A 99,515-nucleotide genomic window follows, 5' to 3' on the forward strand; every position below is an offset into this window, starting at 1 on the left:
TGGTTGCAGGCATTCCTGCACGACCTGGGCCTTGAAGGGTTTGGGGTAAGAGCTTCGTTGGCGCATGAGAATCCTGGCGATAAGGGTGATCGCGTCCGCTTAAAAATAGGCGGACACCATCGCCCTTCATTCAGGATTTCTGAAGGTGTGTTCGCTGGCCGCTTACTCTGGAAAACTCTGCCAAAAGTAAAGATTTCAATCTCGGACGCGTACTTTTCTGCCGTGGAAACCATGATCGACTTTTTCAACAGAATCGGCCAGAAGGAGTCATTCGCAGGTATCTAGGAAATCCAAGGCGGCTCAGTCCAGTAATCAGCAACCTTTGCGATGGGCCAGCAGTACGATAACGGTTGGAGCGATGCCTGCTTCCAGCATTTGAAACCATTGTAGTTACTTGTGTAGCATCATCCAGCCCAAGCATAGCAGGTGATAAGATGACGACGAATTCGGTAGCTATCCCACCCGTACTCTCCCACCATACTCGGGGTTCCTGTGCCGACAACATGGATTGAAATAGTCGATACAACAGTGAAAATTGGCTTCGGTGCCGTAGTCACTGGCATTGCGACACTGGTGAACAACAAGTTAACGCATACCAAAAGTGTCGAGAAAGACAGCCTTCAAAGAAGAGTCGCGGTTCTTGAGAGTGTAACCCTGAGCATTGAAGAGATGACCCATACGCTACTCAAGCACTGGTCGTTTATCATCGACGTGGCTAGAAATAGTGAAAAAGGCATTGATGCATCGGAGGAAAGGTTGAAGCACGTAGCAGGCTTGAGATCTGAGGTCTACCACCTATTCAAAGGCTTCACCAATGGTGAGGGCAGATTGCTACTCGTTGGATGTGTAGATCAACAGAAACAATTGCGGGAGTATGGATCTATTATCTCCGAATATCATCGCTATACCTCTCCGAATAATGCACCTGCAACCATTGTGGAGCTGGAGTCCTGGCGGACCAAGATTCTCGATGCTAGAGGGCAGCTCTATAAGGCCTTGAATAAGGCCTACCAAGGCGCGAAGTAGTCAAAAAGGCCCGCTCAAGTCCCTTTTCACATACATGTAGACATGTGAATCGGCACTGCTTCCGTGAACACTTTCGCAGGACGGATTCTGTCAGATTTCTGCACTTGCCGCAGGGCAGATGTGGGCGACGACTCACATCCTTCCTTAAAATTGAGCCCAGTATAAGATTACTTGACCGCTTCAAATAGGGTGTAGGTCGGCTTTCCAGTACCCATTTGAATCAAGAAAAACCTATCGGCATCATCAACCAGGTGAACCGTATGGCAATTAAGAAGATTCCTGATCTTTACCGCCCAGCCTAAACCCTCCGCCCATAGCTCAGCATACTTGTAAGTGTCACCGTATGGATTTTCACTATGTAAGACTCCACCGCATCGATCGTACAGAATTTCAAACTCATCTCGACTCAAGAAGTTTTCCGTGACCGGCTTTAACTCCGTCTTGTATTCCTTACCAATAACAGGAACTTGATTGGTCGGCACTGGATAAAAACTAGGGTTAAGGCGTTCGACTAGCTTAAGAACTCGCTTTACATTCCAGTCGCTAGCGTACTCGGCCCTGGCTTCAGAGTATTTCTCTCTATTTGCAGTTAATGACCCGAAAGCTATAAGCTCCAGAGTCTTTCGAAACTGTAAATATAGCGACTCCACGTTTATTGGTAGGAAGCCAAGGTTGGTTTTGCCCTGAAGAAGAGATGCAATAACCTTAGTTCGATGTTTAGATTCCTGCATTAAATCACAATATTTTTGAGCTTCTTCAACTTTCATCACAGTCCTTATTAATGATTCACGCTAATAGCTAGATGCTAATTTAACTCCATGATTGCCAAATTTAGCAATGGAAATGCGATGGAGGTCAGGACCGTCACCGTGTCCGTCGTCCCAGAGCAGGGAATGAATGGACATACCCGGATAGCAGGCTCCTGCCCGTACTGAGGTCTGAGGGACTGCAATGGGTCGATACAGCCCTTCGCGACAGACAGAAATCGCCCCGAAGCTGACGGTGGCGACTGGCAGAAATCCTGCACGGCATCCGTGCTACCACCTACCGCCTCAGGTCTTTGGGTTTGCTGCTAGGTAACCGTATACATCCAGCAGAGGTTTCTCATCCAGTCCTGATTTGGCCATGTCGCAAGTCAGGCCTTGGGCACGACATACCTGCGTAACCGCCCCCACGCAGTCGTCAGGCATTCCCGGAGAGAAAATGATCCTAGAGATGAACCTGTTCATGTTCTTTATGCTTGGGCTCACCTGGCCGACGTTGTTGACACTTGACTGCTCAAACTTGTAACTGAAGACAATGTCTTCTCTATCGGGCCAAGCGATTAGCCTCACCTCCTTTTCGAACTCGAAATACCGAGCTTTCCTGGTAAACTGATGCAGTGGGTTTTCCGTGGCTGATGCGTCAGAGTGGTTGATATAGTCGACCATTGATAGCGCGAATTTATGTCCTTCAAGAGGAAGAATATTCTCTTTGAACCGCCCAATAGTGGTTTCTATGCAGAAGCCAGCACCCTCCGGTAGATCAAATAATGATCCGCGGTAAGGATGCTTTTCCTTACCGTAGATTTCCCACATTGCATGGCACTCGTAATCGTAGGTATGCAAGCAGCAGGCATAGAGCCAGTTTTTAGCGTCCTTCAAATACGCTTCATAGTTATCGCGAGATTCATGCCCAAATATGGTCTTAAACTTTCTCGCACGGAGTTCTGAGACTAGCTCTGCGGATCGCTGCCTTCTCTCATCATACCCATTCCTGTCGCCTATGCATCCCAAGATATCGTCAACAGCACTTAACAGGTCTGGCTCGTTTGAATTACGAATATAGTCTTCAGCAGTTATCCCTCCCTCGAGCAGGTCTGAAAAACCGGAGTAACTGGACATGTAGAGAGACTTATTTTTTATGAGGTACTCGAATTTTAAGGGAGTTAAATATCTTCTGACTATGGTGTCGTCCGGGATATCAGTTTCTATCATGAGGCTTCCTGCTGATGATGGAATTAGGATGCTCAAACGACGCCGCGGTGCTGAAGCACCAGCTTGGCAAGGCGCTGATGGATGTGACTCTCGTGGCTGCTGGACTTTCCCCTACAAACCGGACACCAACTCCCCGTCAAATTGATGCTGCTGCCAAGCGCTTGAACTCCCTCGATGAGCGATAGTTCAAGGCGCTGTGCGGATGCTGCTCGTTGTAATGCTCGAAAGCAATTGCCAGGTTGCGCAGCGCCGTTTCTCGATCCGGCTTGGGCATGTGCACAAATTAGTCACGTTTGATCGTCTTCACGAAGCTCTCGGCCATGCCGTTGCTCTGCGGGCTGCGCACCGGGGTGGTCACCGGCCGTAACCCTATCTGTCGAGCAAACAGGCGTGTCTGTTCGGCGGTGTACGCCGATCCGTTATCGCTTAGCCATTGCACCGGCGTTGCAGGCAGTTGATCACCGAAGCGCTTCTCCACGCTTTGTCTATCGGCACTCTACGGCAGGACAGTCATCGGCAGCAAGATTGTCGGTAAGCATGCAGAGAGCCCTACGGCTTATAAAGCCTCCTTCATCCGCTCTCGCGCGTGCTAGATCTTCCAATCCACCTGGATATCTGATCTTGAAGTTGATAACGCCAAGCTCGTTGTGGAAGTCTGCCAAGGTTCCTGCTGGGAAGTGCATGGTTATGACCTGATTTTTAGACACACGCGTGGTGCTTATTTTCTCTGGTTCGGTCCTAGACCACGTCCACATGCCATGAATCAGCGCATTTCTTGAATCGTGCAGGTGAGTGATTCTGGTGAACTGCTGCTGCAACACTAATGCACGGTTACCCTCTGCTACGTCGGCAACCCGAGCTTTCCACAACTCCAGTACCTTGACGAAGCTGAGGTTGCTCATTGCATTTGGTAACTCCTCGACGTCTTGCGCGTCGAAAGTTGCAAGTGTTTGCACAAATACCTCGGACTCAAGCGCCCCCCATAGAGCAATGATTCTTCCGATGAGTATCCCCTCTTTGTCAGAGAGTGGAACGTCGTAAAGACGGATCAAGTCATCGCTCATGGGTGAGTTCTCTTTATGTTGCTGGTGGCGGGCTCGGGCTCAGTAAGCATCTGGCGTCTGATAATCGCAAGTGGCACTGACCGGTTCCTCGGCTTATCTATCTGCATCGGCTGAAGCGGTGCAAAGCGAGCGTCCGCATGTGGCCGAATGTTGCCGATCATGAATGGGCAGCTAACGGCTGACGTAAGTCAAGATCGGGCCGTGACCGAATCGTTTCGAGCAGCCCACCGACTGCTCAAGGTCGCGCTGGCGGACCTTGAACAAGCCGACGGTGTCAGACGGCCGAGGGGCTGCTATATCAGCCGACAATGCTCACTCCTTGGTCAGATCAACCAACGGCGTCTGCCGCACCTCAGTCTCCCGTCCATCCTGAATCTCGCTCACCTGCTTCAAAGCCTTATCCACTGCCGCCTTGTCCGCCAGCAAGCTGTAGCTGATGCGGAACTGCTTGTGTTCCTTGGGCCCAATGGTCGGTACCAGGTTCAGTGGCCGCTGATAACGGCGGTTGTAGGAAAAACTCGTCCCCGGCTCCAGCCCCGTGACGTAGCCCTGGCCTTGGGTATCGGTGTTTTTCCATAGGGAAAACACGGGCAGTGTCTGGGTATTGAAGCCGACCGAAACGCCCAGGCTGCCGGCCTTGTTATGCAGCACGGTCAACGTATCACCCTTGGCATCGGCATAGGGCACCACGTTGTAAACCGTTTCGTCGTAGTCCTTGGTCGGTGCGCGGTAGGTTTGCCAGTCGGGCAGCTCGCCCTTGGCCTTGTCGTTGAACGGCGACACCTGTTTCACCGGCGCGGCGAAACGCGCGCCCTGCTCCAGGAAAGGCGTGCTGAAGTTGCTGTGATACAGCGCCTGGTATTCCTTTGGATAGTCGCCGTTGTTGGTCAGTGTGTCGTTGAGGGCAAACACCACGCTGCCGGGTTCGGTGACCAGTTCGGTCGCGACCGAGAAGTCGACCTTCTTGAATGCCTGCTCTTTCAGTTCGCCGCGCAGGGTAATGGCGTACGGTGGCTTTTCATCGATGTGCAGCGTGACTTTATTCGCAGGAATGTTGGCGGCGCGACCGTGCAGGGTCAGCAGTTCGCCGTTGTCGACGCCGGGATGGCCGACCCATTCGTAGCCGCAGCGGGTGACCAGTTCATTGAAACCTTCCAACCAGCCCAGGCCACCGCGGCCATTGAGTTCGATGAACGCCGGATTGACCACTTCCTTGACCGGAGAGTCCCAGCCCATGCGCACATTGCCGACCGAGGCCTGCAAGACATTCATTCCGCGGGTCGGCACCACCGAGAGTTTCATCGTGCCGTTATCGATGTCGACGAGACTGACGCCCTCCTGCCGACCGCCGTGCAAGGTGCGCAGGGTAACGCTGAAGGGTTTGTCGGTTTTTATGCCGAGTTGCTGACTGGTAATCTGCCAGCTCTGGGCGGCTTTGTCGGTGTCGAGTAGAACGTAATCCCAGGCCATGGCGTGAGAGGCAGCGGACAGTGCGCTGAGGGCAACAACGAGTTTGAGCGGGGTCATGGCGGCAGCCTTTCTTGGAGTTGTGCCATTTTTATAAACGCGATGAAACGTTTCAGCAAGCTAAAAAAGGGGGCTGAGCCAGCCAACGCCAAGAAGATTGGGGGCAAGTCGGAAAATTGAGTCCATGCCATCGCGGCAACGACTCAGCAGAACCTATCAATTTCTACCGCTAATCCGAGGCGAGCTTTTCCAGTTCTTTGACAGTCACCGCCGCCGCTTTAGGAACAACCCCACCCCCAGTGCAACGGCAAAGATCGACAGCAATCCAAGGTCAAATCCAGACAAGCGCATGCAGTTCGCGCAGGCGCCCGCGTTCGCTGTCGGTGAGGCACCGCTGAGCCGAACCACGACCACACTCAAATCCCCAGCCCCGGGAACGACCCGCCACCCCCGCAAGTCTACCGACACCCCATCTTCGGTAAGGTACAGCGCAATGGACAAGACAATCACCGTGGACCAACTGGCGACCACTGACCTCCGATCAATCAACGAAATATGGCTTGGCGGCACGCATACCGAGCTATGCCTTTGGCGTGGTGAGGCGGTTTTTACCCACGAAATGCTCAGCGAGGGTACTCACGATCAGAATGTTCGACGCCTGTGCCTGCAGTTGGTCGACCCTGACGATCAGGCCGCAGTGGCCCACGTTGAGGTGATCGTGCGCGAGCGGCTGGAAAAAATGGGCAAGGAGGGCGAGTTTTATCCGGCTGAGGAGGCGGATACTCGTCAATAGTCGCTGTGGCGCTGAGGGCGATAGGGGGCGAAAGCAGCCCTCAACGGTGCAAACCGGTCTACCATGGCGGCCCGGCAGTGGTTCACAGCGCTTCCGTTCATTTTCTATAAAGGCATCGCGATGACCATCGACCAAATCTCCCTCCCCAAAGGCGTAGGCCCTCATGCGGCCAAGCTGCTCGACGCTATCACTGGCGCCTCCACCCACGAAGAACTCAACCGCGCAGGCGGTAAGGCTGAGGGGTTTGTCTTGGGGCTGGAATCGACCAAAGCCATCAAAAGCCAGATCGCCGAGTCGTTGTATGTGGCGTATGACGACGCTGCCAGCAATCGGGCGGGTGAGTTGAAGGGATAGGTGCTTCGCGGCACGGCCCGCGCGGCTTTAGATAGACGGGATGCCTCAATTTTTCAGGATGAAATGCTCATGTTAAAAGCTGCCCTTGCTTCGCTGTTGTTGACCTGCACGTTTTGCGCCCACGCCGGTACGACGGTCGATGTGTCGAAGATTTACGGCAAGATCCAGTTCGTGGACAGCTATCCCGACTACAAGGTGAAGGTGGTGAATCAATACCCCGACCTTAAGGTGAAGAAGGTGGTTTCCTGGCCGGACTCTGTCGGCAAATGGCAAACCGTCGACAGCTACCCCGACTACAAGATCCAGATTGTCGATTCCTATCCGGACTTCACTATTGAATATGTCGAGAGCTGGCCTGGGGTCAATTGATCGCGGCAAGCCGTTGCAGGTGGCCTGCGACGGCTTGTCGGGCGGGCTGCAGATCAGCCAGGGCAGGGCGCTTCACGGTCGAGCAATTTTGCGGTGAGGAGTACGCCCAGTTCGCTCAGTTGGTGGATCGCCAGGGCGATGTCGCGGTGTTTGCCGTTCAGGTCTTCGGACAGGTCGAGCAGCAGGGTGCTGACTGAGGTGAAGGTTTCGTAGCTGTTGGTGATGAGGGTTTCGGTGCTGGCGTTGGGGGTGACGGTGAAGAGGGTGCTTGAATCAGTAAGCATGTTAAGTTCCTTGCTGGGCTACCACCTCGTCGCTACTAAACGAAAAGGCGGCGGCTGTACGCAGGTTAGTAGACCGGTGGAACCTAACAAAACCGGCGCGTCCGGAGACGCCCTGCGCACAGCCACCATTGAGCACAGACGGGAACGTCTGCTGGGTTGAGCTTGTGCACTTGTCAGGTTAAAACAGTGGGCTACTAAACCCGATAACCGAGAGATTCAGCGACCGAGCCACCTTAGAGACGGCCATCCCAGCGCACAAGCCGGCGGATTCTGACGCACGTGTAGGCAACGGAGCAAGGCATCGTGAGGGATTCGGATTTTGCCTTCAGGAGCGTTAACCGTGACGTTGAGCACTGACGTATTTATCAAACAGGCCATGGCCAACCCGATCAACGCTGAAATCACCGCGCGCCTGCCGGCGCTTGGGGTGGATCAGTGCCTGCTGACGGCGGGGTGTCTGTTTCAGGCGGTGTGGAATCATCAGGCGAATCTGCCGGCGGATCATGGGGTGAAGGACTACGACGTTTTCTACTTTGATACCGACCTGTCCTACGAGGCTGAGGATGTGGTGATCCAGAAGGCGAACGCGCTGTTCGCGGACCTAGGGGTGAATGTCGAGGTGCGCAATCAGGCGCGGGTTCATCTCTGGTATGGCCAGCGGTTCGGCCGGCCCTATTCGCAACTGCACTCGGCGCGTCAGGGGGTTGATCGGTATCTGGTGGCGGGCACATGCGTGGCGCTGGAGGTGGCGACGGGCGAAGTGTATGCGCCGTATGGGTTGGCGGATGTGGAGCAGGGGATTTTGCGGATCAACCCGCTGCATCCGGAGCAGGCGTTGTTTGAGGCCAAGGCGCGGAGTTACCAGGCGCGGTGGCCCTGGCTGAAGATTGTTTGATGCGGATCTCTATTATGTTGTGGCGAGCGGGCTTGCCCTAACGCCGTTCAGTCAAGCGCAGATTCCCTGTGGCGAGCAGGCTTGTCCTGCGTTGGGCTGCGCAGCAGCCCCACAACCAGGCGCTGAGCCGTATCAGATACACCGCGTTTTGCTGGATTGGGGGCGCTTCGCACCCCAACGCGGGGCAAGCCCGCTCGCCACAACAATCCCGCTCGCCACAGAGGCTCCGGTTTGCTGCGCGACAGCGCGAGCGTTTCAGTTGTCGCTTCTGGATGGTTGTAGACAGCTCGCTACTTAGCCCAATACTCTGGCTAGCCTGAATTCAAATCACTCGGAAAATCATGATGCTGGCCATTGCCATTGACCGAGACAGCTTCCATGCAGGAGACGATTTGAGCAGCCATGCCAGCTCAATCAAGCTAGATCCGGCGCGCAACACTGCGCGCACTGTTCGAAGTCATACAAAACATGCACTACTTGCCCTGCATCAACGGGGATAACGCAACTTGGATTGTCTGCGCGTCAGGCAAACAAATTGGTGTTCTCGCTCAGCAATGGGCGGCCCCCAAACGGGTCATACCCTTTGAGCGACTGGTAAAACAGGTTTTTGGAGAACACGAACTTCGCCTTTCATTTAAATACTTGGGCCAAACGGATCCTTACGTTGTGTTCTCACGCATTGAAGCAGGAGAGGTATCGCCTTCTCGATATTAGGATAGTTTTCTGGAGATCCAGTTGGATGTTCGCCTAGGGTCGAAAGCAACCAATCGTAATAGCCTGCCATCGGCAAAAAGCAATTGCCCAAATATCTCTACAATGGAAACTGAAATGTTCCCCGACAAGGCCTGCCCTGTGGTGCTTACGTCTTCGCCGCCGATCAGGATTCTCCTGTTTCGACACCCCCTCGCCGGTACGCAGTTGGTGAAGGGCACTATCGAAAAAGGAGAAACTCCCGGCCAAGCTGCATTGCGTGAACTGACAGAGGAGTCTGGTATCAGTGACGCGGTGATCGAGAGTGACCTGGGATGCTGGAAGGCTGACCATCGAGATCAGGTTTGGTCGTTTCACCTTTGCCGCGCAGAGCGAGATCTGCCGGAGCGCTGGGGTTATAAGACGCTGGATGATCATGGCCACCTGTTCGAGTTTTTTTGGGCTGCGCTCGAAGATCTTCCCTACGCCGACTGCCACCCAGTGTTTCAGAGAGCACTGAAGTTTTTGTGCGAAAGGCTGAAAGCATCCGGTCAGTGGGTTGATGGGGAGACTGACGCTGAAGTTGATCGCTTGCTGTAGGTCGAAGTTAGTAAGCGCGTGATGGGCAGCTTTCGGCCAGGAATGACCATTCCGTTTTGCATCAAATAATACCCTTCAACGGACTGCAGCCAAGGCTATCTTATGGGCATATCGCCTCGCTTCATCATTCGTGAACCGGAGCCCTGAGTCGCCGCAAATGAGAATTACGCCAAACTCGATGGCCTGGCGTGGCGATTTATATGTTGGTTTAACAGCAGACCTATGCCGCTTAAGACGATGAAACTCAGTGCCAGGGTAATTTGCAGGTTGTTGGTGCTGAGGTTGATCAGGGCACTGATCAATCCGCCTGAGATAAAAATCAGAGTATTGCCTGCCGAGGCTGAGGCACCGGCATTATCCGGGAATAGCTCCATAGCTTTGGACGTGGCTGCTGGCCGCGTTATGGTAGTGCCAGCGGTACAGATAATCATTGGGACCAGCATGGTGAAGACGGACAGGCCAAATTGGTCCAGTAATATAAGCATCACCAACCCTGCAACGAAAATCAGTGACAGTCCTATAACAATTTGTGTACCCGCCTCCATATGCTTATTCATTACGCCCGCAAGGATACCGCCAGTCACGTAGGCTGCTCCGTACACTAGCAGGGTCTGAGAAAACTCATAGCTGCTTAGTTGCAACTGCTCCATGAATATTAGGGGCGATATGACGATGAATGAGAAGTGGCAAGCAAAAACAATTGCAGCGATTAGCCAATAGGCCACGAAATTGAAGTCACTGCAGATTCGCCGGTAGGTTCGCAAGATACCAATACGCGGCCCTGTGTTATTGATAGGCAGGTTTTCCAGCGATACCAAAGCCTTGATGAATACCAAAGCGGCAATCACTGCGAAGACATAGAAACTACCTTGCCAATCCATCAGCTCCTGCAACACGCTTCCGGCCAGGGGGGAGACCGAAATGAAGATTCCACTGGCCGTTACCATCAGAATTCGTAAACGATCCCGCTCTTTACCGATAAATAGGTCCTGAACCAATGCCTGAGACAGTACGAAACAGCCACAGCCTACTGCCTGGATCACACGGAATAGCAAAAAATACTCATAGTTCGTGGCCCAGACGCAACCCAAGGCGCCTGCTATGGATACTGCCATGCCAGCCAGTAACAACGTTTTTCGGCCGAGCATGTCCGACAAAGGGCCAATCAGTAACTGAGATAAAGAGATACCGATGGCAAAGAAGCTGATCGACAAGGCGATCTCGGACGTTGTGGTGCTGAAGTGCTGCGATAGCGAAGGAAACGAAGGCAGAAGTACGTCCACCGGAAACACGCCCAGCATGACCATCGCCATAAGTAGTACCGTGGCACCGACTTTCCTGGTCTTGACAACGGAGTGTTCCTTTATTTCAAGCATCAATGAGCCCTGATTGGCTGAATAATTTCCGGTGAGTTTGCAACTCAAAGAAACCGGCGCGCGTCATCGCCTGAATCGTTCCCATGGCAATAGAGCGTGCTCGCTGTGTACGTATATCCAGCATCTGTAAAAATGCGCAACCGGTTCCGAGAGCTTAAAGGAGAAAAGGGCGTGATAACCCTCGTCAGTGTAAGGCTGTAAGTTTCATCGTTTGTGGCAGATCAAGTTCCCGCCCTTCATGAATGAGAGTCTCGACCGACCGGTTAACAATGAGTGAGTGTCACTTTTCTAAGTGACGTTGAAAGGCTAGCCAAAAATAAAAATAACTAAAATTAAAAAATCAAGCTCAAATGATACATTAAATTTCTGACCTGTAAGAGATTGCCTACTTTCTATGTTTTGGCTTACCCGATAAGCCCATCCAGTCTGCGCAGCCATGATTACTATCAGCAGCATGAAAAAGTCTAAGCACCCCATAAGCCCAGCGTAGCCAAAGGTGGGCGGAGCGTTTATTCGCTGTAGCAATGTGATTATCCAGATAAAACCGCAACTCGATTTTTGTCAGCTACGACTGACAGAAAACGGCCAAACACTGCCGATCAGTGAAGGTGGAAAATTCGCAAAATTAGTTCTGAGGCTTTCTCTCCTTCCGCTTCGTAAAGTTTACGCAACCGTTCGCTGCGAACCGCAGGCGCTTCAGGCCAGTAGCGCTCGGTCGACTGATTGGACCGGGACGGTTACGCTGGGGCTTTGCATGCAAGGAAAAGGGTATGGCAGAGGTCTATAGAAGCTGTCGCCACCCCCAAAAATCAGCTTGCATAGCCAGAAGGAGCTCGGATGCAAAGGGTGATGATTGTTGGTCAACCTGGGTCTGGAAAAAGCACTTTGGCGCGTAAGCTTGGCCAGCGTACGGGGTTGCCGGTTGTTCATATCGACACTATCCACTGGCAGCCAGGGTGGATCGAGCGAAGTCGGGACGAGAAGACGCGGCTTTGTCTCGACGTCGAGGCCCGTGATTGCTGGATATTCGAAGGTGGCCATTCAGCCACTTGGGACAACCGGATGGCCCGTGCAGATCTTTTAATATGGATTGATCGTTCGGCGCCGCTTCGATTCTTGCGCGTACTGCTCAGAACTCTGTTCCAACATGGTAAGTCTCGGCCTGACTTGCCGGAGAACTGCCCCGAACTGCTGGCGAACCTGCCGGAGTTTTTCAGATTCATGTGGCGGACGAACAAATCAGCGCGAGCAAAGATGCAACAACTCGTGGCAACTGCGCCATCAGCTTGCCGCGTGGTTCATCTGCGTTCTAATCGAGACACCGAAAATTTTCTCGCGGGCATGGGGCGTTCGACAGGCCCAGCCCTGCGATATTGATCGATGGTTGAACTGCTTCACCAAGGAAACTGTGGGTTGCGATTGGCGGCACCTGGCCGAATGTTGCCGATCACGAATGGCAGTTACGGCTGACGCGAGCCATCCTGCAATTGACGATAGTAGGCTCAAGCAAATATCTTCTCTATGGTGATTTTTTTTCGCGCTTCATTCCCGCACGACGTGTAGGAATGATCCTTGTCTTGGCGATGAACTTTTAACCCCGTCTTGCCCGTCCAACCTGGGAACCCTTCCAGATCAAGGATCGTCCATGACCTTTTTTATCTTCCTGCTCGCCTGCGCCGCTGCGGCCAGTACCGGTGTGATTTTCAAGCCGGGTGCCTGGTACGAGTCCCTTGTCAAACCCAGCTTTACCCCTCCCAATTGGCTGTTTCCGGTCGCGTGGACGATCATCTATCTGTTGCTCGTCTGGGCCGGTTATCGCCTCAGCCTGATACCGGGCAGTGAGTTGGTGTTGGCGCTGTGGGCGGCGCAGATTGCGTTGAACACACTGTGGACGCCGGTGTTCTTCGGCGCCCATCGGCTGTTTGCCGGGATGGTGATTATCGTGTTGCTGTGGCTCACCGTGGCGGCGATGGTGGTGTTCGCGGTGCGCCTGGACCTGATCACCGGCTTGATGCTGTTCCCTTACCTGGCGTGGCTGTGTGTGGCGGCGGCGTTGAATTTTTCGATTTTGCGGAATAACCGTTGATGGCTCATAAACACTGGCCCGCCTCCGAGGCCGAACTCGTCCAGATGCGCCGTTTCAACCAAAAGCTCGCGTGGATGCCGCGCTTCAAGATCCGCAACCGCGTCACCCCGCGTCTGATCCAGGCGCTGTTGCGCGTCAGTCAGAAGATCAAGCGCGCAACGCCGGCTGAGAGCAGGGTGGTGAATGGCGTGCCGGTGCGCATTTTGCGGCCAGCCGGCACGCCCAGGGGGGTGGTGCTGGATATCCACGGCGGCGGCTGGGTGATCGGCAATGCGCAGATGGACGACGCGCTGAATCTGGGCATGGTGCGGGCGTGCGAGGTGACGGTGGTGTCGGTGGATTATCGGCTGGCGGTCGACACGCCGGTTGAGGGGCTGATGGACGACTGCCTCGCCGCAGCGCGATGGTTGCTGACGGCCGATGAGTTTGCAGGCTTGCCGATATTCGTCGTGGGGGAGTCTGCCGGTGGGCATCTGGCGGCTGCGACCTTGCTGACGCTCAAGCAATGGCCGGATCTGCTCAAGCGCGTGAGCGGGGCGGTGTTGTATTACGGGGTTTACGATTTGACCGGCACGCCGAGCGTGCGCACCGCCGGACCGGACACCTTGCTGCTGGACGGCCCCGGGATGGTAGACGCGCTGCGCCTGCTGACGCCGGGGTTGAATGATGAAGAGCGTCGGCAGGCGCCATTGTCACCGCTGTATGGTGACTTTGACGGGATGCCACCGGTGTTGATGTTCGTCGGGGAACTGGATCCGCTGAAGGATGACACGCTGCAGATGGCTGAACGTTGGCCGGGGGCCGAGACCCATCTTCTGCCGGAATCTGCCCATGGGTTTATCCATTTTCCGGTGGCGATGGCGGAAGGGGTGCTGGTTTACAGTCGGCGGTGGATTACCACTTGCATCTGCGGCGAACGGTAATGCGCCTTTCCCAAGGATCACACCTGCCTCATGTGGCGAGCGGGCTTGCCCCGCGTTGGGGTGCGAAGCGCCCCCAATCCATCAAAACGCGGTGTACCTGATACGGCCCAGCGCTTGGTTGTGGGGCTGCTGCGCAGCCCAACGCAGGACAAGCCTGCTCGCCACAGGGAATCTGCGCTTAACTGAACGGCATTAGGGCAAGCCCGCTCACCACAACAGCGCAATTCAGGTTAATCAGCGACTCATCAGGAGACCCTTACCATGCGCGAATACACCGTCACCTACCTCTTCAACACCCAACCCCGCACCCAAACCTTCGAACTCAACCAACCCGAACTACCCGACCACGACGCCGCCCTGCACCTGCTGGCGCTGCACCTGGGCGACGCGGAAAACGGCCTGATCATGCCGCCCGCCGATGCCGCGCCTGAACAGATCCTCGCGCAAGCCGCCATTGTCGGCATCACCCGGATCCAGGTGGCATGAGCCCGCGCATCCACGCCGACACGTGATGTCTGGCTGTGCCAGGGCTTTGATCCCGTGTGGCAAACCACGCACCGGCAGGGGCCAATAAATGCTTGACCCACCCATGGGAGGATTTCTGTCGGCGGCGGTCAGACTGACTAATACGCGCCCTTAATCTGCTGGTGGTCCAATCCCGTGATTACGCATTCCTTTTTATCGGGCGGCGGCGAGCTCGCCTCCCTGATCCAGTCCAGGGATTGGTCGGCGACGCCGCTGGGTCCGATCGAGCACTGGCCGCAGAGCCTGCGCACCACCGTCAGCCTGTGCCTGGCGTCGAACTTCCCGATCAATATCATCTGGGGGCCGGAGAACACGCAGATCTACAACGACGGCTACAAGGTGTTGTGTGGAGAGTCGCACCCGCGCGCGCTGGGCGAGAGTTACCACGTGACCTGGGCCAGCGCCTGGCCCGCCATCGGCGAGCCGTTCACGCGGGCGCTGGCGGGTGAGACCAGTTTTCTCGAAAACCAGCGCATGTTCCTCACGCGCAACGGTTATCTGGAAGAAACCTTCTTCACCTTTTCCACCTCGCCCATCCGCGATGAAACCGGCGGCATCGGCGGGCTGTTTCACCCGGTGACCGAAACCACCGTGACCATCCTGGCGGAGCGCCGCACCCGCGCGCTGCGCGACCTCACGGGACGGCTGGCGGTTGCCGAGGACTTGCCCCGGCTGATCGCGCTGGCGGTCGAGACGCTGGCGACGTTCAACTTCGATATTCCCTTCCTGCTGTTTTACGTGCGCGAAGCCGACGGCTACCGCCTGGTGCAGCACGACGGCATCGCCCCGGATACCGCCGCATCGCCGGCCTGGATCGGCCTGGATGACACCGCGCCATGGCCGTTGGGCGCGGCGTGCGCGCAAAAGCGCCCGCTGCAGGTGGGCGGCATTGAGGCGCTGTTTGCCGGCATTGACTGCGGGCCTTACCCGGAATCACCGCGCACGGCTTTCGTGCTGCCGCTGGTGGTGCCGGACGATACGCAGACGCCGTTGATGCTGGTGGCCGGTGCCTCGCCGCGCTTGCCGATGGATGATATTTACCGCGGCTTTTTCGAGCTGTTGGGCGCCGCCCTCTCGGCGGCGTTGGCCACCGTGCGGGCGCGGGCCTACGAGCGCCAGCGCGCCGAAGCCCTGGCCGCCATCGACCAGGCCAAGACCACTTTTTTCACCAATATCAGCCATGAATTTCGCACGCCCCTGACCCTGCTGCTCGGGCCGCTGGAGCAGTCGCTGGCCCTGGGCGATGCGCTGCCGGCCGATGAGCGTGAGCGGGTGACCCTGGCCTATCGCAACGCCCAGCGCCTGCTCAAGCTGGTCAATTCGCTGCTGGAGTTTTCGCGCATCGAGGCCGGTCGCGCCCAGGCATCGTACGAGCCGGTGGACCTGCCGGAACTGACCGCCGACCTGGCCTCCAATTTTCGCTCGGCCTGCGAGCTTGCCGGCCTGGCGCTGATCATCGACACCACGCCGCTGCCCGAGATGGCCTACGTCGACCGTGACATGTGGGAAAAGGTGGTGCTGAACCTGATCTCCAACGCCTTCAAGTTCACTCTGGCCGGGCAGATTCGGGTCAGCGTCGAACCCGGCGCCGATGGCGCGAGCGTGCAGGTCAGCGTCAGTGACACCGGCACCGGCATTGCGGCCGATGAACTGCCGCGCCTGTTCGAACGCTTCCACCAGATCGACAACCCCGCCGGCCGCTCGTTCGAGGGCTCTGGCATCGGCCTGGCGCTGGTGGATGAACTGGTGCGCCTGCAGGGCGGCACGCTGGCGGTGAACAGTGAACTCGGAGTGGGCAGCACTTTCACCGTGACCCTGCCGCTGGGCAGCCGCCATGTGCCCAAACCGCTGCACAGCTCGGCGCTGCTGCACGGCTCCACCACCAACGTCAGCGCCTTTGTGGAAGAAGCGCTGGGCTGGTTGCCGGACACGCAGACGCCGCAGGTGCAGGATGAGCCTGCCGCCGAACCGTTCGAAGAGTGCGTGTTGCTGGCCGATGACAATGCCGACATGCGCGCCTATGTTGCCCGCCTGCTGCAGGCCGAAGGCCTGCGCGTGGAGACGGCAACCGATGGGCAGGCGGCGCTGGAAGCCGCACGCCAGTGCTTGCCGCAGTTGATTCTGACCGACGTGATGATGCCGGTGCTCGATGGCTTTGGCCTGTTGCATGCGGTGCGCGAAGATGCGCGCCTGCAGGCCACTCCGGTGATTCTGCTGTCGGCCCGCGCGGGCGAAGAGGCCCGCGCCGAAGGCCTGGCGGCCGGCGCCGATGACTACCTGATCAAACCGTTTTCAGCGCGCGACCTGGTCACACGGGTCACCTCGCAGCTGGCCCGCGCGCGCAACCGGCGCGAGGCCATGTTGCGCGAAAGTGAAGCGCGGCTGCGCCTGGCCATCGACGCCGGGCAGATCGGTGAATGGGAACTGGACATCGGGGCCGACAGCTCGGTGCGGGCCGCCCGGCATGACCAGATCTTCGGCCACAGCAAGCCGGTTGAGCACTGGGGCATCGAAACCTTCATGTCCCATGTGTTGCCCGAGGACCGGCCCGAGGTGGAGGCGTCATTCAAGCGGGCGGCCGAGCAGGGCACCGGCTGGGATTTCCAGTGCCGTATCTGCCGCGCCGAGGACCAGCAGGTGCGCTGGATCCTGGCGCGCAGCACACCGCAACTCGACGCCCAGGGCCGTACCCAGAAACTGTTCGGCCTGGTGCAGGACATCACCGATCAGAAACACGTCGAGCTGGGCATGCAGGCGCTCAACGAAACCCTGGAGCAGCGCATCACCGAGGCCATGGAAGAACGCAGCAAGGCCGAAGAGCAACTGCGCCAGGCGCAGAAACTCGAGGCCCTGGGCCAACTCACTGGCGGCGTGGCGCACGACTTCAATAACCTGTTGACGGTGATTCGCTCGTCCCTCGACCTGCTCGAACGTCCGGAGTTGCCCGAGGTGCGGCGCAGCCGTTACCTGACGGCCATCTCCGACACGGTCAATCGCGCGGCGCGTCTCACCGGGCAACTGCTCGCCTTCGCACGTCGCCAGGCGTTGAAGCCGCAGGCATTCGACGTCAGCCAGAGCGTGACCTCGCTGGTGGAAATGATGGAGTCGCTGTGCGGCGCCCATATCCAGATCAGCACCGACCTGGCGCCTCAGGACTGTTTCGTATACGCCGACTCCAGCCAGTTCGACTCGGCGCTGGTGAATGTGGCGGTCAATGCGCGGGATGCGATGAAGGGCGTGGGCCGTTTGAGCATCGCGGTGGCAGCGGTCGATACGATCCCTGGGCTGCGCGGCCAGCCGCAGTTGCAGGGCGACTTTGTCGCAATCGCCATGCGCGACACCGGCAGCGGCATTCGGCCGGAGCATCTGGAGCGGATTTTCGAGCCGTTCTTTACCACCAAGAATGTGGGGCAGGGCACCGGGCTTGGTCTCAGTCAGGTGTTTGGCTTTGCCAAGCAGTCCGGCGGCGAAGTGCGAGTGAGCACCGAGCTGGGCCAGGGCTCGACGTTTACCCTGTACCTGCCCCGGGTCACCGCACGACCTCTGGAACCCGATGTGCAACTGGAGCCGGCATTCTTCACCGGGGGCCAGGGCAGCCGGGTGCTGGTGGTGGAAGACAATATCGAGGTCGGCACCTTTGCCACCCAGGCCTTGGAGGAACTGGGCTTCCAGGCGACCTGGGCGGTGAATGCCGAGCAGGCGCTCAAGTGTCTGTCCGACGCCGCCGATGAGTTCGACGTGGTGTTTTCCGACGTGATGATGCCCGGCATGAACGGGCTGGAACTGGCCAAGGAGGTCCAGCAGCTGTGGCCGGCGTTGCCGGTAGTGCTCACCAGTGGCTACAGCCACGTGCTGGCGCAGCAAGGCACCCACGGCTTCGACTTGCTGCACAAGCCGTATTCCATTCACCAGTTGCTGCAGATTCTGCGCAAGGCCTGTGTGAAAACGGGCTCAGCTTGAGCGCAGGCGCAGGATCTGCGCGCCGTCGAACGGGTCGGTCAGGTAATGGCCCTGCACGCCGAAGGTGTCCTGCAACCGCTGTGGCGTGAGCACTTCCAGCGGTTTGCCCAGCGCCACCAGCCGTCCGTGATCCAGTACGGCCAGGCGGTCGCAGGTCAGCGCCTGGTTGAGGTCGTGCAGGGCAATCAGGGTGGTCACCGGTAGCGCTTGCACGCCTTTGAGGATCGTCAGCTGGTGCTGGATGTCCAGGTGATTGGTCGGCTCATCCAGCAGCAGAATCTGCGGCCGTTGCGCCAGCGCACGGGCGATGTGCACGCGCTGGCGCTCGCCGCCGGAGAGGCTGCGCCAGGCCCGTTGGCGCAGGTGCGTGGCATCCACATCGTGCAGGGCCTGGTGCACGATGGCCTCGTCCTCGCGGGACCAGGGGCTCAGCGCCGACAGCCATGGCGTGCGGCCCAGGGCCACGGCGTCGAACACGCCGATGGCGTCGTCGGTGTCGGCCTGTTGTTCCACTACCGCCAGTTGCTGCGCAATGACGCGGCGCGACAAGCTGCGCAAACGCTTGCCGCCCAGGTGCACCTCGCCGCTGGCGGGCGCGCGCAGCCCGGCCAGCAGCTTGAGCAGGGTGGACTTGCCGGAGCCATTCGGTCCGACGATGCCCAGGGTTTCCCCCGCCTGCACCTGCAGGTCAATACCGTGCAGCAACTGCGCATCGCGCACCTTGAAGCCCAGGCCGCTGCAGCTCAATACGCTCATCGTGCGTTCCTGCGGCCGATCAGGATCAACGCAAATACCGGCGCGCCGACCAGTGCGGTGACCACTCCTACCGGAATCACCTGGCCCTTGATCAGGCTGCGCGAGAGCACGTCGGCGGCAATCAGAAACAGCGCGCCGCCCAGAGCGCTGGCTGGCAGCAGCCGCGAATGCGCGGTGCCGAGCAGCAGGCGTACGGCGTGGGGAATCACCAGGCCCACGAAGCCGATGGCGCCGACAATCGACACCATTACCGCCGTCACCAGGGCGGCGCAGCCCACCAGCACGCATTGCACGCGGCGCACCGGAATGCCGAGAGAAGCCGCCGAGTCGCTGCCGAAAGTAAACGCATCCAGCGCGCGACGGTGCCACAGGCACACCATCAGGCCGGCGACCGCCACCGGCACGGCCAGCCACACCGACGGCCAGCGCACGCCACTGAGGTTGCCGAGCAGCCAGAACATGATGCCGCGCGCCTGCTCGGAGCTGGCCGATTTGGTGATCAGGAACGCAGTGAGTGCGTTGAACAACTGGGAGCCGGCGATGCCTGCGAGGATGATCTGCCCGGTGCCGCGTGCCGAGCCACTGGCCCGCGCGAGCAAGGTCACCAGCGCGAACGCGGCCATGGCGCCGACGAATGCTCCCGCCGACAACGAGATCAGCCCGCCGCCCACGCCGATCAAGGCGACCAGCACCGCGCCGGTGGAAGCGCCGGCGCTGATGCCCAGCAGGTACGGGTCGGCCAACGGGTTGCGCAGCAACGACTGCAGGATCACCCCGCAAGTCGCCAGCCCGGCCCCGCAGGCGGCGGCCACCAGCGCGCGGGTGAGGCGGTAGTTCCACACCACGCCCTCGTCGATGGGGTCGAGCACGTAGCCGGCCGCCCACAGTTTATTGGCCAGCACCTTGAGCACCACCTGCGGCGCGATGGCGGTTTCGCCGATGGCTATCCCGGCGAGCAGGGCGATCAGCAGCAACGTGAGGGCGATCAGGGTCCGCATCATTGAGGCAGGTCGTAGCCGTCGATGGCGCCGGCCAGTTGTTCAAGGCCGTCAAACATGCGGATGCTGGCCTGCAGCGCCAGCGCGTCGAGGATGATGATGCGGTTGTTTTTCACGGCGTCCATGTTGCGGGTCACCGGATCGCTGCGCAGGAAGGCGAGTTTCTGTTGATGATCGTCGGCGGGGTAGCGGCGCCGGTCCATGCGCGCGATCACCAGGAAGGTCGGGTTGGCCTTGGCGATGGTTTCCCAGCCGACGGCGGGCCACTCCTCATCGGACTGCACCACGTTGGTCAGGCCCAGGGTGTGCAGCATGAATTCGGGGATGCCCTTGTGGCCGGCCACATAGGGGTCGCTGGCCATTTCGGCACTGGAGAACCACACCAGCGCGCTGGCCTGCTTCAAGCCTTTGTCTTGCGCGGTGGCGACGGATTTGGCCAGGCGTGCCTTGAGTTCGTCGTTGAGCTGTTGGCCGCGCGCCTGCACGTCGAAGATCTCGGCCAGTTGGCTGATGCTTTTATAGACAGTGTCGATGCGAAACGGCTCGAGCCGCGTGCCGTCGGCGCCCACCCGGTTGTCCTTGCCTTCGCAGTCCGACGGCAGCAGGTAGGTGGGGATGTTCAGTTCGTCAAACTGCTCGCGGGTGCCCACCACGCCTTGTGCGCCGACCACCCATTCCAGCTCGGCGGCCACCAGCTGCGGGCGCTTGGCGATGACGGACTCAAAGCTCGGCTCGTTGTTGGCCAGGCGCTCGATGCCATCGTTAAGGGTTTTGTACTGCGCCAGCACGTTGTTGAACCACAGCGAGGTGCCGACCACGTTGTCACCGACGCCCAGGGCATACAGCATCTCGGTGGCAGCCTGGCCGATGGTCACGCTGCGTGCGGGGGCCTGGGCGAAGCTGATGTGGCTGCCGCAGTTTTCCAGGGTCAGCGGGTAATGAGTCGGCGCGGCGTGGACGTGCGCGGACAGCCCGAGGCCGATCATCAAGGCGGTAACGCGTGGCAGCATGGGGCATCTCCGTTTGAACCGTTGGCGAAACCCCAATGAGTCCCGTCCGGGAAACGGCGCGGTATGGTAGTGCATGGCGGGGTGGGCGGGAAGATGGGGAGGGCTGCTCTCAACAGCAGACGATTCCATTGTGGCGAGCGGGCTTGTCCTGTGGCGAGCGGGCTTGTCCCGCGTTGGGCTGCGCAGCAGCCCCTGTAATTAAGAATGCGGTGTGTCAGAAACTCTGCGGATTCAGGTTTTAGGGCTGCTGCGCAGCCCAACGCAGGGCAAGCCTGCTCGCCACAGGGCAGGCGCGCTATCGGCGATGAATCACAAACGAATATCTTCCGGGCCGCGTATCAGCGCTTCAATGCGCGTGCCCGTGGCGCGCTCTTCGTTGCTGAATCCGTCGTAATCGGCCAGGTTGCCGAAGCGAACGCCGGTCAGGCGTTCTATCTGCAGCACGCTGCGCTGGTAGGTGCGCAACTGGCCGAACACCAGGTCGAGCTGGCCCAGTTCCCGGCTCTGGTCGATCATGTATGCGCTGGCAGAAGGTTTGCCATCGTCGCTGAGGTAGGCGACGACTTTCCAAAAGGCCTTGGGAATTTTGATCCCCCGGTAAAGGCGGTCGTCTTCGCCGAACACCGGGCCGGTAAATACAGTGGCCCGGGCTTTCCAGCGCTGGGTGTTGTCGAGGATATAGTCTTCCAGCTCCAGCCAGGTCTTCTGGTTGAAGCCGCTCATCTGCGGCGAGCAGTTGGTGAAATGGAAGGTGTCGACGTTGGCCGTGGCGGCCTCGGCGCCCCAGTTGGGGTCCTGGCGTCGCACCAGGTGGCCGCGATCCAGGCCATTGCCGGCGTAAAGTTCTTCGCCGGCCTGGGCCTCGACGGGCAGGCGACCGTCGTAGGCCCAGGCGTCGTTGCTGCGCACGATGTCCACGTGTTGCGCGCCGTCGATATTCACGCCGACGTAGAAAGCCAGGCGCCTTGAGCGCGACATCGTGATGGAAAAATGCGTGTAGTCCAGGCGCTTTGGCTGCACATCCTCTGCCAGGGCCGGGTCAACCGTGGGCCAGGGGACTTCGAAGTTACCCAGAAAATCTTCGGCATAGCCGGTGCGGTTTTTCAGATCCTTGGCGGCAGTGACGCGCGGGGTTGCCGCTCGCGCCTGCAGCAGGGCAGGGCTGGCCGTGATCAGCGGGCGCAGATCGCCAAGGCGGGGGCGGTGTGACAGGTCGATTTTGCGGGTGCGGGGTGGCATGGGCTGCTCCTTGCGGGCCTGGAATAAACACTACTGCAACACAGGTTCATGACAATTTAGGCCAAGTGTCGTCGGCATGACTATGCTGAAACGGTTATCTGGAGTTCATCACACGTCAAAAGGGACCCGCTTATGTGTATTCGCCATCCCCGCAATCCGATCTTCTGCCTGATCCCGCCGTACATGCTCGATCAGATCGCCCGTCACGGTGATAAGACCCAACGTGAAATCGCACTGCGCACGCGCGCCAAGGACAGTACGTTCCGCTCACTGCGCATGCTGGCCGTGCCCGCCAAGGGTACTGCGCACATGGCCCTGGCCATGGCCGCAGAAAAACGCCGCTCCATCTACAGCGCCGACGGCACCGACACACTGCCGGGCAAGCTGATCCGCAGTGAAGGACAGCCCGCCAGCGGCGATGCAGCGGTGGACGAGGCCTACGACGGCCTGGGCGCGACCTTCGATTTTTTCGACGAGGTATTCGACCGCAACTCCATCGACGACGCCGGCATGGCCCTGGATGCCACCGTTCACTTTGGCCAGGCCTATAACAATGCGTTCTGGAACTCGACCCAGATGGTGTTCGGCGATGGCGACCAGCAGCTATTCAACCGCTTCACCATTGCGCTCGACGTAATCGGCCATGAGTTGGCTCACGGTGTCACCGAGGACGAAGCCAAACTGATGTACTTCAACCAGTCCGGGGCGTTGAACGAGTCGCTGTCGGACGTGTTCGGCTCGCTGATCAAGCAGTACGCGTTGAAGCAGAAGGCCGAGGATGCCGACTGGTTGATCGGCCAGGGGCTATTCACCAAAAAGATCAAGGGCACGGCGCTGCGCTCGATGAAAGCGCCGGGCACCGCGTTTGATGATCCCCTGTTGGGCAAGGACCCGCAGCCCGGGCACATGGATGATTTTGTGCATACCTATGACGACAACGGCGGCGTGCACATCAATTCCGGTATTCCCAACCATGCGTTCTATCAGGTTGCGATGAAGATTGGCGGGTTCGCCTGGGAGCGTGCCGGCCGGATCTGGTACGACGCCTTGCGCGACGCACGGCTGCGGCCGAACTCGGGGTTTCTGCGTTTCGCGCGCATCACCTATGATGTGGCTGGTCGCCTGTACGGCGCCAACAAGGATGAGCAGAAGGCGGTCAAGGCAGGCTGGCAAGCGGTGGGTATCAACGTCTGACAAACCGCCTGGGCGGTGAGGAGCAGCCATGCGAATTTCGATCAAGGAAAACGGCGGCCCGGCATTTTTTCCGGGCCTGGCCAAACCGCGCAGCGTCGAGCTGGATGCGCTGCCCGAGCCGGATCAGCAGGAGCTGCGCCAACTGATCCAGGCGTCTGACTTCTTCAAGTTGCCACAAAGCCAGGCTCCTGAGTCCGGCAAGCCGGGCCAGGTGCATTACACCCTGACTGTCACCGAGGGCGAGCGCGAACACACGGTGTGCGTGCTCGCGCCGGTCAAGTCCCAGGCGTTGGATGGCCTGGTGCAGTGTGTGCGGCGCCATAGCCGGTCTTGAGGTGGCAGGCGGTTACTTGCGATCCAGCCACACGGTCTGTGCGTTGCAGAATTCGCGTACGCCAAAGTGCGACAGCTCGCGGCCGAAGCCGCTTTTCTTCACCCCGCCAAACGCCACGCGGGGGTCGGAAACGCTGAACGCGTTGACGAACACGCCACCGGTTTCCAGCTCGTCGGTGATCGCCCGTGCCTTGTCCGCATCGCGGGTGAAGATGCTCGCCGTGAGGCCGAACTCGCTATCGTTGGCCAGCGCCACGGCATGCTCGGCGTCGCGGGCGGTGATGATCGAGGCCACCGGGCCGAACAGTTCCTGTTTGAAGGAGGTCATCTGGTCGGTGACGTCCGCCAGTACCGTCGGCGCGTAGTAGTTGCCGGCGCCGTCGATTTTGTGGCCGCCCAGCAGCAAGGTGGCACCTTCCGCGAGCGTGGCCTGCACCTGGCCGTGCAGCTCGTCGCGCAGATCGAAGCGGGCCATCGGGCCGATGTAGGTGGCGGCAGAGGTCGGGTCGCCCATCACCAGGGCGCGGCTGGCGTCGAGGAATTTTTCGGTAAAGGCTTCGACCACGCCTTCTTCGATGATCAGGCGCTTGGCGGCGGCGCAGACCTGGCCGCTGTTCTGGAAGCGGCCGATGAGGGCGGCCTGCACGGCGGCGTCGAGGTCGGCGTCGTTGAGCACGATGAACGGGTCTGAGCCGCCCAGTTCCAGCACGCACTTTTTCAGCGCGGCACCGGCCTGGGAGCCGATGGCCATGCCGGCGCGGACGCTGCCGGTGAGGGTGACGGCGGCGATGCGCGGATCGGCGATGGCCTTGGACACGCCGTCCTGGGTCACGTTAATCACTTCGAACAGGCCTTTGGCGAAGCCGGCGGTGTGCAAGGCCTGCTGGATCAAATAGGCGCTGCCCATCACGTTCGGCGCGTGTTTGAGCACGTAGGTATTGCCGGCCAGCAGGCTCGGCACGGCGCCGCGCAGCACTTGCCACACCGGGAAGTTCCACGGCATCACCGCGAGGATCGGCCCCAGCGGGCGGTACTCGATACGGGCGCTGCCGTTGTCCACCAGGGTCGCTTCCGAATCGAGCATGGCCGGGCCATGGGCGGCGTACCACTCGGTCATCAACGCACATTTTTCGATTTCGGCGCGGGCCTGGGCGATGGGTTTGCCCATTTCCCGGGTGATCATCTGCGCCATGGTTTCGGCCTGCTCACGCAGGGCGCGGGCCAGGGCCAGCAGCAATTCGGCGCGCTCGCTGACAGGCTGGCGGCGCCAGCTGCGAAAGGCTGCGCTAGCGCGGTCAAGCGCGGCGTCCAGCTGCACCTGGGTTTCGTACGGGTAGCTGCCGATGGTTTCGCCATTGGCGGGATTGATCGACAGGGCGTGAGTGTGGGAGGAAATCGCGTTCATGGCACCGTCCGGCTGAATGAGTGAATGAGGCCAGCCTACGGGGCTGCATGTTTTCTGGAAAGTGAATAATATTGAGCGATACGTTCACAATTGGAGAATGCTGTGGATCTGGTGCAACTTGAAATCTTCAAGGCCGTGGCCGAGCAGGGCAGTATCAGCGCGGCCGCGCAGCTGATTCATCGCGTGCCGTCGAACCTGACCACACGCATCAAGCAGCTGGAGCAGGACCTGGGCGTCGAGTTGTTCATCCGCGAGAAAAGCCGTCTGCGCCTGTCGCCGGCCGGCTGGAATTTCCTTGGCTACGCGCGGCGCATCCTCGATCTGGTGCAGGAGGCCCGGGCGACGGTGGCGGGGGAGGAGCCCCAGGGGGCGTTTGCGCTGGGCTCGCTGGAAAGCACGGCGGCGGTGCGCATCCCCGCGTTGCTGGCGGCGTACAACCAGCGGCACGCCAAGGTCGAGCTGGACCTGAGTACCGGACCGTCGGGCACGATGATCGAAGGGGTGCTGTCCGGTCGGCTGGCGGCGGCGTTCGTCGACGGGCCGGTGCTGCACGCGACCCTTGAGGGCGTGGCGGTGTTCGAGGAAGAAATGGTGGTGATCGCGCCGCTGCACCACGCGCCGATCAGCCGGGGGCGGGATGTGAATGGCGAGAATATCTATACGTTTCGTTCGAACTGTTCCTACCGGCACCACTTTGAGCGCTGGTTCTCACACGATGGCGCAGTGCCGGGAAAGATTTTCGAGATGGAGTCGTACCACGGCATGCTGGCCTGCGTCAGCGCCGGTGCGGGCCTGGCGCTGATGCCGCGCAGCATGCTTGAAAGCATGCCGGGGTTTGCCGCCGTGAGCGTGTGGCCGCTGGCGGACGGGTTCCGCGTGCTCAACACCTGGCTGATCTGGCGGCGCGGCACCGTGTCCCAGAGCCTGAACAGCTTCGTGCGGTTACTGGAGGAACGCGCAACCTGAGCTATTTCAGGCATCCGATCCCTGTGGTTCAGGCAATCCGATTCCTGTGGCGAGCGGGCTTGCCCGCGTTGGGGTGCGAAGCGCCCCAAATCAAGCAAAACGCGGTGTGCCTGATACGGCTCAGCGCCTGGTTTAAGGGCTGCTGCGCAGCCCAACGCAGGACAAGCCTGCTCGCCACAGGGAATCTGCGCTTAACTGAACGGCATTGGGGCTAGCCTGCTCGCCACACAGGTTCCAGTTCGCCTGGGCTGGTGATCAGCCGCCAAATTGAAAGGTGCCCATGGCCAGTTTGGCCATGATCGCCGTCGCGCCCAATTGCACCAGCCATAACGCCAGGCCACCGAGGAACACGCCAAGCGCCACTTGCAGCACCAGGCTTTTCTGGCGCTTGGCATGCGGCGCGCGCGGGGTGAAGTCGTGCAGTTCGTCGCGGTCGGCGCGCAGGTCAAGATCCAGGTCGTCGTTTCTCATAGGGCTCTCACAGCAAAGGGGCAGTCGGGGTTCAGTCTAGGGGCTGCATACGAAAAAGGGGAAACCACCGGTTTCCCCTTTTTGATCACGACCGGCGGCTTACAGCACCTGAACGATCGCTTTTGTGACGGCGTCAAGGTTCGATTGGTTCAACGCCGCCACACAGATGCGCCCTGTGTCCAGTGCATAGACACCAAACTCGCTGCGCAGGCGCGTGACTTGCGCCACGCTCAGGCCGGAGTAGGAGAACATCCCGCGCTGACGGCCGACGAAGCTGAAGTCGTGGCCCGGTGCAGCCTTGGCCAGTTCGGCGACCATCTGCTCGCGCATGCCGCGGATGCGCAGGCGCATTTCGGCCAGTTCCGCTTCCCACTGGGCGCGCAGCTCAGGGTTGTTCAGCACGGCGGCGACGATGGCGGCGCCGTGGGTCGGCGGGTTGGAGTAGTTGGTGCGGATCACGCGCTTGACCTGGGACAGGATGCGCGCGCTTTCTTCCCGCGAGTCGCTGACGATCGACAGCGCGCCCACTCGTTCGCCGTACAGGGAGAACGACTTGGAGAACGAGCTGGACACAAAGAAGGTCAGGCCCGATTCGGCGAACAGGCGCACGGCGGCCGCGTCTTCGTGGATGCCGTCGCCGAAGCCCTGGTAGGCCATGTCGAGGAACGGCACGAGGTTTTTGGCCTTGACCACGTCCAGCACGTCCTGCCAGTCGGCGGGGCTGAGGTCGACGCCGGTGGGGTTGTGGCAGCAGGCGTGCAGCACCACGATGGACTGTGGCGGCAGGGCGTTGAGGTCTTCGAGCAGGCCAGCGCGATTGACGTCGTGGGTGGCGGCGTCGTAGTAGCGGTAGTTGTGCACCGGGAAACCGGCGGTTTCGAACAGTGCACGGTGGTTTTCCCAGCTCGGGTCGCTGATGGCGACAACGGCGTCGGGCAGCAGCTGCTTGAGGAAGTCTGCGCCGATTTTCAGTGCGCCAGTGCCGCCGACGGCCTGCACGGTCACTACACGGCCGGCGTTCAGCAGTGGCGACTCGTCACCGAACAACAGGGTTTGCACAGCCTTGTCGTAGGCTGCGATCCCGTCAATCGGCAAGTAGCCGCGGGCGGCGTGTTGCGCCACGCGAATGGCTTCCGCTTCGGCAACGGCACGCAAGAGTGGAATCTTCCCCTCCTCGTTGCAGTAAACGCCCACGCCAAGGTTGACCTTGGTGGTTCGGGTGTCGGCGTTGAATGCTTCGTTGAGGCCCAGGATTGAATCGCGTGGTGCCATTTCGACAGCGGAGAACAGGCTCATTTTGCGGCAGCTCTATGGGGGAAGGGAGGGACGTGTCGCGCTCCAGCCGGAGGCACTAGAGCGGTGCACAAACGGGGAGCTAGTATAGAGGCCCGCACGGCCGAGGGCGACCGTTGAAACGGCTTTTTGGCCAAGTTTTTCGGTTGAGGCGCCGACCGTTAGTCTTATTGGCATTCAACAGGCAGGGGCTATACAAGGGCCAGGCAGAGGCTATGTAGGATAAGTGCCTTGAAACCCGTCGCCTTCGCCACCACTTCTACAGCTATCATGATTTTTCCTGCAGCCTGCGAAGTATATTCGCGGGTTGCTGAGCTATTCGTCCTTGGCGGCCACAGGCCCGGGGTGACTTGAAAGAGGTACGTTATGTCGGATTTCCAGCTCGTCACCCGCTTTGAACCGGCCGGCGACCAGCCCGAAGCCATTCGCCAGATGGTCGAAGGCATCGAGGCCGGCCTGGCGCACCAGACGCTGCTCGGGGTGACCGGTTCGGGCAAGACCTTCAGCATTGCCAACGTGATCGCGCAGATCAACCGCCCGACCCTGGTGCTGGCGCCTAACAAGACCCTGGCCGCGCAGCTGTACGGCGAGTTCAAGGCGTTCTTCCCGAACAATGCGGTGGAGTATTTCGTCTCCTACTACGACTATTACCAGCCCGAAGCCTACGTGCCGTCGTCCGACACCTTTATCGAGAAAGATGCGTCGATCAATGACCATATCGAGCAGATGCGCTTGTCGGCGACCAAGGCGTTGCTTGAGCGCAAGGACGCGATCATCGTCACCACCGTGTCGTGCATCTACGGCCTGGGCAGCCCGGAAACCTATCTGAAGATGGTGTTGCACGTTGACCGTGGCGACAAACTGGACCAGCGCGAATTGCTGCGCCGCCTGGCGAGCCTGCAATACACCCGCAACGACATGGACTTTGCCCGCGCCACCTTCCGCGTGCGCGGCGATGTGATCGACATCTACCCGGCCGAATCGGACCTGGAGGCTATCCGCATCGAGCTGTTCGACGATGAGGTGGAAAGCCTGTCGGCTTTCGATCCATTGACTGGCGAGGTGATCCGCAAGCTGCCGCGCTTCACCTTCTACCCCAAAAGCCACTATGTAACGCCCCGGGAAACCCTGATGGGCGCCATTGAAGGTATCAAGGTCGAGCTGGCCGAGCGCCTGGAATACCTGCGCGCCAACAACAAGCTGGTGGAAGCCCAGCGCCTGGAGCAGCGCACCCGCTTCGACCTGGAGATGATCCTGGAGCTGGGCTACTGCAACGGCATCGAAAACTACTCGCGCTATCTGTCGGGCCGTGACTCCGGCGCGCCGCCGCCGACGCTGTACGACTACTTGCCGCCGGACGCCTTGCTGGTGATCGACGAGTCCCACGTCAGCGTGCCGCAAGTAGGCGCGATGTATAAGGGCGACCGCTCGCGCAAGGAGACCCTGGTGGAATACGGCTTCCGCCTGCCATCGGCGCTGGACAACCGGCCGATGCGGTTTGACGAGTGGGAGGCGATCAGCCCGCAGACCATTTTTGTGTCGGCCACGCCGGGCAATTATGAGGCCGAGCATGCGGGCCGGGTGATCGAGCAGGTGGTGCGGCCGACCGGTCTGGTCGACCCGCAGATCGAAATCCGCCCGGCGCTGACCCAGGTCGACGACCTGCTGTCGGAGATCAACAAGCGCGTGGCGCTGGAGGAGCGGGTGCTGGTGACCACGCTGACCAAGCGCATGTCCGAAGACCTCACCGACTACCTGGCCGACCACGGCGTGCGCGTGCGATACCTGCACTCGGACATCGACACGGTGGAGCGGGTGGAGATCATCCGTGATCTGCGCCTGGGCACCTTTGATGTGCTGGTGGGCATCAACCTGCTGCGCGAAGGCCTGGACATGCCGGAAGTGTCGCTGGTGGCGATTCTGGATGCGGATAAGGAGGGCTTTCTGCGCTCCGAACGTTCGCTGATTCAGACCATCGGCCGTGCGGCGCGTAACCTCAATGGCCGGGCGATCCTGTATGCGGACCGCATCACCGGTTCCATGGAGCGCGCGATCGGCGAGACCGAGCGGCGCCGTGAAAAGCAGATTGCCTTCAACCTCGAACATGGCATTACCCCCAAGGGTGTGTTCAAGGACGTCGCCGACATCATGGAAGGCGCCACCGTGCCGGGCTCGCGCAGCAAGAAGCGCAAGGGCATGGCCAAGGCCGCCGAGGAAAGCGCCAAGTACGAAAACGAATTGCGCTCGCCGAGTGAGATCACCAAGCGGATTCGCCAGTTGGAAGAGAAGATGTACCAGTTGGCACGCGATCTTGAATTCGAGGCGGCGGCGCAGACGCGTGACGAGATTGGCAAGTTGCGCGAGCGGTTGCTGGCTGTGTGATTTGTAATGGTAGTGCCGGCCTCATCGGGGGCAAGCGCCCCCCCACCTTGATGTGTGAACAATGTGGGAGGGGGCTTGCCCCCGATAGCCGCGCCTCGGTTTTCCAGATATCACCCAGGCTGTTACCATTCGCCCCTTGTTTCAATTTTCAGTTATATCGCCCATTCGAGACCTGCCATGACCACCGTCCGCACGCGCATCGCGCCATCGCCTACCGGCGATCCTCACGTCGGCACTGCTTACATCGCCTTGTTCAACTACTGCTTTGCCAAGCAGCACGGCGGTGAATTCATCCTGCGGATCGAAGACACCGACCAACTGCGCTCCACCCGCGAGTCGGAACAGCAGATTTTCGATGCCCTGCGCTGGCTCGGCATCACCTGGGCCGAAGGTCCGGACGTTGGGGGCCCGCACGGCCCGTATCGCCAGAGCGAGCGTAGCGATATTTACAAGCAATACACTCAGCAGCTGGTCGACATGGGCCATGCGTTCCCATGCTTCTGCACCGCTGAAGAGTTGGACCAGATGCGCGCCGAGCAACAGGCCCGTGGCGAAACCCCGCGCTACGACGGCCGCGCGCTGTTGCTGTCGAAAGAAGAAGTGGCCCGCCGCCTGGCGGCCGGCGAGCCCCATGTGATCCGCATGAAGGTGCCGAGCGAAGGCGTTTGCGTGGTGCCGGACATGCTGCGCGGTGACGTCGAGATCCCGTGGGACCGCATGGACATGCAGGTGCTGATGAAGACCGACGGTCTGCCGACGTACTTCCTGGCCAACGTGGTCGACGATCACCTGATGGGTATCACCCACGTGCTGCGCGGCGAAGAGTGGCTGCCGTCGGCACCGAAACTGATCCTGCTCTATGAGTACTTTGGCTGGGAACAGCCGCAGCTGTGCTACATGCCGCTGCTGCGTAATCCGGACAAGAGCAAGCTGTCCAAGCGCAAGAACCCGACCTCGGTGACGTTCTACGAGCGCATGGGTTTCATGCCCGAAGCGATGCTCAACTACCTGGGCCGCATGGGTTGGTCGATGCCCGACGAGCGCGAGAAGTTCTCGTTGCAGGAAATGGTCGATAACTTCGACCTGTCCCGCGTGTCGCTGGGCGGGCCGATCTTCGATATCGAAAAACTGTCGTGGCTCAACGGCCAGTGGCTGCGTGACTTGCCGGTAGAAGAGTTCGCCAGCCGCGTGCAGCAGTGGGCGTTGAACCCTGAGTACATGATGAAGATCGCGCCGCTGGTGCAGGGCAGGGTGGAGACGTTCAGCCAGGTCGCACCGTTGGCCAGCTTCTTCTTTGCCGGTGGCGTGAACCCGGACGCGAAGCTGTTCGAGTCCAAGAAGCTGTCGGGCGACCAGGTGCGCCAGTTGATGCAGCTGATTCTGTGGAAGCTCGAAAGCCTGCGCCAGTGGGAAAAGGATGCGATCACTGCGACGATTCAGGCGGTGGTCGAGTCTCTGGAATTGAAGCTGCGCGATGCCATGCCTTTGATGTTCGCTGCGATCACCGGGCAGGCCAGTTCAGTGTCGGTGCTCGATGCAATGGAAATTCTGGGGCCGGACCTCACGCGCTTCCGTCTGCGCCAAGCCCTTGATTTGCTGGGCGGTGTTTCCAAGAAAGAAAACAAGGAATGGGAAAAGCTGCTGGGCGCTATCGGCTAAGTCCTCTGTGGCAGCGACGAAACCCCGGCTTTCCGGGGTTTCGTTGGTAAGTGATTGTTATCCCGGCAAAAAACTTTGGAAATTGTTGAAAATAAATTTGACACACTTCCAAACCGCCATTAAGATTCGCCCCGTCCTCACCGATGAGGGGCTATAGCTCAGCTGGGAGAGCGCTTGCATGGCATGCAAGAGGTCAACGGTTCGATCCCGTTTAGCTCCACCAATTTGCAGGTTCAAGGTCTGGCCACACCGTCCTTGAATCGATCAGCACTCAGCGCTGATCCGTTGTATAGAAGGTTTTGTCCCCTTCGTCTAGTGGCCTAGGACACCGCCCTTTCACGGCGGTAACAGGGGTTCGAGTCCCCTAGGGGACGCCAGTTTCAACAAGCAGCTCGAAAGGTCTGCTGCGCCGCCAGGCGAAAAATCGGGGCTATAGCTCAGCTGGGAGAGCGCTTGCATGGCATGCAAGAGGTCAACGGTTCGATCCCGTTTAGCTCCACCAATCTACAGGTCCAAGGTCTGGCCACACCGTCCTTGAATCGATCAGCACTCAGCGCTGGTCAGTTGTATAGAAGGTTTGTGTCCCCTTCGTCTAGTGGCCTAGGACACCGCCCTTTCACGGCGGTAACAGGGGTTCGAGTCCCCTAGGGGACGCCACGATTACCCGCTCTGCGGGATTTTTAAGGGTCATTCAATTATTGAATGGCCCTTTTGTTTGTCTGGCGTTTGGCCAACCCGCCGTTGATCCCTTCTCCCGTTCCGACCCGTCGCCGCGCCGCTCGCCTGCCAAGTATTATCATGATAATAATATCCGGCCCATGAACGACGGAGCCTTTTGATGAGCGATAAAAAAGCGCAAACCCGCGAACGCATTCTGCAGGCCGCCAGCGCCGCGTTGATCCAGCGCGGTCCGGCCGAGCCGAGCGTGGGCGAAGTCATGGGCGCGGCGGGGCTGACCGTCGGTGGTTTTTATGCGCACTTTGAAAGCAAAGACGCGCTGATGCTGGAGGCTTTCACCCAGTTGCTGGCCACGCGTCGCGCGGCGATCGAGGACATTGATGGCCAACTCACCGGCGAGGAGCGTCGCAGCCTGGCGGCCGCGTTCTACCTGTCGCGCAAACATCGTGACGCCACCACGCAGGCCTGCCCGCTGCCGGCCACCTTGGGCGAAATGGGCCGACTGCCGGATGAGTTCCGCCAGGCGCTCAACGAACACACGGAGTTGATGGCCGCCCAGCTCGCCGCCAGCCCCGAAGATACCGACAAGGCCTTGGCGGGCATGGCCCTGATGATCGGCGGCCTGGCACTCGCGCGCGCCCTCGGACCTGGCGAATTGTCGGACCGCGTGTTGCGCGCAGCGAAGTCGGCGGTGCGTTGATACACTGCCTCGCCGACATCAACCGACAGGAGCAAGGTATGGGCTGGGATCTGGCAGCACCGTTTTTTATCGATCTGCAGGTCGGCCCCGAGGACATCGACGGCCTGGGGCACGCCAATAACGCGGTGTACGTTTCCTGGTTGGAACGCTGCGCCTGGCGGCACTCTCAGCGCCTGGGGCTTGACCTCACCGAATATCGCCGGCTGGACCGCGCCATGGCCGTGGTGCGCCATGAGATCGACTACCTGGCGGCCGGCTACGAAGGCGACGAACTGCAACTGGCCACCTGGATCGTCGACTGGGACCAGCGCCTGAAGATGACCCGCCGCTTCCAACTGATGCGACCGCTTGACGGGGTCACCCTGCTACGCGCGCGCACCACCTTTGTGTGTATCGAGCTGTCCAGCGGCAAGCCCAAGCGCATGCCCAGTGAGTTTCTCGACGGTTACGGCCCCGCCCTGACCGGGGGTTAACGTTTCCCGCAGGAAACCCAGTAAACTGCGCCACGATTTTTGTTGAGTGTTTTTCCATGCAAATTGCTCTGGCGCCCATGGAGGGGTTGGTCGACAACATCCTGCGTGACGTGCTGACCCGCGTCGGCGGGATTGATTGGTGCGTGACCGAGTTCATTCGCGTCAACGACCGTCTGCTCACCCCGGCCTATTTCCACAAACTTGCCCCGGAACTGCTGCACGGCGCCCACACGGCGGCGGGCGTGCCGCTGCGTGTGCAGCTGCTCGGTTCGGACCCTGTTTGCCTGGCCGAAAACGCTGTTCTTGCCTGTGAGCTGGGCTCGCAGGTGATCGACCTGAACTTCGGCTGCCCGGCCAAGACGGTCAATAAATCACGCGGCGGCGCGGTGCTGCTCAAGGAACCGGAACTGCTCAACCGGATTGTCGAGCACGTACGCCGCGCCGTCCCGGCGCACATCCCGGTGACCGCCAAGATGCGCCTGGGCTTCGACAGCCCGGACGGCGCGCTGGTGTGTGCCACGGCGCTGGCCGAGGGTGGGGCGGAGCATATCGTGGTGCATGCGCGCACCAAGACCGATGGCTACAAGCCGCCGGCCCATTGGGAATGGATTCCGCGGGTGCAGGACGTGGTCAAGGTGCCGGTGTTTGCCAATGGTGATATCTGGAGCGTCGAAGACTGGAGGCGCTGTCGCGAAATCAGTGGCGCCGAACACATCATGCTTGGCCGTGGCCTGGTTGCGCGCCCCGACCTGGCGCGGCAGATTGCGGCCGCGCGTGCCGGTGAGGACGTGGTGGAGATGACCTGGGCGCAGATGCAGCCGATGCTCCATGAATTCTGGCGTCAGTCGGTGGCGCAGTTGACGGAAAAGCAGGCGCCCGGTCGCTTGAAGCAGTGGCTGGCGATGCTCACACGCAATTATCCGCAGGCGGTGGAGTTGTTCCACGCGCTGCGCCGCGAGACCGCATTGGACAAGGTGGCCGAGTTGATCGGAATGCCGCGTGCACTGAAAAATTAAGTTTATATTTATAACGTTTTATAACACTCAATCAGGGGCGCCATTGGCGCTCCTTTTTTTGGCGCGTCTAAAACAGTGTTGTGAGTTTTTATCCGCGCGCGCGAACTAGCACGTGGCGAAGACGCCTGGCAGGGCTTAATTATTTCATGGGTTTTAAGTTGCGCCTGCTTATTACTTTATATATCTGTATGAGCGTTGTTTTCAGGGTTGAGGCGTTGGTTTTACTGGGGGCAGGGCGAGGCAAAATCTGATTGGTGATTTTGTTTTCCTTATGTGATCGCGGAATTCTGGAACTCGATAGCGCCGCGATCCACGAAAGTAGGGACTGCGAAGCGATGGATGACTTCCAGCCCAACTCTATCGCTGCCATGTTTAACGGGTTATTGCCGGGCAGCGTCACTTCAAGAATGAGATGAAACAAATGTCCACTATATCGATGAATAATGTTGCGGGTTTCAAGTCGGACCTTAATACGGCCAGCGAGGCTGCAACGCAGAGTTTGCAAACGCCGGAAAAGCCAGTCAATAACCTCGGGTTTATTCCAAAAAACAACACCGCGTCGCATCTCGATAATGCCGAGGGCGGCGGGAAGCAAGTGACCGTCAGCGCCGATGCTTTGGACAAAATGTTGGAAATGTTCGAGATGGTCTTGAAAGCAATGCGCAACTTTCTATCGAGTTGGGGCAGCAGTTCCAAGTTGCCGGTTGATGTGCAGAGTTCGCCGATAACGTTGGTGAAACCGGATGTCCAGATCAAAGCTGGCGCTGAAGGTAATGTGCAAGTGGGCATTAAAGACGCTGGCACCCAGCCCAAGCCTGCGAGCGGCGAAAAAGACGCTCAGGCGAAGCTCGCCGCTGATGGCGGTTTACAGATCGGAGTGAAAGGCGCGGACAGCCAAACGCCGCCTGTGCACCAGGAGCCAATGGCAAAAACCAAGCTCCACGCCGAGCCAGGCATACAGATCAATGCACGCACTGACAGCCCTGCATCCGTAGCGCCAGGCGCTGTAAAAGACGAGTCGCTGAAGCTCTCCGCCGACGGCGATGCGCAGGTGACGGTCATGCCGGATGGCAGCACCCAGGTGAACCTGACGCCCGAGAGCGGCAAGCAGTACAGGATCAGCCTGGCTGCCGGCGTCCATGTAAACGTTATCTCCAATGATGGGTCGAGTACGGTCTCATCGATCAAGCCACGATTGATTATCGACGAGCCAAAGGTCGATGAACGCAACGACGCAGCCGCGATCACCGGTACCACGACTGCCAGCCAGCTGCGCGCGGAGGCGAAAACCCTTGCAGCGACGCCGGACGCGCTTAAAACCGAGGCCGAGGTGAAGGCGGACGCAGAAGAGAAAGTTGATACCGTGCTGGACGCAGGGGTGCACACGGCGGCCGCAACGGAAGCGAAACATGAGCATGAGCATGAGCATGCGACGACCACGCAGAAGGACGCTGAGCGGGAGACCATCGCCGAGGCTGACAGCGAGGTCAAGGTTCGCCCAGGCATCAGGTCGCCTGCTCCGGGCGCTGGGCATCCAATCTATGGGCGTTTGGGCTGAAATCTTCGGCAGGCTATGTCGATACAGCCTCGTAGCCATCTTCACTCGCTAATTCGCTGACCAAGACTCCTCGACTGCCCATGCAGTTGGGGAGACGCGTTCAAGGCAGGGTTCATGTATTCAATCTTCAATACCCACGCGGCAGGTTTCAGGCACGAGTATGACCGGGCGCTCGCGCAGGCGTGCAGCGCTGTCCGCCGGGCGCCTGAGCCCATGCATCAGTGTCACGTTTATCCCGCACCTTCCTGGACGTTTGCACAACGCAATCGCGAGTGTCGCCAGCTTGCCAGCAGCGGCGTACGGCTGGGGAGCCTCTTCAGGACGATAGTTAACCCATGGCTGGGTATCAGCCCAGGCATGGCACAACCCGCGCGGATGTCCACAAAAGCGCCAGGGGAAAAACCCGCTGATATCTGGCGCGGTTTTCATCAGAGCGATCAAGGCAACTGCGTCACGGTGGCAGCGATCAAGATTGCCATGGCGCGGTTCGGCCAGAGTCCCAAAAGTGTTTTCGCCAGGGTTCAGAGAACGGCGCGCGGCTATGACGTCACGCTGCGGGACGGTCATGTGCTCAGTGTGTCTGATCAGGAGGTGTCGCAGGCGGCTCGTGGTGCGCGCTTCAAGGGCGCGGATGCCGGGATGCTCAAGGATGCCAACTTCCTGTTTGCCGTCAGCGCCAAGCGTGCGCAGGAGCAAAACAACGACGGCACGGCGGGCGCCAGCTTCAGCGCGGCCATCGACAGCCTCAACGACGGTGAAGACGAGCAGGAAACCGGCGAGGCGCTCCAGCGCCTGGGGTTGGGCCGCCATGTGAGAAAAACCTCAGTGCAGGCGTTGGCCGGCGGTCAGTTGGGCATGATCAACACCGACAAGCATTCGGTTGCAGTGATTGGGGGGCATGAAGAGCTGTGGGGCCGCAAGGGCGGTGCGCCAAGGGCTGGCGAAGCGGTCGCTCTGGTGTGAGAGCCGTGCGCTACATCAGCAGTGTCCTGAACCGCTCGATGGGCAACGGTCGGCTGTGCAGGTAACCCTGATACAGGTGGCAGCCCAGCCCTTGCAGGAACGCCAGCTGTGCCAGGGTTTCCACGCCCTCGGCGATCACCTCCAGGTTCAGGCTGCGCGCCATCGCCACGATCGCCCGGATGATTTCGGCGTCGTTGGGGTCGTGGGTCGCATCGCGCACGAACGATTGGTCGATTTTCAGCGCATCCACCGGCAGGCGCTTGAGGTAGGTCAGCGACGAATAGCCGGTGCCGAAGTCATCCATGGCAAAGCTCACGCCGAGCTTTTTCAGGCGGCGCATTTTCAGCACCGTGTCATCCAGGTTCTGGATCACGATGCCTTCGGTGATTTCCAGCTTCAGCAGGCTGAACGGCAATTCGTAGTGCTTGAGGCTGTGCTCCACCCGTTCCACAAAGTCGTTCTGGCGGAACTGCCGTGGGCTGATGTTCACGCACAGGCTGAAATTCAGCGGGTCCACCAGGCCGTCGGCGATCAGTTGTGCAACACCTGCGCAGGCCTCATCGAGAATCCAGGTGCCCACCTCGAGGATCAGGCCACTGTCCTCCAGCACCTTGATAAATTCAGCCGGCGACTGCGCGCCCAGTTGCGGGTGCTGCCAGCGCACCAGCGCCTCGGCACCGACGATGCGGTTGCCGCGTGCATCCACCTGGGGTTGGTAATGCATGCTGAACTCGCCGCGCGCGAGCGCCAGGCGCAGGTCGGTTTCCATGCGCAGGCGTTCGCTGGCGGCTTTTTGCATGCTGTTGTGAAACATCTGCGTGGTGTTGCGTCCCGAGTCCTTGGCACGGTACAGCGCAATGTCGGCGCGCTTGAGCAGGTCGGTCGGGGTCGAGCCATGGTCGGGGATCAACGCCACACCAATGCTCGGTGTGACCTGCAGGCGATGACCGTCAAGGAACATCGGCTCCGAGAGCAACCGGCGCAACGTCTCGGCAAGGTCCTGTACCTGCCGGCTGACCTGCGTGCGCGAACCTTCAAGGCCGCTGAGCAACACCACGAATTCGTCGCCACCCAGGCGCGCGACGGTATCCTCCATGCGCACGCTGGCTTCCAGGCGCGCGGTGATCATTTTCAGCACGGTGTCGCCCACCGGATGCCCGAGGGAATCGTTGATGTGCTTGAAATGGTCGAGGTCAAGAAACAGCAGGGCGCCGCGCAGATTATGGCGTTTGAGCAGGGCGATCTGCTGGCTCAGGCGGTCCATCAGCAGTGCGCGGTTGGGCAGGTTGGTGAGCGGGTCGTGATAGGCCAGGTGGCGGACCTGAGCCTGGGCGTTCTTCAGCAGGCTAACGTCCCGCGCAGTCAACAGCAGGCAGGGGGTTTGATTAAGGGTGATCGGCTCCACCGAGACTTCCACCGACAGCACCTCGCCGCGCCGGTTGTGCCAGAGCATTTCCAGATGAGGAATGCGGGCCTTGATCGCGAGCTCCGCCAATAACGCCGAGCGCTGGTTTTCATCGGCCCAGATGCCGATCTGGTACAGCGTGAGACCGATGGCCTCTTCGGCGCGGTAGCCTGTCAAGCGGCAAAAGCCGTCATTGACCTCCACATACCGGCCCGTGTCGCGTTCGGTGATGGAAATCGCGTTGGGGCTGGCATGGAAGACGCTGGCGAATTTTTCTTCGGAGGCCGTGAGCTGTTGTTCGCGTTCGACCTGGTCGGTGATGTCCAGCAGAGTGCCGGCCATGCGCAGCGGGGCGCCGTGTTCGTCGCGATACAGCCGGGCACGGCTTTCCAGGTACCGCGCGCTGCCGTCTTCGAGGGGCACGCGGTAAATCAGTTGGTAGTTGCCGGCCGGGCCTTTGCGCAGAGTGCGGTAGGCGCTGCGCATGTTGTCGCGATCGGAATCGGGCATGCCCTCGAAAAATGCCTCGAAAGGCTCGTGGAAAGACTCGGGGGGCAAGCCATGCAGTTGAGCGGCGCGGGCCGAGCCGTAGAGCATGCCGGTAGGAATGTGCCAGTCCCAGGTGCCCAACTGCGCCGACTCCAGCGCAAGGTCAAGGCGCTCCTGGCTGTCCTTGAGCGCCTGCTCGGCAGTGCTGTGCTGCGGGTCGACAGGGTTGTGCATTATCAAGGGCCTTGGCTCGATGGGCGGACAGCGCGGTTTCTTCAAGGCCCACGACCGCACGGCATCATGCCGGTGGCCCCGGCAGATCGACCTGTGCATCCAGCAGGCTCATGAAAGCTCGTGCAGCGTTCGACAGCGTCCTTTCGGTGTGCACGATATAGCCTAGCTGGCGACTGAGCTGTATGCCCGGCAAAGCGATGCTTGTCACCTGATCATCGAGCATGGTGCGCGGCAGCACGCTCCAGGCCAGGCCGATGGAGACCATCATCTTGATGGTTTCCAGGTAATTGGTACTCATCGCGATGTTGGGCGTGAGGCCCTGAGCGCCGAACAATTTGCTGACAATATGATGGGTAAAGGTGTTGCCGCCGGGGAAAACCGCCGGGTGCCGCGCGATATCGGCCAGGCTCACGCGGGCGTTGCCGGTCAGGCTGTGCTCCGGCGCCACCACGAAGTCCAGCGGGTCATCCCACACCGGCGTGGCGCGCACCAGGTGATGGGGCGAGGGCGCCAGAGTGATCACGGCCACCTCGGCGCGGCCGTGGAGAATTTCTTCGTAGGCCACTTCCGAATCGAGGAACTGAATATCCAGCGCAACGTGGGGGTATTCCCGGGTAAAGGCGCGCAGGATGGGCGGCAGGCGATGCAGGCCGATGTGGTGACTGGTGGCAAGGGTGAGGCGCCCGCTGACTTCACCGGTGAGGTTGGTGAGGGCGCGGCGGGTGTCATCCAGCACATTGAGGATCTGATAGGCGCGCGGCAGCAAGGCCCGGCCCGCCTCGGTGAGGCCCACTTCACGGCCCAGGCGGTCGAACAGCCTTACGTTCAATTGTTGTTCCAGGCCGGCGATGCGTTTGCTGATGGCCGGTTGGGTCAGGTGCAAGCGTTCACCGGCGCCAGAGAAGCTGCCGCTCTCGGCGATGGCAATAAAGGCATTGAGGTTGGCCAGGTCCATGGTGGCATTCCAGCTGGTAATCCAAAGTATAAAAATTATGAATTTGAGTTATTTAATGTAGCGCCATACCATCAGCCTCACAAGCCAAAGGGTTATTGAAAAGCCCGGCATATAGAAGCACCGCTGATGAGGACCGACTGATGGCCGGCAAAACGCTGTACGACAAGCTTTGGGATTCCCATGAAGTGAAACGTCGCGATGATGGATCGTCGCTGATCTACATCGACCGTCACATCATCCATGAAGTGACCTCGCCCCAAGCGTTCGAAGGCCTGCGACTGGCCGGGCGCAAGCCCTGGCGCGTCGACTCGATCATCGCCACCCCCGACCACAACGTGCCGACCACTGCGGAACGCAAGGGCGGCATCGACGCCATTGCCGACACCGTGTCGCGTCTGCAGGTGCAGACCCTTGACGACTATTGCGACGAATATGGCATCACCGAATTCAAGATGAATGACGTGCGCCAGGGCATCGTCCATGTGATCGGCCCGGAGCAGGGCGCCACTTTGCCGGGCATGACGGTGGTTTGTGGTGACTCCCACACGTCCACCCACGGTGCGTTTGGTGCCCTGGCCCACGGCATCGGCACGTCCGAGGTGGAGCATGTGTTCGCGACCCAGTGCCTGGTCGCCAAAAAAATGAAGAACATGCTGGTGCGCGTCGAAGGCACGTTGCCGTTCGGCGTGACTGCCAAGGACATCGTGCTCGCCGTGATCGGCAAGATCGGCACCGCCGGCGGTAACGGCCACGCCATCGAATTCGCTGGCAGCGCGATTCGCGACCTGTCCATCGAAGGCCGCATGACCATCTGCAACATGTCCATCGAAGCCGGTGCCCGCGTGGGCATGGTGGCGGCCGATGAGAAAACCGTCGAGTACGTCAAGGGGCGTCCGTTCGCGCCTCAAGGCGCCGATTGGGACGCCGCGGTCGAGGCCTGGAAAGACCTGGTCTCCGACGCCGACGCGGTGTTCGATTCGGTGGTCGAGCTGGACGCCACGCAGATCAAGCCGCAAGTGAGCTGGGGCACCTCGCCGGAAATGGTCCTGGCGGTTGACCAGAACGTGCCGGACCCGGCTAAAGAAGCCGACCTGGTCAAGCGTGGTTCCATCGAGCGCGCCTTGAAATACATGGGCTTGAAAGCCAATCAGGCGATTACTGACATTCAGCTGGATCGCGTGTTTATCGGCTCTTGCACCAATTCGCGCATCGAAGACCTGCGCGCAGCGGCGGTGATCGCCAAAGGCCGCAAGGTGGCCTCGACCATCAAGCAGGCGATCGTGGTGCCGGGCTCGGGCCTGGTCAAAGCCCAGGCTGAAGCCGAAGGCTTGGACAAGATCTTCCTCGAAGCCGGCTTTGAATGGCGTGAGCCGGGCTGCTCGATGTGCCTGGCGATGAACCCGGACCGTTTGGAGTCGGGCGAGCATTGCGCGTCCACCTCCAACCGTAACTTCGAAGGGCGTCAGGGCGCCGGTGGCCGCACCCATCTGGTGAGCCCGGCCATGGCTGCTGCAGCGGCGGTAAACGGTCGTTTCATCGACGTTCGCGAATTGATCTGAGGAATTTCTGATGAGAGCTTTTACCCAACACACAGGTCTGGTCGCGCCGTTGGACCGTGCCAACGTGGACACTGACCAGATCATTCCCAAGCAGTTTTTGAAGTCGATCAAGCGCACCGGTTTTGGCCCTAACCTGTTCGACGAGTGGCGCTACCTGGACGTGGGCTATGCCTACCAGGACAACTCCAAGCGCCCGCTGAACAAAGACTTCGTGCTCAACGCCGAACGTTACCAAGGCGCCAGCGTATTGCTGGCCCGTGAGAACTTCGGTTGCGGCTCCAGCCGTGAACACGCGCCGTGGGCCCTGGAAGAATACGGCTTTCGCAGCATCATCGCGCCGAGCTACGCCGACATCTTCTTCAACAACAGCTTCAAGAACGGCTTGCTGCCGATCATCCTGAGCGATGCCGAAGTGGATGAGTTGTTCAAGCAGGTGGAAGCGGATGTGGGCTACCAACTGACCGTTGACCTGGCGGCGCAAACCGTGACCCGCCCGGACGGCAAGGTGTATCACTTCGAGGTGGATGCGTTCCGTAAGCACTGCCTGATCAATGGCCTGGACGATATAGGCCTGACCTTGCAGGACGGCGATGCGATTGCAGCGTTTGAAGCCAAGCATCGGGCGAGCCAGCCCTGGCTGTTTCGCGATGCCTGATTTGCGGTAACCGTGCGGGCCCCATCGCGGGCAAGCCCGACTCCCACCTTGGAATGCATTCCAAATGTGGGAGCTGGCTTGCCTGCGATAGCGCCCGTACCAGCACCCCAAAACCCAAGGAAAGCCACCATGACCAACACCGCCCACACCCAAGTCGTGCAAAAACAATTCGGCGAGCAAGCCTCAGCCTACCTGAGCAGTGCCGTGCACGCCCAAGGCACCGAATTCGCGCTGCTCCAGGCCGAACTGGCCGGGCAGGGCGCTGCACGACTGCTGGATTTGGGCTGCGGTGCCGGTCATGTCAGCTTCCACGTGGCGCCGCTGGTCAAAGAAGTAGTGGCCTGCGACCTGTCCCAACAGATGCTCGATGTGGTGGCCGCCGCCGCGAAGGATCGTGGACTCACCAACATCCGCACCGTCCACGGCGCCGCCGAACGCCTGCCGTTCGCCGATGGCGAGTTCGACTTCGTGTTCAGTCGCTATTCGGCGCACCACTGGAGCGACCTCGGCCTGGCCCTGCGCGAAGTGCGCCGCGTACTCAAGCCGGGCGGGGTGGCGGCGTTTGTCGATGTGGTGTCGCCAGGCAGCCCGTTGCTGGACACTTACCTGCAAACGGTCGAAGTGCTGCGCGACACCAGTCATGTGCGTGACTATTCGGCTGCCGAGTGGATGCGCCAGCTCAGCGAAGCAGGTTTGCACGTGCGCAGCAGCAGTCGCCAGCGCCTGCGTCTGGAATACACCTCGTGGGTCGAGCGCATGCGCACGCCGCCGGCCTTGCGCGCGGCAATTCTTGAGCTGCAACATGCGATGGGTCAGGAAGTGCGCGATTACTACGAGATTCAAGCCGACGGCACCTTCAGCGCCGACGTACTGGTGGTCTGGGCCGAACGCTGATCCATTTTCCCGACCTGCCTGCGGGCGGGTCGCTTGATGAAACGAGGAACCCATGAGCAAGCAGATTCTGATTCTCCCTGGCGACGGTATTGGTCCGGAAATCATGGCCGAAGCGGTCAAGGTGCTGGAGTTGGCCAACAGCAAGTACAGCCTGGGCTTCGAACTGAGCCACGACGTGATCGGCGGCGCCGCCATCGACAAACACGGCGTTCCCTTGGCTGACGAAACCCTGGACCGCGCCCGCGCGGCCGATGCCGTGCTGCTCGGCGCCGTGGGTGGGCCCAAGTGGGACAAGATCGAGCGCGACATCCGCCCCGAGCGCGGCCTGCTGAAGATCCGCGCGCAACTGGGCCTGTTCGGCAACCTGCGCCCGGCCATCCTCTACCCGCAACTGGCTGACGCGTCGAGCCTCAAGCCGGAAGTGGTGGCGGGCCTGGACATCCTGATCGTGCGTGAACTGACCGGTGGTATCTATTTCGGCTCGCCACGGGGCGTGCGCGAGCTGGAAAACGGCGAGCGCCAGGCCTACGACACCCTGCCGTACAGCGAGAGCGAAATCCGCCGCATCGCCCGTGTCGGATTCGACATGGCCCGTGTGCGTGGCAAGAAGGTCTGCTCGGTGGACAAGGCCAACGTGCTGGCTTCCAGCCAGCTGTGGCGTGAAATCGTCGAAGAGGTGGCCAAGGATTACCCGGACGTCGAACTGAGCCACATGTACGTCGACAACGCCGCCATGCAACTGGTGCGCGCGCCCAAGCAGTTTGACGTGATTGTCACCGACAACCTGTTTGGCGACATCCTGTCCGACCAGGCGTCGATGCTCACCGGCTCCATCGGCATGCTGCCGTCGGCGTCCCTGGACACCAATAACAAAGGCATGTACGAGCCGTGCCACGGTTCGGCGCCGGATATTGCGGGGCAGGGCATTGCCAACCCGTTGGCGACGATTTTGTCGGTGTCGATGATGCTGCGTTACAGCTTCAACCTGAGTGACGCGGCAGATGCCATCGAGAAAGCCGTGAGCCTGGTGCTGGACCAGGGTTTGCGCACCGGCGACATCTGGTCGCAGGGTTGCACCCGGGTCGGGACGCAAGAAATGGGCGACGCTGTAGTCGCCGCGCTGCGGAATCTGTAATCTCTCGGGCCCGCTTGCAGTTGTTGCTGCCAGGCGGCCCACTTTTGAACAAGGTGTAGTTGCGATGAAACGTGTAGGTCTGATCGGTTGGCGCGGTATGGTCGGTTCCGTGCTCATGCAGCGGATGCTGGAAGAGCAGGATTTCGATCTTATCGAGCCGGTGTTTTTCACCACTTCGAATGTGGGTGGCCAAGGCCCGTCCGTGGGCAAGGATATTGCCCCGCTCAAGGACGCCTACAGCATTGAAGAGCTGAAAACCCTCGACGTGATCCTGACCTGCCAGGGCGGCGACTACACCAGCGAAGTCTTCCCCAAGCTGCGTGAAGCCGGCTGGCAGGGCTACTGGATCGACGCTGCCTCGAGCCTGCGTATGCAGGACGATGCCGTGATCATCCTCGACCCGGTCAACCGCAAGGTCATCGACCAGCAGCTGGATGCCGGCACCAAAAACTACGTCGGCGGCAACTGCACCGTCAGTCTGATGCTGATGGGCCTGGGTGGCTTGTTCGAAGCCGGTCTGGTCGAGTGGATGAGCGCCATGACCTATCAGGCGGCGTCCGGCGCCGGCGCGCAGAACATGCGTGAGCTGATCAAGCAGATGGGCGCAACCCATGCTGCTGTCGCCGATCAACTGGCCGACCCGGCCAGCGCGATCCTCGATATCGACCGCCGTGTGGCCGACGCCATGCGCAGTGAAGCCTACCCGACCGAGAACTTCGGCGTGCCATTGGCCGGCAGCCTGATCCCGTGGATCGACAAGGAACTGCCGAACGGCCAGAGCCGCGAAGAGTGGAAGGCCCAGGCCGAGACCAACAAGATCCTCGGTCGTTTCAAGAGCCCGATCCCGGTGGATGGCATCTGCGTGCGCATCGGCGCCATGCGCTGCCACAGCCAGGCGCTGACCATCAAGCTGAACAAGGACGTGCCGATCGCCGATATCGAAGGGCTGATCAGCCAGCACAACCCATGGGTCAAGCTGGTGCCGAACAACCGCGATATCAGCATGCAGGAGTTGAGCCCGACCAAGGTCACCGGCACCCTGAATGTGCCGGTAGGCCGTCTGCGCAAGCTGAACATGGGCAGCCAGTTCCTTGGCGCGTTCACCGTGGGCGACCAGTTGCTGTGGGGCGCGGCGGAGCCGCTGCGTCGGATGTTGCGGATTTTGCTGGAGCGGTGATTGCTGCCGGATGTTGAAAACCCCGTGCTCTGGTGACAGGCGCGGGGTTTTTTATTGGGCTTTCGGGCGCTATCGCAGGCAAGCCAGCTCCCACAGTGGAATGTGTTCGCAGCTTCACAGGGGGGAGCTGGCTTGCCTGCGATAGCGCCATCAGCTTCACCACAAGGCCCAGCCCAATTGCCTCACCCCCAGCCACCCGGTAAAGTGCCGCTCCCCCCGCAATGCCCGAGGCAGCTTCCATGACCCAGACCTTTGAAATCGCCGTGATCGGCGCCACCGGCACCGTCGGTGAGACCCTGGTGCAGATCCTCGAAGAGCTGGCATTCCCGGTCGGCACCTTGTATCTGCTGGCGGGCAGCAATTCCGCCGGTGCGTCGGTGCCGTTTCGTGGCAAGAACGTGCGGGTGCGGGAAGTCGATGAGTTCGATTTCAGCAAGGCGCAGTTGGCCTTCTTCGCGGCCGGGCCGGCGGTGACCCTGGGTTTCGCCCCGCGCGCCACTGCGGCCGGGTGTGCGGTGATCGATTTGTCCGGCGCGTTGCCGGCCGAACAAGCACCGCCCGTGGTGCCGGAAGCCAATGCCCATGTGCTGGAGGGCTTGAAAAAGCCGTTTCAGGTCAGCAGCCCCAGCCCATCGGCGACCAACCTCGCCGTGGTGCTGGCACCGTTGCGTGGTCTGGTGGATATCCAGCGCGTCAGCGTCACCGCCAACCTGGCGGTGTCTGCCCTGGGCCGCGAAGCCGTCAGCGAACTCGCGCGGCAAACTGCGGAATTGCTGAATGTGCGTCCACTGGAGCCGGCTTTCTTTGATCGGCAAATGGCCTTCAACCTGTTGGCACAAGTCGGTAAGCCAGATGCGAAAGGTCATACAGACCTTGAGAAACGTCTGATACACGAGCTGCGCGCGGTACTGGACACTCCGGCGCTGAAAGTGTCCGCCACCTGCGTTCAAGCCCCGGTGTTCTTTGGCGACAGCCTCACGGTGTCGTTGCAACTGGCGGAGCCGGTTGACCTGATCGCCATCAACCGCGCACTCGAGGCCGCGCCGGGTATCGAGCTTGTGGAGGAGGGGGATTACCCCACCGCCGTGGGCGATGCAGTAGGCCAGGACGTGGTGTATGCAGGGCGGGTTCGTGCAGGCCTGGATGATCCTGCGGAACTAAACTTGTGGCTGACGTCAGATAACGTACGCAAGGGCGCAGCCCTGAATGCAGTGCAGTTGGCGCAGTTGTTGATAAAACGCCTTGTGTAAAAGATACTTGGCGGCAATTTGTAGATTGATTCTAACCAGGCGCTATGCTTGGTCGGAAGCGGCACAGAAGCGCGTCGGTAACCTATCGGCTCGCCATGCCTAATGGCAGCGGTTACCAACCTTCTCGCAAGCCGGGGAGTGTTCAGACAAAGGATGAGGCTATGGTTCAAGTTCGCAAACTGGTGTTAGCAATAGCGGCCGCCTCGGCGCTGTCTTCCGGTATGGCGCAAGCGCTGCAGCTGGGGGAGATGACCCTCAAGTCCAAGCTGAACCAGCCGCTGTCGGTGGACATCGAATTGCTCGATGTGGGTGGCCTCACCGCTGCCGAGATCACGCCAAGCCTGGCGTCCTCCCAGGCCTTCGTCGATGCGGGTGTGGATCGTCAGGCGTTTCTCAATGATCTGACGTTCACCCCGGTGATCAATCCCAATGGCCGCAGCGTGGTGCGGGTCACTTCCAGCAAGCCATTGCCCGATTCCTACGTACGTTTCCTGTTGCAGGTGCAGTGGCCCAATGGTCGCCTGATGCGTGACTACAGTGTGTTGCTCGACCCGGCCAAGTTCGATCAGACAACGCCGGCCGCTGCGCCTGCACCGCGTCTGTCGGCGCCCGCTGGCAGCGCCTCGGCTGCCGCACGCTCGTCGGCCCAGCACACCACCACATCCCGCGACACCCTGTGGGAAATTGCACAGAAGAACCGCAACGGCGGCTCGGTGCAGCAGACCATGCTGGCCATTCAGGCGTTGAATCCTGACGCGTTCACCGATGGCAACATCAACCGTTTGAAGACTGGCCAGGTCCTGCGCCTGCCCGATGCCACCCAAAGTACCGCGCTGCCGCAACCCAAGGCGATTGCCGAGGTGCGCGCGCAGAACGAAGCCTGGCGCCAGGGCCGCCGCAGTGCGACCAATCAGCCGGCCGGCCGGCAGCAACTGGACGCCACCCGACGCACCCAGGCGGGCAATGCCGCCGCGACCACCGACGCCAAGGACACCTTGAGTCTGGTCTCCGCCGAAGCTGCCAGGAAGGGCGCCAAGGGCAACGCCGGCGACAGCCAGGCTCTGGGTGAAAAACTGGCGGTGACCCAAGAGCAACTGGACACCACCCGTCGCGACAACGAAGAGCTCAAGAGCCGCGCGGCAGACCTGCAAAGCCAGCTCGACAAACTGCAAAAGCTGATCCAGCTGAAGAATGATCAACTGGCCAGGCTGCAGGCTGAAAAAGGCCAGCCGGCCACGGCAACGGCAGCGATGCCGGCCCAGTTGGCGACTGATCCTGCGGCTGCTGCTGCCGACCCGGCTGCAGTGGATTCAGCATCTGCGGATTCAGCGGCGCAAGCCCCTGCCACCCAACCCACTGCGACGCCAGCGGCACCCGCCTCTGCAACGCCTGCGCCAGAGGTGACCACGCCGGTTGCAACACCTGCCAGCACCGAAGGCAAGTTCAACGACCTGCTCACCAATCCCATCGTACTTGGCGTGATCGGCGGTGCGGCCGGCTTGCTGGTGCTGTTGCTGCTGCTGCTGTGGGCGCGCCATCGCAATGCCCGGCTTGAAGAAGAAAAGCACCTGCGCATGGCCCGCGCGCTGGCCGAGGAAGCGGAGTTCACGTCGAGCATCGACCGTGATCTGCCCTCGGACAGTTTCGAAGGCCTGGAAGTCGCACCGCCAAGTGTCAAGCTGGCCCCCGCTCCGGCGCCCGTGGTTGAGCCGGTAGTCGTGCCAACGGTGGCTTCGGTGCTTTCGCCGTTGGCCGCCGCCGTCAACCCGACTAACGCCAGCGGTGCCCTGGCGCAAGCCCAGTCCCACATCGATCGTGGTCACTTGAACCAGGCTGCCGATGTGCTGGAGCAGGCGATCAAACGCGATCCCAAGCGCAGCGACCTGCGCCTGAAGCTGATGGAGGTCTACGGCCTGCAGAACGACAAGGACGGGTTCGTGACGCAGGAGCGTCAACTGGTGGCCACCGGTGAAAACCACGCCCAGGTCGAACAACTCAAGTCACGTTTCCCGGCCATGGCCGTGCTGGCGGCGGGCGTCAGTGCTGCGGTGGCAGCTGCGGCGCTCGATGCCCAATACGTCAAGGATCTGCTCGAGGAAAAGCCTGCGCCCGATGCGTCGGCCGACGATTTCGACCTCAGCCTGGATGAGTTGGAAGCCGCTTCGCCCGCGGTCGTTGCCGCCGATCAGCCGACGTTCGAATCGCTGCTCAAGCAACAGACCAGCGATAAGGCCGCGCCCAATGAAGCCTCGGACTTCGATCTGCACCTGGATCCGCCGTCCTCGCAGGCCGATGACGACTTCCTCTCTGGTCTTGAAGACCAGGTGAACGATGTGTCGGCCGTTGAGCCGCCGGCCCTCAAGCCCACTGCCGTGGATGACTTTGACCTGCCGGAAGACTTCGACCTGTCCCTGGCCGATGAGCCTGAAGCCCCGACGCCGGCCAAGCCTGATGCATTTGCCTCGGAGCTGGACGATGTCAACGCCGAGCTCGATCGCCTGTCCCAGAGTCTGGAGCATCCGCCGATCGAGCCTACCTTTACCGCCGAAGACGCGGCGCTGGGCGATGACGAACCGGAGTTCGACTTCCTTTCGGGCACCGATGAGGTCTCCACCAAACTCGATCTGGCCCAGGCCTACATCGACATGGGCGATGCCGATGGCGCACGTGACATTCTGTCCGAAGTGCTGACCGAGGGCAGCGAAGAACAGCGCAGTGAGGCCAAGGAAATGCTCGGCAGAATTTAACGCTCGATACGGCGCCCATGTGGGAGGGGGCAAGCTCCTCCCCTGTCTGGATTGGCGTCAACCCCGAACAAAAGCGCGCCTGCTTTGTTCGTCGCCTTTATAATGCCCGCCTTTGCGCAACTCATCAGGCTCTCAGTTCTTGGCAAACATAGATAACGCGGCCGCCGAAATGGCGGCCGCAGGCTTTTACCGCATCGCCCTTGGCGTCGAATACAAGGGCTCGCGCTACCGGGGTTGGCAGCGTCAGGCGTCGGGTGTGCTGACGGTGCAGGAAACCCTGGAAAATGCACTGTCCAAGGTCGCCGACTCGCCGGTGTCGCTGATGTGCGCCGGGCGTACCGACGCCGGTGTGCACGCCTGTGGTCAGGTGGTGCACTTCGATACCCAGGCCGAGCGCACCATGAAAGCTTGGGTGATGGGCGCCAATATCAATCTGCCCCACGACGTCAGCGTGACCTGGGCCAAGGTCATGCCTGCGCATTTTCATGCACGTTTCAAGGCCATTGCCCGGCGTTATCGCTACGTGATCTACAACGACCAGATCCGTCCGGCGCACCTCAACCAGGAAATCACCTGGAACCATCGTCCACTGGATGTCGAGCGCATGGCCGAAGCGGCGCAGCATCTGGTGGGCGTGCATGATTTCAGCGCATTCCGTGCCGGGCAGTGCCAGGCCAAGTCGCCGATCAAGGAAGTCCACCACCTGCGCGTCACGCGGCACGGCAAGATGATCGTGCTGGATATTCGTGCCGGGGCGTTCCTGCACCATATGGTGCGCAACATTGCCGGCGTTCTGATGACCATCGGCACCGGCGAGCGCCCGGTGGAGTGGGCCAGGGAGGTGCTGGAAAGCCGGGTCCGCCGCACGGGTGGTGTGACGGCCCATCCCTTTGGCCTGTATCTGGTGGGGGTGGAGTACCGCGACGAGTTCGAGCTGCCGGAGCGCTTCCTCGGGCCACACTTCCTCACAGGTTTCAGCGAACTTGGCGGCTGACGCCCGGAAAAGCTTTTGTTACCATCCGGGACTTTCTCGGTGCAATCCCTGAGGTTTCCAAGACATGTCAGCCGTTCGCAGCAAGATTTGCGGGATTACCCGCACGGAAGACGCGCTGGCGGCAGTCGAGGCGGGGGCGGATGCCATCGGTTTGGTGTTCTATGCCAAAAGCCCACGGGCGGTGAACGTGGTGCAGGCGCGGGCGATCATTGCCGCGTTGCCACCGTTCGTCACCACGGTGGGGCTGTTCGTGAATGCCAGCCGCTGCGAGCTCAACGAAACGCTCGATGCCGTACCGCTGGATATGCTGCAGTTTCACGGCGACGAAAGCCCCGACGAATGTGAAAGCTATCAACGCCCGTATATCAAGGCGTTGCGGGTCAAGGCCGGTGATGATATTGCCGCCGCCTGCGCCACGTATGCCGGGGCGCGCGGAATCCTGCTGGACACCTATGTCGAAGGCGTCCCCGGCGGTACGGGCGAAGCGTTCGACTGGTCGCTGATTCCCGAAGGGTTGAGCAAGCCGATCATTCTTGCCGGCGGCCTGAACTGCGCCAATGTCGCGGCGGCCATCGAGCAGGTTCGGCCGTATGCCGTTGATGTCAGCGGTGGCGTAGAGCAGAGCAAGGGCATCAAGGATCACCACAAGATTCGCGCATTCATGCAGGCAGTGCGCGCGATGTGACGGCTGGCAGTCTGCCGCCGTCAGTAACTACCACTGTGTAACGCAGCATCGGCGCCGCCTGCGGGCGGGCCGGGAACGAAGTGGCAACCCTGCACAGGCAGGTTGTCTGGAAGGCTGAGGATGCGGTTGGGAAATGGCTGGTCGAACGTCTGACCCCGTCCCGCCCGCGTCATCGCCACATATGAATTTAGCTCAAGGGCATACGCGGGGCTGTGTTCAAGCCACCGGTACTGGAGAAAGAAAGCATGAGCAACTGGTTAGTAGACAAACTGATCCCTTCGATCATGCGTTCCGAGGTGAAGAAAAGCTCGGTTCCTGAAGGTCTGTGGCACAAGTGCCCCTCCTGCGACGCGGTGCTGTACCGCCCGGAGCTGGAAAAGACTCTGGACGTTTGCCCCAAGTGCAATCACCACATGCGGATCGGCGCGCGCGCGCGCATCGACATCTTCCTCGACGCCGACGGGCGTAACGAACTGGGCGCTGATCTGGAGCCGGTCGACCGTCTCAAGTTCCGCGACGGCAAGAAATACAAGGACCGCCTCACCGCTGCGCAGAAGCAGACCGGCGAAAAAGATGCGTTGATTTCCGTCAGTGGCAAGCTGCTGGGCATGCCCGTTGTAGTCTCGGCCTTTGAATTTTCCTTCATGGGCGGCTCCATGGGCGCCATCGTCGGTGAGCGTTTTGTGCGCGCCGCCAATTACGCCCTCGAAAACCGTTGCCCGATGATCTGCTTCGCCGCTTCCGGTGGCGCGCGCATGCAGGAAGCCCTGATTTCCCTGATGCAAATGGCCAAGACCTCTGCGGTGCTGGCGCGTCTGCGTGAAGAAGGCATTCCGTTTATCTCCGTGCTGACCGACCCGGTCTACGGTGGTGTTTCCGCCAGCCTGGCCATGCTGGGCGACGTGATCGTCGGTGAGCCCAAGGCTCTGATCGGTTTTGCCGGCCCGCGCGTGATCGAGCAGACCGTGCGCGAAAAGCTGCCGGAAGGCTTCCAGCGCAGCGAGTTCCTGCTGGAGCACGGCGCAATCGACCTGATCATCCCGCGCGGCGAGCTGCGTCCGCGCCTTGGCAACCTGCTGGCGCAAATGATGGGGCTGCCGACACCGGTGTACGTCGCGCCTAAAATCGAGCCTATCGTCGTGCCGCCGGTGCCTGCAAACCTATGACCCAACGTACCCTGGGCGAATGGCTCGCCTACCTGGAGCAGTTGCATCCGTCCGCCATCGACATGGGCCTGGAGCGCTCGCAACAGGTAGCGACCCGCCTCGGGTTGGGCCGGCCGGCGCCGCGCGTGATCACGGTGACCGGCACCAACGGCAAGGGCTCGACCTGCGCCTTTGTCGCGGCGCTGCTACAGGCTCAAGGCCTGAGCGTGGGTGTCTACAGTTCTCCGCACCTGCTGCGTTACAACGAGCGGGTGCAGCTCAACGGTGTCGAAGCCACCGATGAGCAACTGTGTGAAGCGTTCGCCGCACTCGATGCCGGGCGTGGCGAAATTTCCCTGACCTACTTCGAGATGGGCACCCTGGCGGCGTTCTGGCTGTTCGAGCGTGCGCGACTGGATGTGGTCGTGCTGGAAGTGGGGCTGGGCGGGCGTCTGGACACGGTCAACGTGGTGGATGCCGACCTGGCGCTGGTTACCAGCATTGGCGTCGACCATGTCGATTATCTGGGCGATACCCGCGAGTCAGTGGCCTATGAAAAGGCCGGTATCTTCCGTGCGGGCAAGCCTGCGTTGTGCGGCGACCTGGATCCGCCGCAGCCCTTGCTCGACAAGGTGCGTGAGCTGGAATGCCCGTTCTTCCTGCGCGGTCGCGAGTTCAACCTCGACATCGGCGAGCAGCACTGGCAATGGCGCGGGCGCGATGCGCGCGGCCAAATGGTCGAGCTGCACAATTTGCCGCTGTTGAACCTGCCGATGGAAAATGCCGCGCTTGCGCTGCAGGCCTATCTGCTGCTGGACCTGCCATGGGATGCTGCGCAGATTGCCGCGACGTTGCGGGCGACCAGGGTGGTTGGGCGTCTGGATCGTCGTGCGGTCGAGTGGCAGGGCAAGCGTCTGAACCTGCTGCTGGATGTGGGACACAATCCCCATGCAGCCGAGTACCTGGCGCAACGCCTGGCGCGTACGCCGCCGTTGGGTCGTCGACTCGCCGTTTTTGGTCTGTTGGCCGACAAGGACCTTGATGGCGTGGTTGCGCCATTGCTCGAAAGTGTCCAGGCGTGGGCGGTTGCGCCGCTGGATACGCCGCGCAGTCGCCCGGCGGCGGAGTTGGAGCTGGCCTTGCAGAACCTTGGTGCGCGCGTGGCGTCGTATGCAAGCCTGACCGCAGCCCTCGAGGCGCAGTGTGCGGTGGCAACGGCCGAGGACGAGATTCTGTTGTTCGGATCATTTTATTGTGTTGCCGAGGCGCTTGAGTGGTTGGCTCGGCGCCCCACGGAGGAAGCTGCACATGGCATTACTGGATAGCGCATACAAGCAGCGAATGGTCGGGGCTCTGGTGCTGGTGGCGTTGGCGGTGATTTTCCTGCCGATGCTGTTTTCCCGCCAGGACGAACAGCGCCAGGTGGTAGTCGAAGCCCCGGCAGCGCCCCAGGCGCCCGCCGTGCCTCAGGTGCAGGTCGAACCGGTGGTGGTTCCGGAGCCGCAGGCATTGCCCGAAGACGAACCGGTGCCGGTCGAAGAGCCCGCTGCTGCGCAGCCAGCGCCCTCCGCGCCCGTGCAGCAGAGCGTACCGGTGGTCAAGCCAGCGCCTGCGGTGGCGGCCAAGCCAGCCGCGCCGGCACCTGCGCCCAAGCCGGTCGCGCCGCAACCGGCGACGCCAGGCAAGCCGGATGTAGGGCAGAGTCGTATCGATCCCAATGGCCTGCCGATCAGTTGGTCTATTCAGGTCGCCAGCCTTGGCAATCGTGAAGGCGCCGACGCCTTGCAGAAAAAACTGCGCAGCCAGGGTTACAACGCTTATATCCGCAGTGCCGATGGCAAGAACCGCGTGTTTATCGGGCCGCTGATCGAGCGAGCCGAGGCCGATCGCCTGCGGGACTTGCTGGACCGTCAGCAGAACCTGAAGGGCTTCGTGACCCGCTTCCAGCCTGAGCGCGGCTGATTCAGCCTGGAGTGCAATCAGCTGTGGGAAGGGGATTGCGCCCTCCCACAGTGTTTTTGCGGTGGCCTTGAAAGAGGCTTTACCCGCTACAAACTATTGATTTGCAAAGCGCCCGCAATCACCGCTTACCGACAGCCCAACGCTCTGCTAAAATCCGCCGCCTTATTCGTATGCAGGCCGAACCGTGCCATTTACTTGGGTTGATTGGGCGATCGTTGCCATCGTCGCCATCTCCGCGTTGATCAGTCTGAGCCGCGGCTTCGTAAAAGAAGCCCTGTCGTTGCTGACCTGGATCATCGCAGGCGTCGTAGCCTGGATGTTCGGGGGGTCACTGTCGGTTTACCTGGCCGGCTACATCGAGACACCTTCGGCCCGCGTCATCGCGGGCTGCGCCATTATGTTCATCGCCACGCTGCTGGTGGGGGCAATGGTCAATTACCTTATTGGCGAATTGATACGCGTCACCGGCCTCTCCGGGACCGATCGATTTCTCGGCATGGCCTTCGGCGCGGCGCGTGGCGCCTTGTTGGTGGTGGTGGCGGTCGGGCTATTGAGCCTGGGGCCGGTACAGCAGGATGCGTGGTGGCAGGAGTCGGTGCTCGTGCCAAAATTTCTTTTGGTTGCAGATTGGTCCAAGAACCTCATATTGGGGTGGAGCAGTCAGTGGCTGGCCAGCGGAATCAGCGTACCCGCTGATCTTCCGTTCAAGGAACACCTCTTACCGGCCAAAACGCCTCAGTAAGCAGGGTTCAGTCAAGATTCATTAAGTAGGGGTTGCGTCGCATGTGTGGCATCGTCGGTATCGTCGGTAAGTCGAACGTGAATCAGGCGCTGTATGACGCGCTAACCGTCCTCCAGCACCGCGGCCAGGACGCTGCCGGTATTGTGACCAGCCACGACGGCCGGTTATTTCTGCGCAAGGACAATGGCCTGGTGCGTGACGTGTTCCATCAGCGTCACATGCAGCGCCTCGTCGGGCACATGGGTATTGGCCATGTGCGTTACCCGACTGCCGGCAGCTCGACGTCAGCCGAAGCTCAGCCGTTCTACGTCAACTCGCCTTACGGCATCACCCTGGCGCACAACGGCAACCTGACCAACGTTGAACAGCTGGCCAAGGAAATTTACGAATCCGATCTGCGCCACGTCAACACCAGTTCCGATTCGGAAGTGCTGCTCAACGTGTTCGCCCATGAGCTGGCCCAGCGCGGCAAGCTGCAGCCCACCGAAGAAGACGTGTTTGCCGCCGTGATCGACGTGCACAACCGTTGCGTCGGCGGTTATGCCGTGGTGGCGATGATCACCGGTTACGGTATCGTCGGTTTCCGCGACCCGCACGGTATCCGCCCGATCGTGTTCGGTCAGCGTCACACCGACGAAGGCGTCGAGTACATGATCGCGTCCGAGAGCGTGTCACTGGACGTGTTGGGCTTCACCCTGATCCGCGACCTCGCGCCGGGCGAAGCGGTGTACATCACTGAAGATGGCAAGCTGCACACCCGTCAGTGCGCAGTGGCGCCGAAGCTGACGCCGTGCATCTTCGAGCACGTCTACCTGGCGCGTCCGGATTCGATCATCGACGGTGTCTCGGTCTACAAGGCGCGCCTGCGCATGGGCGAGAAGCTGGCCGACAAGATCCTGCGCGAGCGTCCCGAGCACGATATCGACGTGGTGATCCCGATTCCGGACACCAGCCGTACCGCCGCCCTGGAGCTGGCCAACCACCTGGGCGTCAAGTTTCGCGAAGGTTTCGTGAAGAACCGCTACATCGGCCGTACGTTCATCATGCCCGGCCAGGCTGCACGCAAGAAATCGGTGCGCCAGAAGCTCAACGCCATCGAACTGGAGTTTCGTGGCAAGAACGTGATGCTGGTGGATGATTCCATCGTGCGAGGTACCACGTGCAAGCAGATCATCCAGATGGCCCGCGAAGCCGGTGCGAAGAATGTTTACTTCTGCTCCGCTGCGCCTGCCGTGCGTTACCCGAACGTGTATGGTATCGACATGCCGAGCGCCCATGAGCTGATCGCTCATAACCGTTCGACCCAGGACGTGGCCGACCTGATCGGCGCCGACTGGCTGATCTACCAGGACCTGCCGGACCTGATCGAAGCTGTCGGCGGTGGCAAGATCAAGATCGATCAGTTCGACTGTGCCGTGTTCGATGGCAAGTACGTGACCGGCGACGTCGACGATGCCTACCTGAACAAGATCGAGCAGGCGCGTAACGACTCGTCGAAGGTCAAGACCCAGGCGGTCAGCGCGATCATCGATCTGTACAACAACTGAGTGAACACCGGCCCTGAGGGGCCGGTTTTGTATCTTAAATAAAGAATTTCGAGAGTAAGGAGTCGCAGCATGAGTCAGGAATGGGATGCCGGTCGGCTGGACAGCGACCTTGATGGCGTAGCTTTCGACACCCTGGCTGTGCGCGCCGGCCAGCACCGTACCCCGGAAGGTGAGCACGGTGATCCGATGTTCTTTACCTCCAGCTACGTATTTCGCACGGCCGCCGACGCTGCCGCGCGTTTTGCCGGCGAAGTGCCGGGCAATGTCTATTCGCGCTATACCAACCCGACCGTGCGCGCCTTCGAAGAGCGTATTGCTGCTTTGGAAGGTGCCGAGCAGGCCGTGGCCACTGCCACTGGCATGGCGGCGATCATGGCGGTGGTAATGAGCTTGTGCAGCGCTGGCGATCATGTGCTGGTGTCGCGCAGTGTGTTCGGCTCGACCATCAGCCTGTTCGAGAAGTACTTCAAGCGCTTCGGCGTCGAAGTGGACTATGTGCCGCTGGCGGACGTGTCCGGCTGGGATGCGGCAATCAAGGCCAATACCCGGTTACTGTTTGTCGAGTCGCCGTCCAATCCACTTGCCGAGCTGGTGGATATCGCTGCATTGGCCGAAGTGGCTCATGCCAAGGGCACGATGCTGGTGGTCGACAATTGCTTCTGCACACCGGCGCTGCAACAGCCGCTGAAGCTGGGCGCCGATATCGTCGTGCACTCGGCGACCAAATTCATCGATGGCCAGGGCCGTTGCATGGGTGGGGTGGTAGCCGGTCGTGGCGAGCAGATGAAGGAAGTCGTCGGCTTCCTGCGTACCGCCGGGCCTACGCTCAGCCCGTTCAATGCCTGGATCTTCCTCAAGGGCCTGGAGACCCTCAGCCTGCGCATGAAGGCCCATTGTGCCAATGCCCAGGCCCTGGCCGAGTGGCTGGAGCAGCAGGACGGCATCGAGAAAGTGCACTACGCCGGTCTCAAGAGCCACCCGCAACACGCATTGGCCCAACGCCAGCAGCGCGGTTTCGGCGCGGTGGTGAGTTTTGAAGTGAAGGGCGGCAAAGAGGGCGCCTGGCGCTTTATCGATGCAACGCGTCTGATCTCCATCACCGCCAACCTGGGTGACAGCAAGACCACCATTACCCATCCGGGAACCACGTCCCACGGCCGCCTGGCGCCGCAGGAGCGTGAAGCGGCGGGCATTCGTGACAGTCTGATTCGCGTTGCGGTTGGCCTGGAAGATGTGGCTGATTTGCAGGCAGACCTGGCCCGCGGGCTGGCGGCCTTGTGATCGAGTGGTCCACCGAGGCCGCAGTGGCGAGTAACGGACGTGTCGCGCTGGTAACCGGTGCTGCTCGCGGGATTGGCCTGGGCATCGCCGCCTGGCTGATCAGCGAAGGCTGGCAGGTGGTGTTGACCGATCTCGATCGCGAGCGTGGTTCGAAGGTTTCCAGGGTGCTCGGCGACAATGCCTGGTTTATCACCACGGATGTGGCTGACGAGAAGCAGGTCGCCCAGGGGGTCGCCGAAGTGCTGGGGCAGTTCGGGCGCCTGGATGCGCTGGTGTGCAACGCGGCGGTAGCCGACCCGCACAATATCACCCTGGAAAGCCTCGACCTGGCCTATTGGAACCGTGTGCTGGCAGTGAACCTCAGCGGGCCGATGCTGCTGGCCAAGCACTGCGCTCCTTACCTGCGTGCCCATGGCGGCGCAATCGTCAACCTGGCGTCCACGCGCGCCCGTCAATCGGAGCCGGACACCGAGGCCTACGCGGCGAGCAAGGGCGGCCTGCTGGCCCTGACTCATGCCTTGGCGATGAGCCTGGGGCCGGAGGTGCGGGTCAACGCCGTCAGCCCCGGCTGGATCGATGCGCGCGACCCCGCGGCACGGCGTGCCGAGCCACTGAGTGACGCGGATCACGCCCAGCATCCGGCGGGCAGGGTAGGCACCGTGGAGGATGTGGCGGCGATGGTGGCTTGGTTGCTGTCGCGTCAGGCCGGGTTTGTGACCGGGCAGGAGTTCGTGGTTGACGGTGGCATGAGCAAGAAGATGATTTACAGCGAGTAAGGCGAGCAGAGGCTTGAAGCAATTTTGTCTTTTTCGGGAAAACTTCAAGCGGGCTATTGACTTAGGTCTGCTACCTGCGTAAATTTCGCGGCCTCAACGAAGCAAAGGGTGATTAGCTCAGCTGGGAGAGCATCTGCCTTACAAGCAGAGGGTCGGCGGTTCGATCCCGTCATCACCCACCACTTCTTGAGAGTTTTGCTTACGGGCAAGACGCAACGTTAAAGGTTGCACCGACGCGCAGCGGTAGTTCAGTCGGTTAGAATACCGGCCTGTCACGCCGGGGGTCGCGGGTTCGAGTCCCGTCCGCTGCGCCATATTTTCCAGGTTCGAATTGTCGGGCTTGAGATTGAACAGCCAAGGCTGATCGATCAGATGTTTAAAGACGGTTGAGAGCTTCACGCTTAACCGGTCAAGCGATACGCAGCGGTAGTTCAGTCGGTTAGAATACCGGCCTGTCACGCCGGGGGTCGCGGGTTCGAGTCCCGTCCGCTGCGCCATATCTGCTTAAAGGCCCGCTGAACGCCTTGAAGCGCAAAGACAGCCATAGGCTGCTTTGATCCGATAGCAAAGACCCTGGTCGAAAGACCGGGGTTTTTTGTGTCTGCGATTTTGTGATAAGGGGCCGGCTTGGCCCGCAGTGTAACGTCAAGTCAGGGGAGGGAGCCGGAACCCGGCTCCCTCTGTGTGTCAGTACCCCAGCTTATCCCGCAGCCCGTAGTACCAGGCGCCCAGCGCCGCGAATGGCGTACGCAGCAGCTGTCCGCCTGGGAATGGGTAGTGAGGCAGGTCGGCAAACGCGTCAAAACGCTCTGCCTGGCCACGCAGGGCTTCGGCGAGCACTTTGCCTGCCAGGTGCGTGTAGGTCACGCCGTGGCCGCTGCAGCCTTGGGAGTAATAGATGTTGTCGCCCAGGCGGCCCACCTGAGGCAAGCGCGACAGGGTCAATAGGAAGTTACCGGTCCAGGCGTAATCGATTTTCACGTCCTTGAGTTGCGGGAAGGCTTTGAGCATCTTCGGACGAATGATCGCTTCGATATTCGCTGGGTCCCGCGCGCCATAGACCACGCCGCCGCCGAAGATCAGGCGCTTGTCGCGTGTGAGGCGGTAGTAGTCGAGCAGGTAATTGCAGTCTTCGACGCAGTAGTCCTGCGGCAACAGGGTCTTGGCCAGGTCATCGTCCAAGGGGGCCGTGGTGATCACTTGCGTGCCGCAGGGCATCGACTTGGCGGCCAGCTCCGGCACGAGGTTGCCGAGGTAGGCGTTGCCCGCAACAATAATGAACTTGGCCCTCACCTTGCCTTCGGCGGTATGCACCACCGGATTGGCGCCACGCTCGATGCGCAGTGCAGCGGATTGTTCGTAGATCGTACCGCCGAGCGACTCAACGGCAGCGGCTTCGCCGAGGGCCAGGTTGAGTGGATGAATATGCCCGCCGCTCATGTCCAGGAGGCCGCCGACATAGTTGTCGCAGGCCACTACTTCACGTATGCGGCGCTCGTCCAGCAGCTCCAGTTGCGTGTGGCCGTAGCGTTCCCACAGACGCTTCTGCGATTCCAGGTGGCCCATATGCTTGCTGTTGAGTGCGGCGAACACGCCGCCGTCTTTCAAGTCGCACTGGATCTGGTACTTGGCCACCCGCTCGCGAATGATCCTGCCACCCTCGAACGCCATCTCACCCAGCAACTGCGCCTGGCTGGGCCCGACGCTGCGCTCGATCACGTCGATATCGCGGCTATAGCTGTTGACGATCTGCCCACCGTTGCGACCTGATGCACCAAACCCCACCTTGGCGGCTTCCAGTACCGTGACGCGAAAACCGTTCTCCAACAGAAACAGTGCGCTGGAAAGGCCGGTATAGCCGGCGCCAATCACGCACACATCGGTTTCGACCTCACCTTGCAATACCGGACGAGGCGCAACCGCATTGGCGGATGCGGCGTAATAAGACTGGGGATAGGGGGTGTTCGCCATCCTGGAACCTCTGTTTTATATTTTTTACGAGTGCCGCGATCCTACCTGAGTTGAAAATCGCCCGCCAGCCACCCGCAAAACACGGGTGTGCCGTACGAAAATAAAAAATTCGCATATTCATAGGGTTAGCTGCGAAAAAGATGTTGACACACCTTCGGAATTCCGTAGAATGCCGCCTCACAGCAGGCACGTAGCTCAGTTGGTTAGAGCACCACCTTGACATGGTGGGGGTCGTTGGTTCGAGTCCAATCGCGCCTACCAAACAAAATCCGCTCTGCTGGGCGGTCTAGAAGGGCTCACCGAAAGGTGGGCCCTTTTTTGTTGCCTGGAATTTGGGTCAGTCAAAACACCCGAAGCGTCACCTCAGGCGTTTTGTGTATCAAGCCGTGGTGCTGACTATCGAGCCCGAACTGCTCTTGCCTTCACTGGTCACGGCCTGCAACAGGGCTGCGCTTACCGTCTGCAAAGCCGCTGATGTACTTGCTACCTGCACTTGCGCCGCTGCGATCGTCACCGCTTTTGCCTCTGCGTTTTCGGTGCTGGACTGTGCCTTTTGCAGCGCCTGCTGTTGCTGTTGGAGCTGCTTTTGCAACTGCTCGATTTGTTTTTTCAGTTCCTTGACCGTTTCCGACTCTTGCTTGGTCGATGGCGCCTCGCCACCGCCCACACTCTCTGAAGATTTAGCGGCATGGTCAAGGCTGACGGTCAGGCTGCTTGAGCTGTCAGCTCTCGCGGCATCAGCCGTGTCTTTGGACGCCTGAGGGGTGGGCACTGGGGCTGGAGTATTTAGATTGATCAGCATGAAATTACCCGGTTATGAGTTGTCCGATTAAATCGACCCGTGGGCGATTTACGTCAGCGCGACTCCTGTCCCGCCGTGGGATGGTCCTGCATTAACGTGACAGTCATTGTGTCGCGCTTTGATGAGGGGAGAGGGATATTAACGCTGTTACTGCATCGACAAGCGCCCAAATTGAAGGCGCAAGTACGCGCTTTGCCATAGGCCATACATCGCCAGGGCCGCTTTGAACCCTGTAAAGAAGTGGCAATCAGCAGAAGAGCGAAGCCACCGCTAACAGGCAGATAATCTGCGCAATCAGCTGGCAACGTATTTCACCGTTTGTTGTTGCCATATCACTCATTTGTCCGGCATACATGATCGCTACCTTTTTGGCTGAATCACCGTGAGCCCGGCGTGGGAACGCACCGTTATTGCGCTGAGTATAGGCCTTGAAATTAAAGTCTTACTAATGGTGTTTGTACTGAATTCAGGAGCGCGCGATGGAGCTGGCGATGGAGGTGTCATTCGACGTAACCGAGCAGGATCGTGAGGCAATCCTCAAGCCGCTGAGGGCTTATAACCTCAGTCACACAGGCAGCATGCCATTTGAAACGGTGGGCATCCTGTTGCGTGATCCCGCTACTGACGAGGTAGTGGGCGGGCTTTACGGTAAAATTTCCTACGGGTGGCTGTTTATCGAACTGCTGAGCATCCCCGACCAGATGCGCACTCAGGGCACCGGTACACACTTGATGCGCACCGCTGAAGACTTGGCCGAGCAGAAAGGCTGTACCGGAATCTGGCTGGACACGTTCAGCTTTCAGGCGCCAGGGTTTTATCGAAAGTTGGGTTTCACTGAGGTGGGTCATATTGTCGATTACCCGCCAGGTCACCTGCGCCACTTTTTCCAGAAACGCCTGCGCTGAGGTGCGGCACCGCTTCTGAACAATGTGAGAGAGCGTTTTGGAGATCAGATTATTGGGTGTTTGACCAGTGGTGGTCGTAAGTGTTTTGCAAAATAACACCGAGGTTCAGACCTGATGCTCAGTCCTCGCGCCGAGGAAAAAACAATGCAAAACATGTGAGTCCATCCTCGCTGCTCACGCCGTACTGGCCGTTATGCAGTTGCATGATGGTCGCCACAATTGACAGACCAAGCCCATTGGATTGGGAAGAGCGTTCTCGAGATTCATCCACCCGGTAAAACCGTTCAAACAAGCGTGGCAAGTGCTCGGCTGGAATGGTGGCACCGTGGTTGCTGACTTTCAGATGAAGGCCCTCGGCGTCTGGTACCGCCTGAATCAGCAGATCGGAGCCAGGCGCACCATATTTGATGGCGTTGGCGCACAGGTTGGCCAGCGCACGTCGCAGCAGCATCGGTTCCGCCCAGATCACGCCTTCGCCCTCTGTCATGATGCGCATGCCCACATCGCCGGCCAGGCCTTCGAAGTAGTCTGCGATGCGCTGTACTTCATCGGCCGCGTTCAGCTCCTGTCGCTGATGCAGTGCGCCGGCGGGGTCGGTGCGAGCCAGGAACAGCATGTTGTCGAGCATTCGCGCCAGGCGCTCGAGCTCTTCCACGTTTGACGCAAGCAGTTGCTGGTAGCCTTCGATGCTGCGGTCCTGTTGCAGGGCGACCTGGGTTTCTCCCAGCAGGTTGTTGATCGGTGTGCGCAGCTCATGGGCCATGTCGGTAGACACCTGGCCCAGTTGCACGAAGCCCTTGGCCAGGCGTTCCAGCATGGTGTTGAACGACTCGATCATGGGCAGCAACTCCCTGGGCGCCCCGTGACCGTCGAGACGTTCGGCCAGGTTACTGACGCCGATACCCTGAGCATGCCGGGCCAGACGCCGCAAAGGCAGCAGCCCACGATGCACAAGCAGGTAGCCCACCACGGCGAGGATGAGCGCCGCGATACTGGCCAGGATGTACACACTCAACCGGTAGCTGGCGAGCACGGCGGTGCGTTCGGTCATCAGGCGCCCGCTGGTAACTTGCAAGCTGCCCAGATCGCCGGAATCGATGGACGCGGCAACGGTTGAAAAGGGTACGCCATTGAGTCCAGGCAGGTGCTGCACGTCGGTCAACGCGAGCACATGGTCTTTGGGCACGGGTTTGACGGGGGGCAGCTCAATGTTCGCGGGGTTCACCAGCAGCAATGGTTTTTGCCCAGGCGCGGCGATGCTCAGCACTGACTCGCGGTTGCCCAGCATATTCTGGAATAACTCCGGTTTGGTGCGGATCAGGTCCAGGGTGTTGCCGTCGTTGAGCAGATTGCGCAGTTGATCAACCCGCGAAATCAGCGCGGCATCGTCGCGGCGCACCAGTTCCTGCTCGAGCTCGCGGTAGAGCGCGACGCCAAGGGTGGTCAGCAGCGCGAAGGCGAGCAGGGCAAAGATCAACGCCAGGCGTAGCGTCAGGGAGTAAGGGCGGCGACGGTTCATGGCTGGGTATCGAAGCGGTAGCCAATGCCACGTACGCTGTGGATCAGTTTGAGCTGGAACGGGTCATCGATTTTCAGGCGCAGACGCCGCACGGCCACGTCGACCACATTGGTGTCGCTGTCGAAATTCATGTCCCACACCCGCGAGGCGATCAGCGAGCGCGACAGCACCTGGCCATGGTGGGCTGCAAACAGGTGCAGCAGGGCAAATTCCTTATTGGTCAAGGTGATCCGCGTGTCGGCGCGGGTGACGCGGCGCTTGAGCACGTCGATTTGCAGGTCGGCAATCTGCAACTGTTCATCTTCGCGGATCGGGCCTCGCCGTGTCAGGGTGCGCAGGCGTGCGACCAGTTCGGCGAACGAGAAAGGCTTGATCAGGTAGTCATCGGCGCCCAGTTCCAGGCCCTTGATGCGGTCTGCGATGTCGTCGCGGGCGGTCAGGAACAGCACGGGCGTGTCCGCTTCCTTGCGCAGGCGCCGCAGTACTTCCCAGCCATCCATTTTCGGCATCATCACATCCAGCACTATCACGTCGAAAGGCGTTTCCAGCGCTTGGTGCAAACCGTCCACACCGTCGCGCGCGAGGCTCACGCAATACCCCAATTCCTGCAAGCCGTTGAGCAGGTAATTGCCCGCCTTGGGTTCGTCTTCGACAACAAGGATGTTCATGGCAGGTGCCCTGTTTCAGTGGATGACGCCAGTTTAGCGTGATCAATTCTCACTGGGGCAACCGATGGCTTGTACTTTGTAGTCCAGCACATGTTCGCGGTTCTGGTGGTCGAGGTAGCGCAATTGCGCAGGCACGACGCCGCACTGGCCGTATGTGTCAGTGCTCGACAGTTGCCGTGCGATATCCAGATGCACGAAGAAGCCGGTTTTATCATGGATAACCTTTGCATCCGAGGCGGGATCGGCAGCGAATGCCGAAGCGGTGAAGAGCAAGGCGGCGAAGCCTGAGGCAAATCGTTTCATGTCGGTTCCTCTCTGAAGGGTCGGCTGCCGGGCCTGGCAGTGAGTTCACAGTAACCAGGCGATCCGAACAGGCGGCCAACAGGACGATGACAAGTTCGTAATGAAAGGCCCGCAGTGCCAATGACGTTTACAAGCGTCAGGCCGGGCCGTAGATTGCATCGGGCCGATTACGCCTACAGCTCAAGAGGAAGCCACGCAGTGTCCAGCCAAGGCTCAGCTTTACCTGCACGACCTTACCGCGCCTTTCTATTCGACATGGACGGGACCTTGCTCAACTCCATCGCCGCTGCAGAGCGGGTGTGGAGCATCTGGGCCGAACGCCACGGTTTGGATGTGGCAGCGTTCCTGAAGACGATCCATGGCGCGCGCGCGATCGATACGATTACACGCCAGGCGCTGCCCGGCGTGGACCCTGAGGTAGAGGCGCAATGGATAACCGAGGCTGAACTCGATGATGTCGACGGCGTCGTGGCGATACCTGGCGCGGTTGAGTTCCTCAACGGTCTGCCAAGTGATCGATGGGCGCTGGTAACGTCCGCGCCTAAAGCACTGGCGTTGCGGCGTCTGCAGGCTGCGGGCATTGAGCCGCCGGCGGTGTTGGTGACGGCCGAGGATGTCGCCAGGGGTAAACCGGACCCCGCCTGTTACGTATTGGGCGCCGAACGCTTGGGTGTGCCGGTTCAGGATTGCCTGATTTTCGAAGATGCAACGGTGGGGATTCGAGCCGGGGAAGCGGCGGGGGCGGATGTGATGGTCGTGACCTCGACGCACCTTGCGCCCATGATGACGGCGCACGCATGCATCGACAGTTATGAGCATCTTCATGTTCAACGCGACGGTGAGGGGTTGATGTACGTGCAGCGTAGGGTGAACTGATACGAAAGGGCCGAGCCGATTATCGGTCTCGGCCTCTCACGTTATGGGGGCGGTCGGGCGGCGTGTGCAACCGGCTGTTTTTCATGCCCTGACGCGAGAGCACCATCTCCCGCAGGATTTCATTGGCAAGGCGGGTAATGGCATCAGCGCCATTGTAATGGGAGCGGACGATGCCGGTAATCGCGAAGTGGTCGGTTTCCGGACCGCTCAGAATGGCTGAGAGTGTGCCGTCGGCATGCAGCGTGCAGGTGATCCTGTAGCTGGGCAGGCGGGCTGCCAGTGCGGCTTCGATTTGGGATTTGTTGAGCATTTCCATCTGTTTCAGCACCCTTTACTGACTGTGCAAGCCCAAGCATAGGCGCTGCTGCATACCTGTAAATACCGGCGATCAGATAGCCATTCAACCTGTCGATTTTTGCCTGGTGCGTTGGATAGCGTGCTGGCAAAGCTTGCGCTGTACCGTTTCCTGAAGGGGCTTGAGGCAAAAAACGAACAGATAGGCTCCAAGCAGCAATGCCAGATCCAGCCACGAAGGGGCGTCGGCGCCGGCCACTTCGAACCTCAAGCCAAATTCCACGCCTACGAAGACCAGTCCGATCAGCAGGACAATCATCCAAGAGTGGAAGGCAAAGCGTTTCGTTGAGGAATGCCTCATCGACAGGCTCCCTAGTTTGCTTGGGCCGTAGTGGAGGGGGTTCAGGAAATTGGGCCGAGGATCGCGCAACAAGTTCCAGGCATCGGAACAGTTTCATTTTCGGCGAAGAGGATATGAAAGGGCTTGAAAATACGCGATTTGAACCGCAAGGGTCTTCGCCAGCCGTGACAGTGAACGAAAAGGCTGGCTACTGAGGGCACCTCAAGGCGTCTGGTTTTTATCCGGAGCGGTAAGGCCGGCCTGGATGCGCTGATAGATCTCTTCACGGTGCACGGCAACGTCTTTAGGAGCATTGATGCCGATTCTTACTTGCTGGCCGCTGACGCCCAGAATGGTGATCGTAATGTCATCACCGATGTTTATGCTTTCACCAACTTTACGGGTGAGTATCAGCATGGACTTCTCCTTGATTACTTTTAAGGACACGTGTTTCAGACAGGGCAGGTGTCGGATGTGTGTAGCTTACTGCGAAGCGCGTCCCTGTGACTGCCTCTTTTAGGACGCATAGAGGCGGCATTAATTCCCATGGCGGCATCATACAGGTCTGCGATACATCATTCGCATTGTTTAAGCCAAGGTTTATGAAGGCCAGAATAGACAGTGGATGATAAAGTTGCCTCTTTTCCTTTAAGGAGCAGGGCAGTGCGTAAAGTAGCGATGGCAATGGCGGTGCTGGCATTGGCCGGTTGCGGTGAAGGCAAGCCTGTCGAGGCGCCCAAGGCCAGGGCTGCCACGAGCCAGAGCCAACCGCAGAGCAGTGCGATTGCCGCCCAGGAATGGGACCTGCGAGTAGGCCCGCCAGATCACAAGTTACAGGCGATCACCGACCTGACCGCCTGGCTGCTGGAACATGGTTTCAATTTTTATATCGTCAAAGTGGACGGCAAGGACGAAGTGCTGCTTGGGCCGTTCTCCAGCAAAGCTGAAGCCGAAGCCAAGCAAGCATTGCTCGCGGAAAAAATGGCTCGCGCCAAGAAGACCGATACCGTCTCGGAAATCATCGAGCACAAGGCTACGCAGTAGCGACCATTGGGGCGGGAACCCGCCCACTTTCAGCCGCAGGCTTTCAGATTCACCGGGCCGACAAAGTCATTGCCGCGCCCCATGACGCAGGCAACGGTCTGGTTACGCTGGCGCTCCCAGGCTTGTACGGGGTATGTCTTGTTCCAGGCTTCATACAGCTGGCGGTCCTGCTTCGACAGGCGCAACCCGTATTGCTTGCTCATGTAAAAATACGTCCGCGCAATCATGCCGCGAATCGACGGCCGTGGCATGACCTTCTTCGCCTTGAAGTCGACCTGGGTCAGGCATGAACCGTATTGCCCGTTCTGCACCGGCAGCCAGCCAAAGCTGAAGTTATTACGATCACCATTGACCTCACCGATACTCGGCACCAGATTGTGCAGATCCGCCTCGGCGCGCTTGAACACAGTGTCATTGCGCGTGCAATTCTTGCGTCCGCCGCTTTGCCAGCACTGACGCTGATGCCCGATTTGCCAGGCAGGAACGATGTGTTCCCACTCGATGCGTGCGGCGCGACTGGCATTTTTGCGTGGCTTGTAACCGCAGGCTTTCAGGTCGACGCGGTTACCGGTGTATTTGCAGCCGCAATAGAACTCGGTGGATTGCGGGGCATAGAGTTTCCAGGCGACTTTCTTGGCTTCACTGAACGTTCGGGGTGCCTGGGCGTGGGCGGTCGTGGCAAAAAGCAGACAAAGCACAGCAATAAAACGCACACTCATTGAATCAATCTTCCTTCGGCACAACCCAGAAAATCTGCACACCGCCGTCGTCCCGATAGGCGAGGGTGACGTTGTCGTTTTCCGCGATTTCCTCCAGCAAGCGCGCCCATTCATCCTCGGGTTCTTCCGGCAGGCGGAAGATCAAGGCTGCCTTGGCTTTTTGCGCAGGGGTCGAATTGATGATTTTTTGCACGCGAATGGCCAGTCGCTGGTAGGCATCGGGGGCTGTTGCAGCGGCGGGAGAGGACTTTGCCACGGAATATTCCTTAATAAGCTGTACGCACATACAGTATTTAACTGTAGGCAATTTCGCAACTGCTTAAAATCCGAGAGGTCCGTCTGACGGTAATTTGATGTGGTTGGTGTAGGAGCGAGCACGCTCGCTCCTACGGGCTGCGTCAGGAATCAGTATTCCCAGAATATCCGTTGCAGTTCCTTGCTGTCCTGGGTACGGGTCAGCGCTACCATCGCCAGAATTCGCGCTTTCTGCGGGTTCAGGTCCAAGGCGGCAACCCAGTCGTATTTGTCGTCAGGTTGTTCGGCGTTGCGCAGCACCATTCCGCCGGCGTTGACATGGGAGGAGCGGATGATCTGCACACCCTGCTTGCGCAGCTCCACCAGGGCGGGAACCACTTTGGACGATACCGACCCATTGCCGGTACCGGCGTGGATGATGGCTTTGGCGCCAGCCTGGGCCAGGGCCTTGTAGGCGGTATCGCTCACGTTGCCGTAGCCATAGGCAATTTCCACGTCTGGCAGGCTCTTGATGGTCTTGATATCGAATTCCGAATCCATCGTGTGGCGCTTGGCAGGCAGGCGGAACCAGTAGGATTTGCCTTCAACCACCATGCCCAGCGGGCCCCATGGGCTCTTGAACGCTTCAGTCTTGATGTTGATCATCTTGCTCACATCGCGACCCGACTGGATTTCGTCGTTCATGGTCACCAGCACACCTTTGCCACGCGCCTCTTTGCTGCTAGCCACGGCAACGGCGTTGTACAGATTGAGCATGCCATCGGCTGACATGGCGGTGCCTGGACGCATCGAACCGACCACCACGATAGGCTTGTCGGTCTTTTCCACCAGGTTGAGGAAGTAGGCCGTCTCTTCCAGGGTGTCGGTGCCATGGGTGATCACGATACCGTCAACGTCCTTGCTGTCGGCCAGTTCCGCAACGCGTCGGCCCAGCTGCAACAGGTTGTCGTTGTTGATGCTCTCGGAAGCAATTTGCATCACTTGTTCGCCGCGAACATTGGCAATCTGACTAAGCTCAGGAACGCCGGCGATCAGTTGTTCGATGCCGACTTTAGCCGCCTGGTAGGTGGCACTGTTGGCCGCACTGGCGCCGGCGCCAGCAATGGTGCCGCCGGTTGCGAGAATCACTACGTTGGAAAGTTTGGTGTTGGTCTCGACTTCCTTTGCCTGGGCGGCAACGGGAAACAGCAGCAGGAGGGCCAAAACGCCCGGTACAAAAGTTTTCAATGCAGATTTCATTATTTTTCTCTCTGGTTTTTGATGAGTGCAGTTGCAGGTTCATCTAGAACCCTCGGACGTATCTGAACGTATCGAGGTGCAGGGGAGGAGCAGGATTTGTACCAGCCTGATTCTGGCAGGCGACATAAATTAACGTTTTGATTTAAAACAACTATTTATGATTTTCAACGGTCTCAAACAACATATCTGTCCGGCTTTCCGAACAATTGGCCGATGTTGTGTTCGGTTGTCCGACAATAAACGCTACCTGCTGTCAGGTGGCGAGAAACGCGGATGCAGCAGTCTGTCGTTTTAGAGGACGAGCGGGCGCAGGCGAGGTTTAAACATCAGAGCATGCAAACGGCGCCGCCGCTTGCTGGAGCGTTGGATGAAAGGCACTTTTCCGGCGTTGACAAATCTCGACAAGGTTCTCATAGTTCGATTAACGCAAACGTTTGCGAGATATTTCGATGCAAGCGTTGCTTACAATAATCATAAGATCGGAGTGAACCCATGAAGCTGCCATTCGCTGGACGTCTTCTCGCTGTCGCTGTGCTTGCTGCCGCATCCGCTGCTCTGCCTCTCTCCTCTGCATTCGCCGATGACGCCGCCGCCAAACCCAAGGTCGGCCTGGTGATGAAGTCCCTCGCCAACGAATTTTTCGTGACCATGCAGGATGGCGCCAAGGCCTATCAGAAAGAGCACGCCGCCGACTTCGACATGATCACCAACGGTATCAAGAACGAAACCGATACCAGCGCTCAGATCGATATCGTCAACCAGATGATCCTGGCCAAGGTCAACGCCATCGTTATTGCTCCCGCCGATTCCAAAGCGCTGGTCACCGTGCTGAAAAAAGCCTCGGATGCCGGCATCAAGGTGGTCAACATCGACAACCGTCTTGATCCGGATGTACTGAAAAGCAAGAACCTGAATATCCCGTTCGTGGGCCCGGATAACCGCAAAGGCGCGAAGCTGGTGGGTGATTACCTGGCCAAGCAACTGGCTTCGGGTGACAAGGTCGGCATTATCGAAGGCGTACCGACCACCACCAACGCCCAGCAGCGCACCGCAGGCTTCAAGGATGCGATGGACGCTGCCGGCATGAAGATCGTTTCCACTCAATCCGGCAACTGGGAAATCGACCAGGGCCAGAAAGTGGCGTCGGCCATGCTGAGCGAATACCCGGACCTCAAGGCGCTGCTGGCCGGTAACGACAACATGGCCCTCGGTGCTGTGTCCGCCGTGCGTGCCGCAGGCAAGGCCGGCAAGGTGCTGGTGGTGGGCTATGACAACATCGAAGCCATCAAGCCGATGCTGCAGGACGGCCGCGTACTCGCCACGGCTGACCAGGCCGCTGCCCAGCAAGCCGTTTTCGGTCTGCAGAACGCACTCAAGCTGGTCAAGGGTGAAACAGTCGATGCCAAAGACGGCGTGATCGAAACCCCGGTCGAACTCGTCCTCAAGAAGTAATCCTGGCAGTACCCAACAGCGCCCGCTCGTCCTGAGCGGGCGCCTGGAGATTTTCCTATGTCACCTTCCGCCCAGGCGGCTGTCCTTTCGGTCAGCGGTATCGGCAAGACTTATGCCCAACCGGTGCTGTCCGACATCACGCTGACGCTCAATCGCGGGGAAGTGCTGGCGCTTACCGGCGAGAACGGCGCAGGCAAAAGCACCTTGTCCAAGATCATCGGCGGGCTGGTCACGGCCACCACCGGGCACATGCAGTTCAACGGCCAGGATTACCAGCCAGGCAGCCGCACCCAGGCTGAAGCGCTGGGTGTGCGCATGGTGATGCAGGAACTCAACCTGCTGCCGACCCTGACCGTGGCCGAGAACCTGTTCCTGCATAACCTGCCCAGTCAAGTTGGCTGGATCAACCGCAAGCAGTTGCGTAAAGCCGCGATCGAAGCCATGGCGCAGGTCGGCCTGGACGCGATCGACCCGGACACGCTGGTCGGCAGTCTGGGCATTGGCCATCAACAGATGGTCGAGATTGCCCGCAACCTGATCGGCGACTGCCACGTACTGATTCTCGACGAGCCCACCGCGATGCTCACGGCGCGTGAAGTCGAGATGCTGTTTGAACAGATCACCCGCCTGCAGGCTCGGGGCGTGGCGATCATTTATATTTCACACCGGCTCGAAGAACTGGCCCGCGTCGCCCAGCGCATTGCGGTACTGCGTGATGGCAAGCTGGTCTGTGCCGAGCCGATGGCCAATTACAACAGCGAGCAACTGGTCACCTTGATGGTCGGTCGTGAGTTGGGCGAACAGATTGACCTGGGCCCGCGCACCATCGGTGGCCCGGCCTTGACGGTCAAAGGCCTGACACGTTCGGACAAGGTTCGCGATGTGTCCTTTGAGGTACGCGCCGGCGAGATCTATGGCATTTCCGGCCTGATCGGCGCTGGCCGCACTGAATTGCTGCGCCTTATCTTCGGTGCCGACCTGGCCGACAGCGGCACCGTCGCCCTCGGTTCGCCGGCAAAGGTGGTGAGCATTCGCTCGCCGGTCGACGCCGTGGGGCACGGCATCGCCTTGATTACCGAAGACCGCAAAGGCGAGGGCCTGCTGCTGACCCAGTCGATCAGCGCGAATATCGCCTTGGGCAACATGCCGGAGATCTCCGGCGGCGGGGTGGTCAACAGCCGCGATGAAACGGCCCTGGCCAAGCGCCAGATCGACGCCATGCGCATTCGCAGTTCCAGCCCGGCACAATTGGTCTCGGAACTGTCCGGCGGCAACCAGCAGAAAGTCGTGATCGGCCGCTGGCTGGAGCGCGACTGCCAGGTGATGCTGTTCGATGAGCCCACCCGGGGTATCGACGTCGGTGCCAAGTTCGACATTTATGCCTTGCTCGGCGAATTGACCCGTCAGGGCAAAGCGCTGGTGGTGGTGTCCAGTGACCTGCGCGAGCTGATGCTGATCTGCGACCGCATCGGTGTGCTGTCCGCCGGTCGCCTGATCGAGACGTTCGAGCGCGACAGCTGGACCCAGGACGAATTGCTCGCCGCCGCGTTTGCCGGCTATCAGAAACGTGATGCGCTGCTCAACGATGCAGTGCTTAGGGATACCCCATGAAAACCACAACTTCCCCCGGCAAGACTGGCGGCAACTTCTACGGCCTGGGTACTTATCTGGGGCTGGCAGGCGCCTTGCTGGCGATGATTGCGCTGTTCTCGGTGCTCAGCGATCACTTCCTGTCCTACGACACCTTCAGCACCCTGGCCAACCAGATACCGGACCTGATGGTGCTGGCGGTGGGCATGACGTTCATCCTGATCATCGGCGGCATCGACCTGTCGGTGGGCTCGGTGTTGGCCTTGGCCGCCTCGGCGGTCAGCGTGGCAATCCTGAGCTGGGGCTGGAGCGTGTTGCCGGCCGCCGTGCTGGGCATGGGCTGCGCCGCACTGGCCGGCACCATCACCGGTTCGATCACCGTGGCCTGGCGCATTCCGTCGTTTATCGTGTCGCTCGGTGTGCTGGAAATGGCTCGCGGCGTCGCTTACCAGATGACCGGTTCGCGTACGGCCTATATCGGTGACTCGTTCGCCTGGCTGTCTAACCCGATTGCCTTCGGTATTTCGCCGTCGTTCATCATTGCCTTGCTGGTGATCATCGTCGCCCAGCTTGTGCTGACCCGCACGGTCTTTGGTCGCTATCTGATCGGCATCGGCACCAATGAAGAAGCCGTGCGCCTGGCCGGCATTAATCCCAAGCCCTATAAAATCCTGGTATTCAGCCTGATGGGCCTGCTCGCGGGTGTGGCGGCACTGTTCCAGATTTCGCGTCTGGAAGCGGCCGACCCGAACGCTGGTTCCGGTTTGGAGCTGCAGGTAATCGCGGCAGTGGTGATCGGCGGCACCAGCCTGATGGGTGGGCGCGGTTCGGTGATCAGCACGTTCTTTGGCGTGTTGATTATTTCGGTGCTGGCCGCAGGCCTGGCGCAGATCGGTGCCACTGAGCCCACCAAGCGCATCATCACCGGTGCCGTGATCGTGATTGCCGTGGTTCTCGATACCTACCGTAGCCAGCGCGCTAGTCGGCGAGGCTGAATCATGGCAACGATCAAGGATGTGGCAGCGCTTGCGGGTATTTCCTACACCACGGTGTCTCATGTGGTGAACAAGACACGCCCGGTCAGTGAGCCTGTGCGCATCAAGGTCGAGGCGGCAATCAAGCAGCTCGACTACGTACCGAGCGCCGTCGCGCGCTCGCTCAAGGCCAAGACGACTGCCACCATCGGTTTGCTGGTGCCCAACAGCCTCAACCCGTATTTTGCCGAGCTGGCTCGCGGTATCGAGGATTACTGCGAACGTAACGGTTATTGCGTGATCCTGTGCAACTCCGACGACGATGCCGCCAAGCAACGCAGTTACCTGCGGGTGTTGCTGGAAAAACGCATCGACGGCTTGATCGTGACCTCGGTAGGCGGCGACGACAGTGGCCTGGCGGCTGGCCTGAGCGCGGTGCGCACGCCCATGGTCATCGTCGACCGCGCGCTGGACGGCATCGATGTGGACTTGGTGCGCATTGACCACGAAGAGGGCGCTTACCTGGCGACCCGGCACCTGCTTGAACTGGGCCATCGCGACATTGCCTGTATCGGCGGGCCGGGTCACACCCGCGTTGCGCAAATGCGCCTGGCGGGCTATCACCGTGCGCTCGGCGAAGCAGGGGTGAACGTTGCGCCCGGTCGCACGGAGGAAAGCGATTTCACCAGCACCGGCGGTTACGCCGCCGCCGTGAAGTTGCTGTCCGAGAACCCGCCCAGTGCGATTTTTGCCAGCAACGACATGATTGGTTTTGGCGTGTTACGCGCAGCCGCAGAGCGCAATATCCGCGTGCCGGCCGATCTCTCGGTGATCGGTTTTGATGACATCCAAATGGGCCGCTACGTTTACCCGGCATTGACCACGGTCGGGCAATCGATCGTGCAGCTGGGCGAAACGGCGGCCGAACTGTTACTGCGACGAATTGCTACCCCCCAACTGCCGATCGATCAACGTATCGTGACGCCGAGCATTGTGTTGCGTGAGTCAACGGCGCCGGTCGCTGGTGCGTTCGCGCAATACCGCTGAACCGAATTGATGAGTACTGATGTATGCCAGCAAAAGTAGTGGTAGTAGGCAGTTTGAACATGGACCTGGTCACCCGTGCCAGTCGCTTGCCGCGTGCCGGCGAAACCCTGATCGGTCAATCGTTCTCGACCGTGCCGGGCGGCAAGGGCGCCAACCAGGCCGTCGCATCCGCGCGCCTCGGGGCGGACGTGGCGATGATCGGCTGCGTGGGCACTGACGCCTATGGTGATCAATTGCGCGAAGCGCTGCTGGTCGAAGGTATCGACTGCCAGGCCGTCAGCACAGTGGACGGCTCCAGCGGTGTGGCGTTGATCGTGGTGGATGACAGTAGCCAGAACGCGATTGTGATTGTCGCCGGTAGCAACGGCGAGTTGACGCCCGCCGCGATGCGCGCGGTGGATGCCGTGTTGCAGGCTGGCGACGTGATTGTCTGCCAGCTTGAAGTGCCGATGGAAACGGTGGGCTACACGCTCAAACGTGGTCGTGAGCTGGGCAAGACGGTGATTCTCAATCCGGCGCCTGCCAGCGGCCCGCTACCGACCGAGTGGTACGCCTCGATCGACTACCTGATCCCCAACGAAAGCGAAGCCAGCGCACTGAGCGGCGTGACGGTTGACTCCCTCGACAGCGCCAAGCTGGCGGCGACGCAACTGATCAAGGCCGGTGCAGGCAAGGTCATCATCACCCTGGGTGCCGAGGGAGCATTGTTCGCCGATGGCGAGAGCTTCGAGCACCTGATGGCTCCCAAGGTCAAGGCGGTCGACACCACCGCTGCCGGAGACACCTTCGTCGGTGGTTTTGCTGCGGCACTGGTCAATGGCCAAAGCGAAGCCCAGGCCATTCGTTTTGGGCAGGTCGCTGCGGCGTTGTCGGTCACGCGTGACGGTGCGCAACCTTCCATTCCCACACTCAACGACGTTCAAGGTTTTGTGCCCTCATGAAAAAGACCCCTCTGCTCAATATCGCCTTGTCGCGTGTGATCGCCTCTCTTGGTCATGGTGACATTCTGGTCATCGGTGACGCGGGCTTGCCGGTGCCGCCGGGCGTCGAGTTGATCGACCTCGCGCTGACCCAGGGCATTCCCGACTTCATCAGTACGCTGCGCATCGTATTGAGCGAGATGCAGGTGGAAAGTCATGTGCTGGCCGAAGAAATTCTGCTCAAGCAACCGGCTGCGCTGGCCGACCTCGACAGCCTGACCGAGCAGGCCGCGCTGGGTGAGCGACGCCTGCTCAGCCATGATCAGTTCAAGCAACTGAGCCGCTCGGCGCGCGCGGTGGTGCGTACCGGTGAGTGCCAGCCTTATTGCAATATCGCGCTGGTGTCCGGCGTCACTTTCTAGAGTTTCCCAACGACAAGGAGTGTTTTATGCAACGTAGTCTCCCGACCCTGAAAAACCTGTTCCGGAGTGTTCTGCTTTTGTCCGCGCTCACTGCTGCAAGCGCCCAGGCGGCGGAAAAAATCGACCTCATCATCGACACCGACCCGGGTGCCGACGATGTCGTGGCCTTGCTGTTTGCCATGGCGTCGCCGGAAGAGTTGAGCATTCGTGCGCTGACCACCGTGGCCGGCAATGTGCGCCTGGACAAAACCTCCCGCAACGCGCGCCTGGCGCGCGAGTGGGCAGGGCGCGAGGAGATCCCGGTGTATGCCGGTGCGCCCAAGCCCCTGCTGCGCACGCCGATCTATGCCGAGAATATCCACGGCAAGGAAGGCATCTCCGGCGTCACCGTGCATGAGCCGCAAAAAGGCCTCGCAGAAGGCAATGCCGTGGATTACCTGATCAAGACCCTGCGTGCTGCCAAGCCCCACAGCATCACGATCGCCATGCTCGGCCCGCAGACCAACCTGGCGCTGGCATTGACTCAGGACCCGGAAATCACCCAAGGCATCAAGGAAGTGGTGGTGATGGGCGGCGCGCACTTCAATGGTGGCAACATCACGCCGGTGGCTGAATTCAACCTGTTCGCCGACCCTCTGGCTGCAGAGATCGTGCTCAAAAGTGGCGTCAAGCTGACCTACCTGCCTCTGGACGTGACCCACAAGGTGCTGACCAGTGAGGCGCGCCTGAAGAAGATCGCTGACATCAACAACAACGCCAGCAAAATCGTGGGCGACATTCTCAATGAATACGTCAAGGGCGATATGGAGCACTACGGCATTCCGGGTGGCCCGGTGCACGACGCCACCGTCGTTGCCTACCTGCTCAAGCCTTCGCTGTTCAGTGGCCGTGAAGTCAATGTGGTCGTGGACAGTCGCGAGGGCCCGACCTTCGGCCAGACCGTTGTCGATTGGTATGACGGCCTGAAACAACAGAAGAATGCATTCTGGGTTGAAAACGGCGATGCCCAGGGCTTTTTCGACTTGCTGACTGAACGTCTGTCCCGTCTGAAATAACGGGTTTGCCGGTCGGCGCTCGTCGGCCGGGTCTTATTCGCGCTCGGGGTCATGCGCCCCTGTGTGATCGGCCGGGTATTTCTCGAATACCTGGCCGATGAAGGCTTGCGCGGCTTGTGTGCCCAGTTCCTTGACCAACAGGTCGATACCAATGATCGCCAGCTCTTCCGGGCTTCCCGGGCTGTAGGAGCTTTGGCCCTGAGGCCATTTGGCTTTGATGTCGGCTTGCAGGATCACGGTGCTCATGGTCGGGGCTCACGGGTCGAAAAAAACGGGGGCAGTGCGCTGGAGCGCGGCTCTTACGCGGGCAGTTAACCATCTTGCGCAGTATTTGGCACTGCGACTTAGGCATCAAGCGCTTGGCAAAAGGCAAGGCTATGCGACACTGTCCACCCTTTAAATGACCGGGGAACACTGCGTGCACATCGACTTGAACAGTCCAGCTAACCTGACGCCGGCAGCCGTGCGCCAATTGCTCGCCAGTGCCAGCGATGACGAACACACACAATTGCGCGTGACCAAAGAGGGGATGGCGTACATCTCCTCCGGCAAGGCCGTAGGGGGTGTGGAGATCGACGGGCTGCTGTTTCGCCTGGAAACCTGGGCCAAAGGCTCCGGTTATGTCGGTAACGTGGCCGCCAGTGATGAGGTCTGGGTCATGCAGATTTTCAACGCGTTGAAACAAAACTGGCCTGTGCCGGCGTTTGACTACATCGACATCTACTGAGCGCATTCATATCTGGTGACGATTGACGGGGCGAATGCCGGTGTTGAGTCAGGCAGACTTGCCTGTGCAGGTTTACGTCTTGAAACCAATCGTTCTGACGGCTGTCGCACAATCTCTGTCCACTTTTTTCATAGGAGGCTTCATGCCTTGGAAGCTCGCTTCATTCGGTTCTTTGTTGGCGGCACTCGCACTGGCGGGTTGCAGCACCCCGGGTGCCTCTGAGCCAGGCAAAGACGCCGCCGTGGCCGATTCCGGCCATAGCCGCTGTGAGTCGAAGGCTGCTGAATTTGCAGTTGGCCAGAAAGCCTCGCCGCAGTTGCTGGATCAGGCCCGCACCCGCGCCGGTGCGCAGAACGCACGAATCCTCAAGCCCAGCGATATGATCACGCTGGAATACCGCTCCGACCGCCTGAACCTGAATACCGATGACAACCTGGTCATCACCCGCGTCAATTGCGGCTGAGGTTCACAAGGCTTTTGCAGCGCCCATAAAAAACCCCGTCACATGGACGGGGTTTTTTTAGCTCAGCGGAGAATTACTCGCCGCGAACCTGTGCAGCTTGCATACCCTTTTGGCCTTTCTCAGCCACGAAGGAAACGGTTTGGCCTTCTTTCAGGCTTTTGAAACCGTCGCTTTCGATAGCTTTGAAGTGTACGAACAGGTCGTCACCGCCACCTTGAGGAGTGATGAAGCCGAAGCCTTTTTCATCGTTGAACCATTTAACGGTGCCGGTTTGGCGATTAGACATGGTGTATCTCCAAGAAACTTATATTTTCAGTAGTGCTGTGCTGCTCAGGCCAACTGGGCACACCGGGCTATCATAGTCGAAATGTTCGGCTTGGGAGCCCCCCCAAGGCATTGTTTGCTAATCAATAGCGTTGCGTTTAGCGCAATGATTGGCTGAAAGCCCCGTTCTACGGGGCTTGCGCCGGAAATATCAACTGGTAAAAAAAGCCGTAAAAGCTGCGTAATTTGTGAGAAAAGGCAGTTTTCAGGCTGTTTTTCCCGCAAAACAGGCGTCTGAAGACGTCTCGTTGTTACTTTTTCTTCACGACCTTGCAGGACGAAATAGCGGCCACGGCTTTGTTTTTAAGCTCCGGGCTGGCGTTCTGGTTGGTCATCAGTTCTTTGATTTCGGCAGTGCTCAACTCGGCATTGATCTTGTCAGCGCCACAATCGCAGTGAGCTTTGGCGGTTTTGGCGTCCACGTTCTGGCTGGCGGCGGCGCTGCAGTCATTAACGAAGGCATCGCGGGCACCGGCGGGCCAGTTGGAAGGGGCGGCAGCCTGGGCGCCGAGGGACAGCAGGCTCACGGTGGCGGCGATAGCGAGGGTCGAGGTAAAACGCATCATGGGATGCTCCTTTGGGTCGAGGACGAACGGCGATTCTCGATGCGTTTGAGGCCTGCCGTACAGTCCAAGTTCACTTTGGCGGCCATAAACAGCGGAAATTGCCGCAACAGGCACGTCGTCGGCACGATGACCGTTCATCTGTGCTAGCATCGGCCGCCTGGCTATTTCAGGTGCGCAATTAGCCGCCCTGCCAGATCTTTTTCAGCTCAATCCAGTCACTCTGGTTCGATTATCGGTTGGCCGAAAGGCTCCTGCCGCTGTAAGGCAGGCGTTCATCACTGAACGGCCTGGTGTTGGATCTTGTACTGGCTCATCCCAACCCACGTGACCTTTGGTAGGGGTCACCACTAGGAGAGGAGGCGCCATGCCAACTATTACTCTACCCGACGGCAGTCAACGTTCATTCGATCATTCGGTTTCCGTAGCCGAAGTCGCCGCATCCATTGGCGCGGGTCTGGCCAAGGCCACCGTGGCCGGCAGGGTCGACGGCAAACTCGTGGACGCCAGTGACCTGATCACTGGCGACGCGAGCCTGCAGATCATCACGCCCAAGGACCAGGAGGGGCTTGAGATCATTCGCCACTCTTGCGCGCATTTGATTGGCCATGCGGTCAAGCAACTGTACCCGACCGCGAAAATGGTGATCGGCCCGGTCATCGATGAAGGCTTTTATTACGACATCGCCTACGAGCGTCCTTTCACGCCGGATGACCTGGCGGCCATCGAGCAGCGCATGCACGCGCTGATCGAAAAGGACTATGACGTGATCAAAAAGGTCACGCCGCGCGCCGAAGTGATCGATGTGTTTACCGCTCGCGGCGAAGACTACAAGCTGCGTCTGGTCGAAGACATGCCGGACGAGCAGGCCATGGGCCTGTACTACCACGAAGAATACGTCGACATGTGCCGTGGCCCGCACGTGCCGAACACGCGCTTTCTCAAGTCGTTCAAGTTGACCAAGCTGTCCGGCGCCTACTGGCGTGGCGACGCGAAAAATGAGCAGCTGCAACGGATCTACGGCACGGCCTGGGCCGACAAGAAGCAGCTGGCCGCCTACATCCAGCGGATTGAGGAAGCCGAGAAGCGTGATCATCGCAAGATCGGCAAACGCCTGAACCTGTTTCACCTGCAGGAAGAAGCGCCGGGCATGGTGTTCTGGCACCCGAACGGCTGGACCCTGTACCAGGTGCTCGAACAGTACATGCGCAAGGTTCAGCGCGACAACGGTTACCTGGAGATCAAGACGCCACAGGTCGTTGATCGCAGCCTTTGGGAAAAATCCGGGCACTGGGCCAACTACGGCGACAACATGTTCACCACGCAGTCGGAAAACCGCGACTACGCCATCAAGCCGATGAACTGCCCGTGCCATGTGCAGGTGTTCAATCAGGGCCTGAAGAGCTACCGCGAGCTGCCGCTGCGTCTGGCCGAATTCGGTGCATGCCACCGTAACGAGCCATCGGGTGCGCTGCACGGCATCATGCGCGTACGCGGCTTTACGCAGGACGACGCGCACATCTTCTGCACCGAAGAACAGATGCAGGCCGAATCCGCTGCCTTTATCAAGCTGACCATGGACGTGTATCGCGATTTCGGCTTTACCGAAGTCGAAATGAAGCTGTCCACTCGTCCGGAAAAACGCGTCGGCTCCGATGAGCTGTGGGATCGCGCCGAATCGGCACTCGCCGCAGCACTCGACAGTGCGGGCCTTGCGTACGACCTGCAGCCAGGGGAGGGTGCGTTCTACGGTCCGAAGATCGAGTTCTCGCTGAAAGATTGCCTTGGCCGCGTCTGGCAGTGTGGTACCCTGCAGCTCGATTTTAACCTGCCGATCCGTCTGGGAGCCGAATACGTCTCCGAAGACAACAGCCGTAAACACCCGGTTATGCTGCACCGGGCGATCCTCGGCTCGTTCGAGCGGTTCGTCGGTATCCTGATCGAGCACTACGAGGGCGCATTCCCCGCGTGGTTGGCTCCGACCCAGGCAGTGATCATGAATATCACTGATAAACAGGCAGATTTTGCCGCTGAGGTTGAAAAAACTCTCAACGAAAGCGGATTTCGTGCCAAGTCCGACTTGAGAAATGAAAAGATCGGCTTTAAAATCCGCGAGCATACCTTGCTCAAGGTTCCCTATCTTTTGGTTATCGGAGATAGGGAAGTCGAGATGCAGACTGTCGCTGTGCGTACTCGTGAAGGTGCTGACCTGGGCTCGATGCCCGTCGCCCAGTTCGCTGAGTTCCTCGCGCAAGCGGTTTCCCGGCGTGGTCGCCCAGATTCGGAGTAATTATTATTAAGCGTGAAATGAGACAAGATAAACGAGCTGCACCGAAAGCCCCGATCAACGAGAATATCTCGGCACGCGAGGTTCGGTTAATTGGCGCTGACGGCGAGCAGATTGGCATCGTCTCGATTGATGAAGCGCTTCGTATTGCAGAAGAGTCCAAATTGGACCTGGTGGAAATCTCCGCCGATGCAATCCCACCCGTATGTCGGGTGATGGACTACGGCAAGTCGATCTTCGAGAAGAAGAAGCAGGTTGCCGCGGCGAAGAAGAACCAGAAGCAGATTCAAGTAAAAGAAATCAAGTTTCGTCCAGGGACGGAGGAAGGGGATTACCAGGTAAAACTGCGCAACCTGGTACGTTTCCTGAGTGATGGGGACAGGGCCAAGGTATCCTTGCGATTCCGCGGCCGTGAGATGGCCCACCAGGAGCTGGGGATGGAACTCCTCAAGCGGGTTGAAGCTGACCTGCTCGAGTACGGTTCGGTCGAACAGCATCCTAAGATGGAAGGACGCCAGCTGATCATGGTCATCGCCCCGAAAAAGAAGAAGTAATCAACAGGGCACGGCAGGCCTTCTGATTATGTTTATCAACTGAATGCGGAGTATCCGAACATGCCAAAGATGAAGACTAAAAGTGGTGCTGCTAAGCGGTTTCTGAAAACCGCTAACGGTATCAAGCACAAGCACGCTTTCAAGAGCCACATTCTGACCAAAATGTCGACCAAGCGTAAGCGTCAACTGCGCGGTAGCAGCTTGCTGCATCCGTCTGACGTGGCAAAAGTCGAGCGCATGCTGCGCCTTCGTTAATTTTGGATCAAGAATAGAGGAAGTAACTCATGGCTCGTGTTAAGCGTGGCGTCATGGCCCGTAAGCGTCACAAAAAAATTCTGAAACTTGCTAAAGGCTACTACGGCGCGCGTTCACGCGTATTCCGTGTTGCCAAGCAAGCGGTAATCAAGGCAGGCCAATACGCCTACCGCGACCGTCGTCAGAAAAAACGTCAGTTCCGCGCTCTGTGGATCGCTCGTATCAATGCTGGTGCTCGTGTTAACGGTCTGTCCTACAGCCGTTTCATCGCTGGCCTGAAAAAAGCGTCCATCGAAATCGACCGTAAGGTTCTGGCTGAACTGGCCGTGAACGAAAAAGCGGTGTTTGCTGCGATTGTCGAGAAAGCTAAAGCCACCTTGGCTTAAGTACCCCCGACAGTCACCCTGGGATGCTCCTGCAGCCCAGGGTGGTAAACGTCATAAATAGGGGAAGAGCCTTCAAGCTCTTCCCCTATTTTGTATCTGGAGTCTGTACATGGAAAACCTGGACGCGCTCGTTGCCCAAGCTCTTGAGGCTGTGCATAGCGCTGAAGATATCAATGCCCTGGAGCAAATCCGGGTTCACTACCTTGGCAAAAAGGGTGAATTGACTCAGGTGATGAAGACCCTGGGGAATTTACCGGCAGAGGAGCGTCCGCAAGTCGGTGCGCTGATCAACGTTGCCAAGGAGCGCGTCACCGAGGTTCTCAATGCGCGCAAGGCGTCGCTCGAGGAGGCCGATCTTGCGGCCAAGCTCGCGGCCGAGTCCATTGACGTGACCTTGCCTGGCCGTGGCCAGGCGTCGGGCGGTCTGCATCCGATCACCCGGACTCTGGAACGTATCGAACAATTCTTCACCCATATCGGCTACGGCATCGCTGAAGGCCCTGAGGTCGAAGACGACTATCACAACTTCGAGGCGCTCAACATCCCAGGCCATCACCCGGCCCGGTCGATGCACGACACCTTCTATTTCAATGCCAACATGCTGTTGCGCACCCATACCTCGCCGGTACAGGTCCGCACCATGGAAGCGAACAAGCCGCCAATCCGCATCGTTTGCCCCGGCCGCGTGTACCGCAGCGACTCCGATATCACCCACTCGCCGATGTTCCACCAGGTCGAAGGCTTGCTGGTTGATCGCGACATCAACTTCGCCGACCTCAAGGGCACCATCGAAGAATTCCTGCGGGTGTTCTTCGAGAAAGAGCTGGCCGTGCGTTTCCGTCCATCCTTCTTCCCGTTCACCGAGCCTTCCGCTGAAGTCGATATGGAATGTGTGATGTGCAGCGGCAAAGGCTGCCGTGTCTGCAAGCAGACTGGTTGGCTGGAAGTGATGGGCTGCGGCATGGTTCACCCCAACGTGCTGCGCATGTCCGGGATCGACCCGGAAGAATTCTCGGGCTTTGCCTTCGGCATGGGCGTTGAGCGTCTGGCCATGCTGCGTTACGGCGTGAACGACTTGCGTCTGTTCTTCGACAACGACTTGCGGTTCCTCGCGCAATTTCGCTAGTCGTAACGAATCTTTAGGAGAGCAGGATGAAATTCAGTGAACAATGGCTGCGTGGCTGGGTAAGCCCGCAGGTAGATCGCGACGAGCTGGTTGCTCGCCTGTCAATGGCCGGTCTTGAGGTCGATAGCGTAACGCCGGCCGCCGGTGTTTTCAGCGGCGTGGTGGTGGGTGAGGTGCTGAGCACCGAACAGCATCCGGACGCCGACAAATTGCGTGTATGCCAGGTCAGCAATGGCGCGGAGACTTTTCAGGTAGTGTGCGGAGCGCCCAACGTGCGTCCGGGCCTGAAGATTCCGTTTGCCATGATCGGTGCCGAGCTGCCGGGCGATTTCAAGATCAAGAAGGCCAAGCTGCGCGGTGTCGAATCCAACGGCATGCTGTGCTCACAGGCCGAGCTGCAAATCGGTGAAGGCAATGATGGCCTGATGGAGCTGCCGGCGGATGCGCCCGTGGGTCAGGACGTTCGCGTTTATCTGGAGTTGGAAGACGCCAGCATCGAGGTCGACCTGACCCCGAACCGTGGCGACTGCCTGTCCCTGGCGGGTCTGGCCCGTGAAGTGGGTGCGCTGTACAACGTCCCGGTTACCCGCCCGGTAGTCACCGCCGTGCCAGCCGTGCATGACGAAGTGCGTCCGGTCGAAGTGCTGGCCCCCAATGCCTGCCCGCGTTACCTGGGTCGCGTTATCCGTAACGTCGACCTGTCCAGGCCAACTCCGCTGTGGATGGTCGAGCGCCTGCGTCGCGCCGACGTACGCAGCATCGACGCCGCCGTCGACATCACCAACTACGTGATGCTGGAGCTGGGCCAGCCACTGCACGCCTTCGATCTTGCCGAAATCAACGGCGGCATCCGCGTGCGTATGGCCGAAGAAGGCGAAAAGCTGGTGTTGCTCGATGGCCAGGAAGTCAGCCTGCGTGCCGATACCCTGGTAATCGCCGACCATTCCCGTGCGCTGGCGATTGCCGGTGTAATGGGGGGCGAGCACAGCGGTGTATCCGCAACCACCCGCGATGTGTTCCTCGAAAGCGCGTTTTTCGATCAGATCGCCATCGCCGGCAAGGCCCGTTCCTACGGCCTGCACACCGACGCCTCGCACCGTTACGAGCGTGGCGTGGACTGGCAGCTGGCCCGTGAAGCCATGGAGCGGGCCACTGGCCTGCTGCTGGACATCACCGGCGGCGAAGCCGGCCCGATCACCGAAGTGGTCAGCGAGCAGCACCTGCCGTCCGTTGCGCCTGTTACCCTGCGTGCCAAAAGTGTCGAGCAAATGCTTGGCCTGGTGATCGCACCCGTTGAGATCGAGCAATTGCTGTCGGCCCTGGGTCTGGGCATTTCGGCCGGCGGGGAAGGGCAGTGGCACGTTACTGTGCCAAGCCATCGCTTCGATATCAGCCTCGAAGTCGACTTGATCGAAGAACTGGCTCGCCTGTACGGCTACAACCGCCTGCCGGTTCGTTATCCACAGGCGCGCCTGGCCCCGCAACCCAAAGCCGAGGCGCGTGCACACTTGCCTGAACTGCGTCGGCTGCTGGTAGCGCGTGGCTATCAAGAGGCGGTGACCTACAGTTTCATCGATCCCAAGCAGTTCGAGCTGTTCAACCCTGGCGTCGAGCCGCTGCTGCTGGCTAACCCGATCTCCAATGACATGGCGGCCATGCGTTCATCGCTATGGCCAGGTCTGGTCAAAGCGCTTTCCCACAACCTGAATCGCCAGCAAGACCGCGTGCGCATGTTCGAAAGCGGCCTGCGATTTGTCGGTCAGTTGGGCGACCTGAAGCAAGAGCCAATGCTGGCCGGCGTGGTCTGCGGCAGCCGTTTGCCGGAAGGCTGGGCTCAGGGTCGCGATCCGGTGGATTTCTTCGACGTCAAGGCTGACGTCGAAGCGGTGCTGGGCTTTGCCGGTGCATTGGATGCCTTTACATTTGTGCCGGGCAGCCATCCTGCGTTGCACCCGGGCCAGACAGCACGCATTGAGCGTGACGGTCGTCTGGTGGGTTTTGTGGGTGCGATTCACCCCGAGCTGTCGAAAAGCCTGGGCCTGGACCGTGCGGTCTTCGTTTTTGAACTGGTTCTGGCGGAAGTCGCTTCGGGCAAAATGCCGAAATTCAGCGAGCTGTCACGCTTTCCTGAAGTGCGTCGCGACCTGGCCTTGATTGCTGATCGTGAGGTTGCCGCCACTGCCGTTCTGGACGTAATTCGTGAAAATGCAGGGGAATGGCTGACAGACCTCAGGCTATTTGACGTCTATCAGGGTAAAGGCATTGATCCGCATAGAAAAAGCCTCGCCGTCGGCTTGACCTGGCAGCATCCATCGCGCACTCTTAACGACGATGAGGTGAATACCACGACACAAAATATCCTCACCTCGCTTGAACAAAGGTTAAACGCCACGTTAAGGAAGTGACGTATGGGGGCTTTGACGAAAGCTGAGATGGCGGAACGTCTGTACGAAGAGCTGGGTCTGAACAAGCGCGAAGCCAAGGAATTGGTCGAGCTGTTTTTTGAAGAAATCAGGCACGCTCTTGAAGACAACGAACAGGTCAAATTGTCCGGTTTCGGCAATTTTGACCTGCGGGACAAACGCCAGCGTCCTGGCCGCAATCCAAAAACGGGAGAAGAAATCCCGATCACGGCCCGCCGTGTGGTCACCTTTCGTCCAGGGCAGAAGTTGAAGGCCCGAGTTGAGGCTTATGCTGGAACCAAGTCATAACGACGAGCTACCCGTCATCCCAGGCAAACGCTACTTCACCATTGGTGAAGTCAGCGAGCTCTGTGCGGTCAAACCGCACGTGCTGCGCTATTGGGAGCAGGAGTTCCCTCAGCTCAACCCCGTCAAACGCACCGGGAACCGTCGGTATTATCAGCGCCAGGACGTGCTGATGATCCGACAGATCCGCGCGTTGCTGTACGACCAGGGGTTCACCATCAGCGGCGCGCGTCAGCGCATGTCCGGTGATGAAGCCAAAGACGACACCACCCAATACAAGCAACTGATCCGCCAGATGATCTCCGAACTCGAAGATGTCCTGGTGGTGTTGAAAAAATGAATTGGGCTTTTAAAATACTTCCACATTTCAAAAGCTTGCGGTATATTCCTGATCGCTTCCTTGCGAAGCGAACCCAGTAACACGCCTAGTCGGGGCGTAGCGCAGTCCGGTAGCGCACTAGCATGGGGTGCTAGGGGTCGAGTGTTCGAATCACTCCGTCCCGACCATATTTTTCAATGACTTAGCCGAACTCTAACCAGTTCGGCTTTTTCATGCGCAGGGACTTTTGCGGGGGGGCATCCGCTTTCCTTCTCGAGATGGTCAGCGCTGGTCCGCTAGAGTTGCCGAAACTTTGTTGACAGTCTCAATCAAGTGCAGAAAATTCGAGGCAGAATAGTGGTTCGTAATACTGCCGTTCTTATGCCCCAATGATGTTTTTCCATCTTTCCCCGTCACGCTTGTTGCACGTGATTGGGTAACTTCGTGAACAGCAGAGCTTGCTCTTCCCAGAATGTTGGGCAGAGCTTGCGGCTCGTCTTCTTTTCCTCAAGCATCCATATCATAGGCACGCTTTTCAGCCAGGGTCGCTTTTCAGCATGGCGCCAATTACGGGTTTTTTATGAGACTTTGAAGTAGCGGGCTTCTGAGAAAGTCGACGTCAGATCTGGCAGCCCCGCGCGTGGCTTTTTGCATCTTGTGTTCGTAAACCTCAGAAAAAAATCTTGAACCAGAAGGGCGCCAGATTCAACGCTATGCCTAGAGCAACGAAGCCAAAAGCTTTCGGTGCCTCGAACGGCTTTCGTGAAGGAGTAAAGAAAATAGCGAGTAACGCTCCGATTAGAACGCCTGGGAAGCTGAAGAAGTAAAGCAGCCAACCCATAGACTCTGTGACCCATATGTCAAAAAGGTACAAGTACAGCGCCATTGCTGCGGCGATTCCGCTCAGCATCCCTTGTGGTGCTTTGCAAAGAAGAGCTACGCAAAGAACTATCGCTTGTGGTAACCAGTAGCCCGCAAAATTGGCTAAGAAATACTCATTTTTTGGAGATATTAAGGCGGCAACGGCTGGGCTCAGCGCGATACCTATTGCTGCCATAGGTATCCGAGTGGGCTGTGAAATATTCTTTTCTGCTGATCTCATTCCCTGTGACCCTTTTTAAAGCCGAATGATGGTGCGGACAGTTAGCGCCAAAGCCTCAATCTTATATTGCCTCCAAACAGAAGAGTGAGCGACATGCGGAGGTTGATGGCGGTTTGCCGCCAGGGTGATTTTCTCTCCCTGAAGCCGCTCTCGTGTATAAATACTGCGGAGATTTTGTTCGGTATGGGAGAGTTTCAGCATAATGGACCGCCTGATCTATAGAATGCCCCAACCCTTTGATGCACAACGGCTTTTCGCTATTTATAGCGATCCAAAAACCAATCTTTTCAACCCCGCAGGGCCCATGCGTGACCTTGTCGAAGCGCAGGGCTTATTGAGTCGCTGGATCGAGCATTGGGAAAAGCATTTATACGGTGCGTGGGCTATCGCAAGAAGTGATGCTCCGGAGTGCGTTATAGGGTTTGGTGGCATTTCCGCCCACGATTACTTGGCTGAACAGCGTGTCAACCTGGGTTATCGCTTCGCTGTCGAGGCTTGGGGTCAGGGCTATGCAACCCAGCTAGGAAGAGATGCGTTGACATACGCATTTGAAAAGCTATGTTTGCCCGAAGTTTACGGTCTAGTCAGGCCAGATCATAAAGCCTCTATACGGGTATTAGAGAAGATTGGCATGCAACCCTTTGGGCAACTGGATGATGTCCCTGGTAAAGCGCCAAGCCTGATGTTTAAGGCGCTGCGAGGCAGGTCAACCTAATCGCGAGGGAATTCACAGCCATCTGCACAGCGCGCTCAAAGTGTCGAAAATACTGGGCAGCTTCCCGGATAAACGAGGAAGAAAGCGATGAGAGTGATTTTTGTACTGCTGATGATGATTAGTGCCCATGCTTTTGCCGGCTGCGACAGCATTGCAGACTCGGACCAGAAGGCAACGGTAGCTGCAACTAGATCTTCGACAGGGATCTACGTGCTCAATGCGATGCTCTGAAGCGCTAGTTTTCAGCACCGACGATGAATGTTGACAAAGTTACTCTTTCAGAGATTTCGAAACCGGAAATGCTACGGTCTCTTCAAACCAAAGAATGCGTGATAGGCAACTTCAACTCAGCCACCAGGGAGAAAACGAGTGAAGGTAATCCGGAGTAAAGAGTTCACCGCTGCTCGCGCATGGGGTGCACTGGATATTGCAAACATGCACGGCACGACAGTGCGTCTTCATTGGACGGATCAGCCCTACAAGTGGCATGTGAACGATGGCGAGGAAGTATTTGCGGTCCTGGACGGCGTCGTCGAAATGCACTATCGCGATCTAGGTATTGAACACATTGTTGTGCTGTCGGCGGGGGATGTGTTTTTTGCGGGTATCGGTTGTGAGCACGTTGCTCACCCTCTCGGCGAAGCTCGAATACTCGTCATTGAGCGCGAGGGGAGCGTTTGATTGAGAGCGGGCTGGCCCGATGTCTCCAGCGCACTCCCAACCTTCCTGAACTCAACTGCCCGCAAAAAAACTCAAACCCTTACCAATACCGCATTGATAAGTGAGTGTTTTATCAATCTGTCGGTAATCGGGAACCGAGAATATCGTCATGCTGAACTCGGCATTGCCATCCGGGTGCACCCGATAGCGCAAAAACTGATTAATAGGCTTGCCTTCACGGCTCACACTGAAATGATCGTCGGCGAATGCCAGGGTGCCGTCCTCGGTCACGCGAAAGGCATCAATACGCAGCCCACCGCGGGTTTTGGTGGGCTCAACGTTGCTCGATCCCGGCTTGCAGAGGCCCAGGTCAAGCACCACGGAGACGGACTTTCCGGCCAATAAAGACTGTGTCACTGCAGGCAAGTCGGGTAAGGCATCGCTGGCCCAGCTCATGGCGGGGAGTGACAAGGCGAGCATAAAAAGGCAGGACTTGTTCATAGCGTCTCCAGTAAGGGTCATGGTGGGAGCAGGTTACCCGTAACGTCTACCCGTGTTTATGAACATTGCAATGTGACGACCTATTCAACCGAACGCTCTCCAGCCGCTGTTTTCGATGGACTCTCTGTATTGCGCATGCCTCTGTCCCTTTTTTTCACCTCACCTGTCATACCCGGTAAGTGAACAAAATCGAGAGCCTTTCCCATGTCCGCCGTTCTGCCCCTGCGCTTGCGCCCTTTGCTCCGCTTGAGCCTGATGCTGAGCCTCAGCGCCAGCCCGCTGTTCGTCTCACTCAGCTACGCCGAAGACACCACACGCCGCAGCTACCAGATCCCTGCCGGTAGCCTGAGCACCGCGCTGACCCGATTTGCCGGCCTGTCCGATGTCAATCTGTCGGTGGATCCGGCGCTGGTCAGCGGTCGCAGCAGCAGTGGTTTAACGGGCGAATATGGTGTGGAGGAGGGCTTTGCTCGCCTGTTGCAAGGCTCCGGCCTGCAATTGCAGCCGGTGGGCGAGCAGGCGTTCATGCTGGTGCCGGTGCCCGAAGGCAGCAGTCTGCAACTGGCGCCGACGTCGATCCTCGCCACCACCGACCTGGCGGGCGGTGATGCCTATGCCGGTGGGCAGGTTGCGCGCCGTGGCTCGCAGGGCCTGCTGGGCGCACGGGACTTCATGGAAACGCCCTTCAGCATGACCACCTACACCCAGGAGGCGGTCAAGAACCAACAGGCCCGCACGCTGGGCGACCTGATCGCCAGCGACCCTTCTGTGCGCACCACCAACCCGGCCGGCGGGCGGTACGAGCAGTTCACCATTCGCGGTTTCAGCCTGTTCAACAGTGACGTTTCCTACAACGGCCTGTACGGCGTATTGCCGACGTATACGATTGACATGGAAATGGCCGACCGCGTCGACATCCTTAAGGGCCCGAGCCAGTTGATCAACGGCATCTCCCCGCGTGGCAGCGTGGGCGGCGGCATCAACGTGGTGCCCAAGCGGGCGACCGACAAGGATATCAATTCGTTTACCGGCACCTGGGCCTCCGGCAGCCAGGCGGGCGGGGCGGTGGATGTTGGTCGCCGGTTTGGCGAGGACAATAAGTTCGGCATTCGTTTCAACGGCGTGAAGCAGGCCGGCGATACCGAGTGGGATCACCAGAGCGTCGACCGCGAGATGGCCGTGCTGGGTCTGGATTTTCGCGGTGAGCGCCTGCGTCTCTCCACAGACATCGGCCGCACCGAGCGGGACACCGACGCGCCCCAGGAGCGTGTGCAGGTGGCCGCCAATGCCAGGGTGCCCAGCGCCAGCGATGTGCGCCGCAACTACGCGCAGTCCTGGAGCAAGGCCAGCACCAACGACACGTTCGGCACGTTCAATGGCGAGTTCGACCTCAGCGATAATGTGATGCTGTACGGCGGCGTGGGCGCGCGCAAGAGTAACCACGACTTCCTGCGCCATGCGGTGTCGGTCAGCAACAACGCCGGCGATTTCAGCGTGCAGCCGCGTGATTTCACCCGTGACGAAAATGTGCGCACCGCCACCGCCGGCGTGCGCAGCTGGTTTCACAGCGGGCCGGTGAGCCATGAGGTCAACCTCGCGGCCAGCTACTTCTACATGGACTTTGAAAACGGCGGCGCGCGGTACGCGGCGGCGCCGAGCAATCTCTATAACCCCGTGCAAACCCCGACGCCTTCGCGGCCGACGCGTTTTGATCCCAAGGTGTACACCGAAAACACGTTCAGCGGCCTGGCGCTGTCCGACACCCTGGGCTTTTTCGATGACCGCCTGCTGCTGACCCTGGGCGCACGCTGGCAGCGCGTGAAGGTGGACGATTGGACCGACAACGTCAAAGGCGCCACCGCTTACGGCGAAGAAAAGATTTCACCCTCGGGCGGCGTGCTGTTCAAGGCCACTGACACGCTCTCGCTGTACGCCAACTACATGGAAGGCTTGAGCCAGGGCAAGATCGCCCCGTCCACCTCGATCAACGAAGATGAAATCTTCCCGCCCTTTATCAGCCGTCAGGTCGAGGTGGGCGCCAAATACGACGCCGGAGCTTTCGCGGTGACTGCTGCGGTGTTCCGCATCAAACAGCCGGCCTACGAAACCAATGCCGGCTCGCGGTTGTTCGGTCCCAATGGCAAGCGTCAGAACGATGGGGTTGAGCTGAGCCTGTTCGGCGAGCCGTTCAAGGGGTTCCGTTTGCTCGGCGGCGTGATGTACATCGACAGCGAATTGACTCACACCACCAACGGCACTTTCGACGGCAACCGCGCGCCGGCAACGCCCAAGTACAACGTCAATCTGGGCGCCGAGTGGGATGTGCCGACCCTCGAAGGCCTGACCCTGACCAGCCGTGGTATCTATTCCAGCTCCCAGTACCTGGACCAGGCCAACGTCAAGCAGATCGAGGCCTGGAATCGCATTGACGTCGGCGCGCGCTACGCCTTCAAGCTGGACGACAAGCACATCACCCTGCGCGCCAACGTGGAGAATGTGGCCGACAAACGCTACTGGAGTTCGGCCGGTGCTTCGGATGACAGCGAGCCAGGCCTGACCCTCTCGACGCCGCGCACCTATCTGCTGTCGGCCACGGTCGATTTCTGAGTTGATACGGGACTCAGATCAGCGGATCCCAACGCTGTGACCAGTCACTCTCTGCCCTGACCACCTCGCGCAGCAGTGCCAGCGCCTGCTGCAGCACGGCCGAGTCTCGCGCCCGCGCGTACACCAGGTAGGTCGGAAAGCTGAACTCCGGCGCCTTGGGCACACGCTGCATCACGCCGCTGTCGAGGTAGCTCTGCACCACGCGCGTGCGGAAATACCCCGCGCCGCCATTCTCCAGAATGTACTGCAAGGCCAGCGGCCCCACATTGAAACTCAACGCCGCGCGGGCCTTGTCTGGGAGGGCGGCGTCATGTTGCTGGCGAAACCCCGGTCCCCAATCGATATACACATAGGGCGCCGGCTTGCTTACCAATTGCACCAGAATCAGTTTTTCTTCGAGCACCTGCTCCACCTGCAACCCCGGCCAGTACTGCGGCTGAAACACCAGCGCCGCGTCGAGCACGCCCAATTCCAGTTGGCGCAGCAGGTACTCACCTTCGCCGATTTCCGTGCGCAGCGCGTGCCCGGGGATGTGTTCGCGCAGAGCCTGGGCCCAGCCGAGCATCAGCGGGTTGCACAGGCTGACCTCACCGCCGATGTGCAGCATGTTGCGATAGCCTTCGGGCAATGGCAGGTCGCGACGCGCGGCCTCCCAGGTCTGCAGCAACTGGTTGGCATACACCACGAAGGCCTCACCATCAGCGGTCAACCGCGCACCGGCGCGGTTACGGATGAACAGCGTGCTGCCCAGCTGGCTCTCGAGACTCTTGACCCGCGCGGTAATGGCGGTCTGGGTGACGTGCAGCTTCTCGGCCGCCGCGGCCAGGCTGCCGCAGCGGATGATTTCAAGAAAGGTGCGAGCCAGTTCGATGTCCATAAAATGCCTCGCGATTGAGTCCGGGCATTGTAGTGGAATGCATGCGCAGATTCCCTGTGGCGAGCAGGCTTGTCCTGCGTTGGGCTGCGCAGCAGCCCCAAAACCAGGCTCCGAGCATTATCAGGTACGCCGCGTTTTGCTTGATTGGGGGCGCTTCGCACCCCAACGCGGGGCAAGCCCGCTCGCCACAGAACGCCGGTTGCATTGGGCTACTCCCATGCCCCGCGGTCCAGGCAGCGCGCGGACGCAGGCGGCTGCTTGCCGTAGGCGAGAAAGTCGCCAAGCCAGCGAGTCACGCAGCCATTCGCGTCGGCGCTGGAGGCATCCTTGAGCAGCAATTGCTCCACCCCTGTGGCCATCGGCGAGCCTTTGCTCGCGTTCACCAGCACCATGCGCGTGACACGCTCGGGAAACAGCGAGCCGTAGCGGCTGCCGAGCAGGGTGGCATCGGCATTCCCCACAAAGCTGAGCTGCGCCTCGCCCAGTTGCCCGCGCACATACTCCATGTCCTGCGCAGCCTGCTCGACCGCGTTGTCCTGCGACAGGTCGCGCAGGCTCAGTTCGACTACGTCATACCGGTCAATCAGCGTGCGATACGCTGGCGTTGCCAGGGATTCCCAGCGGCTGGTCAATTGCAGCGCGAAAGGCACGCCGCTGGTCGTGCCCGGCTGGATAAACACCACGCCTTCGCGGTTCAGCGGTTCCCGGGCGCCCACCCGGGTCAGGGTGAGTCTCACGCGACCGCGCCCGGGAGCGGCATGGTCTCGCGGTACGCTCACCTGACCGCACTGGGTACGCGCTACCACCTCAGGGTCCAGCGGTACAACGCCGGAAAAGGGGCAGTCCAGCAGCCAGTCAATGGCGGTCGGCGCGATCAACGGTTCGGCCAGCAGCAGCGGAGCTGCCAGCCAGCAGCCGAGGCCGGTCAGGTATTTTTCCAGAACGCGGAGTTTCATCGAGAGGGTTCGGTCAGCCGTGAGATAGCGGCTTTTTTACCAAGGACCCTCGTCTGGATAATGTAGGGTGAATAAACAGTCTGTGTGGGAAAGCGGAGTTTCGTTTATTAACTGTCGGTGTTCCAGCCGCCCCCCAACGCCTTGAACAGCGCGATGCTGGCTTGCACGCGCGATAGCCGCAGTTGCACGTTCGCGTCCTGCGCAGCGTAGAGGATGCGCTGGGCCGCAAGCAGCGTCAGCCAGTCTTCGGCGCCGGCCTGGTAGCGGCTTTCGGCGATCCGCAATGCCGCCTGCGCTTGCTGCAGTTCCTCGTCTTGCCATTGGCGCTGCTGGTCCAGGCGCGTGATGCTGCTCAGGGATTTCTCCACATCGGCAAAGCCGTTGAGGATGGCGGCGCGGTAGGTTTGCAGCAATTCGTCCTCGCGCGCGCTGGCCTTGTCGCGCTCGGCGCTTAAACGGCCATGGTCGAAGATCGGCGCCACCAGGCCGGCCGTCAGCGTGTAGTAGGGGCTGCGCAGGATCTCTGCGGCCTTGTAGGCGTCGGAGCCAACCGTGGCACCCAGGGTGACGGCGGGCAGCATGGCAGCGCGGGCCACGGTGACATCCGCCCGCGCGGCCGCCAGTTGCGCCTCGGCCCTGGCCAGGTCGGGGCGCCGGCTCAGCAGTTGGCTGGGCACGCCTGGGCCGATGCTCGGCCACGTCAGCGTGTGGAACGGTTCGGCCTCCAGCGCCAGCGCCTGCACCGGTTGGCCGAGCAGGGCGGCCAGGCTGATCCGGGATTCTTCGGCCAGTTGCAGCATCAATGGCACTTGGCGCTGCTGGCCGGCCACCAGGCTTTTCTGCTGGGCCAGTTCCAGTGCCGTGGCTGAGCCTGCGTCGTAACGGGTCTGCACCAGCATGAGCACGTTGCGTGCGTTGGCCAGGTTCAGCTCGGCAATCTGCACTCGCTCGTGTGCCGCCAGGGTTTGTGCATAGCGGTCGGCGACGTTGCCGAGCAGAGTCAGCTCCACGGTGGCGCGGTCGGACTCACTGGCGCGCAACGTATACAGGGCGCTGTCACGCGCGGCGGCGCGTCCACCCCAGAAGTCCACCTCATAGCTGGCACTGAAATTGGCGCCAAAATTGTCGACGGCATCATCGTTCTGCGAGACGTCCAGGTCGGGGCCGCCCTTGCCGCGCAGCAGTTTCTGATGGCCGGTGGCGAGGTTGAATTTCACGTCGGGCAACAGTGGCGCACCCGCGATCACGGCGCTCGCCTGGGCTTGGCGTACGCGCGCCATGGCGGCGGCAACATCGAAGCTGTCGCGTCGGGCCTGGTCGATCAGCCGATCGAGCTGCGAACTGCCAAATTGTGTCCACCAACGCTGGTTGATCGACTGGGCCGCCTCGCGCTCGGCGAATTGCCACGCGGCCGGCGCGGTAATGCCGCTGTCGACAATCGGCGGGTTACCGCCACAGGCGCTCAGCAACAGGCACAGGCTGAGTGCCGACAGGTGCGGGATAAACGAAGATTTATTCACGGGTCAACGCCTTGACTGGATCGAGCCGGGCCGCTTTTCGCGCCGGCATAAAGCCGAACAGCACGCCGGTGACCAGTGCACAGCCAAACGCGCCGAGCACCGCCAGCAGCGAAAACTGCACCGCCACCTTGGCCAGCACCAGCACGCCGCCCACCAGCAATGCCAGGGCAATGCCGAACAGGCCGCCCACCACCGAGAGCATCACCGCCTCGGTGAGAAACTGGCGCAGAATGTCGCGCTGACGCGCTCCGGTGGCCATGCGGATGCCGATCTCACGGGTGCGTTCGCGCACGGTCATCAACATGATGTTCATCACGCCGATCCCGCCCACCAGCAGGGAAATCGCGGCAATCGCACCCAGCATCAGCGACAGGGTGTTTTGCGTATGCGCCTCGGCCTGGATCATCGCCGCATTGTTGGTCAGCTCGAAGTCGCGCTTGCCGTTGTGCAGCTTGAGCATCAGCTCATTGATGGCCTGCTCGGCCTCTTGCACCTTGCGCGCATCGGCGGCGGCGATCACCACGTATTCGGGGTTGTAGCTGCCGAACAGGCGCACGCTGGCGGCGGTGTAGGGGATGGCGATGCGGTCGTCGCTGTCCTTGTTGCCGGAGCTTGCGCCTTTTTCCGCCAGCACCCCGACCACCTGGAAGGGTACGTTCTCAATCAGGATGTACTGGCCGATTGGATTGGCGACATCCTTGAGCAGCTTCTGGCGCACGCGATGGCCGATCACCGCCACCGTTGCGGCATTGCGTTCGTCGGCTTCGCTGAAATAGCTGCCCTCGACCACCGGCCAATTGAAGATGTCGGGGAAGTGGGTGTCATTGCCGCCCACATACGCCATGTAGTCGACATTGCCAAAGCGCACCCCCGCTTCGCTGCCATTGACCGGCATGATGCGTTGCACCTGGGGCAGCGTGGCCAGGGCCGCGACGTCACTGAGGCTGACCACCCCCGGCGGCGTGCGCGGGTTGGGCGAGGTGCCGCTGAGGTAGAGGATGTTGGAACCGAACGCGCCCATCTGCGCCATCACCTGGCGCTTGCTGCCTTCGCCAACCGCCAGCATCACCACCACCGATGCCACGCCGATGATGATGCCCAGCAACGTCAGCGCGGTGCGGAAGCGATTGATCCACATCACGCGCCACGCCGCTTGAACGGCGTCCACCAGCTCGGCCTTCCAGGCACCGTTGTGTTCGGCGCCGTCGACCAGGCGCTGGCGCAGGTCCACGGCCTGTAGGGCGTTGCCGTTGGCGGGCGCCGGCACGCCCCTGTCGCTGTCGGCGGAATCGCTGATGATCAGGCCGTCGCGAATCTCGATGATGCGGTTGGCGCGCGCCGCGACTTCGCGGTCGTGGGTGATCAGAATCACCACGTGGCCCTGGCTCGCCAGTTCGTCGAGCAGGGTCATGACCTCGGCGCCGCTGTGGCTGTCGAGGGCACCGGTGGGTTCGTCCGCAAGGATGATATGGCCGCCGTTCATCAATGCTCTGGCAATGGACACCCGCTGCTGCTGGCCGCCGGAAAGCTGGTGCGGGCGGTTGGCGGTGCGTTCGGCCAGGCCCAGGCGGGTGAGCAGGGCGTTGGCGCGGGCATGACGTTCGGCGGCGCTGATGCCCGCGTAGATCGCCGGCATCTCGACGTTTTCCTGGGCCGAGCCCGAGGGAATCAGGTGGTAACCCTGGAACACGAAGCCAAAGGCTTCGCGGCGCAGCCAGGCCAGTGCATCGCCGTCCAGGTGCGCGACGTTTTCCCCGGCGAACAGGTAGTCGCCCACGGTCGGGCGGTCGAGGCAGCCGAGGATGTTCATCAGCGTGGACTTGCCGGACCCGGACGCGCCGACGATGGCGACGAATTCGCCAGCATGGATCGCCAGGTCGATGCCGCGCAACACATCCACCTGCGGGCTGTCGCCGCCGCCGTAGGATTTGCGGATGTTTTTGAGTTCGATCAGCGGCGTGGTCACCTCAACCTCCGCTGCCGTCGACCGGGCCGATCAACAGGTGATCGCCCTCGCTGAGGCCGTCGAGTACCTCGACCCGCAGCCGGTCGCTGATGCCCAGGCGCACCTGACGCTCCTCGATGCGCCCGTTCTGCGCGACCACGCGGGCCAAGCTGCCGTGCAAGGCGGCGACCGGCGCGGTGAGGGCGTCCTTGACTTGCCCTGCAACGAAAAATACCTGGGTGGTCATGTCGGCCATCAAGGCGTTGTCGGTGTTGTCCACGTCCAGCAGCACGGTGTACAGCACCACGCGGCCGCTGCCGCTTTTGTTGCTGCTGGGGCTGCCGCCGCCCTGGCTGGTTTCGTTCAGCGGCTTGGGCGGAATCGGCAGGATTTGCCGCACGGTGCTGGTCCAGCGACGGCTGCCGCCACTGAGCGTGGTGAAGTAGGCGGTCATGCCCGGTTTGACGTGGCCGATGTCGGCTTCCGATACCTCGGCCCACACCGTCATCGGCGACAGCCTGGCGATGCGCAGGATCAACGGCGTCTGCTGCTGTGCGTTGAGCGTCTGTCCGACGCGGGCGTCCACCGCCACCACCGTGCCGCTCATCGGCGCATAGATGCGTGTGTAGCCCAGTTCGGCTTCGTCGCTGCGCAAGCTGGCCTGGGCCTGGCGGATCTGCGCCTGGAACATCTCGACGCGCGCCTGGGTGGCGCTCAGCTCGGCCCTGGCGGCCTGCACGTCTTCTTCGCGCGTCGCGTTGCCCGCCGCCAGGCGCTGCTGACGTTGGAATTTCTGCCGCGCCAGTGCGTGCAGCGCCTGTTGTTCCTGCAATTGGGCCTTAAGGTTTTCGATGGCGTAGCGACTGGCGTCGAGTTTGGCTTTTTGTGTGGAAGGGTCGATCTCCACCAGCAGTTGGCCTGCCTTGACCTGATCGCCGGCTTCGACATGAATGTCGCGGATCTGCCCCGACGCCTGGGCACCCACATCCACGTATCGGCGCGGTTGCAGAGTGCCCAGTGCGGTCACGCTGTTTTCAATGTTGCCGCGCGTGACGGTGACCGTGGTCAGCGCATCGCGGCTGGGCGGCAGGTTGTACCAGGTGATCAGCGCAATGAGCGCAGTCAGGCACGCCACAGCAGGCAGGGCGCGTCGGGCGAGGCGAGGGCGTTTCATGCGTGGGTTCCAGCCTGGGTGTGGGCCGCAGTCGCGGGGAGCTGACTGATATACGAGGAAAATGCGCGCAAATTTAGGCGCTTACACAGGCTGTAACAGCGCCGATGAATAAAAAAAGGTTCTTCACGGAATCCCGGGAAACACAGAAACAAGAACGCCGATTTGATTGATGATGTTCGTGCGAGCAAACACATCTACCAAACCGGCGTTCTTATGCGCGATATTAATACTTTCCTT

Annotated in this window: 97 protein-coding genes, 9 tRNA genes and 2 pseudogenes; 70 read left to right on the top strand and 38 right to left on the bottom strand. The window is 60.0% G+C overall.

Annotated elements, in window-relative coordinates; all coding sequences use genetic code 11:
• Together TU75_RS27905 and TU75_RS21650 are read left to right on the top strand one after the other, a co-directional pair.
• Window positions 1-285: hypothetical protein (locus TU75_RS27905; RefSeq protein ID WP_211267971.1), on the top strand; the 285-nt coding region annotated here is incomplete at its 5' end.
• A gap of 243 nt (window positions 286-528) precedes the next feature.
• Window positions 529-1,026 carry a hypothetical protein gene (locus tag TU75_RS21650; protein ID WP_060550070.1) on the top strand — a complete coding sequence of 166 codons (498 nt, stop codon included), beginning with the start codon at window positions 529-531 and terminating at the stop codon, window positions 1,024-1,026.
• A gap of 167 nt (window positions 1,027-1,193) precedes the next feature.
• Here the strand turns inward: TU75_RS21650 and TU75_RS21655 are convergent, their stop codons facing one another.
• The 5 genes and pseudogenes from TU75_RS21655 to TU75_RS21675 all read right to left on the bottom strand — a co-directional run bounded on the left by TU75_RS21655 (window position 1,194) and on the right by TU75_RS21675 (window position 5,593).
• Window positions 1,194-1,793, bottom strand: a complete 600-nt coding sequence (locus tag TU75_RS21655) for a hypothetical protein (protein ID WP_060550071.1) — start codon at window positions 1,791-1,793, stop codon at window positions 1,194-1,196.
• 285 nt (window positions 1,794-2,078) lie between these two features.
• Window positions 2,079-3,002 (bottom strand): hypothetical protein, encoded by a 924-nt coding sequence (locus TU75_RS21660; RefSeq protein ID WP_060550072.1) that lies wholly within the window; start codon window positions 3,000-3,002, stop codon window positions 2,079-2,081.
• Between the two features lie 136 nt (window positions 3,003-3,138).
• Window positions 3,139-3,483: pseudogene (locus TU75_RS28180) on the bottom strand (integrase core domain-containing protein); the annotation flags it as partial.
• Window positions 3,484-3,487: 4 nt separating this feature from the next.
• A complete protein-coding gene (locus TU75_RS21670) occupies window positions 3,488-4,066 on the bottom strand; it encodes a hypothetical protein (RefSeq protein ID WP_060550073.1) in 579 nt (192 codons plus the stop codon).
• 312 nt (window positions 4,067-4,378) lie between these two features.
• Complete coding sequence (locus TU75_RS21675; protein WP_060550074.1) at window positions 4,379-5,593, bottom strand: aldose 1-epimerase family protein; 1,215 nt, start codon at window positions 5,591-5,593, stop codon at window positions 4,379-4,381.
• Between the two features lie 433 nt (window positions 5,594-6,026).
• Here TU75_RS21675 and TU75_RS21680 point away from each other — a divergent pair, with 433 nt between their 5' ends.
• The 3 genes from TU75_RS21680 to TU75_RS21690 all read left to right on the top strand — a co-directional run bounded on the left by TU75_RS21680 (window position 6,027) and on the right by TU75_RS21690 (window position 7,049).
• A complete protein-coding gene (locus tag TU75_RS21680) occupies window positions 6,027-6,326 on the top strand; it encodes a hypothetical protein (RefSeq protein ID WP_003234402.1) in 300 nt (99 codons plus the stop codon).
• A 120-nt stretch (window positions 6,327-6,446) separates the two neighbouring features.
• Entirely contained in the window at window positions 6,447-6,680 is a 234-nt protein-coding gene (locus TU75_RS21685) for a hypothetical protein (RefSeq protein ID WP_057008200.1), read from the top strand.
• 69 nt (window positions 6,681-6,749) lie between these two features.
• Window positions 6,750-7,049 carry a 7(1) septoil knot domain-containing protein gene (locus tag TU75_RS21690; RefSeq protein ID WP_003234397.1) on the top strand — a complete coding sequence of 100 codons (300 nt, stop codon included), beginning with the start codon at window positions 6,750-6,752 and terminating at the stop codon, window positions 7,047-7,049.
• Window positions 7,050-7,102: 53 nt separating this feature from the next.
• On the opposite strand, the gene TU75_RS21695 is transcribed toward TU75_RS21690, so the two are convergent.
• On the bottom strand, window positions 7,103-7,333 hold the full coding sequence (locus TU75_RS21695) for a DUF6124 family protein (protein WP_003234395.1): 231 nt from the start codon (window positions 7,331-7,333) through the stop codon (window positions 7,103-7,105).
• Window positions 7,334-7,709: 376 nt separating this feature from the next.
• On the opposite strand from TU75_RS21695, the gene TU75_RS21700 reads away from it, so the two are divergent.
• Both TU75_RS21700 and TU75_RS21705 read left to right on the top strand, forming a co-directional pair.
• Entirely contained in the window at window positions 7,710-8,228 is a 519-nt protein-coding gene (locus tag TU75_RS21700) for a nucleotidyltransferase family protein (RefSeq protein WP_186351046.1), read from the top strand.
• Between the two features lie 828 nt (window positions 8,229-9,056).
• Window positions 9,057-9,518 (top strand): NUDIX hydrolase, encoded by a 462-nt coding sequence (locus TU75_RS21705; protein ID WP_015372514.1) that lies wholly within the window; start codon window positions 9,057-9,059, stop codon window positions 9,516-9,518.
• A gap of 164 nt (window positions 9,519-9,682) precedes the next feature.
• Here the strand turns inward: TU75_RS21705 and TU75_RS21710 are convergent, their stop codons facing one another.
• Window positions 9,683-10,894, bottom strand: coding sequence for a multidrug effflux MFS transporter (locus TU75_RS21710; protein WP_060550076.1), 1,212 nt, complete (start codon window positions 10,892-10,894; stop codon window positions 9,683-9,685).
• Between the two features lie 126 nt (window positions 10,895-11,020).
• Window positions 11,021-11,165: pseudogene (locus TU75_RS28690) on the bottom strand (diiron oxygenase); the annotation flags it as partial.
• 566 nt (window positions 11,166-11,731) lie between these two features.
• Here TU75_RS28690 and TU75_RS21715 point away from each other — a divergent pair.
• From TU75_RS21715 to TU75_RS21735, 5 genes are all read left to right on the top strand, one after another.
• The gene (locus tag TU75_RS21715) at window positions 11,732-12,271 is read left to right on the top strand and encodes a P-loop NTPase family protein (RefSeq protein ID WP_060550077.1); all 540 of its coding nucleotides are present in this window, start codon (window positions 11,732-11,734) and stop codon (window positions 12,269-12,271) included.
• A gap of 268 nt (window positions 12,272-12,539) precedes the next feature.
• Window positions 12,540-12,980, top strand: coding sequence for a tryptophan-rich sensory protein TspO (tspO, locus tag TU75_RS21720; RefSeq protein ID WP_060550078.1), 441 nt, complete (start codon window positions 12,540-12,542; stop codon window positions 12,978-12,980).
• Window positions 12,980-13,903, top strand: a complete 924-nt coding sequence (locus TU75_RS21725; protein ID WP_060550079.1) for an alpha/beta hydrolase — start codon at window positions 12,980-12,982, stop codon at window positions 13,901-13,903. The genes tspO and TU75_RS21725 overlap by 1 nt, the downstream gene beginning before the upstream one ends.
• Before the next feature lie 261 nt (window positions 13,904-14,164).
• Window positions 14,165-14,389: a hypothetical protein gene (locus TU75_RS21730; RefSeq protein ID WP_060550080.1), complete on the top strand. Its 225-nt coding sequence runs from the start codon at window positions 14,165-14,167 to the stop codon at window positions 14,387-14,389.
• A 174-nt stretch (window positions 14,390-14,563) separates the two neighbouring features.
• Window positions 14,564-18,388 carry an ATP-binding protein gene (locus TU75_RS21735; protein ID WP_060550081.1) on the top strand — a complete coding sequence of 1,275 codons (3,825 nt, stop codon included), beginning with the start codon at window positions 14,564-14,566 and terminating at the stop codon, window positions 18,386-18,388.
• On the opposite strand, the gene TU75_RS21740 is transcribed toward TU75_RS21735, so the two are convergent.
• The 4 genes from TU75_RS21740 to TU75_RS21755 all read right to left on the bottom strand — a co-directional run bounded on the left by TU75_RS21740 (window position 18,380) and on the right by TU75_RS21755 (window position 22,391).
• Window positions 18,380-19,144, bottom strand: a complete 765-nt coding sequence (locus TU75_RS21740; protein WP_060550082.1) for an ABC transporter ATP-binding protein — start codon at window positions 19,142-19,144, stop codon at window positions 18,380-18,382. The genes TU75_RS21735 and TU75_RS21740 overlap by 9 nt on opposite strands.
• Window positions 19,141-20,145, bottom strand: a complete 1,005-nt coding sequence (locus TU75_RS21745; protein ID WP_003234371.1) for a FecCD family ABC transporter permease — start codon at window positions 20,143-20,145, stop codon at window positions 19,141-19,143. The genes TU75_RS21740 and TU75_RS21745 overlap by 4 nt, the downstream gene beginning before the upstream one ends.
• Window positions 20,142-21,152: an ABC transporter substrate-binding protein gene (locus TU75_RS21750; protein ID WP_060550083.1), complete on the bottom strand. Its 1,011-nt coding sequence runs from the start codon at window positions 21,150-21,152 to the stop codon at window positions 20,142-20,144. The genes TU75_RS21745 and TU75_RS21750 overlap by 4 nt, the downstream gene beginning before the upstream one ends.
• A gap of 309 nt (window positions 21,153-21,461) precedes the next feature.
• A complete protein-coding gene (locus TU75_RS21755) occupies window positions 21,462-22,391 on the bottom strand; it encodes a DNA/RNA non-specific endonuclease (RefSeq protein WP_060550084.1) in 930 nt (309 codons plus the stop codon).
• A gap of 132 nt (window positions 22,392-22,523) precedes the next feature.
• Here TU75_RS21755 and TU75_RS21760 point away from each other — a divergent pair, with 132 nt between their 5' ends.
• Window positions 22,524-23,585 (top strand): M4 family metallopeptidase, encoded by a 1,062-nt coding sequence (locus TU75_RS21760; protein ID WP_060550085.1) that lies wholly within the window; start codon window positions 22,524-22,526, stop codon window positions 23,583-23,585.
• A 28-nt stretch (window positions 23,586-23,613) separates the two neighbouring features.
• A complete protein-coding gene (locus TU75_RS21765; protein ID WP_003234362.1) occupies window positions 23,614-23,919 on the top strand; it encodes a protealysin inhibitor emfourin in 306 nt (101 codons plus the stop codon).
• 12 nt (window positions 23,920-23,931) lie between these two features.
• Here the strand turns inward: TU75_RS21765 and TU75_RS21770 are convergent, their stop codons facing one another.
• Entirely contained in the window at window positions 23,932-25,323 is a 1,392-nt protein-coding gene (locus TU75_RS21770; protein ID WP_060550086.1) for an aldehyde dehydrogenase family protein, read from the bottom strand.
• Window positions 25,324-25,425: 102 nt separating this feature from the next.
• On the opposite strand from TU75_RS21770, the gene ptrR reads away from it, so the two are divergent.
• On the top strand, window positions 25,426-26,289 hold the full coding sequence (gene ptrR, locus TU75_RS21775) for a putrescine utilization regulator PtrR (RefSeq protein ID WP_060550087.1): 864 nt from the start codon (window positions 25,426-25,428) through the stop codon (window positions 26,287-26,289).
• Window positions 26,290-26,544: 255 nt separating this feature from the next.
• Here the strand turns inward: ptrR and TU75_RS21780 are convergent, their stop codons facing one another.
• Together TU75_RS21780 and TU75_RS21785 are read right to left on the bottom strand one after the other, a co-directional pair.
• Entirely contained in the window at window positions 26,545-26,760 is a 216-nt protein-coding gene (locus TU75_RS21780) for a hypothetical protein (protein ID WP_015372505.1), read from the bottom strand.
• A 99-nt stretch (window positions 26,761-26,859) separates the two neighbouring features.
• Window positions 26,860-28,056, bottom strand: a complete 1,197-nt coding sequence (locus tag TU75_RS21785; protein WP_060550088.1) for an amino acid aminotransferase — start codon at window positions 28,054-28,056, stop codon at window positions 26,860-26,862.
• Between the two features lie 363 nt (window positions 28,057-28,419).
• Here TU75_RS21785 and uvrB point away from each other — a divergent pair, with 363 nt between their 5' ends.
• The 11 genes from uvrB to TU75_RS21840 all read left to right on the top strand — a co-directional run bounded on the left by uvrB (window position 28,420) and on the right by TU75_RS21840 (window position 37,482).
• Window positions 28,420-30,435 carry an excinuclease ABC subunit UvrB gene (gene uvrB / locus TU75_RS21790; RefSeq protein ID WP_003234351.1) on the top strand — a complete coding sequence of 672 codons (2,016 nt, stop codon included), beginning with the start codon at window positions 28,420-28,422 and terminating at the stop codon, window positions 30,433-30,435.
• Between the two features lie 177 nt (window positions 30,436-30,612).
• The gene (gene gltX, locus TU75_RS21795; protein WP_003234349.1) at window positions 30,613-32,094 is read left to right on the top strand and encodes a glutamate--tRNA ligase; all 1,482 of its coding nucleotides are present in this window, start codon (window positions 30,613-30,615) and stop codon (window positions 32,092-32,094) included.
• 147 nt (window positions 32,095-32,241) lie between these two features.
• Window positions 32,242-32,317, top strand: a tRNA-Ala gene (locus TU75_RS21800).
• Between the two features lie 78 nt (window positions 32,318-32,395).
• Window positions 32,396-32,471 (top strand) — tRNA-Glu (locus TU75_RS21805).
• Between the two features lie 49 nt (window positions 32,472-32,520).
• Window positions 32,521-32,596, top strand: a tRNA-Ala gene (locus TU75_RS21810).
• A gap of 79 nt (window positions 32,597-32,675) precedes the next feature.
• Window positions 32,676-32,751: transfer RNA gene (locus tag TU75_RS21815), tRNA-Glu, on the top strand.
• Between the two features lie 181 nt (window positions 32,752-32,932).
• Window positions 32,933-33,472, top strand: coding sequence for a TetR/AcrR family transcriptional regulator (locus tag TU75_RS21820; RefSeq protein WP_003234346.1), 540 nt, complete (start codon window positions 32,933-32,935; stop codon window positions 33,470-33,472).
• A gap of 38 nt (window positions 33,473-33,510) precedes the next feature.
• The gene (locus TU75_RS21825; protein WP_060550089.1) at window positions 33,511-33,945 is read left to right on the top strand and encodes an acyl-CoA thioesterase; all 435 of its coding nucleotides are present in this window, start codon (window positions 33,511-33,513) and stop codon (window positions 33,943-33,945) included.
• Between the two features lie 56 nt (window positions 33,946-34,001).
• Complete coding sequence (locus TU75_RS21830; protein ID WP_003234342.1) at window positions 34,002-34,961, top strand: tRNA dihydrouridine synthase; 960 nt, start codon at window positions 34,002-34,004, stop codon at window positions 34,959-34,961.
• A gap of 421 nt (window positions 34,962-35,382) precedes the next feature.
• Window positions 35,383-36,519 (top strand): hypothetical protein, encoded by a 1,137-nt coding sequence (locus TU75_RS21835; protein ID WP_060550090.1) that lies wholly within the window; start codon window positions 35,383-35,385, stop codon window positions 36,517-36,519.
• A gap of 375 nt (window positions 36,520-36,894) precedes the next feature.
• Window positions 36,895-37,482 carry a hypothetical protein gene (locus tag TU75_RS21840; protein WP_060550091.1) on the top strand — a complete coding sequence of 196 codons (588 nt, stop codon included), beginning with the start codon at window positions 36,895-36,897 and terminating at the stop codon, window positions 37,480-37,482.
• A gap of 10 nt (window positions 37,483-37,492) precedes the next feature.
• On the opposite strand, the gene TU75_RS21845 is transcribed toward TU75_RS21840, so the two are convergent.
• Both TU75_RS21845 and TU75_RS21850 read right to left on the bottom strand, forming a co-directional pair.
• Window positions 37,493-39,610, bottom strand: coding sequence for a putative bifunctional diguanylate cyclase/phosphodiesterase (locus TU75_RS21845; RefSeq protein WP_015372500.1), 2,118 nt, complete (start codon window positions 39,608-39,610; stop codon window positions 37,493-37,495).
• A 64-nt stretch (window positions 39,611-39,674) separates the two neighbouring features.
• Window positions 39,675-40,565 carry a LysR family transcriptional regulator gene (locus TU75_RS21850; protein ID WP_060550092.1) on the bottom strand — a complete coding sequence of 297 codons (891 nt, stop codon included), beginning with the start codon at window positions 40,563-40,565 and terminating at the stop codon, window positions 39,675-39,677.
• A 140-nt stretch (window positions 40,566-40,705) separates the two neighbouring features.
• On the opposite strand from TU75_RS21850, the gene leuC reads away from it, so the two are divergent.
• From leuC to TU75_RS21945, 19 genes are all read left to right on the top strand, one after another.
• The gene (gene leuC / locus TU75_RS21855; RefSeq protein WP_060550093.1) at window positions 40,706-42,124 is read left to right on the top strand and encodes a 3-isopropylmalate dehydratase large subunit; all 1,419 of its coding nucleotides are present in this window, start codon (window positions 40,706-40,708) and stop codon (window positions 42,122-42,124) included.
• 10 nt (window positions 42,125-42,134) lie between these two features.
• The gene (gene leuD, locus TU75_RS21860) at window positions 42,135-42,779 is read left to right on the top strand and encodes a 3-isopropylmalate dehydratase small subunit (protein ID WP_003234333.1); all 645 of its coding nucleotides are present in this window, start codon (window positions 42,135-42,137) and stop codon (window positions 42,777-42,779) included.
• A 129-nt stretch (window positions 42,780-42,908) separates the two neighbouring features.
• A complete protein-coding gene (locus TU75_RS21865; RefSeq protein WP_060550094.1) occupies window positions 42,909-43,673 on the top strand; it encodes a class I SAM-dependent methyltransferase in 765 nt (254 codons plus the stop codon).
• Between the two features lie 52 nt (window positions 43,674-43,725).
• Entirely contained in the window at window positions 43,726-44,808 is a 1,083-nt protein-coding gene (gene leuB / locus TU75_RS21870; RefSeq protein ID WP_060550095.1) for a 3-isopropylmalate dehydrogenase, read from the top strand.
• Window positions 44,809-44,872: 64 nt separating this feature from the next.
• Window positions 44,873-45,985: an aspartate-semialdehyde dehydrogenase gene (gene asd / locus TU75_RS21875; RefSeq protein ID WP_003234328.1), complete on the top strand. Its 1,113-nt coding sequence runs from the start codon at window positions 44,873-44,875 to the stop codon at window positions 45,983-45,985.
• Between the two features lie 239 nt (window positions 45,986-46,224).
• Window positions 46,225-47,235, top strand: a complete 1,011-nt coding sequence (locus TU75_RS21880; protein ID WP_060550096.1) for an aspartate-semialdehyde dehydrogenase — start codon at window positions 46,225-46,227, stop codon at window positions 47,233-47,235.
• Between the two features lie 161 nt (window positions 47,236-47,396).
• A complete protein-coding gene (locus TU75_RS21885; protein ID WP_060550097.1) occupies window positions 47,397-49,982 on the top strand; it encodes a FimV/HubP family polar landmark protein in 2,586 nt (861 codons plus the stop codon).
• A 169-nt stretch (window positions 49,983-50,151) separates the two neighbouring features.
• The gene (gene truA, locus TU75_RS21890; protein ID WP_015372497.1) at window positions 50,152-50,976 is read left to right on the top strand and encodes a tRNA pseudouridine(38-40) synthase TruA; all 825 of its coding nucleotides are present in this window, start codon (window positions 50,152-50,154) and stop codon (window positions 50,974-50,976) included.
• Window positions 50,977-51,040: 64 nt separating this feature from the next.
• Entirely contained in the window at window positions 51,041-51,661 is a 621-nt protein-coding gene (locus tag TU75_RS21895) for a phosphoribosylanthranilate isomerase (RefSeq protein ID WP_003234321.1), read from the top strand.
• A gap of 245 nt (window positions 51,662-51,906) precedes the next feature.
• Window positions 51,907-52,827: an acetyl-CoA carboxylase, carboxyltransferase subunit beta gene (gene accD / locus TU75_RS21900; RefSeq protein WP_003234319.1), complete on the top strand. Its 921-nt coding sequence runs from the start codon at window positions 51,907-51,909 to the stop codon at window positions 52,825-52,827.
• Window positions 52,824-54,131, top strand: a complete 1,308-nt coding sequence (gene folC / locus TU75_RS21905) for a bifunctional tetrahydrofolate synthase/dihydrofolate synthase (RefSeq protein WP_060550098.1) — start codon at window positions 52,824-52,826, stop codon at window positions 54,129-54,131. Before accD ends, folC begins: the two co-directional genes overlap by 4 nt.
• Window positions 54,115-54,768, top strand: coding sequence for an SPOR domain-containing protein (locus tag TU75_RS21910; RefSeq protein ID WP_060550099.1), 654 nt, complete (start codon window positions 54,115-54,117; stop codon window positions 54,766-54,768). The genes folC and TU75_RS21910 overlap by 17 nt, the downstream gene beginning before the upstream one ends.
• Window positions 54,769-54,952: 184 nt before the next feature.
• Entirely contained in the window at window positions 54,953-55,510 is a 558-nt protein-coding gene (locus tag TU75_RS21915; RefSeq protein ID WP_003234314.1) for a CvpA family protein, read from the top strand.
• A 41-nt stretch (window positions 55,511-55,551) separates the two neighbouring features.
• Window positions 55,552-57,057: an amidophosphoribosyltransferase gene (gene purF / locus TU75_RS21920; protein WP_003234313.1), complete on the top strand. Its 1,506-nt coding sequence runs from the start codon at window positions 55,552-55,554 to the stop codon at window positions 57,055-57,057.
• A gap of 69 nt (window positions 57,058-57,126) precedes the next feature.
• Window positions 57,127-58,338 (top strand): O-succinylhomoserine sulfhydrylase, encoded by a 1,212-nt coding sequence (locus TU75_RS21925; protein WP_003234312.1) that lies wholly within the window; start codon window positions 57,127-57,129, stop codon window positions 58,336-58,338.
• Window positions 58,335-59,114, top strand: coding sequence for an SDR family oxidoreductase (locus TU75_RS21930; RefSeq protein WP_060550100.1), 780 nt, complete (start codon window positions 58,335-58,337; stop codon window positions 59,112-59,114). Before TU75_RS21925 ends, TU75_RS21930 begins: the two co-directional genes overlap by 4 nt.
• 106 nt (window positions 59,115-59,220) lie before the next feature.
• Window positions 59,221-59,296: transfer RNA gene (locus TU75_RS21935), tRNA-Val, on the top strand.
• A gap of 55 nt (window positions 59,297-59,351) precedes the next feature.
• Window positions 59,352-59,428 (top strand) — tRNA-Asp (locus tag TU75_RS21940).
• Between the two features lie 106 nt (window positions 59,429-59,534).
• Window positions 59,535-59,611: transfer RNA gene (locus tag TU75_RS21945), tRNA-Asp, on the top strand.
• A 190-nt stretch (window positions 59,612-59,801) separates the two neighbouring features.
• Here the strand turns inward: TU75_RS21945 and TU75_RS21950 are convergent.
• Window positions 59,802-61,085: an NAD(P)/FAD-dependent oxidoreductase gene (locus TU75_RS21950; protein WP_003234310.1), complete on the bottom strand. Its 1,284-nt coding sequence runs from the start codon at window positions 61,083-61,085 to the stop codon at window positions 59,802-59,804.
• Window positions 61,086-61,269: 184 nt separating this feature from the next.
• Here TU75_RS21950 and TU75_RS21955 point away from each other — a divergent pair.
• Window positions 61,270-61,346, top strand: a tRNA-Val gene (locus TU75_RS21955).
• Window positions 61,347-61,464: 118 nt separating this feature from the next.
• Here TU75_RS21955 and TU75_RS21960 read toward each other — a convergent pair.
• A complete protein-coding gene (locus TU75_RS21960) occupies window positions 61,465-61,887 on the bottom strand; it encodes a hypothetical protein (protein ID WP_231981935.1) in 423 nt (140 codons plus the stop codon).
• Window positions 61,888-62,366: 479 nt separating this feature from the next.
• Between TU75_RS21960 and TU75_RS21965 the strand changes: the two genes are divergently transcribed.
• Window positions 62,367-62,792 carry a GNAT family N-acetyltransferase gene (locus TU75_RS21965; RefSeq protein ID WP_060550101.1) on the top strand — a complete coding sequence of 142 codons (426 nt, stop codon included), beginning with the start codon at window positions 62,367-62,369 and terminating at the stop codon, window positions 62,790-62,792.
• A gap of 118 nt (window positions 62,793-62,910) precedes the next feature.
• Here TU75_RS21965 and TU75_RS21970 read toward each other — a convergent pair whose 3' ends face one another.
• From TU75_RS21970 to TU75_RS21980, 3 genes are read right to left on the bottom strand one after another with little or no spacing between them, the layout of a single operon-like run.
• Complete coding sequence (locus TU75_RS21970) at window positions 62,911-64,311, bottom strand: heavy metal sensor histidine kinase (RefSeq protein WP_060550102.1); 1,401 nt, start codon at window positions 64,309-64,311, stop codon at window positions 62,911-62,913.
• On the bottom strand, window positions 64,308-64,979 hold the full coding sequence (locus TU75_RS21975; RefSeq protein WP_015372493.1) for a heavy metal response regulator transcription factor: 672 nt from the start codon (window positions 64,977-64,979) through the stop codon (window positions 64,308-64,310). Before TU75_RS21975 ends, TU75_RS21970 begins: the two co-directional genes overlap by 4 nt.
• A gap of 42 nt (window positions 64,980-65,021) precedes the next feature.
• Window positions 65,022-65,282, bottom strand: a complete 261-nt coding sequence (locus TU75_RS21980) for a DUF2790 domain-containing protein (protein WP_060550103.1) — start codon at window positions 65,280-65,282, stop codon at window positions 65,022-65,024.
• 198 nt (window positions 65,283-65,480) lie between these two features.
• Between TU75_RS21980 and TU75_RS21985 the strand changes: the two genes are divergently transcribed.
• Window positions 65,481-66,158 carry an HAD family hydrolase gene (locus tag TU75_RS21985; RefSeq protein WP_060550104.1) on the top strand — a complete coding sequence of 226 codons (678 nt, stop codon included), beginning with the start codon at window positions 65,481-65,483 and terminating at the stop codon, window positions 66,156-66,158.
• 19 nt (window positions 66,159-66,177) lie between these two features.
• Here TU75_RS21985 and TU75_RS21990 read toward each other — a convergent pair whose 3' ends face one another.
• The 3 genes from TU75_RS21990 to csrA all read right to left on the bottom strand — a co-directional run bounded on the left by TU75_RS21990 (window position 66,178) and on the right by csrA (window position 67,209).
• Window positions 66,178-66,474: a hypothetical protein gene (locus TU75_RS21990; RefSeq protein WP_015372490.1), complete on the bottom strand. Its 297-nt coding sequence runs from the start codon at window positions 66,472-66,474 to the stop codon at window positions 66,178-66,180.
• A gap of 84 nt (window positions 66,475-66,558) precedes the next feature.
• Entirely contained in the window at window positions 66,559-66,813 is a 255-nt protein-coding gene (locus TU75_RS21995; RefSeq protein WP_060550105.1) for a hypothetical protein, read from the bottom strand.
• A gap of 201 nt (window positions 66,814-67,014) precedes the next feature.
• Window positions 67,015-67,209 carry a carbon storage regulator CsrA gene (csrA, locus tag TU75_RS22000; RefSeq protein ID WP_003192511.1) on the bottom strand — a complete coding sequence of 65 codons (195 nt, stop codon included), beginning with the start codon at window positions 67,207-67,209 and terminating at the stop codon, window positions 67,015-67,017.
• 246 nt (window positions 67,210-67,455) lie between these two features.
• Between csrA and TU75_RS22005 the strand changes: the two genes are divergently transcribed.
• A complete protein-coding gene (locus TU75_RS22005) occupies window positions 67,456-67,836 on the top strand; it encodes an SPOR domain-containing protein (RefSeq protein ID WP_173664758.1) in 381 nt (126 codons plus the stop codon).
• A gap of 29 nt (window positions 67,837-67,865) precedes the next feature.
• On the opposite strand, the gene TU75_RS22010 is transcribed toward TU75_RS22005, so the two are convergent.
• The 3 genes from TU75_RS22010 to TU75_RS22020 form a co-directional block, all read right to left on the bottom strand.
• Entirely contained in the window at window positions 67,866-68,555 is a 690-nt protein-coding gene (locus TU75_RS22010) for an endonuclease (protein WP_060550107.1), read from the bottom strand.
• A 4-nt stretch (window positions 68,556-68,559) separates the two neighbouring features.
• Window positions 68,560-68,811 carry a DUF1654 domain-containing protein gene (locus tag TU75_RS22015; protein ID WP_060550108.1) on the bottom strand — a complete coding sequence of 84 codons (252 nt, stop codon included), beginning with the start codon at window positions 68,809-68,811 and terminating at the stop codon, window positions 68,560-68,562.
• A 149-nt stretch (window positions 68,812-68,960) separates the two neighbouring features.
• Window positions 68,961-70,049, bottom strand: a complete 1,089-nt coding sequence (locus tag TU75_RS22020) for an asparaginase (RefSeq protein WP_003234272.1) — start codon at window positions 70,047-70,049, stop codon at window positions 68,961-68,963.
• Between the two features lie 492 nt (window positions 70,050-70,541).
• Between TU75_RS22020 and TU75_RS22025 the strand changes: the two genes are divergently transcribed.
• From TU75_RS22025 to TU75_RS22055, 7 genes are read left to right on the top strand one after another with little or no spacing between them, the layout of a single operon-like run.
• Entirely contained in the window at window positions 70,542-71,501 is a 960-nt protein-coding gene (locus tag TU75_RS22025) for a sugar ABC transporter substrate-binding protein (RefSeq protein WP_003234271.1), read from the top strand.
• A 57-nt stretch (window positions 71,502-71,558) separates the two neighbouring features.
• Window positions 71,559-73,112 (top strand): sugar ABC transporter ATP-binding protein, encoded by a 1,554-nt coding sequence (locus TU75_RS22030; protein ID WP_060550109.1) that lies wholly within the window; start codon window positions 71,559-71,561, stop codon window positions 73,110-73,112.
• A complete protein-coding gene (locus tag TU75_RS22035) occupies window positions 73,109-74,086 on the top strand; it encodes an ABC transporter permease (protein WP_003234269.1) in 978 nt (325 codons plus the stop codon). The genes TU75_RS22030 and TU75_RS22035 overlap by 4 nt, the downstream gene beginning before the upstream one ends.
• A 3-nt stretch (window positions 74,087-74,089) precedes the next feature.
• The gene (locus TU75_RS22040) at window positions 74,090-75,112 is read left to right on the top strand and encodes a LacI family DNA-binding transcriptional regulator (protein ID WP_060550110.1); all 1,023 of its coding nucleotides are present in this window, start codon (window positions 74,090-74,092) and stop codon (window positions 75,110-75,112) included.
• A 23-nt stretch (window positions 75,113-75,135) separates the two neighbouring features.
• On the top strand, window positions 75,136-76,053 hold the full coding sequence (gene rbsK / locus TU75_RS22045) for a ribokinase (RefSeq protein WP_060550111.1): 918 nt from the start codon (window positions 75,136-75,138) through the stop codon (window positions 76,051-76,053).
• Window positions 76,050-76,454 carry a D-ribose pyranase gene (rbsD, locus tag TU75_RS22050; RefSeq protein ID WP_003234266.1) on the top strand — a complete coding sequence of 135 codons (405 nt, stop codon included), beginning with the start codon at window positions 76,050-76,052 and terminating at the stop codon, window positions 76,452-76,454. The genes rbsK and rbsD overlap by 4 nt, the downstream gene beginning before the upstream one ends.
• Before the next feature lie 26 nt (window positions 76,455-76,480).
• On the top strand, window positions 76,481-77,509 hold the full coding sequence (locus TU75_RS22055) for a nucleoside hydrolase (RefSeq protein WP_060550112.1): 1,029 nt from the start codon (window positions 76,481-76,483) through the stop codon (window positions 77,507-77,509).
• Between the two features lie 33 nt (window positions 77,510-77,542).
• Here TU75_RS22055 and TU75_RS22060 read toward each other — a convergent pair whose 3' ends face one another.
• Window positions 77,543-77,755, bottom strand: coding sequence for a hypothetical protein (locus TU75_RS22060; RefSeq protein WP_003234264.1), 213 nt, complete (start codon window positions 77,753-77,755; stop codon window positions 77,543-77,545).
• 172 nt (window positions 77,756-77,927) lie between these two features.
• Here TU75_RS22060 and TU75_RS22065 point away from each other — a divergent pair, with 172 nt between their 5' ends.
• Together TU75_RS22065 and TU75_RS22070 are read left to right on the top strand one after the other, a co-directional pair.
• Complete coding sequence (locus TU75_RS22065; RefSeq protein WP_003234262.1) at window positions 77,928-78,236, top strand: hypothetical protein; 309 nt, start codon at window positions 77,928-77,930, stop codon at window positions 78,234-78,236.
• A gap of 142 nt (window positions 78,237-78,378) precedes the next feature.
• Window positions 78,379-78,699, top strand: a complete 321-nt coding sequence (locus TU75_RS22070; RefSeq protein WP_060550113.1) for an I78 family peptidase inhibitor — start codon at window positions 78,379-78,381, stop codon at window positions 78,697-78,699.
• A 73-nt stretch (window positions 78,700-78,772) separates the two neighbouring features.
• On the opposite strand, the gene TU75_RS22075 is transcribed toward TU75_RS22070, so the two are convergent.
• Both TU75_RS22075 and TU75_RS22080 read right to left on the bottom strand, forming a co-directional pair.
• Window positions 78,773-78,985 (bottom strand): cold-shock protein, encoded by a 213-nt coding sequence (locus TU75_RS22075; RefSeq protein WP_003234260.1) that lies wholly within the window; start codon window positions 78,983-78,985, stop codon window positions 78,773-78,775.
• A 289-nt stretch (window positions 78,986-79,274) separates the two neighbouring features.
• A complete protein-coding gene (locus TU75_RS22080; RefSeq protein ID WP_082630519.1) occupies window positions 79,275-79,589 on the bottom strand; it encodes a hypothetical protein in 315 nt (104 codons plus the stop codon).
• Window positions 79,590-79,953: 364 nt separating this feature from the next.
• Between TU75_RS22080 and thrS the strand changes: the two genes are divergently transcribed.
• The 9 genes from thrS (at window position 79,954) to TU75_RS22125 (ending at window position 87,409) form a co-directional block, all read left to right on the top strand.
• Window positions 79,954-81,876: a threonine--tRNA ligase gene (gene thrS / locus TU75_RS22085; protein ID WP_003234255.1), complete on the top strand. Its 1,923-nt coding sequence runs from the start codon at window positions 79,954-79,956 to the stop codon at window positions 81,874-81,876.
• Entirely contained in the window at window positions 81,876-82,427 is a 552-nt protein-coding gene (gene infC, locus TU75_RS22090; RefSeq protein WP_015884933.1) for a translation initiation factor IF-3, read from the top strand. The genes thrS and infC overlap by 1 nt, the downstream gene beginning before the upstream one ends.
• A gap of 60 nt (window positions 82,428-82,487) precedes the next feature.
• Window positions 82,488-82,682 (top strand): 50S ribosomal protein L35, encoded by a 195-nt coding sequence (rpmI, locus tag TU75_RS22095; protein ID WP_002553160.1) that lies wholly within the window; start codon window positions 82,488-82,490, stop codon window positions 82,680-82,682.
• Between the two features lie 29 nt (window positions 82,683-82,711).
• Entirely contained in the window at window positions 82,712-83,068 is a 357-nt protein-coding gene (rplT, locus tag TU75_RS22100) for a 50S ribosomal protein L20 (protein WP_003234252.1), read from the top strand.
• 109 nt (window positions 83,069-83,177) lie between these two features.
• Window positions 83,178-84,194 (top strand): phenylalanine--tRNA ligase subunit alpha, encoded by a 1,017-nt coding sequence (gene pheS / locus TU75_RS22105; protein ID WP_003234250.1) that lies wholly within the window; start codon window positions 83,178-83,180, stop codon window positions 84,192-84,194.
• Between the two features lie 26 nt (window positions 84,195-84,220).
• Window positions 84,221-86,599, top strand: coding sequence for a phenylalanine--tRNA ligase subunit beta (pheT, locus tag TU75_RS22110; protein WP_060550114.1), 2,379 nt, complete (start codon window positions 84,221-84,223; stop codon window positions 86,597-86,599).
• Between the two features lie 3 nt (window positions 86,600-86,602).
• Window positions 86,603-86,905 (top strand): integration host factor subunit alpha, encoded by a 303-nt coding sequence (gene ihfA / locus TU75_RS22115; protein WP_002553164.1) that lies wholly within the window; start codon window positions 86,603-86,605, stop codon window positions 86,903-86,905.
• Entirely contained in the window at window positions 86,886-87,242 is a 357-nt protein-coding gene (locus TU75_RS22120) for a MerR family transcriptional regulator (RefSeq protein ID WP_003174972.1), read from the top strand. The genes ihfA and TU75_RS22120 overlap by 20 nt, the downstream gene beginning before the upstream one ends.
• Before the next feature lie 90 nt (window positions 87,243-87,332).
• Window positions 87,333-87,409, top strand: a tRNA-Pro gene (locus tag TU75_RS22125).
• Window positions 87,410-87,891: 482 nt separating this feature from the next.
• Here the strand turns inward: TU75_RS22125 and TU75_RS22130 are convergent.
• Window positions 87,892-88,323, bottom strand: coding sequence for a hypothetical protein (locus TU75_RS22130; protein ID WP_060550115.1), 432 nt, complete (start codon window positions 88,321-88,323; stop codon window positions 87,892-87,894).
• Between the two features lie 202 nt (window positions 88,324-88,525).
• On the opposite strand from TU75_RS22130, the gene TU75_RS22135 reads away from it, so the two are divergent.
• Both TU75_RS22135 and TU75_RS22140 read left to right on the top strand, forming a co-directional pair.
• Complete coding sequence (locus tag TU75_RS22135; protein WP_060550116.1) at window positions 88,526-89,038, top strand: GNAT family N-acetyltransferase; 513 nt, start codon at window positions 88,526-88,528, stop codon at window positions 89,036-89,038.
• 369 nt (window positions 89,039-89,407) lie between these two features.
• Complete coding sequence (locus TU75_RS22140) at window positions 89,408-89,719, top strand: cupin domain-containing protein (RefSeq protein WP_003234243.1); 312 nt, start codon at window positions 89,408-89,410, stop codon at window positions 89,717-89,719.
• A gap of 51 nt (window positions 89,720-89,770) precedes the next feature.
• On the opposite strand, the gene TU75_RS22145 is transcribed toward TU75_RS22140, so the two are convergent.
• Window positions 89,771-90,199, bottom strand: coding sequence for a VirK family protein (locus TU75_RS22145; protein ID WP_060550117.1), 429 nt, complete (start codon window positions 90,197-90,199; stop codon window positions 89,771-89,773).
• A 204-nt stretch (window positions 90,200-90,403) separates the two neighbouring features.
• On the opposite strand from TU75_RS22145, the gene TU75_RS22150 reads away from it, so the two are divergent.
• Window positions 90,404-92,806 (top strand): TonB-dependent receptor, encoded by a 2,403-nt coding sequence (locus tag TU75_RS22150; protein WP_060550118.1) that lies wholly within the window; start codon window positions 90,404-90,406, stop codon window positions 92,804-92,806.
• 13 nt (window positions 92,807-92,819) lie between these two features.
• Here the strand turns inward: TU75_RS22150 and TU75_RS22155 are convergent, their stop codons facing one another.
• From TU75_RS22155 to TU75_RS22175, 5 genes are all read right to left on the bottom strand, one after another.
• Window positions 92,820-93,683 (bottom strand): LysR family transcriptional regulator, encoded by an 864-nt coding sequence (locus TU75_RS22155; protein ID WP_003234237.1) that lies wholly within the window; start codon window positions 93,681-93,683, stop codon window positions 92,820-92,822.
• A gap of 209 nt (window positions 93,684-93,892) precedes the next feature.
• Window positions 93,893-94,639: an alpha/beta hydrolase family protein gene (locus TU75_RS22160; RefSeq protein WP_060550119.1), complete on the bottom strand. Its 747-nt coding sequence runs from the start codon at window positions 94,637-94,639 to the stop codon at window positions 93,893-93,895.
• Window positions 94,640-94,746: 107 nt separating this feature from the next.
• Window positions 94,747-96,159 carry an efflux transporter outer membrane subunit gene (locus TU75_RS22165; protein WP_060550120.1) on the bottom strand — a complete coding sequence of 471 codons (1,413 nt, stop codon included), beginning with the start codon at window positions 96,157-96,159 and terminating at the stop codon, window positions 94,747-94,749.
• The gene (locus TU75_RS22170) at window positions 96,152-98,125 is read right to left on the bottom strand and encodes a MacB family efflux pump subunit (RefSeq protein ID WP_060550121.1); all 1,974 of its coding nucleotides are present in this window, start codon (window positions 98,123-98,125) and stop codon (window positions 96,152-96,154) included. The genes TU75_RS22165 and TU75_RS22170 overlap by 8 nt, the downstream gene beginning before the upstream one ends.
• 1 nt (window position 98,126) lies before the next feature.
• Window positions 98,127-99,278, bottom strand: a complete 1,152-nt coding sequence (locus tag TU75_RS22175) for an efflux RND transporter periplasmic adaptor subunit (protein ID WP_060550122.1) — start codon at window positions 99,276-99,278, stop codon at window positions 98,127-98,129.
• Window positions 99,279-99,515 lie beyond the last annotated feature (237 nt).

The sequence above is a fragment of the Pseudomonas poae genome (assembly GCF_001439785.1).
GTDB classification, from domain to species: domain Bacteria; phylum Pseudomonadota; class Gammaproteobacteria; order Pseudomonadales; family Pseudomonadaceae; genus Aquipseudomonas; species Aquipseudomonas poae.

Coding starts and splice junctions, on each gene's coding strand:
- TU75_RS21655 (WP_060550071.1), bottom strand. CDS start 1,793: ATGAAAGTTGAAGAAGCTCAAAAATATTGTGATTTAATGCAGGAATCT.
- TU75_RS21660 (WP_060550072.1), bottom strand. CDS start 3,002: ATGATAGAAACTGATATCCCGGACGACACCATAGTCAGAAGATATTTA.
- TU75_RS21670 (WP_060550073.1), bottom strand. CDS start 4,066: ATGAGCGATGACTTGATCCGTCTTTACGACGTTCCACTCTCTGACAAA.
- TU75_RS21675 (WP_060550074.1), bottom strand. CDS start 5,593: ATGACCCCGCTCAAACTCGTTGTTGCCCTCAGCGCACTGTCCGCTGCC.
- TU75_RS21680 (WP_003234402.1), top strand. CDS start 6,027: ATGGACAAGACAATCACCGTGGACCAACTGGCGACCACTGACCTCCGA.
- TU75_RS21685 (WP_057008200.1), top strand. CDS start 6,447: ATGACCATCGACCAAATCTCCCTCCCCAAAGGCGTAGGCCCTCATGCG.
- TU75_RS21690 (WP_003234397.1), top strand. CDS start 6,750: ATGTTAAAAGCTGCCCTTGCTTCGCTGTTGTTGACCTGCACGTTTTGC.
- TU75_RS21695 (WP_003234395.1), bottom strand. CDS start 7,333: ATGCTTACTGATTCAAGCACCCTCTTCACCGTCACCCCCAACGCCAGC.
- TU75_RS21700 (WP_186351046.1), top strand. CDS start 7,710: ATGGCCAACCCGATCAACGCTGAAATCACCGCGCGCCTGCCGGCGCTT.
- TU75_RS21705 (WP_015372514.1), top strand. CDS start 9,057: ATGTTCCCCGACAAGGCCTGCCCTGTGGTGCTTACGTCTTCGCCGCCG.
- TU75_RS21710 (WP_060550076.1), bottom strand. CDS start 10,894: ATGCTTGAAATAAAGGAACACTCCGTTGTCAAGACCAGGAAAGTCGGT.
- TU75_RS21715 (WP_060550077.1), top strand. CDS start 11,732: ATGCAAAGGGTGATGATTGTTGGTCAACCTGGGTCTGGAAAAAGCACT.
- tspO (WP_060550078.1), top strand. CDS start 12,540: ATGACCTTTTTTATCTTCCTGCTCGCCTGCGCCGCTGCGGCCAGTACC.
- TU75_RS21725 (WP_060550079.1), top strand. CDS start 12,980: ATGGCTCATAAACACTGGCCCGCCTCCGAGGCCGAACTCGTCCAGATG.
- TU75_RS21730 (WP_060550080.1), top strand. CDS start 14,165: ATGCGCGAATACACCGTCACCTACCTCTTCAACACCCAACCCCGCACC.
- TU75_RS21740 (WP_060550082.1), bottom strand. CDS start 19,144: ATGAGCGTATTGAGCTGCAGCGGCCTGGGCTTCAAGGTGCGCGATGCG.
- TU75_RS21745 (WP_003234371.1), bottom strand. CDS start 20,145: ATGATGCGGACCCTGATCGCCCTCACGTTGCTGCTGATCGCCCTGCTC.
- TU75_RS21750 (WP_060550083.1), bottom strand. CDS start 21,152: ATGCTGCCACGCGTTACCGCCTTGATGATCGGCCTCGGGCTGTCCGCG.
- TU75_RS21755 (WP_060550084.1), bottom strand. CDS start 22,391: ATGCCACCCCGCACCCGCAAAATCGACCTGTCACACCGCCCCCGCCTT.
- TU75_RS21760 (WP_060550085.1), top strand. CDS start 22,524: ATGTGTATTCGCCATCCCCGCAATCCGATCTTCTGCCTGATCCCGCCG.
- TU75_RS21765 (WP_003234362.1), top strand. CDS start 23,614: ATGCGAATTTCGATCAAGGAAAACGGCGGCCCGGCATTTTTTCCGGGC.
- TU75_RS21770 (WP_060550086.1), bottom strand. CDS start 25,323: ATGAACGCGATTTCCTCCCACACTCACGCCCTGTCGATCAATCCCGCC.
- TU75_RS21780 (WP_015372505.1), bottom strand. CDS start 26,760: ATGAGAAACGACGACCTGGATCTTGACCTGCGCGCCGACCGCGACGAA.
- TU75_RS21785 (WP_060550088.1), bottom strand. CDS start 28,056: ATGAGCCTGTTCTCCGCTGTCGAAATGGCACCACGCGATTCAATCCTG.
- uvrB (WP_003234351.1), top strand. CDS start 28,420: ATGTCGGATTTCCAGCTCGTCACCCGCTTTGAACCGGCCGGCGACCAG.
- gltX (WP_003234349.1), top strand. CDS start 30,613: ATGACCACCGTCCGCACGCGCATCGCGCCATCGCCTACCGGCGATCCT.
- TU75_RS21820 (WP_003234346.1), top strand. CDS start 32,933: ATGAGCGATAAAAAAGCGCAAACCCGCGAACGCATTCTGCAGGCCGCC.
- TU75_RS21825 (WP_060550089.1), top strand. CDS start 33,511: ATGGGCTGGGATCTGGCAGCACCGTTTTTTATCGATCTGCAGGTCGGC.
- TU75_RS21830 (WP_003234342.1), top strand. CDS start 34,002: ATGCAAATTGCTCTGGCGCCCATGGAGGGGTTGGTCGACAACATCCTG.
- TU75_RS21835 (WP_060550090.1), top strand. CDS start 35,383: ATGTCCACTATATCGATGAATAATGTTGCGGGTTTCAAGTCGGACCTT.
- TU75_RS21840 (WP_060550091.1), top strand. CDS start 36,895: ATGTCCACAAAAGCGCCAGGGGAAAAACCCGCTGATATCTGGCGCGGT.
- TU75_RS21845 (WP_015372500.1), bottom strand. CDS start 39,610: ATGCACAACCCTGTCGACCCGCAGCACAGCACTGCCGAGCAGGCGCTC.
- TU75_RS21850 (WP_060550092.1), bottom strand. CDS start 40,565: ATGGACCTGGCCAACCTCAATGCCTTTATTGCCATCGCCGAGAGCGGC.
- leuC (WP_060550093.1), top strand. CDS start 40,706: ATGGCCGGCAAAACGCTGTACGACAAGCTTTGGGATTCCCATGAAGTG.
- leuD (WP_003234333.1), top strand. CDS start 42,135: ATGAGAGCTTTTACCCAACACACAGGTCTGGTCGCGCCGTTGGACCGT.
- TU75_RS21865 (WP_060550094.1), top strand. CDS start 42,909: ATGACCAACACCGCCCACACCCAAGTCGTGCAAAAACAATTCGGCGAG.
- leuB (WP_060550095.1), top strand. CDS start 43,726: ATGAGCAAGCAGATTCTGATTCTCCCTGGCGACGGTATTGGTCCGGAA.
- asd (WP_003234328.1), top strand. CDS start 44,873: ATGAAACGTGTAGGTCTGATCGGTTGGCGCGGTATGGTCGGTTCCGTG.
- TU75_RS21880 (WP_060550096.1), top strand. CDS start 46,225: ATGACCCAGACCTTTGAAATCGCCGTGATCGGCGCCACCGGCACCGTC.
- TU75_RS21885 (WP_060550097.1), top strand. CDS start 47,397: ATGGTTCAAGTTCGCAAACTGGTGTTAGCAATAGCGGCCGCCTCGGCG.
- truA (WP_015372497.1), top strand. CDS start 50,152: ATGGCGGCCGCAGGCTTTTACCGCATCGCCCTTGGCGTCGAATACAAG.
- TU75_RS21895 (WP_003234321.1), top strand. CDS start 51,041: ATGTCAGCCGTTCGCAGCAAGATTTGCGGGATTACCCGCACGGAAGAC.
- accD (WP_003234319.1), top strand. CDS start 51,907: ATGAGCAACTGGTTAGTAGACAAACTGATCCCTTCGATCATGCGTTCC.
- folC (WP_060550098.1), top strand. CDS start 52,824: ATGACCCAACGTACCCTGGGCGAATGGCTCGCCTACCTGGAGCAGTTG.
- TU75_RS21910 (WP_060550099.1), top strand. CDS start 54,115: ATGGCATTACTGGATAGCGCATACAAGCAGCGAATGGTCGGGGCTCTG.
- purF (WP_003234313.1), top strand. CDS start 55,552: ATGTGTGGCATCGTCGGTATCGTCGGTAAGTCGAACGTGAATCAGGCG.
- TU75_RS21925 (WP_003234312.1), top strand. CDS start 57,127: ATGAGTCAGGAATGGGATGCCGGTCGGCTGGACAGCGACCTTGATGGC.
- TU75_RS21950 (WP_003234310.1), bottom strand. CDS start 61,085: ATGGCGAACACCCCCTATCCCCAGTCTTATTACGCCGCATCCGCCAAT.
- TU75_RS21960 (WP_231981935.1), bottom strand. CDS start 61,887: ATGCTGATCAATCTAAATACTCCAGCCCCAGTGCCCACCCCTCAGGCG.
- TU75_RS21965 (WP_060550101.1), top strand. CDS start 62,367: ATGGAGCTGGCGATGGAGGTGTCATTCGACGTAACCGAGCAGGATCGT.
- TU75_RS21970 (WP_060550102.1), bottom strand. CDS start 64,311: ATGAACCGTCGCCGCCCTTACTCCCTGACGCTACGCCTGGCGTTGATC.
- TU75_RS21975 (WP_015372493.1), bottom strand. CDS start 64,979: ATGAACATCCTTGTTGTCGAAGACGAACCCAAGGCGGGCAATTACCTG.
- TU75_RS21980 (WP_060550103.1), bottom strand. CDS start 65,282: ATGAAACGATTTGCCTCAGGCTTCGCCGCCTTGCTCTTCACCGCTTCG.
- TU75_RS21990 (WP_015372490.1), bottom strand. CDS start 66,474: ATGGAAATGCTCAACAAATCCCAAATCGAAGCCGCACTGGCAGCCCGC.
- TU75_RS21995 (WP_060550105.1), bottom strand. CDS start 66,813: ATGAGGCATTCCTCAACGAAACGCTTTGCCTTCCACTCTTGGATGATT.
- csrA (WP_003192511.1), bottom strand. CDS start 67,209: ATGCTGATACTCACCCGTAAAGTTGGTGAAAGCATAAACATCGGTGAT.
- TU75_RS22010 (WP_060550107.1), bottom strand. CDS start 68,555: ATGAGTGTGCGTTTTATTGCTGTGCTTTGTCTGCTTTTTGCCACGACC.
- TU75_RS22020 (WP_003234272.1), bottom strand. CDS start 70,049: ATGAAATCTGCATTGAAAACTTTTGTACCGGGCGTTTTGGCCCTCCTG.
- TU75_RS22025 (WP_003234271.1), top strand. CDS start 70,542: ATGAAGCTGCCATTCGCTGGACGTCTTCTCGCTGTCGCTGTGCTTGCT.
- TU75_RS22030 (WP_060550109.1), top strand. CDS start 71,559: ATGTCACCTTCCGCCCAGGCGGCTGTCCTTTCGGTCAGCGGTATCGGC.
- TU75_RS22035 (WP_003234269.1), top strand. CDS start 73,109: ATGAAAACCACAACTTCCCCCGGCAAGACTGGCGGCAACTTCTACGGC.
- TU75_RS22040 (WP_060550110.1), top strand. CDS start 74,090: ATGGCAACGATCAAGGATGTGGCAGCGCTTGCGGGTATTTCCTACACC.
- rbsK (WP_060550111.1), top strand. CDS start 75,136: ATGCCAGCAAAAGTAGTGGTAGTAGGCAGTTTGAACATGGACCTGGTC.
- rbsD (WP_003234266.1), top strand. CDS start 76,050: ATGAAAAAGACCCCTCTGCTCAATATCGCCTTGTCGCGTGTGATCGCC.
- TU75_RS22055 (WP_060550112.1), top strand. CDS start 76,481: ATGCAACGTAGTCTCCCGACCCTGAAAAACCTGTTCCGGAGTGTTCTG.
- TU75_RS22060 (WP_003234264.1), bottom strand. CDS start 77,755: ATGAGCACCGTGATCCTGCAAGCCGACATCAAAGCCAAATGGCCTCAG.
- TU75_RS22070 (WP_060550113.1), top strand. CDS start 78,379: ATGCCTTGGAAGCTCGCTTCATTCGGTTCTTTGTTGGCGGCACTCGCA.
- TU75_RS22075 (WP_003234260.1), bottom strand. CDS start 78,985: ATGTCTAATCGCCAAACCGGCACCGTTAAATGGTTCAACGATGAAAAA.
- TU75_RS22080 (WP_082630519.1), bottom strand. CDS start 79,589: ATGATGCGTTTTACCTCGACCCTCGCTATCGCCGCCACCGTGAGCCTG.
- thrS (WP_003234255.1), top strand. CDS start 79,954: ATGCCAACTATTACTCTACCCGACGGCAGTCAACGTTCATTCGATCAT.
- rpmI (WP_002553160.1), top strand. CDS start 82,488: ATGCCAAAGATGAAGACTAAAAGTGGTGCTGCTAAGCGGTTTCTGAAA.
- rplT (WP_003234252.1), top strand. CDS start 82,712: ATGGCTCGTGTTAAGCGTGGCGTCATGGCCCGTAAGCGTCACAAAAAA.
- pheS (WP_003234250.1), top strand. CDS start 83,178: ATGGAAAACCTGGACGCGCTCGTTGCCCAAGCTCTTGAGGCTGTGCAT.
- pheT (WP_060550114.1), top strand. CDS start 84,221: ATGAAATTCAGTGAACAATGGCTGCGTGGCTGGGTAAGCCCGCAGGTA.
- ihfA (WP_002553164.1), top strand. CDS start 86,603: ATGGGGGCTTTGACGAAAGCTGAGATGGCGGAACGTCTGTACGAAGAG.
- TU75_RS22120 (WP_003174972.1), top strand. CDS start 86,886: ATGCTGGAACCAAGTCATAACGACGAGCTACCCGTCATCCCAGGCAAA.
- TU75_RS22130 (WP_060550115.1), bottom strand. CDS start 88,323: ATGAGATCAGCAGAAAAGAATATTTCACAGCCCACTCGGATACCTATG.
- TU75_RS22135 (WP_060550116.1), top strand. CDS start 88,526: ATGGACCGCCTGATCTATAGAATGCCCCAACCCTTTGATGCACAACGG.
- TU75_RS22145 (WP_060550117.1), bottom strand. CDS start 90,199: ATGAACAAGTCCTGCCTTTTTATGCTCGCCTTGTCACTCCCCGCCATG.
- TU75_RS22150 (WP_060550118.1), top strand. CDS start 90,404: ATGTCCGCCGTTCTGCCCCTGCGCTTGCGCCCTTTGCTCCGCTTGAGC.
- TU75_RS22155 (WP_003234237.1), bottom strand. CDS start 93,683: ATGGACATCGAACTGGCTCGCACCTTTCTTGAAATCATCCGCTGCGGC.
- TU75_RS22160 (WP_060550119.1), bottom strand. CDS start 94,639: ATGAAACTCCGCGTTCTGGAAAAATACCTGACCGGCCTCGGCTGCTGG.
- TU75_RS22175 (WP_060550122.1), bottom strand. CDS start 99,278: ATGAAACGCCCTCGCCTCGCCCGACGCGCCCTGCCTGCTGTGGCGTGC.